The following is a 112494-nucleotide window of genomic DNA, read 5'->3' as shown; positions in this document are numbered from 1 at the left end:
TCCAGACGCGTCAGGTGGTCCTCCAGCAGGTAGATGTCCTCGGGCCGACGCACGAAGGACAGGCCGACAAGATCGACCACCCCCACCATCGATGTCAGATCGGCCACATCCTTGTCGGTCAGCGCCGGGATGACGATGTCGGTGTCGGGCAAATTGATGCCCTTCTCGGGGCGCAGCCGGCTGCCCTTCGGGCCGGCGAAGATGATCTCGACGGCGATCTCGCGGCCATCGTTCGCCTTCACGACGCCGCTGATCTTGCCATCGTCGAACCACACCCGGTCGCCCGCCCTGACGAAATCGAACACCTCGCCGAGCGAACACGGGATGCGGGCCGCCCGCACCACCTCGCCCGCCTGATTGCGCGTGGCCGGGCCACCCGGCTTCCCACTCCGCGTCATAATCAGGGTGTCGCCCCGATGGAGAACGATGGGAAGCGGGCTGGCCGGCAGCGGGCCGATGCAGCCGGTGGCTACCCGTCGATCGTCACGGCGCAGGCAGACCTCGGCGCCCTCTGCCAGTTGAATCGTCTGATCGACAATGGCCCAACAGGAACGCCCGGCGCTTTCGGCAATCGCCAGCGCCCGTTCGCGGCCGCGGCTGTCCTCGAGGTCGATGACGTCGCCCGGCCGGGCCCGCTCCAGCAGAGCACCCTCGACCGGCAGCACGCCGTCGGCGCCAGCGGGCGTCGGCTCGGGCGCCTCGGCCGGGGTCATCCAGATGCGGGCCGGAATCGCCGCACCCCGCCCGTCGCGTCGTGGCTTCAGCTTGACCACATGTTCGATTGCGGCGAGAGGACCAGTCCTCAGCTTCGGACCGGCCAGGTCGACCAGAATGCGACATGCCCGCCCCAATTCGCGCTCGGCCCGCCGCAGGTTTTCCACCATCCGCATCCAGGCCGACGGATCGTCGTGGGCGCAATTGATACGCATGACATCCATGCCCGCCCGCACCAGTTCGCGAACGAGCAGCGGATTGTCGGCCGCCTCCGACGGCACGGTCACCATCACCCGCACCTGCCGATTGGCGGGATCGGGCCCAAGCAGGCGCCGGGTATGCTCGGCCAGCCTGCCGGGGCCGGACCAGAAATCGACCGGAACATCCTCCTCGCCGATGGCCGCCGCCGGCCGCCCGCCAAGCGCACGCAGGGTCGACAGCACGGAGGTGAGGGTCGCCATGGCATGGGCTTCGAGGCGGCCCAGTGACGACAGGCCGAGTGAGGACAGTTCGTCCTGCAGGGATCGCAGATCCTGCTGGCGCAGGCTCAGGTAATGCAGAAGATTGCGGGCGCTCGGGCGGTGCGACGGCTCAACTTCGCCCAACGCCCGCGCATGGGCCATCTCGAAGGCCAGCGCATCGCGGCGGAGCGCGCTGATCGTCACTTCCAGCCGCTCCAGCAATTCCGGTATATTCCGCGACCCCATGTCCCCGAGCCGATCCGCCGTCGATCAAAGATCAATCCTGAGGGCGGCGCCCCCCCGGAAGCAAGAAAAACCGCGAGAACACGCGCCGTCAAAGATTGGCGCAGCGTTGTTTCAGAGCCTCCAGCAGGGAATCGTAGGGATCGATGAACTTCTGGATGCCCTCGTCTTCGAGTTGGCGGGTGGCCTTCGCGAAGTCGATGCCGAGTTTGGCGATTGCCTCCATCGTCGCCGCCGCTTCCTCCATGCCCTGCTCCACCGTGTTGGCGGCGGTGCCGTGGTCGGCGAAGGCCGCAATGGTCTCCTCGGGCAGCGTGTTCACCGTGTGCGGTCCGATCAGCGCGTCGACGTACATGACGTCCGAATAGTCCGGATTCTTGGTGCTGGTGCTGGCCCACAGCATCCGCTGGACCTGGGCACCCTTCGCCGCCAGCGCCTGCCAACGCGCCGAGCCGATGTTCTTCTTGAACTGGCGGTAGGCCAGTTTGGCGTTGGCGATGCCGGCCCTGCCGAGGAGATCCTTGGCTTCCGGATGGGTGGCCACGCGTTCCTTGAGCAAACCATCGATCAGCACGTCGATGCGGCTGAGGAAGAAACTGGCGACCGACACCACGGCGGCGAGCGGCTGGCCGGCCGCGACGCGGCGCTCCAAGGCCCGCATATGGGCCTCGGCCACGGCTTGGTAGCTGTCGATGGAAAACAGCAGAGTGACGTTGACGTTGATGCCTTCGAACAACAATTGCTCGATCGCCGGAACGCCCTCCTTGGTGCCGGGAATCTTGATCAGCAGGTTGGGGCGGTCGACCGTCTTCCACAGGCGACGGCCTTCGGTGATCGACGTTGCCGTGTCGCGCGCCAGATGCGGGGACACCTCCAGGCTGACGAATCCGTCGCTGCCGCCGCTCTGGTCGAACACCGGCCTCAGGATGTCGCAGGCGTTGCGGATATCGGTGGCGGTCAGTTCCTCGTAGATCGTCTCCACCGTGCCGCCGGCGGCCGCCGCCTTGCGGATCTGCGCCGTGTAATCCTCGCTTTTGGAAATCGCCTTGCTGAAGATGGAGGGATTGGAGGTGATGCCGCGCAGCCCCTCCTTGGCGACCCGGTCCTTAAGCTCGCCATTCTCGATCATCCGGCGGGTCAGGTTGTCCAGCCAATAGCTCTGACCCAAATCGGCGAGCTTGAGCAACGGGTTCATGGGTATCCTCCTCGGTCTACGTTCTCGGTTGTTCGATCATGGCTCCAGCCGGCAGACTGCCGGCCGCCGCCCGATCCAGGAACCAGGTCAGCCGCCCCTCGGGGCGCACCCTGGCCGCCGGATAGTTTCTCGCGGGGTCGCCTTCCGGGCCAGCCAGGATCGCCGCCACGATATCCGCCTTTTGTCCGCCATGCACCAGGAAGACCACCTCGTGGGCGGCATTGATCGCCTTGAGGGTCAGGCTGATGCGCAGGTGGGGTGGCAACGGGCTTTTCGTCGCCACCACCGACCGGGACGCCACCAGCTGCGGCGAGCGGGGAAACAACGAGGCGACGTGGCCGTCCCCACCCATACCGAGCAGCACCAGATCGAACCACGGCAGCGGCCCGCGGAAGACCTCCGCCAACTCGCGGGCATAGGCCTGGGCCGCCAGTCCGGCCGGCAGTTCACCCTTCATGCGATGGACCTCGGGCATCCTCGGCAGATCCGCGAGCAGGGTTTCCGTGACCAGGCGATAGTTGCTGGCGGGGTCGTTGGGGGCGACGCACCGCTCGTCGCACCAGAACACCTGCACGCGCGACCAGTCGATGAGGTGACGATAGGGCGCCGCCGCCAGGCGGACGTACAGGGGGCCGGGCGTCGTTCCGCCGGAAAGCGCGATGCTGACCGTCGGCTGCGCAGTCAGGCGGCGGGACAGCGTATCGGCGATGTCGCGTGCCGCCGCCTCGACCGATTCGGTCGGCCCCTCGGCGACGACCACCCGATCCGCGGCTAGCCGATGCGTTTGCATCGCACAGGGTCCTCCTCTCCCGGCTGGTAGAGCCGATCCATCTCGTCGGGCCCCCAGCTTCCCGCAGCGTACGGATAGACCGGCGATTCGCGTTCCAGGACCGGCGTGAACAGCCGCCAGGCGGTTTCGGTTTCGACGGCGTGGACGAACAATGTCTGGTCGCCGCTCAACACATCGAGGAGAAGCGTCTCGTAAGCGGAGGGCAGCTTGCCGAAGGCGTCCGCATAGCTGAACGACAGCGGCACCACGTGAAGCCCGTCGGTGTCGCCCGGCTCCTTCACCTGGATGCCCAGTTCGAAGCCCTCGTCGGGTTGCAGGCGCAGGACCAGGGCGTTGGGGTGCGCCAGTTCGCGGCCCATGGTCCGGAAAAAGGATACCGGCGCCGAGCGGAAGGTCACCACGATCTGGGTCAGGCGGCGCTGGAGCCGCTTGCCGGTCCGCACGATGAAGGGCACGCCCTGCCATCGCCAATTGTTGATGCGCAGGCGCACGGCAGCGAAGGTGTCGGTCCGAGAATCAGGCGCGACGCCGTCTTCCTCCAGATAACCGGGCACGAGCTGGCCGCGTGACGTGCCGGCCGCGTACTGCCCCAGGACCACATCCTCCTCGCGGATGCGCTGGATGGCGTGCAGCAGCTTGATCTTCTCGGCGCGGATGGCTTCCGGGGCCGCCATCGAGGGCGGTTCCATGGCGATCAGGCTGACCAGCTGGGTGGCATGGTTCTGCATGATGTCGCGCAACGCGCCATTGTTCTCGTAAAAGCCGGCTCGGCCCTCGACGCCCAGATCCTCGGCCACCAGCACGTCGACGCTGGCGATGCGGTCGCGGTGCCACAGGGACTCGAAAATGAAATTCGAAAACCGGAAAACGAACAGGTTCTGGACGGTCTCTTTTCCCAGATAGTGGTCGATGCGGTAGATCTGGGATTCGTCGAAATACGTATGCACCAAGGCGTTGAGTTCGAGGGCGGATTGCAGGTCGTGGCCGAACGGCTTCTCGATGACCAGACGGGTCCAGCCCGGCCCCTTGTTGAGCTTGCCCTCGCCCAGTCCCATGATGGTCGGCGCGAAGACCTGGGGTGGCGTCGACAGATAGAACAGGCGGTTGCCCGGAAGCTCGTGGCGGCGTTCGACGTCCTCGATCTTCTTGCGCAGGGATTCGAAGTTCTCCGGCCGTCCTTTGCCGACCGAATGGGCGTGCAGACATTCCCAGCACCATTGCCCCATGTCATCGCCGTCGATGCCGGCGTCCGTCAGGGCCTTTTCGACGATATTGCGAAACTTCTCGTCGTTGAAGTCGGGACGGGTGGAAACGCCCAGGATGGCGTGCCGCTGGCCCAGCCGATTTGCGCGGGCCAGCGTGGCGATGGCGGGAATGAGGTTGCGCTTGGAGAGATCGCCCGTCGCTCCGAAAATGACAAACAGATGGGGCTCGACTCTCAACTCACCCATGATGGGGGATCTCCTTCCCGACGACGGAACCGCCAAACCTGACGGTTGGACTTCAACCATGGATTAAGGCCGGAATCCGGGGGAATTCAAGCGCTGATGCCCGATTTGTTCGGCCGCGACCGAAATTCCGGACGACAAAGAGCCGTCGATACCCTTAACTGAAGCCTGTAGCGGTCTCGTGGAATCGCTCCGGCCGCTCTTCATCGACCGTCGCCACGGAGACACCGATGTCCCAAAAAACCGCCAATCGGCCTCGCGTTCTGGTCACCGCCAACTTTTTCGGCGAATCCGACCCCCGCACCCTGCAAATCCTTACGGACACCGGCGCGGAAATCATCTTCAGAAACGACCACAACATCACCGAGGACGAGGTCGCCGGCTTCGTCAAGGACATCGACGCCCTCGTCGCCGGGGTCGAGCCGATCACGCCACGGGTCATGGATGCGGCACCTGGCCTCAAGCTGATCGCCCGGGTCGGTGTCGGCTATGACAGCGTCGACGTCGCCGCGGCACGCACACGCGGTATCCGGGTAACCCACTCGCCCGACGGTCCGTGGCCGGCCGTCGCCGAACTGACCATCGCCCTGATGATCGACCTGTTGCGCTGGGTGGGCCCGGTCGACCGCGAAGTCCGCCGTGGCCGCTGGCAGCGCATGATCGGACGGCGCCTGGCCACATCGACCATCGGCATCGTCGGCGTCGGGCGCATCGGCAAGGCAGTCATCCGCCACGCCGTGAACGGCTTTCCCGGAGTACGCGTGCTGGCCAACGACCTCGTGCCCGATCTCGCCTTCGGCCAAACATTCGGCGTCGATTGGACGGAGAAGGAGCGGCTTTACCGAGAGGCCGACGTCATCAGCCTGCACGTTCCCCGCACACGCCTGACCCGCAATCTGATCTCCGCCAACGTGCTTGCCCTGATGAAGCCGACCGCCTGCCTGATCAACACGGCGCGGGGTGGCATCGTCGACGAAGCGGCGCTGGCCGCCGCCCTGCAGGCCGGCCAATTGGCCGGGGCGGCGATCGACGTGTTCGGCAGCGAACCCTACTCCGGTCCCCTGACGGAATTCGAGAACTGCATTCTGACGCCGCACATCGCCGGAAACACTACGGATTGCCGGGTCCGCATGGAAGCCGACGCCGCCACCGAGGTGAAGCGCCTGCTGGCCAGCGAACCGCCCGCTTATCCGGTACCGGACGAGGAATAGCGACGCGGGCGGTTGAGGAGGTGGGCGCCCGTCGACGCCTCATTCGGCGTCTTCCTGCTGCGCCCTGATCTGGCGTTCGAACTCGCGCGCCACGGCATTGCCGGGCTAGGTCTCGAATGCGAAGCGACGCCGCCCCCGGAGGGGCGACGCCGCCTCTGCAGGACACCTGAATGGCTATTTACTGGGGTCGGGAAGACGCGGAAGCGCGGAACTTTGGCTCTGGTCTTCCTTGGTCGCGAACTCCGGTGCCTTTTCGAGTTGGTCCTTGGAAAGCGGGAGCGTCACGGCATCCGCGTCGATGGCGCTGCCGATGTCCTGCCAGGCAATGGCCACCGATTTTCCACCGATACCCATGACGCCGCCGGTTTTCACGACGAGGCCGGAAACCATTCCGTCCTTGCTAAGGACGATGTCGTCCACCGTCCCCAGTTCTTCTCCCGAGGCATTGACCACCTTCTTGCCGATCAACGCCTCGGCACGGATCTGCGAGGTCGTTTCTACTGGCAGGACCTCGCCGGTTGAGGCGCCTACCGCCGCAGCGCCGGGTTGCTGCTTGTCCATCGTCATGGGAGAGCCCGGCGTCTTCTGGTCGGATGCCGATGGCGGCGCCGTGAATTGGCTGTCGCCACCTGCGGCCGGTGCGCTGGGCGCTTGCGCCAGGGCGGGCGCGGCAATCAGAAACATGGCGGCCGTGGATAGGAGCGTTCGCTTCAACATGATTCCCTCCTTTGGCAAAGCGCGATCCATAAGGCCTGAAAAGTTGACCTGCCCCGCCGGGCCTCTATTCCCACTTGCAAAGAAAAAGCCCCGGAACCTCTAGAGTTCCGGGGCAGGTTGTGGTCAGGGAGGCACGGTGCGGAAAGCGAATGATGAAGAAACGCACCGAACAGCCTGAGTGGAGGAACACTGTCTAGACTGCCCGACTCCGAAGGCTATTCCCGGTAGCGGACGGAATTTTCGACCACGGATAGCGCTCCGCGCGCCATTACCCGTCAATTGAAGGCGGCAGGCGTGCGTTCCGCCGCCCGACGCGCCCATCTCGCCCGGCCGGCCACCACTACGCTCGCAGGCGCCGCTTCGGGGTCCAAGGCGGTCTGCAACGCCCTGCGCCCACGGCTCAGCCGCGACATCACGGTGCCGATCGGGATATTCAGGCGGTCGGCGATGTCGCGGTAGGCGAGGTCGTCGACGCCGGCCAACAGCAGCACGTCGCGTTGTTCCTTCGGCAGTTCCTTGATGGCCGCGACCACTTCGCCGCACACGATGCGGTCGGACTGGGTCGCCCGGCAGACTGGAAAAGTGTGCTCCTCGAGCGGGCGCCGATCGGTCGACCGCTCCCGTCTGGCGTGGTCGACCCTTACGTGATGCAGCATGGTCAGCAGGTAAGAGCGCGGGTTGCGGATATCCTTGCCGCTATGCGCGTATGTCAGGGCCCTTTTCAGGGTCTCCTGCACGAGGTCATCGGCATCCGCCACGTTGCCGACCAGGGCGCGGGAATACCGGCGCAACGCCTCCATGTGCGACTTAAGGTCGTCGGCAACGGCGGGGTGAATCGTTCCGGAGATGTGCTTCGATGATGTGTGACTGGCCACACGTCTTCTCCCTTTTTCCATTGTTCCCGAGGAAAAGATACGAGGGGGCGTGGGGCATGTTCGGGAGAAGGCTGTGACAAAGCCGTGGCACCTTGGGGCATAAGGAGGGCGCCGGCTGGAAACCCCGGTTCAGGACACGGGAGACCGGCGTCCATCGGGCGTGGGCCACAGCCTGGAAGTGGCGGCAATAGCTACCGCAACGAGGGGAATCCAGCCCTCGACGGCCCCCAGGGCGAACAAGGTCACGCCGCTGATGACGCACCACATCGCCGGAACGACGGAAAGCAGCCATGCGACGCCGCCACCGGTGCCGAGCGTCAGAAGGCCCAGTGTGGCGATGGCCAGGGGGTCCGGCGCGATCCCGAAGATTTCAACTTGCAGCGGCCTGCCGCCAATGAGCGCCACCAGCGGATGCGCGACCAGGGCGTACAGAAAAAGAGCCAATCCGATCCAGCCCCGAACGCCGCCGTCCACTGCCACCCGCAGGCGACCCGCCAGGCCGCCCAACACGAGGACCAGCAGGCCCTCCGCGACGAAAGCCGGAACCACGTAGGCGGCTGCCCAGTTGATGGTCATATAGCGGACCCAGAGGAAGCTTCCCGCGACCCACAGCCAAGCCGCCGCCAGGATGGCCGGGATGGCCCGGTCCGACCACCGACGCGGCCGGACGACTCCCACCAGGATGACGACCCCGAACAGCAGGGCCGGCACTTGTGCGGGCCAGACCGCCCGGTTGTGCAGTTCGAACATCCGCCAATAGACGCGGGGCGAGAACAGCAGGAAATCCCCGATGCCGTACGTCAGCCATTCCGACATCAGAGATCGGTCACGTAGGCGACCATGCGCCGGCGCGTCCCCGCTTCCGGTAGCGGCCCCACGGCGGCGGCCACATTCTCTTGCACGTGGTCGACACGGGTGGTTGCCGGAATGGCGGCGGTGACGGCGGGATGGGAAACGATGAACTTCAAGATGAATTGGGCCCAGCTGGCAGCGCCGATATCGGCGGCCCACGCGGGCAGAGGCTCGCCCTTCAGCTTGCGGATCAGCGCCTTTTCCTGGAACGGGCGATTGGCCAGCACCGCCATGCCGCGCTCCTGGGCCAGGGGCAGCAAGCGGTCCTCCGCCTCGCGGTCGACGATGTTGTAGGTCAACTGGACGAAATCCAGCGGTTGCGCGCGCATGATCCGTTCGAACAGGTCGTGGCGCCGGCCCTCGGACGTCGTGATGCCGACGTAACGCAACCGTCCCGCCCTCTTCATTTCGAACAGCGTCGCCAGGTGTTTCTCCCAAGCCAGCAGATTGTGAACCTGCAGGAGATCGAAGCGCGGGACGCCCCACAGGCCGCGGGAGTCTTCGATCTGGCCGGGACCTTCCGCCCCCGACGAGGTCCACACCTTGTCCGCCGAAAACAGCCCGGACGGACGGCCCAGCTTGCCGAGGCCATAACCGATCACCGCCTGTGAAGATCCATACATCGGCGAGGAGTCGATGACGCGGCCGCCCGCCTGGAAGAAGGCCGCCATGACGGCGGCGCATTCGTTCCGGAGGACGGGATCGTCGCCGACGTTGAAGGTGATCCACGTACCCAGGCCGACGCAAGGTACGGCCTCCCCGGTCGAGGGAATGAGCTTCATGGCCGGCAGACCGTCCTGCGCCCGCGTAGACGGGACCGTAGGCAGCACGGCCGCTGCAGCGGTGGCCGTCATACCCTCGAGGATGGCTCGTCGCGTCAAGTTCACGGAACGCTCCTTCTGCGGTGGGAGCCCCGCCCTTCCCGTAGACATGGGTGTCTGACCCGCCCATTCGAAGGCCGGATGCTTGACAATGGTCAGAAGTCTCGCCATATTGTGAATGAACATTCATTCACATGGAGGACATCGTGCGCGCGGATGCGGAACATCGGGCCAGGATCGAGACGGCGGCGATCGGCCTGTTCGCCGAAAAGGGCGTGGTCGGCGCCTCGGTGGCGGAAATCGCCTCGGCAGCCGGCGTGTCCCAGGGCTATCTGTACCGGCACTGGAAGGACAAGGACGAGATGGCCTTCGACCTGTTCTCCCGCCTCTACCTGGCTCTGCGGGACCGTTTCCAGGCTGCTGCGGCGGCGGAGCCGACGACGCGCGGCCGCATCGCCGCCATGATCCGGGAGGGATGCCGCGTCCACGACGAGGATCCTGCCGGGTTCCGCTTCCTCCTCACCACGCAGCACCAGCATCTGGGGCGCCTGCCGGCCGGCACCCGGACGATGGTCGACGTGGTGCGGGCCGTCATCGCCGAAGGCATCGCCAAAGGCGACATCGGGCTTCATGACGAGGCCGCCGCGACCGCGGTGGTTTTCGGCATCTTCCTTCAGGCGGCCACCTTCGACCTCTATGGGAACCTTGGCCGGGAGTTGGGGGAGACCGCCGACATTCTGGCCGAGGCGTGCTGGCGCGCGGTGGCCGGCCGGGAAGCGGCGTGATGGGTCTGCGGTCCCCTCTTCTCGTCCTTCTCGCCCTGCTCTCCTGGGCGCCGCAAGCCGCGGCAGAGAACACCCCGCCGAAACCGGCCGACCCATTTGCCGCCTTACAGCGCGCGATGCCCGACTTGATGTCGACCCTGTTGCGCGACCGCATGGTTTGGGGCGACCTCGCGGTCCGGCACGGATGGCGCATTCAGCAGGAGGGGCTGACCGGCGGTTGCCGCATTCTCGACACCACCGACAAGCCCCTCGTCCAAGGCGACTGTGACGCGGCACTCAGTGCCTTTACGACAATGGCGCCGGCACCTGACCAGGCGGACCGCTCTCCGCTCGTAGTTCTCGTCCACGGCTACAATGGGGCGAGACACGACCTGTTGCCCCTGGCGCGCCACCTTTCCCGGGCGGGAATGAGGACGGAAACCGTCGCCCTGCCGACCTTCCTGGCCGGCGTGGACCAGCAGGCGCGGCGACTGAACGCGGTCATCGCCACCATGGGCGGGTCCGGCGCGATACTGTTCATCGCTCACAGCATGGGCGGCCTGGTCGTTCGCCGGGCGCTGGCCGATCGCCCGGAATGGATGGCCCGCGGTGCCCTCGGGGCGGTCTTCATCGGAACGCCGTTTGGCGGATCGGTCCTGGCCCGCATCGCCGCCGACCTCGGCGTGGCGCCCTTGGGTGGTCCCGCCGTGCGCGACCTGCTGCCCCTGGCGGCGGAGGTGCCGCCATCCCCGCCCGCCCGCTGGTGCGTGATCGCCGGCGGTAACGGCGGCGAAGGATGGAATCCGCTGATTCCCGGCGATGACGACGGGATGATCGCGGTCGACGAAACGCGGCTCGCCGCTGGCGAGGACCGCGTTCTGATCCGCGCCATGCACGTGGGAATTCTCCGTCATCCCACGACGCTGGCGGCGGTGGAGAGGTTCGCCCGCGGCGGCTTGTGCGCGGGCGCGAAGGACTCCTGACGACAAGGAAAGGGCTCGCCATGCGGACGCCGATCTGGACGTTTTTCACCCTTCGCCGTTTCGCGCCCCTGTTTGCGACGCAGTTCCTGGGCGCCCTCAACGATCACCTGCTCAAGAATGCCATTGCCGTCCTGATCGTGTTCCGGCTGGCAGGACCGGCCGGCCTCGACGGCAACCTGCTGGTCGCGCTTGGCGCCGCCGTCTTCGTTCTTCCCTTCTTCCTGTTCTCGACCATCGCCGGCCAGCTTGCCGATCGCTTCGCCAAGTCGCGGATCGTGCAGGTTCTCAAGGGCGTGGAGGTCGCCCTGATGGCCTTGGCCGCCATCAGCCTGTTTTGGGGGGATGTGTGGTTCCTGCTGGCTGTGCTGTTCCTGATGGGGACGCAATCGGCCCTGTTCTCGCCGGCCAAGTACGCCCTGCTGCCGGAGATCCTGCGCGAGGACGAACTGGTCGCCGGCAACGGCGTGTTCGAGGCAGGCGTCTATCTCGCCATCCTTGCCGGGACCATCGCCGGAGCGCAGCTTATCCTGGCCCCCCACGGGACTGTCGCGACAAGCGTGGCATTGATCGTCGTCGCAGCGTTGGGTTTCGCCGCATCGCTGTGGATTCTCCCCAGCCGGGCGGTCGCGCCTGAGGTCCGGGTGTCGTGGAACGTGCCGGCCGAGATGGCCAGCATCATCCGCCATGCACGGCGGAACCGCCCGGTCTTCCTTTCCATTCTCGGCACCGCCTGGTTCTGGACGGTGGGCGTCGTCTACCTCACCGAATTTCCCGCCTGGACGCGCAACGTGCTGGGCGCCAACGAGGATGTCGTGACGCTTTTCCTGGGCCTGTTCTCGGTGGGCATCGGCCTGGGATCGTTGGCCTGCGACAAGTTGCTGAAAGGCGAAGTCGAGGCGACCTGGGTGCCGGTCGGAGCCATCGGCATCGCCCTCTTCTCGGCCGACCTCTTCTTCGCCTCGGAGGCGGCCAGGGTCGCCGACGCGGCAATGCTTCCTGAATCCCAATTGATGGGCGTGGCCGCCTTCCTGGCGCGCCCGGAAAGCTGGCGCATCGTCGCCGACCTCGCCCTCGTCGCCTTCTCGGGTGGGCTTTACGCCGTGCCGCTCTACGCCATCATGCAGAACCGCACCGAACAATCCCACCGCTCGCGCACGCTGGCCGCCAACAACATCATCAGCTCCTTCTTCACGGTCATCGGCGCCGCCGCCGTGGCAGGCCTGGTGACGGCCGGCCTCGAGGTCATGGACATCTTCCTGATCTTCGCGGTGCTGGCGGTCTTCGTCGCGCTCAAGGTCTGCGCCCTGCTCCCGGTCTCGCTGATCAAGGCGATCCTGTCGCGGCTGTTCGTGCTGCTGTGGCGGGCCGAAGTCGAGGGACTGGAGCATCTGAAGGCGGCGGGAGACAAAGCCATTCTGGTGGTCAACCATGTCTCGTTTCTTGACGGCATCCTGCTGGCGGTTCTGCTGCCGGGACGCTTCGTCTATGCCGTCAACGTCCATTGGGCGGCCAAATGGTGGGTCGGTTGGGCCCTTGCACTTGGTGATGTGTTCGCGGTCGACCCGATGAAGCCAATGGGCCTCAAGGGGCTGGTCGCCAAAGTGCGCGAGGGGCAGCGCTGCGTGATCTTCCCGGAGGGCCGGGTGACGGTGACGGGATCGCTGATGAAGGTTTACGAGGGACCGGGCATGCTGGCCGAAAAGGCGGATGCGCCGATCGTTCCGGTTCGCATCGAAGGCGCCCAGCATACCCTCTTCTCGCGCCTCGGCGGCAAGGTGCGCCGCAAGTGGTTCCCGAAGATCAGGATCGTTGTCCATCCGCCGGTGCGCTTCAAGGTCGACCCGGCGCTCAAGGGCCGGGCACGGCGCGCCGCGGCGGCCGATCATCTATACGCCATCATGACCGAGGCCGCCTTCCGCACCTACGACGCCGACGTGCTCCTGTTCGACGCCCTGCTCGATGCCCGCGCCCTTTACGGCGGCGGCTTCGAGGTGATCGAGGACATCGAGCGCAGGCCGATGAGCTATGATCGCATCGTCACCGCCAGTCTGGCCTTCGCCGCCTGGCTCAAGCGGCGCACGAAGCCCGGCGAGGCGGTCGGCATCATGCTGCCAACGTCGGGCGCGGCGGCCATCGTGTTCTTTGCCTGCCAGGCCGCCGGCCGGATCGCCGCCATGCTCAATTTCTCGGCCGGCCCGGCGGCGCTCGAGTCGGCCGCCCAAACGGCCGGGTTGAAGACGGTGTTGACCTCGCGCCGCTTCATCGAGAGGGGCCGCCTGCAGGGGGCCGTCGATACCCTGGCCAGGCACACCGACATCGTCTTCCTGGAGGACGTGCGTGCACGCATGGGAATCCCCACCAAGCTGACCGGACTCCTCGGCTCGTGGCGTCGCAAGATCGTGCGTCGCCGCCCGCCCGCCGAGGCGGCCGCGCGGCCGGCGGTGATCCTGTTCACCTCGGGCTCGGAGGGCAAGCCGAAGGCGGTCCTGCTGAGCCACCGCAACCTCATGACAAACCGCTGGCAGCTGACGGCCAGCATCGCCTTCAACTCGTCCGACAGACTGCTCAACGCCCTTCCCGTGTTTCACGCCTTCGGGTTGACCGGCGGCCTGCTTTTGCCCGTGCTGTCTGGAGTGCCGTCCTTTCAGTATCCTTCGCCGCTCCACTACCGGATCGTGCCGGAGCTGGCCTACGACTTCGATGCTACCATCCTGTTCGCCACCGACACCTTCCTGGCCGGCTGGGCGAGGATGGCCCACCCCTATGACTTCCACGCCGTCCGTCAACTTTTCTCGGGGGCCGAGAAGCTGCGCGAGGAAACGCGCAAGGTATGGATGGAAAAGTTCGGCATCCGCGTCCTGGAGGGTTATGGCGTGACCGAAACCTCGCCGGCCATCGCCGCCGCCACCCCGATGCATTACCGCGTCGGATCGGTGGGGCGGTTCCTGCCGGGCATCGAATGGCGCCTGGTGCCGGTGCCCGGGCTGGAGCGGGGCGGCCGCCTGGAGGTGCGCGGCGGCAATGTGATGCTGGGCTACATCGACGCCGACGCGCCGGGTGGCCTGCGTACGCCGCCGGACGGCTGGTACGATACCGGCGACATCGTCGATGTCGACACCGAGGGCTTCGTTCGCATCGTCGGCCGCCTGAAGCGGTTCGCCAAGATCGGTGGCGAGATGGCGTCGCTGGCAGTGGCCGAGGAGATCGCGAGGGCGGCATGGCCGGAGGCCAATCACGCCGCCGTCGCCCTGCCCGATCCGCGCAAGGGCGAAAGAATCGTGCTGGCGACGACGCAGGCCGATGCCCGCGCCGACGACCTTGCCGCCGCGGCACATACTCGCGGCGTCCCGGAAATTGCCGTCCCCCGTCAGGTTTACGTGATTCCGGAAATCCCGTTGCTCGGTTCCGGCAAACCCAACTACCCGAAAATCACCGAGATGGTGGCGGGGATGGATAGCGGCATCGGCGCGCAAGAGGCGGAAGAGGGAAAAGAAACTGAACCCCAACCCAACGAATAGGACAGCTCACTTCCGCCCTCTTGGACGCAACAGTCCGGCCACGACGCCCAGGACCAACGCGGTCACGACGGCGGAGAGAACGTTTTCGTTGACCGCCGACAGCGTCTCCTGGCGTGCCCGGTCTGCCACGCGTTCAACCCGCGCGGCGACGTCGGGGGAACGTGCCGGCGAGCGGGCCCGCTGACGCCCCACGGCGACGACGATGAGGCCGACCAGTGCCAGCCCGCCGGCGATGGTGAGCGCCGCCAAATAATTCGGCATCCGGGTCGACAGCCACATGTGTGCGGCCGCCAGGGCGAATCCAGCGGCGCAAACAAGTACGATGGCGCCACCCACGATGACCATCGTTCCAACAATGCGGCGTTGGAGGCCGGCCTTCGCCCGCTCGACGGTGCCGCCGAGCAAGCCCAACCACATCATCACGTTCATGGCCATCCGTCCGGCGCGCCGTCAGCGCCGCAAAAGCTGCGCCAGCAGCAGGCCGGCCCCGAAAGCGGCGATCAGGCTCTGGAATGGCCTTTCGCGCACCGTCTTCTCGACCACCTCGGCCGATTCCTTGGTTTTCGCGCCGATCTCGTCGGCGACGGTGCGGGCGGTGTCGCGCAACGCCTCCGCCGTTTGGCCCGCCCGCGACTTCATGTCGTTGGTCCAGGACTGGCTAAGGTCGGCCATGTCCTTGGTCAGCTTCTCGACGGAGGCTCGGAGTTCTTCCATGTCCTTCCGTAGGGTCTCGCTCTCGCTTGCCATGTCTCCATCCTTTTTTCCGGGGCGCGGCGCATTTCCCATGTCTACATCCCTCTTTTCCGGGGCGCGGCGTGGCCGCCGCATCCATCGCCGGAATGACTAACGCGCGACGCGGGCATTCGGTTCCGCGCCTTTCGGTTACGGGCATCCCGGCACGCGTTAAGCGGGAACTTCCCATCCCCTTCCAAGGTTGTGAAATGAGGGCGCCGGCGGCCGGATCGCCTCCCGTGGGAATAGAACCCAGGGTCACCGTGGTCTGCTTACCGGTCCCGCCGGCCGCGGGCGTGGATTCGGCCGGCATCGTTAACCGCTGCAAGGAGGGCTATGCATGATGACGTTTCCGAAAAAGCTCGCGGCGACCACCCTGGCTGCGGGGGCGATCTTCCTCTCCGCCTGCCAGGCGACGCCCACCCAGGAAAGCACGGGGCAATACATCGACAGCACCGTGATCAGCACCAAGGTGCGGGCCAAGATCGCCGACGACCCGATGGTCAAGATCACCGACATCGACGTCAACGCCTTCAAGGATACCGTGCAACTCAGCGGCTTCGTGAACACCGCCGAGGAGAAGGCCCGGGCGGGCCAAATTGCGGCCAGCGTCGAGGGAGTCCGCCGGGTCGAAAACAACATTACCGTGAAATAGCGAAAGCCGCCCCTCCAGAACGCCATTGATCACAGGAAGGCGCCGGGACCAAAGCGGGTTCCGGCGCCTTCCCGGTTGGTCATTTCCGTTCGTAGCGCAAGCCTAACCTGACATACACTTGATAGTGTTCCACCTGTCCGTCGACGATGTGGCCACGCACCTGGCCGACCTCGAACCATTCGAGGTTCCGAAGCGTTTGCGTCGCCGTCGTGACGGCGTTGTCGATGGCGTCTTCAATCGAGTCCGACGACGAGCCGACCACCTCGGTGATTGCATAGACGTTGTCGCTCATTGCGGGTCTCCTCGGGATTCCCCGGCTTGGTCATGCTGGTGTTCGGCCGGCATCAAACCGGCGGCCGCCGTCCCCGATACCCGAAGATGAGCGAGAGAACGAACAGAACGATGAACACGAAGAACAGGATCTGCGCGATGTCGGTCGCCGCGGCCGAAATCCCGCCGAAGCCGAACACGCCGGCGACGATCGCGACGATGAAGAAAACCACTGCCCAGTACAACATTGGCTCGATCCTTCCATTCCATACCCAAGGGACGGAACGCCATCCCGCGACGATGAACGGCCCAGCGGCGTATTGGTTCCCAAAAGGAGATATTCGGGCGGCATGGGCGCTGGCTCCGCGCGGCACTGGTTCGCGGAATGAGATCAGGAAAGGCCCGGCCCCTCGGTCCAGATTCCTTCGTCGAAATCACCGCACGTAAAACCCATGCGGGCCAGCCCCTCTTCCAGGGAATACGGGAAAAGCGGGTATCGTGGGGAGACGCTGAAATCCCGCCCGTCTCGCGACGGAACCAACAGCTTCTCCCGCCGGTTCCCGCTTCGGAAGAGTGACAGTGAAGGAGACGTCGATGGACCTCAGCAAGTGCCGGGATGCCTGTGGCGAAGCCAACACCCTTTGCGTACAGGCGGCCACCCATTACCTGGTCAAAGGGGACGAGAAGCTGCGCGACGTCGTCCGTCTGCTGTGGGATTGCAGCGATATCTGCGAAGCCGCTGTTCGCTTTCTGAATCGCGGATCGCCCAATCACCGCGAAATATGCCGGGCGTGCGCCATCATTTGCTCCCGGTGCGCCGACGCCTGCGGGAAGATCGCCGACCCGGTGATGGCGCGATGTGCCGAAAGCTGCCGCATCTGCGCCGGCCTGTGTCTGGAACTGACTGGCCACTGACGTCTGGTGCTCAACCGCCGGGCGCTCTTTTCCTCCGCCACCCTAGAGGTTCGGTTCGCCGGACATCCGGGTGATTTCCCGGACGATATCCGCCGTCGAAATGCCGAGGTTCTCGATCAGCGCGCGTGGATCGCCGGATTGCGGTTGCCGGATGATGGCCAGCCGGCGTACCGGTACCGCGTAACCGGTTTGGGCAAGTTCGGCGGCCACGGCGTCGCCCAGACCGCCATCGATCCAGTGATCCTCGACCACCACGATGCCCCGGGTCTCCGCCGCCGCCTTCGCCAACGTGACGCCATCGAGCGGCTTCACCGAGTAGGCGTCGATCACCCGCGTGGCAATGCCCCGCTCCTTCAACTGGTCGTGCGCGGCCAGCGCCTCGAAGACGGTGATGCCGGCGGCGACGATGGTGAAGGCATCCCCGTACGAGGTCCGCAAGGTCTTGCTGCCGCCGACCGGAAATTCGGCATCGTTCGGATAGAGCACCGGCGTTTTCGGACGACTGGTCCTCAGATAGACAATGCCCGGCGTCAGGACGGCCTGTTCGGTCAGCCGCTCCGCCCCCACCGCGTCGGCCGGGTAGAGCACCGTGCTGTGGCCCAGCGCCCGAAACAGGCTCAGATCCTCCAGCCCCATCTGCGACGGCCCATCCTCGCCAATGGAGACGCCGACATGGCTGCCGCAAAAAACGAGATGCGGCAGTTGCGAGTGGCTGGCCATGCGGATGAAGTCCGCTGCCCGGGTCAGGAAGGCGGCGAAGGAGGCGACGACCGGGCGCTTGCCGCATGCGGCCAATCCCATGGCGACTCCGGCCATGTTCTGCTCGGCGATGTAGGCCTGGACGAACCGCTCGGCATGATCCTTCGCGAAGACCAGCGTGCCCGTCGAATTGCCGACGTCGCCGTCGATGACGACAAGGTCGGGCATGACGGTCCCCAGCTTGGCCAGCGCGGTGCCGAACGCGGCGCGGGTGGCGACGGCGGCATCCGGTTCATAGGATATCTCGATAGGCGGAGGATTGGATGACGCCGGCACCCGCCCGCCGCCCACCCGGTGGGACATGACCACAACGCGGGTGACGGGGTCACCCAATTCCTCGAGCGCCTTTTCCCGCTGCCCGGCATCGAGAGGCTTGCCGTGCATGTCCAGGGCGTCCTCCAGGAAGGACACGCCCTTTCCCTTCACGGTCCTCGCCAGGATGGCCGCCGGCCTTTCGCTGCGCGCCCTGAACAGGGCGTCGCGGATGGCGTGCATGTCGTGGCCGTCAATCTCGATGGCGCTCCACCCGAAGGCCTCGAACCGACGGGCGAAGACGCCGGTGTCGCGGCCGTAGGCGGTGCTTCCCGTCTGCCCCAGCCCATTGACGTCGACAATCGCCACCACGCTCGACAGGCCGTTCGCCGAGGCGAATTGCGCCGCTTCCCAGACCGCGCCCTCGGCGCATTCGCCGTCCCCTAACAGGCAAAAGACGTCGGCATCGATCCTGTCCATCCGGTTGGCCAGCGCGATACCGTTGGCGACGGGCAGCCCCTGCCCGAGCGAGCCGGTGGAGACCTTCACCCACGGGCTGCTGGGCGTCGGGTGTCCCTCCAGGGTGCTGCCGAAACGCCGCAGCGAAGACAGCGGCTCCATCGCCACCCCCGCCTCCGACAGCACGGCCCACAGGATCGGCGCCGCGTGCCCCTTCGAGAGAACGAAGGTATCGGTATCAACGGCATCCGGAGCGGAGGGGTCCCAGCGCATCTCGGAAAAGAACAAGGCTGCCACCAGGTCGGCGCACGACAGGCACGACGTCGGATGGCCGGAGCCGGCCTCCGTCGTCATGTCGATGACCTTGCGCCGCAGCCGCGTCGCCACCGCCTCCAGGTTCGAGACATCTGCCTCGCGCGGTACAACTCGTTGTGTCCGGGCCATCTTCGTACCCTCTCCTTCCAGTGCGGCCATGTCGGCCCGCCTCAACAACGCCGCTCCTGCCGGATGGTTCCAGACCGCCCGAACCCTGGAATCAAGGAACCAACCCACCGGAGGAGCGTTAGAGCGCTTCGAGATGCGGCGGCAGGACTCGCCGCGAACCACGCGGAGATGGAGGGCTTGGATGCTGAGGGTTGTTTCGGGACTCGTCCTGGCGGCGATCGGGCTGGCGCTCGGCGTAGGGGGCACCTGGCTCGTCGCCGAGGGCGGCAGTTGGTATTACCTTGCCGTCGCCGTGGGATTTCTGCTGACCGCCTGGTTTCTGATTGTGCGCCATCGCCTTGCGCTCCCGTTGTACGCGGCGATCGTGCTGGGCACCCTGGCCTGGGCCGTCTGGGAAGTCGGCCTCGACTGGTGGCAACTGGCGCCGCGTGGCGCGGTCATTGTCCTCGTCGGTCTTTGGCTGCTGATCCCCGGCGTGGCGGACCGGCCGTCACCGGCCGCCCCTATGGAACAGCCGGCCGCGCCGGCGTGGCGGTCGACCGGTCTTTCCCTCACGGTCTCGCTGGCCCTGGCGGTCGCGGTGGCCGCTGCGGCTCAATTCAGCAATCCACATGATCGGCCCGGCAGACTGGCGACCACCCCTGTCGCCGTCGCCGCCGATCATGGTGGCATGCCCGCCGGCGATTGGCGCGCCTATGGGCGGACCGGCTATGGAGACCGTTATTCTCCCCTCGACCAGATCACGCCAGCAAATGTCGACCGATTGAGAGTGGCGTGGACCTATCATACAGGGGACACACAAAAGCCCGGCGATCCGGTCGAAACCACCTACGAAATGACGCCGCTCAAGGTCGGCGACACCCTCTACCTATGCACGCCGCACAACTACGCCATCGCGCTCGATGCGGAAACCGGCAAGGAACGGTGGCGCTTCGATCCCAAGGTAGGACAGATCGTTGGCCTGCAGCACCGTACCTGCCGCGGTGTCTCCTATTACGAGGCGACGGGCGCCGCCTCGACATTCGGCTGCCCGCGACGCGTTTTCCTGCCCACCGCGGATGCCCGCCTGATCGCCCTTAATGCCGAGACAGGCGAGGTTTGTCCCGGATTCGGCGGTGCCGACGGCACGGTGAACTTGTGGGAAAACATGCCCCACCTTCAAAAAGGGTTCTATTACTCGACCTCGCCGCCGGTGGTGACAGCCGGACTTATCATCATCGGCGGCGCCGTCAACGACAACGTGTCAACGACAGAACCCTCGGGCGTCGTGCGTGCCTACGACATCAACACCGGCGAGCTGGTGTGGAACTGGGATTCGGGAAATCCGTCGCGGACGGAACCGCTTTCGCCCGGCAAAACCTATACCGAAAACTCGCCGAACATGTGGTCGATCGCCAGCGTCGACGAAAATCTTGGCCTGGTTTATCTGCCGATGGGCAACCAGCCGCCGGATCAATGGGGTGGCAAGCGCAACCCCGAAACTGAACGATTCTCTTCGGCCGTCGTCGCGCTCGACGTCCGTACCGGCAAGGTCCGCTGGATCTTCCAGACCGTACACCACGACCTGTGGGATATGGACGTTCCGTCGCAGCCGAGCCTTCTCGACCTCCAGACGCAGTCAGGCCTCGTTCCCGCGCTGGTCGCGCCGACCAAGCAAGGCGACGTCTATGTCCTCGATCGGCGCAACGGCCAGCCGATCCTGCCGGTATCGGAGGAACCGGCGCCGCGCGGCGCGGCCAGGGGCGATCGGACGGCGCCTACGCAGCCGACGTCCGCTCTCACGTTTAAGCCCCCTCGCCCCCTCGAGGGTCGCGACATGTGGGGGGCCACCATGTTCGACCAGCTGATGTGCCGGGTCCGATTCCAATCGCTGCGTTACGAGGGCCGCTATACGCCGCCGTCGACCGAAGGCTCGATCATCTATCCTGGCAACTTCGGTGTCTTCAACTGGGGCGGCATCGCCATCGACCCCGTCCAGCAGATAATGTTCGCCACCCCCTCGTATCTCGCCTTCGTCAGCAAGCTGATCCCGCGCAAGAATGAGACCGCGAACTATGTCTCGAGCGGTGCTCCCGGCCTGAACGAAAACTATGGCGCGCCGTTCGCCGCCCTCCTGGAGCCGCTCGTTTCTCCGCTCGGCCTGCCCTGCCAGGCCCCGCCGTGGGGTTACGTCGCCGGCGCCGACTTGAGGACCGGCAAGGTCGTATGGCAACACAAGAACGGCACGGTGCGGGACCGGGCGCCGATCCCGCTACCATTCGAAATGGGCGTGCCCGACCTGGGAGGCCCCGTCGTCACCGCCGGCGGTGTCGCCTTCTTAAGCGGAACGCTCGATTACTACGTCCGGGCCTTTGATGTAGCGACCGGCGAAACGCTGTGGAAAGACCGGCTTCCCGCCGGCGGGCAAGCGACGCCGATGACATACCAGGCTCCAAATGGAAAGCAGTTCCTTGTAGTGGTGGCCGGTGGCCATGGCTCGCTCGGCACCAAGAAGGGCGATTCGATTATCGCCTACGCTCTGCCGTAACCGCGTTCTACCGAGGACGCGGGACCTGTCGGCCGGAGACAAGCCGAGCGATGACCTTTACTCATGTTAATGCGGCCCGAAAGAAAGCCCGGTAGCCTGCGTTTTCCCTGGTCAAATGGGGGGAACGGCCGCTCCGCCGACAACGGGGCGCCGGATAAATGGTCAGTGGCACGATCCGAGGAAGAGACGCGTGAAGGGACACGGGGCATCAACCTTAGGAAAGGCTACACACCATGGGTCAACGGCTGTCACCGCTCCACCAGGAAATCGTTTCGCTACTGCCGTGGCTGCGGGCTGTCGCACGATCTCTCACGCACAATCCCACTGAAGCTGACGACCTCGTTCAAGAGACCATGATGAAGGCGATTGCCAGCATCGAGCAGTTCTCCCCAGGGACGAACCTGCGCGCCTGGTTGTGCACTATTCAGAGGAATACCTTTTACACCAAGTACCACAAGAACGCCCGCGAGCCTTTGCTGATGGTCGAGGAATTGCCGGGTGTTCATTCGAAGGCCTCACAGGAATGGTCGCTGAAACTGAAGGCGGTCGACGACGCGTTGCACAAACTGCCGGCCAATCAGAGGGAGGCGGTGATGTTGGTTGGCGGCGCCGGAGTCAGCTACGAGGAAGCGGCTGAAATCTGCAACTGCGCCATCGGCACCATCAAGAGCCGCGTCAGCCGCGGCCGATCCACCCTGCTGCACCTCCTGGATTCGGACGACGAGAACGACTTCCTGAACGACACCGGCAGTCGCGTCGACCGCGCCTTGTCGCGCGGCCTCCCCACTCGGGACCGAACGGGACGGCGGCAAACGGCCTCGGGCGCGATCACGAAGCCGCTGGAGCGTTCCCCCCTGGACTAACCTTCCGCTTGGCCCGCTCGCGGGACCCGCCCGGGAACCATGCCCGCCAATCGCCTCCGGTCGAACGGGGTGGACGGGTTCCTGCGCCGGGTCGAGGTCGGGAATAACATCACTTCTTGGTGACTTTGCGGGGTTTTCCTTTCCGCTTGGTCGAGGCCATCTTCTTCAGTTCCTCTTTGCTCATCGACTTGTACATCGACTTCGCCGCGCCGCCGAGTTCGCTGGGCTTCTGATCACCACGCTTGGCGGAAAGCGCGGCACCGGCGGCTTTCTGCTGGGCTTTCGACTTTGCAGGCATGACGGATCTCCCCTTTCCGATCAAATTCTCATAACCGGCCAGCGGTGTGGTCGTTCCATCACAGGTTCCCGCCGACATCGTGCGCGGCGGGAACCATTTCGCAGGCCCCGGATTAGGGCATCTGTGGGCACCCGAGCTCCCGCCGGTCCGGCAAGGGCTCGAAGAAGGGCGGCAGTCGGTTCGCGCTTTTCAGGCTGTAGCCCCGTGCGTGTCCGCTGCAGTCCACAGCCCGCAGCAACCGGCATGATGAGAAACACGAGAATGCTCATGCCTGGAGACAGGTCAGGACGATACGGCGGCCGTAACCGGATCGCCAGCGACGCCGAGTTGGCCGAGTTGCAGGGCGACCTGCGCGCGCTTTACGACATGTACCGAAGCGGCGAAGTTCCGGAACGCGTCTTGCGTCTGGTTCACCAGTTGGAGGATGCCTACTGGGACGCCCGGCTGGCAGAGAGCGGCGAAGAAAAAGCGGCCAAGAATGACATACCGACACCCCGCAGGACGTCGAACTGACAGCGTGTGGCCTTGAGGCTGGGGTAGGATTGGGCCCGGCCGGCGAGCCGGGGAGGCTAAGACCGCCGGCCGGGCGACGATTCGACTATGTGGCGGGGGCGTGAGGGCAGGCGTACCACAGCCGAATCATCTGGGGTCACAACGCGGCAGCCGGCGAAAGGTTCCCGGGGAACGACGCCGGCGGCGTTATTCCGTTTCGACGCCCAGCGCGCGCAGGCTGGCGGCCTTAAGGGTCTGGCGGACCTCGTCGTACGTCGCCCAGCCATCCGCCGACCGGGGATCGACTTCGCCGAGACGGAAATGGCTGGCCGCCTTGATCGACGCCAATGCCTGCCAGTCGACCGGCCAGGCCAACGGCGCACCCTCCCTGGCGCGCGGCGAGAAGGGGGAGATGGCCGTGGCGCCACGCTCATTGCGGAAATGGTCGATGAAGATGCGTCCCGTGCGCTTCGCCTTGCTCATGGTGGCGACGTAGTGGTCGGGATCGTCCGCGACGACACGCTCGGCCACCGCCCTTGCGAACGCCTTGATGGTCGGCCACCCGTGGCGGCGCGCCAGCGGAGACACGACATGGATTCCCTTGCCGCCGGTGAGCAGCGCGAAGCTCTGCAGACCCAGCGCGTCGAGCACGTCGCGCAGGTGCCGGGCGGCCTCTTTGACCTTCCCAAAATCGACGGCGGAATCGGGGTCGAGATCGAATACCAGCCGGTCGGGCCGTTCGATGGCATCTACCCGCGACCCCCAGATATGCAGTTCGAGCACGCCCACCTGGGCGGCGGCGACCAGTCCAGCGGCGTCCTCGACGTAGAGATAGTCATTCTTCCCGCCGTCCTTCTCGCGCACGGCCAGCGAACGGAACTGCTCGGGAAAGCCGGCGCCGCCATGACGCTGGAAGAAGCATTTCTTCGTCCGGCCCTGCGGGCAGCGCACCAGGCTGGCCAACCGACCGGCGACGTGCGGCAGCATGTTCGGAGCCACCGCCTCCAGGTACCTCGCCAGATCGCGTTTGGTAATCCCCTGCGGCCCGAACAGGACCTTCTCGGGATGAGTGAGGCGAATGCCGCAAATCTCGTCCGCGGCGGCGTCTTCCGCCATGGCTTTGGCCTCCTTTATCGGCTGCGGCATTTCCAGGCGTACGTTCGCCGCCGGCTTGTCCTCGCGCAGGCCGAGAAAGCGGCCCTGGCGGACCAGCCCGTCGCCGGTGAACTCGGCAAACGCGATCATGGCGACCAGTTCCGGCTTGACCCACCGGGCCCGCCTCGCAACGTCGGATGGAATGTCTCCCGCCACCGGCGGGGTCTTGCGGGACAGCCTATCCAACCGCCGGGCGAGCCGGTTAAGATCACCCTCCGAAAAGCCCGTGCCGACCCGGCCGGCATACCGTAATTTGCCCCTCTCGTGGGTGGCCAACAGCAGCGAGGAAAACGGCCGGCCCCGCGTCGACGGCGAAGAGCCGACGATGACGAATTCCTGGTCGCGGCCGCATTTTATTTTCAGCCACGAGTGCCCGCGCCCTGAACGATAGGGTGCATCGGCGCGCTTGGCGATGATGCCCTCGTAGCCGGCTTGGCAGAGGGCCTCCAGCATCTTGACGCCACCGCCTTCGACGTGATCGGTGAAATAGACTGGCCCGGTTCGGCCCGCATCCTTGAGCAGGGCGCGAAGCCTGGTCTTCCGTGCCTTGAGCGGCAGGGCTCTCAGATTCTTGCCCCGCTCGGCGAGAAGATCGAAGATAAAATAGGACAGCGTCCCGCCGCCCCCTTTCAGCGTCCGCTGCAGGGTCGAGAAGTTGGAGCGGCCAGCGGCGTCGACAGCCACAACCTCGCCGTCCAGCAGCACTCCGTCCAGATCGAGCCGGGCAAGGACTTGCGCAAGCTGGGAAAACTTTGCGGTCCAGTCCAGTCCATTGCGTGTGAAGACCCGTACGTCGTTGCCGGAAACCGCTGCCAGCGCCCGATAGCCGTCGAACTTCACCTCGAACAGCCATCCCTTGCCGTCGGGAACGTCCTCGACCAAGGTGGCGAGAGCAGGCTCAACGAAGGCCGGGGCCGTCGAGCGCCGCCGTGCCTCCCTTTTCTTGGGTGTCAGGGGCACCTGGCCGCCTTTGCTCCACTCCGCCTTGGGGGCTCCGGTGACCTCGTCGATGGCGCGTCCGGAGGCCACGCTGGTGGCGTGCTCGGCGGTCACGTCCCGCTGGCGCCGGACTTCCTCGTCCACCTCCTTGACGAGCAGCCAGTTCTCGCGGGGGCCGGAGTCCTTTCCCCTGAAGCGGACCAACGCCCAGCGGCCGCGCAGACGTTCGCCATAGAGTTGAAAAACCAGCTTGCCCTTCTTCAGCCCGGCGTGCGGGTCCTCCAACGGCTCCCAGGTGCCGCGATCCCACAGCAGCACGGTGCCGGCGCCGTAATTGCCTTCGGGAATGCGCCCTTCGAAGGTGGCGTAGTCGACCGGATGGTCCTCGGTGCGCACGGCGAGGCGCTTGTCGGCGGGATCGAGGCTTGGCCCACGCGTCACCGCCCAGCTCTTAAGCACGCCGTCCAGTTCGAGGCGCAGGTCGTAGTGCAGACGTCGGGCGGCGTGTTTTTGGATGGTGTAGAGATGACCGGCAGCACGTGCCGCCCGCCCTTTGGGCTCGGGCGTCTCGCCGAAGCGGCGCTTGGCGTGGTAGGTGGCGAGCGGATCGCCCTTCGACGGGGCCCGGGCCATGTCAGCTCGCCTTCCTCTTCCTGGCGCTCCCCGAGGCCCCCTTCGCGGGCGCTCGTTCGGCGCTCCTCACCGAGCGCTTGAGGGCCTCGACCAGATCGATCACCTTGGCACCGCCCGAGGGCGCCCCCTCCTCGCCGACGGTCACGGGTTTTTTGCGCTTGGCATGGGCGTCGATGAGCTCGCGTACGGCCTGGGTGTACTGGTCCACGAAGCGCCGGGGGTCGAAGGAAGCGCTTTTGCGATCGATCAGTTCCTGGGCCAGGTTCAACAGCTCCTCGTCCGGCTCGACGTCGTCGACAGAGGCGAAGAAGGGCGCGGAGGTGCGCACTTCGTCGGCAAAACGCAGGGTTTCGAGAAGCATGCCGTTGCCGCAGGGCTTGAGGGCGGCGATGTACTCGCGCCCGCGCATGACGAACTGGCCGAGTCCCAAGCGGCTGGAGGAGCGCAGGGCGTCGCGCAGGACGCCGTAAGCCTCTTCGGCCATCTCGCCATCGGGAACCACGTAATACGGGCGGTCGAACCAGATCGGATCGATCTCGCCCTGCTTGACGAACTGGACAAGGTCGAGCGTCTTCTTGGTTTCCAGCTTCAGGGCCTCGATCTCGTCCGGGTCGATCAGGACGTAGCGGCCCTTCTCCAACTCGAAGCCCTTGACGATCTCGTCGGTATCGACCGGCCCGATTCCCTGCACGACTTTCTGATAATGGACGCGCTTGCCGGATGGCTTATGCACCTGATGGAAGCTGATGTGGGCGCCGGCCCGCGTCGCCGGGTAGATCTTGACCGGCACCGAAACCAGTGCCAGGCGCAGGTTGCCGCTCCACATCGGCCGCGTTCCCAGCGAGGGGGCGGCTCCGCCCTTGGAACGGGAACGCTTCGCCTTGGTACCTGACGCTTTTGTTCTGGATGCCATGACTCCTGCCGGCTGCCTGGATCTGCCTTCGCCGGAACAACTGCACTTGTCCGCTTTGGTTCCACAGACGGCGGGAACCATCCCGGCCCCTCCGCGTTTGCTTCGGCACGGACGGCCAAACGGGGCCGCACACCACAGCAAAAAGGAGTCGAACATGAATTGGGACCGTGTCGAAGGAAACTGGAAGCAGTTCAAGGGCCAGATCCAGCAGCAGTGGGGCAAACTGACCGACGACGATCTGGACAAGATGAAGGGCACCCAGACGGAACTCGCGGGCCGCCTGCAGGAACGCTATGGGATCGCCCGCGACGATGCCGAAAAACAGATCAACGACTGGCTGTCCCGCCACTGACGAGGCGGCTGTCGGTTGCCGAAGACCGCAGTGCCGCGCCGGTATCTTTGCCGGCGCGGCCCGGGGCAACAGCGATTAACTCAAGCCAGGAACCTTTTGCGCATAGACCGGTTGGGCGGACACGATGAAAAACAGTCACCTCTTCCCTCCGACGACGAAACGCGTGGCGGCCAACACCGCCGAGCACATCAATCAGCGCGTGCGCCAGCAGACTGAAGCCGTTCTCTCCTATTTCGCCGATCATCCGAAGGAAATCGGCCGTCGCCTCGAACAGCTCGACCGCGAGTGGGACATTGAGCGGACGCTCGAGGCCAACGCCGCCAGCTTTTCGCTGCTCGGCCTCACCCTTGCCATCAACCGTGACGGCCGGTGGCTGGCCCTGCCGGTCGGGGTCGCGGCGTTCCTTCTCCAGCACGCCCTTCAGGGCTGGTGTCCGCCGGTGCCGGTTTTCCGCCGCCTTGGAGTGCGCACGGCAACCGAGATCGATCGAGAGCGCTGCGCCCTGAAGGTTCTGCGGGGCGACTTTCGCGACATGCCCCCGCCGCAAGGTTCGGCCGGAGACAAGGCCCGCCAGGCACTTGCCGTCGCCGAGACATGAGCCTATAGCCCGCGGCCTGCGCGGGAGGGGGCCGCGTCGACAGGCGAAGGAATGCCAGCATGGAATTCGACGCTCTGACCCTGGCGCGAATCCAGTTCGCCTTCACGGTTTCCTTCCATATCGTCTTTCCCGCCTTCACCATCGGGCTGGCGAGCTATCTTGCCGTTCTCGAAGGACTGTGGCTGTGGCGCCGCGGCGACGTCTACCTGCATCTCTATCGCTACTGGTCGAAGATCTTCGCCATCACCTTCGGCATGGGCGTCGTCTCCGGCATCGTCATGAGCTACCAGTTCGGCACCAACTGGGGCCCATTTTCGGATGCGGCCGGGCCGGTGATCGGCCCGCTCCTGGGCTATGAGGTGCTCAGTGCTTTTTTCCTCGAGGCCGGATTTCTGGGAGTGATGCTGTTCGGCATGAACCGGGTTGGCCGCGGCCTGCATTTCTTCGCGACCCTGATGGTCGCCGCCGGCACCCTGTTCTCGGCCTTCTGGATCCTTGCCGCCAACAGTTGGATGCAAACGCCGACGGGCGCCGGCTTCGACGGCCTTCAATTCACCCCCGACGATTGGTGGACGGTGATCTTCAATCCCTCCTTTCCGTTCCGCTTCGTCCATATGGTGCTGGCGGCCTATCTGACGACGGCGCTGATCGTCGGCGCGGTCGGTGCCTGGCACCTCTTGCGCATCTCGTCCGATCCCGCGGCCAGGGTGATGGTTTCGATGGCGATGTGGATGGCCGCCCTGGTGGCGCCCCTTCAACTGCTGGCCGGCGACCTGCACGGCCTGAACACACTCGAACACCAACCCGCCAAGATCGCCGCCATGGAGGGCCATTGGGAAAAGCAGCGGGGTGCCCCTTTGCTGCTGTTCGGCATCCCCGACATGGGGCGCGAGGAGACCCGTTATGCGCTTTCCATTCCCCGGCTCGGCAGCCTTATCCTAACCCATGACTGGAACGGCGAGGTGCCCGGCCTCCTCGAATGGCCGCCGGAGGATCGGCCCAATTCGGCGGTCGTCTTCTGGTCCTTCCGGACGATGGTGGGCCTCGGCATCGCCATGATCGCGCTCGGACTCGCCAGCCTCGCCCTGCGCCGTCGGGGACGCCTTTATAGCGCCCGATGGTTCCTTCGGCTGGCCGTCGTGATGGGTCCCAGTGGCCTTGTCGCCGTCATCGCCGGGTGGATCACCACCGAGGTCGGGCGGCAGCCGTGGGTCGTCTACGGGATGATGCGCACCAGCGAGGGAGTGTCGCCGGTGGCGGCGCCGGCCGTCGCCAGTTCGCTGGCTCTTTTCGCCGTCGTCTACTTCGCGGTGTTCGGCGCCGGTGTGTATTACCTCCTGCAACTGATGCACCGGCCGGCCGGTGCCGACGATGCCGGAAGACCACCCGGCGCGCCCGAGCGCGCGGCCGGCATAACGCCGGCACCGTCCATAGGCCGAGAGGAGGCGGAGGCGCCGCAATGACTGTCGATTTGCCTCTCATCTGGGGGCTGCTAATCGGCTTTGCCGTTCTCATGTACGTGGTGATGGACGGCTTCGACCTTGGCGTCGGCATCCTGTTTCCCGTCATCGGGAACGAACGCCACCGCGACACCATGATGAATTCCGTAGCCCCGGTGTGGGACGGCAACGAGACCTGGCTGGTACTGGGCGGCGGCGGCCTGTTCGCCGTCTTCCCGCTAGCCTATTCGGTCCTGCTCACCGCCTTCTACGCGCCCCTGACCGTCATGTTGCTGGCGCTCATCTTCCGCGGCGTCGCCTTCGAATTCCGTTTCAAGGACCCGCGCCACAAGCGGGCGTGGGCCGTTTCCTTCGCCGCAGGCTCGACGCTGGCCACGTTCTGCCAGGGCATCGTGCTGGGCGCCTTCATTCAGGGCGTGGCCGTCGAGGGACGCGGCTATGCGGGCGGCTGGTTCGATTGGCTGACGCCGTTCAGCGTCTTCACCGGCGCCGCCCTTGTTGCCGGCTACGCGCTGCTCGGCGCCACGTGGCTGGTGATGAAGACTGGGGGCGATCTTCAGGAGCGTGCTTACGGCCTGGTCCTGCCACTGACCACCGCCGTCGTCGCCGCCATCGCCTTCGTCAGCGTGTGGACGCCCCTGCTTCATGAAGATATCGCCGCCCGCTGGTTCTCGTGGCCCAACCTGTTCTACCTGTCCCCCGTGCCGCTGGCAGTGGCGGGGGTCGTCTTTCTGCTGGCACGCGCCGTCGCCAACCGCCATGAGGTCCAGCCCTTCCTGCTGGCCTTGGCGCTTTTTCTGCTGTCCTATTTCGGGCTCGGCATCAGCCTGTTCCCGAACATCATTCCGCCAGCGGTCAGCATCTGGGACGCCGCGGCGCCGGACGCCAGCCTCTTGTTCCTGTTGGTCGGCGCGCTTGTCCTGCTGCCGGTCATCCTGGGCTACACCGGGTACGCATATTGGGTCTTCCGGGGCAAGGTAGGCACGGATGACGGCTACCACTGACAGGCACCTGAAACGGGGTGTTGGCAGACGGCTTCTGTGGTTTGTCGGGTTGTGGCTTGCCGGTGTCTGTGTGCTGGCCGCCGTCGCCTGGCTGTTGCGCCTGATGATCGGCACTCCCTAGCCGGCCGAGGCCAAGCGGGCTAGTCGGCGCCCGCCCTCTCGTCCAGTTTCACCATGATCGCGGTGGGTTTGGGATCATGGGGCTGAAGGGCCGTTTTCCCCTCGTCGGCCCATGAGGCCACCACCATGGCTTCCGCCACTTGGCCGCCGGTATCGGCATGCCCCATCGCCTCCCACACGCATAGGCCGTCCGGGGCGATGTAGAACGTATGGTCGCCAAACATGGTGCGGAGTTCGGTAATGGCTTGATGGTCTTCGGGAACGGGGTCCGCGCCCGTCTGATCGAAAACCTGCGCGACTTGCTCGGCGTTGAGCTTCATCTATCGACCTCCTTGCGCCAGTGCTCGAACACCCGTCGGCGGATACCCGCCTCCAGCGGCCCGAAGTCCCGGCCGTTTCCAGAGTCGTTGGATTTCGATCATACGCCGCCGTCCCCGCCCTGGAATTAAACTGGGTTAAGGCCGGGTGGCCCATTATCCGGGTTAGCGCTGAGACTTGATGGCCTTGAAAAGGCTGTCGGCGGGCGGCGTGTCCTGATCCAGATAGAGAGGGCTGAAGTCGGCAACCTCGGCAAGGTCTTCGGGCTTGTCGATGATGATCCAGCGCGACTGCGGATCGAGGCGTATCAACCCCTGCTGGCGGAGCCGTCGCAGCGTCCGGTTGACGTGCACGATGCTGAGACCCAGCGCGTCGGCCAGGATCTCCTGGGTCAGCGGCAATTCGAAATCCTTTTCTCCCGCCAACCGGACGAGTTGAAGCCGATTGAGGAGTTCCATCAGCAAGTGGGCTGTCCGTTCAAGCGCGGAGCGCCTTCCCAGGCTGACCAGGTGCTCGGCCAACACCGAGTATTCCCGCACGATCGACCATACGATGGCCATGCCCAGGCGGGGGTGATCCCGAAGAACCGCCACGAAATCCTCGCCGGGAATCCGGCAAATCGTGCAATCGGTCAGGCTCTGGACGGTATCGTCAGCGACATCGAACAAGGTGGCGCGCAAGCCAAAAAAGTCGCCCGGAATGACGAAGCCGAGGATCTGGCGCCGGCCATCCGACAGCAGTTTGTAGCGCACCGCCCATCCCCCCGTGAGGAGGTACAAATGCTTGCAGGATTCCCCCTCGGTCACGATGTCCTGAAGGCTGTCGACCGCAATCGTTTCCGAAAGAAGACGCGTGAGCACCGCCACGTGGGTCTCGTCGAGGTGGACGAAAATCCCCAGCTTCCGCAAGACGTGATCGCCGATGGGAAAAGCCGCCGAGCGGTTTCTCCGCATACCATTCTCCATTGTCGGTTGTCCTGTCGGGGATCTGGCTGCGGTGATTGTGGCGGCCGCGGCTCCCCCTCCCAGACCATTAACATAGTTTAATGCCCGCCTTCTGTAACGGGTCCACGGTCAATACAGACTGTGAACAAACTGTGCTGTCGCGGGCGCACCCTCCTGGGAGCGTATGGACGTATGAACGATGCAGCCGCATCGGCGGCCCTCACCATCTGCGAGGCCATCCTGCTCACTCTTGTCGAGGAAAAGGTTATCGACAGGGACAGAATTCAGGAGATCCTCGAAGACGCCATCGAGGCGCACACGGCCGCCGCCCGACGCGGCCCCGACCGCGCCACCCGCGAGAAGGCGGCAAGGTTGATCGAGGAAATCATCATCAGCCTCAACGCCATCGCGGACCGCAAGCAGGCCTAGGCTCGCGGGATTTAACCTAGGTGAATGTCGTCCGTCGTCAGCGCCCCTACCCTATCGGAATCGACGGCGGTATCGGTACCGCCCTTCACAGACAGGAGGAAGGGCCATGCTACGCAGTCTCGACGGCCTCATCGGATATGGCATTCAGGCAACGGACGGGCCCATCGGCACCGTAAAGGACTTCCTGTTCGACGATCAGGCCTGGGTGGTCCGCTACATGGTTGCCGACACCGGCAAATGGCTACCGGGCGGCAAAGTGCTGGTCGTTCCCTCGGCGCTGGAACACCCGGAGTGGGATCGGCGATCCCTGCCGGTGAAGCTGACCCGCCGGCAGGTCGAGGAAGGCCCCGACATCGGCGAAGATCAACCGGTTTCCCATCAGCACGAAATCGACCTCCATCACCACTTCGAATGGGATCCCTATTGGCTGGCATATGCGGCAGCCGAGGCCGCGACGCCCTTCCCGCCGGCGGTGGCGCCGGAATCCCCCCAAATGCGCCCGACCCGCGGAGATCCCCGTCTGCGAAGCGGCAGGGAAGTCGAAGGCTATCACGTGAAAGCAACCGACGGTGAGATCGGTCATGTCGAAGATTTCATCCTGGATGACGAAGGATGGGTCGTCCGCTATGTCGTCGTCGACACTCGCAACTGGCTCCCCGGCAAGAAGGTCCTCGTCTCGCCCGAGTGGTTCGATGCCGTGAACTGGACGGACCAAAGGGTTGTCGTCGACATCAGCCGGGAAGGAGTCCGCAACAGCCCCCCCTACGATCCCTCGCGACCGGTCAACCGCGAGGACGAGGGCGTCCTTTACGACTATCACGGCCGCCCGGCCTATTGGAAAGACGTGCTCGAACGAACCGGTGCGACGGTCGGCCACTGGTGAGGGAAAACCGCTAGTAGACAATCAGCGCCGTCACCAGGAGCGCGAAAAAAGCCACGATCAGCAGGCCCGGAAGGAGATAACGGTCCCGCCTGAGCTTTTGGCCGCTACGGGCCTCTTCGGGCGCTTTCCTGACAACCATCGCTCACGACTCCTTCGCCATTGCCTCTCCAGGCCGTCACGTCACGAGACACCCGCCAGCGGGCGGGGCGGATCGGGATCGCGAGGCGGAGGGAGTTCGATCGGCTGGTCGGGAGGCGGCCCTGGCACGGGGACCGGGTCCTCCCGCGGCGGCAGTTCGATCGGTCTGTCGTCCGGATCCGGCGGCATCTCGGGCGGCCCGTGCGGCGGCCCTTCGGGCGGATACTCCGGCGGCCGGTCCGGGGGCAGTTCCGGAGGATGCTCCGGCGTTTCCGGGTCGGGCCCGGGCGTGGGTACGGCGGGCGTCTGCTCGGGGGTTTGCGGACCCAGCCGTTGCTGGTCCTTCAGGCTCGCTGCGACCGTCATGATTTCCGCTCGGTGTCGAACTGACGCTGCGGGTTCGACCGGGGCTTGCCTTTGTTGGTGTCGGAGCGCTCCAGCCGGGCTTCGTATTCGGCAATGGCCGCTTGCAGATCGGCCGTCTCGGCGTCGCTCTCCGCCGCCTTGCCGGCCCCACGCAAGCGGTTGATGCGCTCGAGGGCATGCCGGTATTGCTCCGCGCTAAATATCCGCATGACACCATTCTTCCCGCAAGCCGGCGTCGGGCGCATTTACCTATGTATATGCGCCGCCTGCCCGCTCACCCCAGTTCGAAGGTGGTGACGCCGTAGACGCACTCGACCGGCAGGCCGGGGTCGCCGCCGGTGTACATGCGGGCGGTCTCGAAGACGGGCGCCATGCCGTGGCGCTCGGCAAGGGCGACGGCCGCGCCGTTGGACCGAGGAACGTCGAGAAAGAGGGGATCGCCGGGAACCGACGCGGCGAGGCCGGTGAAAAGGCGTTCCGCGACCTCGGGCGTGTCGGCGAACAGCGGCCCGATCTTGTGACCGACCCGGCACGGCCGGATGACGCCATAGCCGCGCAGATGCTTCTCCTCGACGACGCCCAGGGCGCGCCCACCCGGCCGCTTGATCCATGTCCGCAGAAAAGCTTCGCGGGGCACCCCAAAATGCCGGGCGTCACAGGCCGAAACGCGCTCGAACGGGACGTCGGCCAGTTCGATGGTTCCCCCGGGCGCCGAACCGCCGCCCACTCCTTCGAAACGGGCGTTGGCATACGCGTATTGAAAGCCGGAGCGACGATAGTTGGCCTGCTGGGCCGCCACCCCATCCAATCCGACGTTGCGCCCAGCCAACCGCTTCATGCCGGCCTGCCACAACTTGATCCCGTAACCGCGCCCGCGAAATTCCGGCCGAATGATGTACAGGCCGAGGAATCCGAACGCCTGGCCATAGGCCACGACCGAGATACCCCCAGCCGGCTCGCCGCCCAGTTCGCCGATCAGGAAGCCGCCGGGATCGGCGGTCAGGAAGGCCTCGGCGTCATCGAGGCCAGGGTTCCATCCCTCGCCCGCCGCCCACTCGATGGCAAGCGCGAGATCTGCCGGCGCCATGGCGCGGATGACGAAATCGCTCGATCCCACGATGACCTCATGCCTCCCTAAATTCCCCGGCCGGCGTCGGACCCGTGGCGCCGCCGGCGTCGCTGCAAGACCAACGACGCCGCCAGGCACAGCAGCACCACCATCAGCGAGAAACCAGTGGTCAGCGTTCCCAAGGCGTAGAGCACCGGCGTCGTGACGTTGGTCGTCATGCCGTAGATTTCGAGCGGCAGCGTATTGAACGAGCCCGACGTCATCAAGCTGCGCGCGAATTCGTCGTAGGACAATGTGAAACCAAACAATGCCACCCCGATCAGGCTGGGCGCGATGATCGGCAGCACGACGTGCCGGAAGGTCTGCGCCGGCGTGGCGCCAAGATCGCGGGCCGCCTCCTCGTAGGCCTTGTTGAAGCGGTTGAACACGGCGAACATGATCAACAGGCCAAACGGCAGCGTCCAGGTCAGGTGGGCGCCCAAGGCCGAGCCGTACCAGTTGGTGTCCCACTCAAGGATGTTGAACATCAGGCCAATGCCGAGGCTGACCAGGATGGAGGGCACGATCAGGCTGGCGATCGCCAGATAGAACAGAACGGTCGAGCCCCTGAACGGCCGGCGGAAGGCCAGGCCCGCCGACACCGACACCACCAGGGTCGTCGCCATGACGATCAGGCCGAGACGGATGGAGCGCGAGAAGGAGCCCCCGAAATCGCCGACGGCCTGCTTCTCGAAAAGGTTGGCGAACCAGTAGGTCGATCCTCCGTTCATCGGGAAGGTCAGGCCGCCATCGGGACCCTGGAACGACAGGATGACGATGGTCGAAATCGGCCCGTACAGAAAAAGCACGAACAGCGCGAAAAAGGCGGCGAGAAAGTAGAAACCGGGGGAGCGCCCTTCCCTGTCCATCTAGAGCTCCTTGCGGACGTCGACGACACGCAGCATGGCGGCCACCATCAACAGCACGACGACCAGCAGAACCACGGCGTTGGCCGCCGCCGCCGGATATTGCAGCAGGGCGATTTCGTTGGACATGGCGATGCCCACCGACGAGCTCTGGCCGCCGCTCATCAGGCGCACGGTGATGAAATCGCCCATGACCAGCGTCACCACGAAGATCGAGCCGATGCCGATGCCGGGCTTGCTGAGCGGCAGGATGACGTTGCGGACGATCTGCCATCCCGACGCCCCGGCATCCGCCGCCGCCTCGATCAGCGAGCGGTCGATCCGCATCATGGAATTGAAGATCGGCACCACCATGAACAGCGTGTAGAGGTGAACGAACGCCAGCACGACCGCGAAGTCGGAGAACAGCAGGAATTCCAGCGGCTGGTCGACGACGCCCAAGTGGATCAGGGTCGAGTTCAACAGGCCGTTGCGCCCGAGAAAAGGAATCCACGAGATCATGCGGATGATGTTGGAGGTCCAGAATGGGATCGTGCACAGGATGAACAGAACGATCTGCCAGGTCATGGTGCGCACGTGAAAGGCCAGAAAGTAGGCGATGACAAAGCCGATGGCGAAGGTCAGGGCCCACACCAGGACGGCGTACTTCACGGTGTTCACGTAGGTGGCGAGCGTAACCTGCGAGGTCAGCAGGTAGACGTAGTTGTCCCAAATGAAGTCGGGGAGGATGCGGAACTCGTCGTAGTCCCAAAAGCTGACGACGACGATGGTGGCGATCGGGACGACCAGGAAGAGCGCGAAGATGACGGCCAGGGGAGCCACCTGGACATAGGGGGTGGCGCTGCCGGGAGAGGATCGGGCGGACGGGTTCATGGTGTGCCCTCGAAGGACGTCATCGGGAGGCCGGAGCCTCCCGATGATCCTGTGCGGTCGACGAAGATCAGGCCGCGATGAATTCGTTCCATTTGCGGACCAGGTACTTGTTCTCGTCCATGACCGCGTTCCAGCAGGCGACGGCGCCCATGCGGTCGTAGAACGAACCGCCGTCGCGGACGGAGCCGGCCTTTTCCATGACCTTGCCCTCGGGGCTCAGGATATCGGTCTTGGCCGGCTTGCCCTCCATCCAGAAGGCCCACTCGTCGGCCGACATGTGCTGCTTGGCGGTCTCGATGCAGGCGCTGTAGTAGCCCTGACGGTTGAGGTAGGCGCCGACCCAACCCGAGAGATACCAGTTGATGTATTCGTAGGCGGCGTCGAGTTCGAGGCCGGACAGATGCTTGGCCAGGCCGATGCCGCCGCCCCACGCCCGGTAACCTTCCGCAAGCGGCTGATAGACGCAGGGAATGCCCTTGGCGCGCACCGCGGCGACGGCCGGCGACCACATGGACTGGATGACCACCTCGCCCGCCGCCATCAGGTTGACCGATTCGTCGAAGCTTTTCCAGAAGGCGCGGAACTGGCCGGCCTTCTTGGCCTCGGTCATGATAGCCATGGTCTTGTCGATCTCGGCGATGGTCATGTTGCCCTTGTTGCCGTACTTGATCTCGCCCATCGATTCGCAAACCATGGCCGCATCCATGATGCCGATGGACGAGATGTTGAGGATCGACGCCTTGCCCTTGAAGGAGGGATCGAGCAGGTCGCGCCAGTTCTTCACCGGCTTCTTGATCAGGTCGGGGCGGATGCCCAGCGTGTCGGCGTTGTAAATGGTCGGAATGAGTGTCATCCACCCGGTTTCCTCCGCCGCGAATTCGACGGAGTTCTTGCCCTTGGCGAAGCCGACCGTGTGCGGGGCGGTGCCCTGGGCGATGGTGGATTGCGGGGTCAGCTTGCCGGTGAGAAAGATCGGCACGATCTTGTCGTAGTACTTGATCTTCTTGGTATCCATCGGCTGCATGTTGCCGGCCGGGAAAACCTTCTTGCAGACCCAGTATTCGATGTCGGCGATGTCGAAGGAATTGGGCTGGGTGACGGCGCGCTGGGCCACCGAATCGGAATCGAGCGCCGTCATCTGCAGCGTGATGCCGAGGTCTTGCTTGCACTTCTCGGCGATCGCGTTGAGGTTCGAAACGCCGGTGCCGAACTGGCGCAGCGTCACGTTCTTGATGTTCTGGGCCCAGATCGCCGGAAAGCCGGGGATGGCGCCGGAACCGATCGCCGCCCCGGCGGCGATGGCGGCGCTGTTCTTCAGGAACGTGCGGCGCGACGTGGCGCCGGGTTTTCTTTTCATGTCGTCCTCCTCGTGGTGCTGCTGCGGTTGCGGTTTACTGGTCGGCGAGGATGTGGGCTTCGCCCGTCCCCCAACTGGCGCTTACCCGCTCGCCGACGGCGATGGGATCGGCAAAGTAGGCCGCTTCGTTCACGGCCATGACGAAGTCCTCGGAATCCGGCGATTCCATGCCCAGACGAACCCACGAACCCTGGTATTCGACCGATCGCATGATGCCCCGGACACGGTTGAAATTGTCGTAGGGATGGCTTGCTGCCCCCGCCGCTTCGCGGGCCACGGCAACGCGGTCGCAACGGACCGAGAACGAGACCCGGTCGCCCTGGCGGACGGTTTCCGCGTCGACCAGGAAGCGAACGCCATTCACGCCCTTGAGAACCACGGCGTCGTCGGTCCTGCCCTCGACGACGCCGGAGAGTACGTTGTGGCCACCGATGAAGCGGGCGACGAAAGGCGTGCGCGGCCGATTGAAGACGGACCTGGCCGGCCCCGCCTGCTCGATGCGGCCCTCGTTCATGATCACCACCAGATCGGCGAGCGCCATCGCCTCTTCCTGCGAATGAGTCACGTGGACGAACGAGATTCCCAGTTCCTTCTGCAGCCGTTTCAGTTCGGCGCGCATCCGCGTGCGCAGGAAGGGGTCCAGGGCCGAGAGTGGCTCGTCGAGAAGCAGGACATCCGGATTGGTGATCAAGGCGCGAGCGAGCGCGACCCGTTGCTGCTGGCCGCCGGAAAGCTGACTGGGCAGGCGGCGGGCATACGGCTCCATGTCGACCATGGCCAGCAGTTCGCGTGCCCGTTTGGCGCGCTCCTCTTTTTTTGCGCCGCGCATCTTCAGGCTGAAGGCGACGTTTTCCATGCAATCGAGGTGCGGGAACAGGGCGTAGCTTTGGAACATCATGGCGGTGCCCCGCCGGGTCGGCGGCAGGTCGGTGACGTTTTGATTGCCGAAGACGATGTCGCCCTCGCTCACCCGTTCGTGGCCGGCGATCATGCGCAAGGTCGTCGTCTTGCCGCAGCCCGAAGGCCCGAGCAGGCAGCAGTAACTTCCGGCGGGGATTTTCAGGTTGATGCAATCGACGGCGACGGTATCGCCGAACCGCTTGGTCACGCTGACGATTTCTATGGTTCCCCGAGGGGAAAGAGCTTCCGCCACGCCATCAGTCTCCTGCCCGATTGGGCCGGGGTTGCCCATGTGGCGTTCCCTCGGTCCTTCTAGACGGTGATCTGATCGGCTTAACGCAACCCCTGTGCCACATAGAAAAATATAATGATTGCAATGGCTTCCGCGGATCTGGCGGCAAATCACCACGAGAGAGAAGGCTATTTTTTAAGCATTTTTCCGAATGTCGGGCAATATTGCCTAATTTGTTGACTTTGCCCGCTAGCTCAACGGCCAGAACAGCGGAATGACCAGCATCGCGATCAGCCAATTCAGGAGATTCAGGGGCACGCCGATCTTGAGAAAATCGGTGAAGCGGTAGCCGCCGGCATTGTAAACGAAGGTGTTGGTCTGATAGCCGATGGGGGTGGCGAAGCTGGCGCTCGCTGCGAACATGACCGCCACCGCGAACGGCCTGGGGTCGACCCCGAGATGGGTGGCCAGGCCCACAGCAATCGGCGTGAGTAGGATGGCCGCTGCGTTGTTGCTCATGATCTCGGTCAGAACCGAAGTGATCAGGTAGACCGCCGCCAGCACGGCGATCGGCCCCAGTGTCTCGATCCAGTTCGCGAAGTGTCCGACAATAAGTTTTGCCGCGCCGGTTTTCTCCATGGCAACGCCGACCGCCAACATGCCGAAAATCAGCATGAGGATGTTCCAGCGAACCGATCCGTAGGCCTCTTCGGGATCGAGGCAGCCGAACGCGACGACGGCGGTGGCCGCCATGAGCGCCAGCGCGGCGATCGGCAGCACGTCGAAGGCCGCAAGGCCCATGACGAGAAAAACCGCCGCGATCGCGATGGGCGCCTTGCCGCGCCGGAGCGGGCGCTCGCTCGGCTGAGTTAGGTTCACCAGATCCTGGTTCTCGAACAGCCGCTTCATGCTTTCGGCGGACCCCTCGAGAAGCAGCGTATCGCCCATATAGAGGCGTACATCGTCGAAGTTGCCGGACAGGTGGGCGCCCCGGCGGTGAATGGCGAGAATGTAGGCGCCGTAGAGGCGGCGCAGGTTCATGTCCGCCACCCGCTTTCTCAAGAATCGCGATTGCGGGCCGACGACCCCCTCCATCACCACCACTTCGTGCGTGCCCATCGGCTCGATGGCATGGGCCCCGCGCCCCCCGAACGCCACGTCGCCGGCGTCGCGCAATCCCAGCATGTCGCCGACGTTGCTGCGCACCACCAGCCGATCCCCGGCTTGCAGATCAAGATCATCCAGCTGATCGCGCAACGACGCATCCCGGCGGATGAGGTCGAAGACGCGCAGGCCCCGCTCCTCGGTGAATCCGGCGTCCTTGAGCTGCTTGCCGACGAGAGGCGAGTCGAGTGGGATGAGAATGTCGGCCATGAAGTGCCGGTCCTCGGAGCGCGGCAACAGGCTGGCCTGGTCGCGCCGATCTGGAAGCAGCCAGCGGCCGACCACAAGGAGATAGACGATGCCCACGCCCCCCATGATGGCGCCTGCCGCCGTGATCTCGAAGATGCCGAAAGGCGCCAGCCCCTGTTGCTGGGCCACTCCGTCGACCAGGATGTTGGTCGACGTGCCGATCAGCGTCGTCGCCCCCCCGAAGATACTGGCAAAAGAAAGCGGGATCAGCAGCTTGGAGGGCGCCAGGTTGAGGGTCGACGCCAAGCTGATGGCGACCGGCGTCAGAATGACCACAACGGGCGTGTTATTGATGAAAGCCGACATGAACATGACGCTTATCATCATGGCAATGATCGCCAGCGCAGGGGACGCTCCCGCAGCCTTCGAAACGATCCTGCCGAGGCCGTCGACCACCCCCGTGCGCTCAAGTGCCGCGCTGAGGACAAACATCGCGGCGATGGTGATGGGGGCGCTGTTGCTGAAAACGGCCAGCACGTCGTCGGCGTCGAGAATTCCCGTCGCCAGCAGTGCGCTCACCGCACAGAGGGCCACGATGTCGGGGGCCATCCGCTCACGGACGAATCCCAGAAACACCACCGCCACGAGAATGAGGACGATGCCGATCTGCAACGACGGCCAGTCTAGAATGGTCATGTCGCCCCCATAACCAAGCCTGCGCCCGACGGCAATCGCCGTCGGGCGCAGCGTCGAAAGGAAGCGGATCGGCGGATTACACGACCGTCGCCGGCGCCTGAAGCAGGGGCCAATTGCTGTCTTGGTCCGAGACAAGGGTCACCGGCAAAGGCCAATCGATGCCGAGCGCCGGATCGTCGTAGCGCCACCCGGCGCCGGCGCCAGGCGCATAGGCCGCCGAAACCAAGTAGTTGACCTCGCTGTCCGGTTGCAGGGTCTGGAAGCCATGCGCGAAGTCCACCGGCACATAGAGCATCTTCAGTGCCTTTGGCGACAGTTCGACGCCGACCCACTGTCGATACGTCGGCGAATTGGGCCTGACGTCCACAATCACGTCGTAAATGGCGCCCCGCACGCAACGCACCAGTTTGACCTCGCCATGCGGCGGGCGCTGGAAGTGCATGCCGCGCAGCGTGCCGACCTCGGGATTGACGGAAACGTTGCCTTGGACGAAATCCGTCACCAGCCCTTGTCGACTGAACTCCTCGCGGCACCAGGCCCGGGCGAACTGGCCCCGGGCATCGGTGTGCGGCTGAAGCTCGATGAGATACGCGCCGGCAAGCGGCAGTTCATGAAAAATCATGATGTTTCCACCTCAGGTCAGTGTCGATCTGCCGGGTCTCCGTCAGGTGCCGGAGTTGCACGAGACGGGTGTGGGGCGGCGCCTTGAAGCCCTCTTCGGTTAGGCCGATGTGCTCGAAAAGCGCGTGCAGTTGCTCGGCGCCGCGCCGCACGTCCCAGGCGCAGCGGAAACCGGGCAGGCCTTGGCTGATCTTGGCGAAGGATACGCGGTAACTGCGGTTGTCACCGTCGTTCCGCCCAAAGGTGATCTCGCAGCCCGGGAAGGCCTCGCCCACCGCCTCGGCGATCTCGCGGATGCGGTAGTTCTGGTCGTCGCTGCCGACATTGAAGATCTCGCCGGCGACCGCCGCCCGCGGCGCGCGCAGGGTGGCCAGGATGGCCCCGCAGATGTCCTGCACATGGACCAGCGGCCGCCAGGGCGAGCCGTCGCTGATCATGGCGATGCGTTTCGTCGTCCAGGCCAAGCCGGCGAGATTGTTCAGCACGATGTCGAAGCGCATGGCGGGCGACGCGCCGAAGGCGGTGGCGTTGCGCAGGAACGTCGGGCAAAAGCCGGCGTCGGCGAGCTTCGAGACCTCCTCTTCCACCAGCACCTTGCACTTGGCGTAGGGCGTTTGCGGGTTGGTCGGCGTCTCCTCGTTCACCGCTTCGTCGCCGGCCCCCGCGCCATAGACGCTGCACGACGAGGCATAGACGAAGCGTTTGACGCCGGCCGCCTTGGCGTTGCGGGCCAGCGCCACCGAAGCCTTGTGGTTGATCGCAAAGGTGAGTTCCGGGTCCTGCGCGCAGAGCGGGTCATTGGACAGTTCGGCGAGATGCACAACGGCGTCGAAGCCCTCGAGGTCGGCTACGGTCAGCGTACGCACGTCGCGGCTCAGCAGCGCCGGCCGGTCCTTGCCGTCGTTGTAAAGCCAGCCGGCCCGATAGAAGCCGGTATCGGCGCCCACCACCTGGTAACCGCCCGCCACCAGCCGATGGCCGAGAACGCTGCCGATATACCCTTCCGAGCCGGTCAGCAAAACCCGCGTCACAGCGCCCCCAATCCTGTTTGAAGTTTCCCCAATCGGTTCTACGGTTACCAAACCTTCCACGGTGCGCCTCCATCCTTCCATAAGGTTTCGAGCACCTGCCGGTCGCGCAGGGTGTCCATGTTCTGCCAGAAGCCGGTATGGCGGTAGGCGACCAGATGGCCGGCGTTGGCAAGCCTCTCGAGCGGCTCGCGCTCCCACGACGTGTCGTCGCCGTCGATGTAATCGATGACTTCCGGCTCGAGTACGAAAAACCCGCCGTTGATATAGCCGCCATCCTCGTTGCCCTTCTCGCGGAACCCGCCGACGTGATCGTCGCCGGGCATCAGCCGGAGAATGCCGAAACGGCCGGGCTGGCGGACGGCCGCGACCGTGGCCAGGGCGCCGGACTGGCGATGGAAATCGATCTGCTTGGCGACGTCGATGGTACCGACGCCGTCGCCATAGGTGAGGCAGAAGGTTTCGTCGCCGAGATAGGGGCGGACGCGCTTGATGCGCCCGCCGGTCATGGTCGCCTCACCGGTGTCGACCAGCGTGATCCGCCATGGTTCGACGCCGTTGCGGTGCACCTTCATGCCGCCATTGTGCAAGTCGAAGGTGACGTCCGAGAGGGCCAGGGCGTAGTCGCGGAAGTAGCGCTTGATCATGTCGCCGCGATAACCGCAGCAGATCACGAAATCATTGAGCCCGTAGGCCGAATAGATTTTCATGATGTGCCAGAGAATCGGCTTGCCGCCGACCTCGACCAGCGGCTTCGGGCGGATCGTGCTCTCTTCGCTTATGCGGGTGCCGTAGCCGCCCGCAAGAATCACCACCTTCATGGCGTACCAGCCGGCTTCGAGGCCAGCCCCTCCTGAATGACGTTGTTGAGATCGTTGCCGACCAGCCGGAAATTGGGCACCTGCTCGACCGTGGCACAGGCTTTCCCCTCCATCAGCCGGTGGTAGAGGGCAATGTGGCGAGCGGCCATCTGGGTAAGATCGAAGCTACGCATCGCCTTGTTGCGCGCATTGACCGACAGCAGGTCGCTCTCGGCCGTCTGTTGCAGGCACCAGGCGATGCCTTCAGCAAGATCCTCGGCCGAAAGATCGCGGGCCAGATAACCATTGATCCGGTGATCGACAATGTCCGTCATGCCGGTGTTCTTGAAGGCGATGACCGGCACGCCGCAGGCCAACGCTTCGAGCGCCGTCTTGCCGAAGTTCTCCTGCAGCGACGGCACCACCATGACGTCGGCGCAGGCATAGAGCTGCGCCAAGGGACCGTCGTCCCCGACCCAGCCAACGCTGCGGACCTCCAGGGAGGTGTCGATCCCGACGCTGCTGGACCCGAAAACCACCAGCATCAAACGCTCGCTCCCCTCCTTCGCGGCCAGTCGCGTCAGGGCTTCCTGCAGATAGGCGAACCCCTTGCGCCGATCGGAAGTCGCCTTGACCGCCCCGAACAACACGATCCGCTTGTCGTCCGGCAGCCCCCAGAAGGCGCGGGCACGGGCCTTATCCATGGGGGTGTAGACCGCGGTATCGATCCCTGTGGGGATGACCGTAACCTCGTTGCCATGGACCAGCGGGCTGCGCCTGGCATAGTCGGCCAGCCAAGAGCTGAGCGCGATATAGGTGATCGGCAGGTTTTGTCGGCTGCGGAACTTTCGAAGCCACTGCCAGCGGGCGAGGTCAATGGGGAAATTCGAGCGGAGCTGAGGACAATCGTGGCACTCGGTGAGAAACTTCTCGCAGTCCCCGGAATAGTGGCAGCCGCCGGTCAGCGGCCACATGTCGCGCAGGGTCCACACGATGTGATAGCGGCGCAGCCGCTTCATGCTTTCGATCACGGCCGCGCCACGGCCGGCCCAATGAAACTGGACGATGTCCGGGTTCAGACGCGCGAGCGCCGAACTGACATCGAAGGGAAGCCAGCCGACGGTCCACCAGTTCTGCCGGGTCCACCCCACCAGCGCGAGCGGCACGCGGTCGAGACGGTCGCGCACACGGTCATAGAAGTCGCTATGAACGCCGTTCAGAGCGATGACGGAGGGGTCGTCGCTGTATTTGCGCTGAACAAGCAGCATGGAATCGACGCCGGCCTTCTGCAGACCGCGATGAAGATTGTACGAGCCCTTGGCAGCGCCGCCATCGATGTCCGTCGGCGAAACATGGATCACGCGCATCCGCTGAAACCCCTCGCTCCGACTCCCATTGCGCCTGCTCTGTCCTTCCGGAGTTGGTCATCGCACTCTGCCTCCCGCCCCTTCCAGGCAAGCGGTGGCTACACAAATTCCTATGTCGGATCCCCCCCCACATATGGGTCCGTTGTGCCAAAGGAGGGGCACGGATGCACGTGATCAATCAGTGACCACGGCGCTCGGGCGATGACCGGACGCCTGGCATGGGCCATACTCCAGGAAGCCCTAAACACAGGAATTGGCAGAGGGGGTATCGAAAGCCGTGAGCGGTCCAGTCTTCGTCAGCGTAGTGACGCCGGTCTACAACGGCGGCGCATTTCTGGAGGAGTGCATCGAGAGCGTGCGCGCCCAGTCCCACGCCCACTTCGAGCACGTCATCCTGGATAACGCCAGTTCGGACGACACCCATGTCATCGCGGCCCGCCACGCCGGGCGCGACCCGCGAATCCGCCTGCACCGCAACGACCGCACGTTGCCCATGATCGACAATTGGAACCGGGCACTGGAGTTGATGTCCGGCGACAGCCGGTACTGCCGCGTCCTGCATGCCGACGACACCATGCGCTCCAACTGCCTGGAGCGGACCGTCGAGGTCGCTGAGAGGCATCCGTCGGTCGGGATCGTCGGCTGTTTCCGCCTGCGCGGCGAGACCATCCACTGCGAGGGACTACCCCGCGAGCGCGAGGTTTTCGCGGGCGCCGAAATCGCCCGGCTGTTCCTGCGCCAGGAGGTCTTCGCCCTGGCTCCGACCTCCAATCTGCTGCGCGCCGATCTGGTGCGCCGGCATCGGCCGTTCTATCCGTCGGCCTATCTGCATGCCGACCTCGCCATCTATCTGGACCTATTGCAGGACCATGACTTCGGCTTCGTTCACGACGTGCTGGCCTTTTCGCGCGAGCACGGCGATTCCGTTACCGTGACGGTGGCCGAGCGCAACCAGACGCTGCTCAAGGAATGGCTGCTGCTGCTCCAGCGCTATGGCCCGCGGTTCTTCTCCGAATCCGAGATGACCGAGTTGGAGCGAAGCCATTTGCGCCGCTACTATCGCAACCTCGTGCGCGGCTTCGTAACGCGCCGGGGGCGAGCCTTCTTCGACTATCATCTCGCGGGGCTGAAGGAGGCGGGCCGTCTGCCGACGCCTCTCGACCTGCTGGGCGCCGCCGGCCGCGAGTTCGCCGCCGCAGTCGCCCGGCCCGGCAAGCTACGCCGACATCTGGGGATGTGAGGTCGGGACCTAACCCGCGACCGCCAGGCTTTGCCGTAGTATAGGCGCGGTGCCGGCTCCAGCGAACAGCCGGTCCTGCTCGGCTCGCAGGCGGTCGATCAGCCGGCCGGCCGGCACCTCGACGTCGTCGTAGGTCAACACTTGGTCGCGCGGGATGTCGCGCCGCAGCGTGCACCCGCCGGCGATGCCCATGGGCAGCAGCCGCTCGCTGCGTGCGATGTCGGCGTTCTCGCACTGCCCATAGGTCATGTAATGGCCGATGCCATCGAGTGTGGCGCCGGCTGCGAGATCGACCTTGGCCGTGGCCACTACCTCGACTTCCAACGGGCCAGCCGGCGCGATGGCGGCGTCCCCGAACAGCACGGCGCGCGCCAGGGTGTTCGGCACCTCGAAATGACACAGATGGTAGGGCGTGTAGAAGCAATAGAGCGGCCCGCGACCCAGCTTGTAGAGGTCGAGATAGTGGCGCTGAGTCGGGTGTTCGGTGGTCCCCAGCACGAAGACGCCGGGACCGGGCGCGGCACCCACCAAATAGTCGACGATGCCGGGCCCCTCGATGAACGCCTCGGCCGGCAGCGCCTCGGCCGCTTCCCGCAGCGGCGTGCCATCGGGAACGGTCGGACCGAACATGCCGCGCCGTCCGACGCGCATGCCGGTGGCGTTGGCGACGATCGCCTGCTCGAAGGAAATCTTGGTGCCGTCGGCGAACGACGTCACCATGTGGACGTTCTGGCCCCACTTGCGGGCGAATCCCTCCTGCGTCGTCGGGTTGCGGTAGGGGTCCTGCAGGCCTTTGATGTTTCCGCACAGCACCGGGCGGACGCCGATTCCCTTGACGAACCGATAGAGGTTCATCTCGACGCCCGGTTGGTCGCCGTCGACATTGCTATAGACGACGCCCGCCGCATCGGCCCTGGCCTTCAGCAGTGGGCCAACCGTGCCGTCGAGTTCGGCATTCATCAGGATGGCATGCTTGCCGGCGTCGATCGCCGCCAAGACTGCGTGAGCGGCGTATTCGAGGGAGCCTGTGACTTCGAGGATCACATCGATGTCGCCGGCCTCGCAAAGCAGCCGCCAGTCCTCGGTGATCGCCGGGATGTCTTGGGAAATCGCCGCATCGAGCGCCGCCGCCGTATCGACGGACCGGACCTCGGCGGCCCCCGCCTCGACATACGCGCGTCGCGCCGACTCCAGGTTGCGGCACGCAATGGCGACCAGGCGCATGCCCTTGACGGCGGTCATGACCTGCAGCACCACGCCGCGCCCCATGAACCCGGCGCCGATCATGCCGACGCGGATGGGGCGGCCGGCGGCTTCACGTTCAGCCAACGCTTTGTCGACGAGAATCATTTCTACAGCACCGGGCTGTTGATGGGGACGATGCTGCCCTTCTAGCACCGCAGCGCGCCGGTCCGCCCGTGATCAATCGGTGACGGCAGGGTCCGCCCCCGAACCGGCGCGGCGTCAGCAGTCGGCTAGGAGAGCGCGCGCCGGCCTAGCTCGGGCTGCACCGGAACGTGACGGTCCTGGTCCCGCTGGCGTCGGTGACGATGCTGGAAACCACCTGCTGGGAGCCTCTGTTCATGCAGTACAACTGCGCGTTTCGCGTCGCGTCCAACAATTCCTGGTCGGTCCGATAGGTGTAGGTCAGGTTGGGATTGACCGGCGGCAGCGGAGCCGCCGTCGGCGTCACCGTCACGCAATCGAAGACAACAACCTTGCGGCCATCCGCATCGGTCGAGAAACTGGCCGCGCGCGGCGTCGATTGATAGCCGGAGCAGAATGTCGCGGCTTTCTGGTTGGCTTCAATCAAATCCTGGTCGCTCTGGTACTTGTAGGTGACACTGGGATTCTTCGCCTCCACCTGCTGGGGTGCCGAATACATTGGAGCACAGGAAACGACGATTGCGGCCGCCACGACGGCGGCCACCCGGACGCTCGTGTTTATGAAAGACTGGCGAAGGACAATCATGGGGGGACCTCCAATTCCTAGCGGCCGTCGTTCGATCGTGAACCGGCGGGGACCGAGTTCCCCAAGCGCCACCACGACCGCGTTCCCGTGGGCTCGGGCAGTCCCTGCGATGTCGGGCGATGAACGGGAACCGGCGATAGCCGAATTTGTTCCGACGGTCCGGAAACGGGCCGGTCAAGACGGAGCGAGGGCAGACGATGCCGTCGTGGGGAAAGCCAAGCGTGATCCGCTTGGGTTATAGCGCCTGCAATTGGCCGATCCACAGGTCGATCGACGCCGAGGACGCGGGCCCCGCCAGGGGGGTTACACCCCGATAGCCATCCCCGCCGCTGAGAGCCAGCATCCAGCTGGCCATGACGCGGCCCGTGCCGATGCTAAACCCCGAGAAAGCGACTTGTTCGTCGGCGGCGGACAAGCCCGACCGGAAGCCGTCGCTCACGGCTCCGGGAAGGTAGGGGGATGCGGGGGACCGCACGAAGGCCTGCCCGCTGTTACGCCGTTCGACCTCCAGCAGGGCTCCCGAGAAGTCGCGGATGACCGGATTGTCCGGCGCCCGTCCCTGGAGTTCCCGCTCGAGGATCAGTTGCTTGTGGGCGGTGCTCATGCCGACGCTTTCCCCAGCCCCGCCCCGGTACTTGAAGGAGAAAGGCTTATTCGACATCTGAGCCGAAGCCTCGAAGGACAGGGCCGTCACCACCAGAGCGATGAGAAACGCGAACCATGCGCCTGTGAAGGGTTTCATCTTGATTGCTCCTTCGTCCGGATCTCCACGTACTGGATAGACTGCTCCCAACCCGGAATCCTTCTCTAAATCTTCGGCCACATCGAGCGAAAAAAAGGCCCCCCTCCCTAATTGCAAAGGCTTTCTCCGTTTTCGCAAGAGCGTCGGCTGTCCGCCCCGCCATCCGCCGCATCCGCCGTCAGATAACGGAAGGCAAAAATCCCGGCCTCGGTCCGGTTGCGGAAATGCATCTTCCGCAGGACGGAGCGCACGAGGTTCTTGACCGTGGAGTCCCGGGTTGCGAGCCGCTGCGCGATGGCCTTGTTGGTCAAGCCCTCGCCAAGCAGCGAGAGGACCTGGGATTCGCCTTCGGACAACGTGGGCAGGATATCCAGGCGCAGATGCCGGGACGCCAGAACGGACAACAGGGTGGTCGGAAACAGGCAATAGCCCTGGGCCGCCAGATCGATGACTTCGTGCAGCCGCTCGGGTTGGTGATCGATGAACAGGAAGCCGTCGCACAGATCGATGTAATCGAGCGCGTCCATAACGTCGGCTTCGCGCAACACGAGAATGACCTTCGCGGTGTCGCGGACTTCCTCGATCCGCCGGCACATCGGCCGGCCGAACGCCTTGAACTGGGTCAATCCGAACAGAATGACGGTGTTGCGGGTGCAGTGAGACGGCAGCAGATCGAGCAAAGGGTTGCCAAGAACGATGAAGGACCCGCTGCCGCCATCGCTCCATTGCTCCTGGATAATCTCGATGATATCTGGATCATCCTCGGCAACGACGATATGTTTCCGCGTACTCATAAATGAAATCCATTTTTTCATGTTACGTAAACGAGGACTGTTTGTCTTTTGAACTTGAACGTGAATATTCATATTTACTTCTAAAATTACAGAACTTACCATCTGATAATTTATACAATATTTCCATGACATGTCGCCGTACCGCGCCATTCAGGATGTAATCTTCCCAGTCGATACGGTCGAACAGGCCCGTCAATGCGAAACCCGTGGCCGGGACGGGCCGGCAGCCGCACGCTCGTCCCCCCGTCACCACCCAGAGGCGCCGTGGCTTCCGCGGTGGTTTGCGCACCGGCTCCCACCCTTGCTCTTTCAGCCATTCAATCTTGCCTTGCATGAGAGACCTATAGATATAGATGGGGAATCAACTCATAACTCTTATGATAAACACAATATAAATCGCGCATATTGGAAAAATGTATATCGGATAGATCGTTTAATACACCAATTAACACTTTGTGGATAATCCAATAGACGCACAGTTACTCCATTTTCTCTCGAAACTTCCCTATAGCGTACTTTTAAAAAACGAATTTATCAGTAATGTTTCACTTCGCGTTCCACCCTCGCCGCCCTTCCGTGGGGCCAAGGGAAATGGAGCCACCGAGGAACCCGTTTTCCCCGGTGCGGACGTTCTTGAACCATCCATAGACACAGCAAGCCGGGGGACGATCATGAAACGGAAAGCGGCAACATTGCTCCCCATCCTGGCACCGGCTGTCTTCGCGGCGTTCACTGGATGCGCCCCCGTCCCCTACCAGGCCACAGGCGTCGAGGCGGCATTTTCGTTTCCGGTGACGACCAACCACACGCCCTACAGCCAATGCCTGATGAAGCTTCGGCAGATTCCGGGCAATCACCTGCCGGTGATGGCGGTCGGCGAGGTCGCCGACAAGACCGGGCAGATCAACTACGACGAAAACGGGCACGCCCTCAGCCAGGGCGTTTCCGAAATGGTGATGAGCGCGGTCTTCAAGACCGGCAAGGCCAACATGGCCGAACGCTTCGACCTGCGGATTCCGCTGGCCGAACTGAAGATGGTCCAGCAGCAGCTGACCGACGAAAACGCCAAGGCATACCGCGTCAAAACCAGCGATTTCGTCATTCTCGGCGCCTTGACCGAACTCAACTACAACATCGTCAGCGACGGCCTGGGCCTGTGGGTCTCCGGCGTCGGCGCCGGCGGCCGGACGGTGGTTATCAACGTCGCCCTCGACCTTCGGGTGGTCGACAGCAAGTCGTTCGCCGTCCGCTACGTGACCAGCCTGCAAAAACAAATCTACGGGTTCGAGGTCGAAGCCAACGTCTTTCGCTTCTTCGGCACGCAACTCATCGAGTTTGACGCCGGGCGGATCCAGAACGAACCGCTGCAGCTCGGTGTCAGATCCGTCGTCGAGATGGCCGTTTACCAGATCATGACGGACTTTCTCGGTCTCCCCAAGGCCGAAGGCTGTGACCTTGTCGAGACCGACTACATGAGCAACCACCTTAAGAGAGGAGCACAAGCAAATGAAGGGTAGACTGCTATCCGGCGTTGCGGCTGTTGCCTTCGGTATCGGCATGGTCGCGACAGGCCCCGCCCTTGCGGGCGGCAGCCAGACGGACTGGGACTGGTACAAGAACAAGTACCAGAACGTCGACATCAACATGTGGGTTTGGAGCTTCTTTGATCCGACGGGGGAAACCGAGGTCAAGAAGGTCCAGGTCTTCTTTGGCGACGTCAATGCGTACGCCGAACTCAAGGGCGACTATGTCCCCGAGGTGCAGAGCGGCGGCCATGGCCATCACGGCAGTTATGGCCCCCAGGATCTCCTGCAGTATGCCAACGACGGCCTGGGCCATGCCGTTCAGGACGTTTCGGCGATCGGCATCGTCGATACGATCGAGAGCGAGTTCCCGGTCTACGCCTTTGAGAGCCAGACCCTCGCGGGTGGCTTCTTCGATAAGGCGTACATTTCCGCCGAAGCGAAGGCCGGAGCCTGGTACAACCCGGTCGAGATCGCGCTCGATCAGCAGGTCTCGGCGGTGGCCGAGGCCCTGTCGATCGATCTGCAGACGAACGAGGGTCCGCAACTGATCCAGACCGTCAACGCGGATCACTGGGACAGCTCGCTCGATACCGGCGACACCATCGTCACCGGCCATCACGACACGGCCTACGGCGTCTTCATGCCGTACGTGTCCAACAACATCCTCGAGGCCGACATCACCCAGTTCGCCTATGCGGACGTCTCCGCCTCGGCGTCGGCCTATCAGGACCTGACCGCGTTCAAGCAGCTCGGCTATTACGACCGGTTGGGAACGCCGGGACTGGTCGCCAACCAGTCCGTCCAGGCGGCCGGCCTGGTGGCCAGCATCGTCAACAAGGTCAAGGAGGTTACTCCGTGACGGCAACCCTAGCCGCTTAACCTGACTCCGGCCGGAGGGTCCCTACTGTCCTCCCCCACACCCTCCGGCCACTTTTCCATCGGATGAAGGAGGTCTGAAATGTCTGCAATCCGTCAACTGGCGATCTTCCTGGCCCTTTCCATCTTTGCCGTGCTCGTCGTCTTTTCCGGGGTCGTGCCGGTACCCGGCTTCTTCGGTCCGGCGGTTGCCCAGGCGCAACAGTTCAAGGAACCGTTCCAGTTCAGGGTTCGCAACAACTCGACGGCGGCCAGCCTAGCCATCTACCTGAAGCAGATGCAGGATGGCACCTCCTCGACGAGCTCATCGGGCGGCGGTTCCGGCACGTCGAATATCGGGACACTGAACCAATACAGCTCGACCACCATCGGCAACCTCACCGAGATCACCACCATCCTCGAGCAGGGCGCCGAGGGATATGTCGGCGTCGACACCAGCCAGGACAGCTCGAACAGCAGCCAGAGCTCGTCGTCGCAAGGGACTCAGGTCTACGGAGGCAATACGGCGCTCGGCGACATCAACAATGCCCAGGCCACCACCAACAATGGCCAGACCACCCCGCAGCCGTAGAGCCGATCCGACCTCCCCTCCGACAAAAGCTCCGCCACAAGGCGGAGCTTTTCGTTGGGCCGGAGCGATCGACGACGCCCTCCCCCCTCATCACTCCTTCGCCTTCCACTCCCTGGCCATCCGGCGGGCATCGAAAAGCTGCTGGGCGGTAAGATGAGGTTCGAGTTCGTCCCGGGCCTTCAGCGCGACCGCGTTGCCCCGCCGGACCGCCAGTTCGTACCACAAGTACGCCTTCGTGAAGTCCATCGGCAGACCGCGCCCGAGCACGTAGAGAGAGCCCAGCGCCGTCTGCGCCTTGGCATATCCCTTTTCGGCCGCGCTTTGGTACCACCTGGCGGCGGCCACCGTGTCCTCCGGCACCCCCCTTCCCTCGCGATACATCTCGCCCAGGCTATACGCGGCGACGGCCTCGCCTTGCTTGGCCGCCCGTTCATACCAATCGCGGGCCTTCCCGTAATCCTGCCCGATCCCCTCGCCCTTCACATACATGTATCCCAGATTGGTTTGGGCGGCGGGCGATCCGGCCTCCGCTGCCTTGCGGTACCAAGCCACGGCCTTACCGGCGTCGGCTGCCGCCCCGACACCCTGGCGATAGGCCATGGCCAACAACATCTGCGCATCCCGATTGCCCTGCTCCGCCGCCTTGCGGCACCATTCGATGGCCTTTCCGGCGTCCTTCGGCACCCCCTTGCCATCCAGATACAACATAGCGAGGCCGAGTTGGGCGGCGGCATTCCCCTTGTCAGCCAACGGCGCCCATTCCTTCGCCGCGGCCGCATGGTTGCCGGCCTTGAGAGCCCTGGCACCGGCGGCAAAATCGGCTGACGCCACCGTTGCCGACCCGATGACCGCCGCAACCGAGACGAGGGCTGGAATGAAGAGTCGCATCTCCTTCTCCCCTTCAGGTGCAAAACACCCGTCAACCATCGGGCTCTTCCGCCGCCTTTACAACGGCCCAGCCGGGGCACCCCCTTCGAGGAAGAAGGAGCATCGGAAGGCCGGTCGATGGCCACGACCGGCGTCCAACACCGTCGCCGGAGACCGGGGAATTCGGAGATCTTATGTCCAATTAGGAGTACAGCATTTAACTGTCACGTGAAAAGTACCACCAATGAACAACGAAACCTCACCTTTTAGGGAATATTTAAACCGGCCTAACCCTTTACAATACATTCTGGAGAAATCGGCTGCCCCTGTGAGGGGGGAGTGGAGACACAGAGCGCTCGGGGAAGGGATTTGTCGCGCGGCCGTCCGACAGGGCGCGCGGCAAAAGAGGCCCGACGCGCGGGGCAATGGAGACAGAGATGGGACGCAAGGAGACTCTTTTGGTCGACCGAAGCAAGCTGTTCCGGGAAGGATTAAAAACCTTTCTTGCCGACTCGCCGTTCCCGGCGATGGCCGAGGCGACCGAACTGCGGGAAGCGGCGGTTCTTGTCAGGGAGGGATTGGCGCCGGACATCATCATTCTCGACTTCATGGAGGGCAATCCGCAGGACCTGGAGGCGATCCGCGAGATCCGCCAGTTGCGTCCGGACGGAAAGATCGTGCTTCTGGCGAACGACGTGTCGGCCCGCAAGCTGACCCAGGCTCTCGATACCGGCATCGATGCCTGCTTGGTCAAGAACATCACGTCCGACGCCCTGATCAAATACCTGGGGCTGGTGATGGCGGGCGAGCGGGTCTTTCCGGTGGAACTGGCCCGGCTGTTGATCGACGGCAAACTGGATGGCGGCCGTCGGAATGGCACCTCCTCGCACAACGGCCTTTCCCAGCGGGAGGTCGAGATCCTGGGCTGCCTGGTCAATGGCGACCCCAACAAAGTCATCGCCAATCGCCTGAAGATCACCGAGGCGACGGTCAAGGTTCACCTGAAGGGGCTGCTGCGGAAGATCAACGTGGCCAACCGGACGCAAGCCGCCATGTGGGCGGTCAACAACGGCGTCGATCGTCATTGCGTATTCGACCATTGAAAGCCGGCGTGCGACGGATACTGCGGCGAAGCGGCGCAAGGCCGCTCGCCGGCAGTCTTCCAGTGGGATTGCGAACAGCCGCATCCCAAGGCTCCCAGGCGCCGGAAAAACACGTCGGGCGTGGCGTCATTCCTCGCCCGACCGCGGTCCGACCCCGGGCGCTTCCTCCCACGTCCAGTTTGAAGCCTGAACCGTCCTCGCGGCCCCGTCATGCGGCTGGATCGACGGCCGGCCGTCCGGGCCGCACACCAGCAGCGTGACCGGCACGCGATTTCCCGGCAAACAGGTCTTTCGATAGACGCAGGCGTTCGCCCGCACCGCCGAGACCTCCGCCTCCGAGCTCGCGGGCGATGGCGGCTCGAGCTGTGCGGTGCATGCCTCCAGAACCGCCGCCTCGGTGGCCTGGAACAACTCCGGCCCCTTCTCCTTGACCCATTGGCTTTCGCGGAAGGCCGGCGAATTGGGGCCTGCCGCCGACGGGCCGCCATTCCCCCCGGCCGCCATGCCGAGTGCTGAGGCGATCGTCAGCGGAAGGCAGCTGCTCAGTGCAATGGCCGCACCGCCAAGAAGCACAAATTTGAAAACAGGCCCCATGGCGCCAGGATACGGCGGATGCCCATGCCATAAAGCAGGTATCGGGAGTACCCCCTTCGCACCCCGGCGGAAACGGCCAGGGACCCTGCCGTCGCCGACATACCCCGGCGAACGGCAGGGACCGCCCCCTTCAGGAGCGGACCGGCTCGTATTGAGCGGAAACGATGGCCGCCTGCGTGCGGTTCTTCACGCGGAGCTGGCGATAGATGGTTTTAAGATGAACTTTGACCGTGCTTTCCAGGATGCCCAGGTTGCGGGCGATCTCCTTGTTCGAGGCGCCGTCTTTCAGGGCCATCAAGATCTCGGTCTGCCGGGTTGTCAGACGCCGTCCCCGGTGACGAAGGTCGGCCTCGGTCCATTTCGGCAGCGGCCGTTTGCGGTCGGCCGCGCCGCCGCTCGCACTACGGGGCATGACACCGCGGCCGGCACGATTCGCGTTCTCCGGCCGGGCAACGATATTGGCGGTTGGCAAGCCCGCGATGCCATTCCCGAGCATGTGCCCGTGAATGGGTCGCAGCGACTTCAAATCCAGCAGGATGACCTTGTTTTCGCCGACGTCCCCGGTCTTGGCTTGCTCAGCCCGGTCCTCTGGGCACGGAATTAGAAGATAGGACCGATGCTGTCCGTCATTCCCCCCCTGTTGGCCATCCGGTGCCATGATAACCCATAGTGGTGAATCCATATCTTGCTCCCCCTTGGGTTTGCCGAGTCTAACGAACAAGTATGCAATTTTCTGTGGATAATTTCCCCATCACGGGTACGGAAAATTGCCATGGGCCCCTTGTTTCTCCCGGCTGGCGGCCTTTCCGGCAACAAACCCCCACCATGCTTGTCGAATAGATCGTACCTCCCCAACCCCGCACAATCCGCAAAAAGTGCCGGTACCACACAGAGGCGCACGGAATATGCCGTCGCAATCTGCGGGTTATCCACAGCTATGTCGGGAAAACATGTGGATGAAAGCGGCTCAATCGGACTCATCCCTGGCCTGGCGGCCTTCAATCGCAATACGTGTAAGATCCTCGCGGGAGCGGGCCCGCAATTTCTGCATCATACGAGCCCTATGAAATTCCACGGTACGAACGCTCATGGCCAGTTCGGCGGCGATCGTCTTGTTGGACTTGCCCAGCCCCAGCCTCTCCAGGATGTCTCTTTCCCGCGGGGTAAGGCCTTGGAGCAAGGCGTCGATATCCTTAAGCCGGGATTTTTCGGCGAGATGCTCGACATGCTGCCCGATGGCGGCTTGGATGCGGGTGAGCAACTCCTGGCTGCTGAACGGTTTTTCGAAAAAATCGAATGCCCCGCGCTTCATCGCCTGAACGGCCGTCCAGACGTCACCGTACCCGGTCACGAAAATGACGGGCGCCGTAGCCCCTTTGGCGACCAGGGTCTTCTGGATCTCCAGGCCGCCGATGCCGGGCAAGCGGACATCGAGGATGACGGCGCTCGGCCCGCTCTCTGTGTCCGCCCGAAAAAACGCATCCGCCGACTCATAGGTCTTGCAGTTGATTCCCACCGACACCACGAGGTCGCGGATCGATTCACGGATATCTTCGTCATCGTCTACGACAAAGACCGTACCTAAAGACACGCGCCCCCCCCTTACCCCCTGCCACCCAGCTCGTCACGGTTGCGGCACGGACACTCCCCTCCAAGCAGAGAGAGCCGCGCCCCGGCCGGTTGTTGCCATGTCGATATTTGGCGGGAATGATTTTTCGTTCATCCCCGTTACTTCCCCCGGGCAACGATCATGCACGAAATACACTTAACGTTTATTAACGCTGTTCGCCCCTGATGCCGTCGACGCGGGCTTGCCCTAAGGGCAACCGCCCCCGCCGGACATCCGGTTGCACGATTGAGGATATAGGCAATTCGCCGGGGAACTGTCGGGTTAAATACCATTTGAGGTATGCATTCGGTGGTACCCCGCCGTACCGTATGGCCAATCCGCGAGCGATCTACCTCACATTCTCCGCGGACATATCCCTATACGTCCGATCCCGGCGCTCCCGCACATCGTATTCTGACGATCCCTTTGATCTTCGCGGGATGTCGGCAGGGAGAGAAAGGATGGTTATCGATCCCCCCTTCAGCTTCAGGTCTTTGGGTTTCCTTATCGCCAGCCGGCACGAGTTCACCCGCGATCTTCTGCACTTCGCGCTGGAGGCCTTCCAGGCCGAAGACGTCCGGGACGCGGCCAACGGGTGGGAAGCGCTGCAGATGTGGAACGCGTTCGCGCCGGACATCATCCTGACGGAGATGAATATTCTCCCCATGGGCGGAGCCGAGGTGACCCGTCGCCTGCGCGACGATCCCCTGCGTGCCGGCTCCCCACCCGTCGTCCTCGTCTTCGCGCATCGCCCTCTCGAACATGACGTTTTGCGGTCGATGGAGGCCGGCGCGGACGATGTTCTACGGTTGCCGTTTTCCGCTCGTTTCCTGGCCCAGCGGATCGTGCGGGCCCTCGCCCGCCGCCACCCGGGGGCGCGAGCCGTCGGCAGGACCGGCCATCCATCGCCGCCGCCCCCCGCCTACCGTTTGCCGGAATGGCCGACGGCCGCAAACGCCGCTGGTGCCCTCCATTGGGAATCCATTCTGACGCCGGAAGAGATCCGGGCACTGACATCGGTCGGGGCGGGCACAACATCGACGATAGACAGCGACCGCTGGTGAGGGGGTCGATATGCCGCCGGCCAATGAGCTGATCCGGGACGCAGCCCGCCACTTGTTCGAGCGCTATGGCCGGCACTCGGTCGAGATCGCCAAGGAGTACGTCGTCATTACCGCGCGGTCGGGCGAATCCCGCGACATCGACGAGGCCCTGCTCGTTCTCACCGAACTCGAGCACTTGGCCGGGCAGCCATGCCGGGAACCCGGAAGGGACCACTAAGCCTTCGTCGCGCCTATCTGGCCATGATTTCGCGGCAAGCCAGGAAATCCGCGTGCATCCGCTGGAAAACCCGGTGTTTGGCGGTATGAAAAGCGGCGATGCGTCCCTTCGCCGGGACGATCACGTCGGCCGCCCGGTTCATGGCCGACATGGCGGCCAGTACCGAGTCGAAATCGCCGGCAGCCACCGCCCCCAAAATGGCCGAGCCCAGGAGCACCGCCTCGGATTCGCGGGGCAGGACGATCCGGCAGCCGGTGATATCGGCGTGCTCGCGCAGGAACAGCGGATTCTTGGTGCCCCCACCGCAGGCGAACACCGTTTCGATGGCGTAGCCCTTGGCGTTCATGGCGTCGATGATATGGCGGGTGCCATGGGCGACGGCCTGGATGGTGGCGAGATAGAGCAGGGCCAGATCGTCGATGGTGTCGGACAGCCGAAGCCCCGACACCATGCCCCTAAGGGTCGGATCGGCGCGCGGCGAACGGTTGCCGTGGAAATAGGGCAGAACATGGAGGTCGCGGGTCAGCGCGGCCGGGAAATCGGCGGCTATCGCCAAGTCCTCGAGGCACCCGTTCAGCACCGCGTAGACGGTGCGTCCCGAGCTTTCGGCCTCGGCCTTCACCTCGGCGGCGCGGGCGTGCGAGAAAATGACATGATCGATCAGCGCCCCGGTCGCCGACTGGCCGCCTTCGGAAAGCCACAGGCCGGGCACCATCGCCGAGTAATAGGGGCCCCATACGCCGGGGACGAACACCGGCTGGCGCGATAGCGCCATATGGCAGCTCGACGTGCCGCCGATCAGGGCCAGGCGCCTTTCCATGTCGGCAGCCGTCGGCAAGGCATCGCCAAGCGGCGCCCCCAGCATGCCCAGTCCGCCGGCGTGGGCGTCGATGATCGATACGCCTACCGCCACGCCCGGTGGCAGGCCCAGTTCCCCCGCCGCCTGTCCGCTCAACCCGCGGCCAACCGTCTCGCCCATCGGCCGCACGCTCCGGCCGATGCGGGAAAATCCCTCGTCGACCAGGTCGCCAAGCCCGATCGACCGGAAGTATTCGGCATCCCATCGGTCCTCGTGGCCCAGGTAGGTCCACTTGCAGACGGTCGAGCAAAGCGAGCGCACCTCCACCCCGGTCGCCCGCCAGGTCAGGAAGTCGGGCAGGTCGAAAAAACGTGCTGTCCGCCGCCAGGTCTCGGGAAGGTGTTCCTTCAGCCACAAGAGCTTGGGCGTTTCCATTTCGGGCGAGATGGTGCCGCCGACATACTCGAGGACCCTGTGGCCGCCGGCATTGATGCGCCCGGCCTCGGGGATCGCCCGGTGGTCCATCCACACGATGACGTTCTGCTCGTCGCGCCCGGTGGGGCTTACCGTGACCGGCCGGTTTTCGGCATCCAGCGCCACCAGCGAGCATGTCGCGTCGAAGCCGAGGCCGCGCACCCGTTCGGGCGCGATGGCGGCGTCGGCCAGCGCCTTCCTGACGGCGGCGCAACAGGCCGCCCAGATGTCGTCCGAGGATTGTTCGGCGAAGTCGGGTTCGGGGCGCCACAGGCGGATCTGGCGGCTGGCCTGGCCCAGCATCCGGCCCGTCTGATCGAAGATCCCGGCCCGCGCGCTGCCGGTGCCGACGTCGACACCGACGTAGAAGGAAGACATCGGATCAGGCCTCCCCGAGGATGCGCACCTTGAAGCCCAGTTCCTGACTGAGCGCCACCATCTCCCCGAAAATGTCGCCATAGGCGACGGCAACGTGGTTGCTGAAGTAATGGGCCATCAGGGTATCGCGCGAAATGCCCAGGTCGGTCGCCATCAGCGGCCACTCTCGCGTGGTCCCGTTCCACCATTTCTCGCGCTTGGCCTCGGGCAGGTCGACCACCTCGCCCCGGCCGACGTCCATCCATAGATCGCCACCCCTGAGGTAGGCCCGGGACCATGTCACCTTCCCCGGCAGGCTGAGCCCGGTAAAGGTGCCGCCCGGCACCGGGAAATACCCGGCCGGCTGGCGGTACGAATGGACGCCCTTCAGCGTATCCGGATCATGGTTGAAGGCGTAGGCGCCGCTGGATCCCGAATTCAGCAGCACCCAGACGAAGCGGCCGTCGTGCTCGCCGCCCCAGCGGATGTCGTGGAAGAACACGGCCTGATGCAGGCCCTTGGCCTTCAGAAGCCGCTTCATCAGTTCCATGGGTATCAGGTTGCCCTGGTCGGCCTCCGTCGAATCGACGATGGTGTCGCCGTTGCCTTCGGGGCGGCAGGCCGTATTCAGCAACCCCTCGGCGAAATCCGACGGCGGTCTCAGGCCGATCAGGCCCAACTGATACTGCCAACCCACGCAGTCGGCCTTGAATTCGCCGACCAGGTCGAGCACCGCCAGATAGTCGCGAAGCTGTTCCTTGGTGGCCGCTTCGTCGAAGTCCTCGGCCCCATTCTCGCCGTAATGGAAGGTCATCCCCTTGCCCTTCACGAAGGCGTACGCCTCGTCGATGCGCTTGGCGTCGATGGCACGGCCGCGCTCGATGATCCAGGCCTGGTCCACCTTGTGCTCGGTAAAGCCGATGCGGTTCAACAGGCGCGGACCGAAATAGCCGTTGATCATGCCCATCGAGGTGTCGCCCAGCATGAGGGCGAGGATCCGGCGGCGGCGGATGCCGGCGGCGACGCCGTCGGCCAGCGCCGCTGCCTCGGGCGAAACGGCGGCGTGGTAGCGGATCTCGTCTTCGGGGTAGGCGATGCGGCCGGTCGAGACCCATTCGTCGAGGCGCGCCATGAAGGCGGCGTCCCGCGTCCAATCCTCGGCGTCGGTCCATGCCCGGCTGAACCGCCGGCCGACGCTTTCCAGGCAGGCCCCGGTATTGAGCAGGCCGACCAGGCCGGGCCAGGTTCCGGAAAAATTGCTGGCCAACAGCAACGGATTGTCCTTGCCGACGACGCCGTCGGTGGTGTGTGGGCCATACACCCAGTGGACGTAGACGCCGATAATGGGATCGTCGATGGGGCCCAGTTTTTCGATGGCCTCGTGCGGCTTGGTCAGATAGCCGTCCACCCGGTAGGACGGCCGGCCCAGTTTCGCCAGCGCCTTCTCGATCTGAAGCGTCGCTTCCGTGATGTGCGGTAGGGCCTGCGCGTTCGGTGTCTTGCGATAATCCCCCGGCCAGAAAATGGCGATCTTGCCGCTCATGATCGGTGCTCCTCCGCCCCTTCGATGTGACCCCGCCGATTTGGTCGGAAAATCATGATGCCATCCGCGAAAGGGGCACGCAACGGCAAAACAATCATTGCATAATCACTGATATATCATATATATTTATCGCTCCTCGGGCCGCCGTGCGCGGCCGTTTTTCCCTTCTCGCACCCAACTTGGACACCACAGGAACACGAATGACCACAGACCCCCTTCAGGGCATCTATGCGGCAGTGATGACGCCGATGCAGGACGACCTGTCTTGCGATACGACCCGCCTCGCCGCCCATTGCCGTTCGCTCCTCGACGAAGGGTGTCACGGGGTCAGCCTGTTCGGCACCACCGGCGAAGGGCCGGCCCTGTCGGTGAACGAGCGCGTGGCCGGGCTGGAGGCGGTTCTTGCCGCCGGTGTTCCCCCCAGGCACGTGCTGCCGGGTACGGGGTGCGCCGCCATTCCCGACGCGGTGCATCTGACGCGCCATGCCGCCAGCCTGGGCTGCAAGACCGTTCTGGTCATGCCGCCGTTCTTCTTCAAGGACGTCAGCGACGACGGCGTTGTCGCCTTTTATGCCGCCCTGATCGAGGGCGTCGGCGATCCGGCCCTTCGCGTCGTCATCTACAATTTCCCGGCCGTGACCGGCGTGTGGGTGCGCGAGCGGGCCGTCGAACGCCTGATCGCCGCCTATCCCCAGGCCATCGCCGGCGTGAAGGACAGTTCGGGCGACTGGCCCTACGTGGCGGCGCTTCTGCGCCAGTTTCCGTCCCTCGCCGTCTTCAGCGGCTGGGAGACGTTGGTGCCCAAGCTGGTGGCGGCCGGCGGCGCCGGCAACATCTCGGGAATGGCCAACGTCATCCCCGGCCTGCTGCGTCAGCTCTATGACAACCGATCCGACGCGGCGGCCCTGGCAAGGGTCGGCCGCCTGGTCGAGGAAGTCACCAAACGTCCAATCATTCCCGCCCTCAAGGCCCTTGCCGCAACCTTGCGGGACCAGCCGAGTTGGCGCAATATGCGGGCGCCGCTGGTGCCGCTTCCGGCGGAGTCCGAGCGCTCGTTGGTGATGGCTTTCAAGCGCATCCTGAACGAAACGGACGCGGGCATCGCGGCGGGAGCCTGAGGGATCTGGACAATGGGCGGGAGAGGCCGACAACCGAGCATGTTCGACACATCCCCGTCGCCCCGAGGAGCGACGGGCGCATGATCGTCGTCTTCGGCTCCCTCAACGCCGACCTGGTTTTCCGGGTCCCCTCATTGCCACGCCCAGGGGAGACCGTGCTGGCCCCCGACTATACCGTCGTCGCCGGTGGCAAGGGCGCCAACCAGGCCTATGCCGCGGCCCGGGCTGGCGCACCGACCCGCATGGCCGGGTGTGTGGGCGACGACGAATTCGGCCACGTCCTGCTGTCTTCGCTGTCCGGCGCCGGGGTCGACACCCAAGGCGTGCTCCACCGCGAGACGCGGACGGGATGCGCCGCCATTGCCGTAGACGCCGCCGGCGAAAACCAGATCGCCGTCGCCGCCGGCGCCAACCAGGAGGCGCGGGCCGCCCAGGTACCGGACGACTGGCTGACCCCCGACACGGTTCTGGTCCTGCAGATGGAGGTGCCGGCCGCCGAGAACTGGGCGCTGATCGCGCGGGCCAAGCAGGCAGGAGGGCGCGTCGTTCTCAACGTCGCGCCGGCCGCGCCGGTGCCGCCGTCGGTGCTGGAGTTTGTCGACGTCCTGATCGTCAACCAGACCGAGGCAATGGTGGTCGCCGAGGCGGCGGGGGTTCCCGAAACCGATCCCATCCGCGCCATCCGCAGCCTGGCCCGGGGATTCGGGATGACGACCGTCGTCACTCTCGGGGCCGATGGCGCGTTCGCCTGCGTCGGTGACGAGGAATGGGAGGTGCCGCCCCTCAAGATCTCGCCGGCCGATACCACCGGAGCCGGCGATGCGTTCTGTGGCGTTCTGGCCGCTGCGCTGGATGCCGGATTGGCCTTCACCGAAGCCCTGCGCAGGGCGGGAACCGCCGGTGCCCTCGCCTGCACCCGGGCCGGGGCGCAGACCGCCATGGCCGACGCCGCCGATATCGAGGCCCGCCTTCCCGAGGCGCCACCCGTTCGCCGGGCGACGTCGAAGCGCGGGAACCGTCATGAAGCTTAGTGAAAGCGCCTATCTGAAATTCAAGGAGTTGCTATTCGCCGGCGACGTCCGGCCCGGCCAGTTTGTCTCGCAGCGCGAACTGGTCAAGCTGACCGGCATCCCCCTGGGCCCCATGCGCGAGGCCCTTCAGCGCCTGGAGGTAGAGGGGCTGGTGCAGATCGTGGCCCAACGCGGGATTCAGGTCATCGAGGCCAGCCTGAGGCTGATCCGCGACACCTACCAGTTGCGCATCCTCATCGAAAAGGAAGCCGCCGCCAAATACGCCGAGACGGTCGCCGACGCCGAAATCGAGGAATTGGAGGAAGCGCATCGGCGCGTCGTCGCCGAAGCGGGGAAGAACGGCCTCAGTGAAACCCTGCTGAATGAGGCGCAGGACGTCGACTGGCGGCTGCACGACAGCATCGTCGAAGCCCTTGGCAACGCGATCATTCTCAAAATCCACCGCATCAACAACGACCGCATCAAGCTGATCCGCTTGGCGCACGGCAAGCTGACCCTGCTGACCCCGGGAACCTTCAACCACGCGATGGCGGAGCATCTCGCGGTGATCGAGGCAATCAAGCGGCGCGATCCGGCCGCCGCCGCCGCCGCCATGGAAAACCACCTGTCGACGGCGATGCGTCGCGCCCTCGGCTTCTAGGCGATCGGCCGGCCGTTCCTCACGAATACCCGAGGGTGTGCGGCAACCACAGCACGATGTCGGGGACGAGGATCATCAGCAGCAATGCTGCCAGAAGAATGGCGATGAAGGCCCACATTTCGCGGATGATGCTGGCCAGTTCGATGCCTGTCAGGCTGTTGATGACGAACAGCAGCACCCCGTAAGGCGGGGTGATCAGCCCGATCATCATGTTGACCACGACGACAACCCCGAAATGCACGAGGTCGATCCCCATCGCCTTCATCGACGGCAGGATGATCGGCACCAGTACCAGCAGCATGGTGGCGGCGTCGAGAAAACAGCCGAAAACAAGAAAGAGCAGGCTGACCAGCAACAGAAACACCACCGGCGACAGGCTGAATCCCGACAGCCATGCGGCGATGGCGTTGGGGATCTGCTCGGTGGCGATGATGTAGTTGAACAGAAACGCACCGGCGATGATCATGGCGATCACCGCGCTGGACCGTACCGTGTCGACCAGGATCGCGAAGAACGTGCGCGGCCCGATGGCCCGGTAGGCCAGGCCGGCGAGAATCAGCGCATAAAATGCTGCGACGGCCGCCGCCTCTGTCGGCGTGAAGGCGCCGCCGTAGATGCCGCCCAACAGGATTCCCGGCATCAGCAGGGGCGGAATGGCCCGCCCGACGATACCCGGATAGCGCCGCCACGGAATGGTTGCCTCGGTCGGGAAGTTGCGGCGCCGCGAGATCAGCCAGACGGCCAGCATGAGGACCGCCGTCATCAGCAGCCCCGGTCCGACGCCCCCCAGGAACAGCGCGCCAACCGACTGGTCGGACACCATGGCGTAAAGCACCATGGGAATGGAGGGTGGGATGATGGGGCCGATGGTCGCCGACGCCCCGGTGATCGCTGCGGCGAAGCCCGGCGGATAGCGGTTGTTGGCGCGCATCATGTCGATCAGCACCTTGCCGACCCCGGCGGCATCGGCGATGGCGCTGCCGCTCATGCCCGAGAAGATGAGGCTGGTCAGGATGTTGACGTGCGCCAGACCGCCGCGGAAGCGCCCGACCATGGCCAGCGAGAAATCGAGCAGTCGCTCACTGATGGTGCCGGCGTTCATGACGTTGGCGGCAAAGATGAATAGCGGCACCGCCAGCAGGACGAAGCTGTTGAAGAAGCCGTTGAGGATGGTCTCGGCAGCCAGCCCGACGTCCTGGCCGGAGATGATGAGATAGACGAGGCCGCTGGCGATCATGGCCGGGCCGATGGCCGCTCCCAGGGCGCAGGTGCCCGCGAGAATGGCCAGCATGACGATCAGGGCGAGACTCATTGGGGACAGGCCTTCCTGCGCGTCAAAGGATATCGCGCCAGTCGGCCCGGGTGACCCGGTAGGCGCGCCACAGATTGCGCGCGCAAACCGCCACCAGGAAGACGACGAAAACCGCGAACACCAGGTCGAAGCGGATACCCATCACCCACGTCCTGTCGTGCGCCATGAACATCACGTAGTCGACGTTGGCCGGCAGGGCATAGGCGAAGACCCCGCCTAAGACGAGAGTGACGATGAACGTCATGATCCGCCGCGCTTTCGGCGAAACCATCTGGTAGATCAGGTCGAAGCGCACATGGTCGCGCTCGCGAACCATCAGTCCACCGCCCCAGAAGGCGAACCACAGGAAACCGATGAGAGACATCTCTGTGGTCCAGCCGAACGGATGGTTCAACACGTAGCGGGTGAACACCTGGACGATGAAGGCGCCGAACATCACCAGGAACCAGAAGGACCCGACGAGTTCGGCGCCTGTCTTCAACGACTGACGAAGCTTTTCCACTCCGTCCCCTCCGACGGCAAGACCTACTTGCCGACCGCGTTGACGCGGTCGAGCAGTCCGGCCGGCCACGCCTTCGAGAACTCGGAGTCGAGATACATCTTCTGGACGTGCGTGCGGAAGGCATCGCGGTCGGGAACCGTGATGGTCATGCCCTGCGACTTGAAGAAGTCGACCAGCTTGGCCTCGTCGCGGATGCGATTGTTGTTGTTGAAGGCCGCGGCGATGCGCGACGCCTCGGTGAAGACCTGTTTCTGTTCATCGTTGAACTTGCTCCAGGTCTTGTTGGCGATGGCCAGGAAGACGCCGTCCACCAGATGGTTGGTCAGCACGATCTGCTTGCTGACCTCGTAGAACTTGGCCTTCTGGTCGGTCGGCAGCGGATTGTCCTGGCCGTCGATGGTGCCGGTCTTGAGCGCCAGATAAATCTCGTTGAAGGCCACCGGCGCCGGGTTGGCGCCCAGCGCCTCACCGAGGAACAGCCATTCCTTCGAGCCGGGCATGCGCAGCTTGACGCCCTTGAGATCGGCCGGGGTCTTGACGTTGCGCACGTCCCGCAGGTTGAGCTGACGGGTCCCTAGATAGGCGACCGCCAGGATGGTCACTTCCATCTTTTCGGAAACCGCCTTGAAGTACTCCTTGCCGACGTCGCCATAGAACACCGCCTGCTGATGCTCGGGATCGCGGATCAGGTAGCCGGCCGTGAAGATAGAGTATTGGGGCAGCTGCTTGGCGATGTCCTGGGCCGAGATCATCGCCATGTCCAGGTTGCCGCGCATCATCTGGGCCGGCTCGGTGCCCTGCTGGAACAGGGTGGCGTTCATGAAGATCTGGACGTCGAACTGGCCCGGCAGCGAGCGCTCGACATAGTCCTTGAAGATGCCGAGTTGCTCGGCGTGCCAGTCGCCCGGAACCGCCGGGGTCGAGATGCGAACGACCATCTTCTCGGCGGCGGCGGGGGTAGCCATCATGGCGACGGGCGCAAAAAACATCGCGGCAGCAGCCGCGGACAGGCCGCGCCGCAGCACATCTCTCGCTTTCATGCTCTCTCTCCTTGGATTCGTGATCCAGAAAACCGTCCCTGCGTCCGGGTATGCGCCCGGTACCCCCGGATCATGCCATCGCGAGGCCGCGCCTTCAAGGCAAAAATATCATTGGATAATTATTGATATATCACATATCCATCATCGGTGCCGGCCGTGTTCGGCCGCTTGCGGCACGTGTCCCTCGCACCTACAGGAGCGCCGCAACCTTGGCTTCCAGCGTCGCTTTCGGGATCTGTCCCACCATTCGCGCGCGCAGCCGTCCGGCGCGGTCGACCACCACGACGGTCGGGAAGACCCCGACCTCATAACGGGTGGCGGTCAGCGACAGTTCGTCGACGGCGTTCTCGAAGCCGTTGCCGCGTTCCGCCGCCAACTGACGGGCCATGTCGGCGTTGCCGCCGACATTGACGGCCAGCACGACGACTCCCCGGTCGCGGTGCTCGCGATGCACGGCCTCGATCACCGGCAGTTCCTGGACGCAGGCGGCACAGCCGCCCAGCCAGAAGTTGATGATCAGCACCTTGCCCGCGTAGTCGGCCAAGCGGACCGGCCGGCCGTCGAGGTTGAGCGCCGCGATCTCGGGCGCGGATGCGTTTCTTCCTGCTTGGCGCGGCGCCTCGTCGCACGCCACAAGCAGCAGCGCGGCGAGCACTCCGGCACCGGTTCCCGCCACTTGGCGAAAAACCCGACAGAAGGGATGGATAAACGAGCGAATGCGACTTATTATCCGACCTCCTCTCGACACCAGATGGGAAAAAGCCCACCGATGAGACCCCTCCCGCGTGCCGCCGTCTTTTGCGCGCTCTTCCTGTTCCCGCCGTTGGCACCGGCCGTGGCCGACGATAGCCCCGCCGCCGCCGGCAAGGCGATCTATGCCGAACGTTGCGAACAGTGTCATGGCCGCCGTGCCAACCAGCGGGCGATGGGCGTTTCGAAGATACTGATCCGCGTCCCCAACAGAGAAATCGTCGCCACGCTGCGCGCGCACCAGGGGACCCCACCCACGCCGGATGCGGCCATGAAGGACAAGATGAAAAGCGGCCTTCCCGAGGCCGACATCGAAAGCCTGCGCGCGCACATCGATTCCCTGCGTCCCTGACCGCACCTGTCCGCTCACAGCAGCCCGCCGATCTTGCGTTGCAGGTCGCGGGCGCTGAGCGGCCCCTCGATACGTTCCCGCACGATGCCCTCGGCATCGACAATGAACGACGTTGGCGCCCCGATAGCGCCGTAGCGCTGGGTGGCGATCTTCAAGGGATCGACCAACATTGGGAAGGACACCTCGACCCGGCGGCGCGTGGCCTCCACCGTCGCCGCGTCCTGGCCCATGTTGACGGCCAGCAGGTCGAAACCGCGCGCCTTGTTCTCCTTGTAGAAGGCGTCCAGCGCCGGCATCTCGGCGATGCAAGGCCCGCATTCGGCCAGCCAGAAGTTGATCAGCACCACTTGGCCGCGACGCGCGTCGATACGCACCTCGCGCCCCTGGGCATCCAGCACGCCCAGTTCAGGCGCCGCCGCGCCGGTCCGGCTTGGCCCCTGGTCCTTGCAGGCGGCAAGCATGAGAAGCACGAGGGCCGCCACCACGAATTTTGCCGCGTTCACCACGCCCTAGGCTTCCACATGGCCATGGTTGAGGCGGATGATCCGCTGGGCCCGCGCCCCCAATTCGGGGTTGTGGGTGACCAGCACCAGGGTCCGCCCCTCGCCGTGCAGCTGCTGGAACAGCGACATCACCAGTTCCTCGTTGGTCTCATCAAGATTCCCGGTCGGTTCGTCGGCCAGCACGATGGCCGGTTCGTTGATCAGGGCGCGGGCGATGCAGACGCGCTGCTGCTCGCCGCCAGACAGTTGCGACGGCAGGTGCTGGGCGCGGTGGCCGAGCCCGACCCGTTCAAGGGCCGCCATCGCCTCGTCGCGGTCGGCGACGCTGTGGTAGTGCTGGGCCAGCATGACATTTTCGACCGCGCTGAGATAGGGGATCAGGTGGAACTGCTGGAACACCAAGCCGATCTTCTCGCGCCTAACCGCCGCCTGGGCCTTGGCATCGAGTGACGCCGTCTCGATGCCATCCAGCCGGTAGCGCCCCTCGCTCGGTGTATCGAGGCAGGAAAGGATGTTGAGCAGCGTCGTCTTGCCGGAACCCGACGACCCCATGATCGCCACGAATTCCCCGGCGCGGATGGTGAGGTCGACGCCGTCCAGCGCGGTGACGGCACCAAACCGCTTGTAAAGGCCGCCGATTTCGATGACGTCGCGGGCCGGCGCCCCATCGGTCGCGGTGTCTTTCATCGGTATTCCTTCGACCAAGGCATCCATCACGTCATTCCCCTTTCAAGACACGGGCGGGCACCACGCCGATGGCGCCCCTGACCGGCAGAATCGCCGCGACCAGGGCGGCGGCCAGCGAAACGATCAGCGTCAGCGGCACCACCGCCGGGCGGAAGGTGACCCAGGCATTAAAGACCGCCTGGCCCAGCACCTGGGCCAGCCCAAAGCCTAAAATCAGCCCGACCGCCACCGCGGCCACGCAGATCAGCGCGGTCTCGGCCAGGAATTGGGCGACGATGGCGCGGTTTTCGGCGCCCAGGGCCTTTTGCAGGCCGATCTCCGGCGTCCGCTCGGCAACCATGGCGCTCAGCGTCGCGTTGACGCAGAGCGTGGTGATGACGAGGATGGTCAAGGCGACCAGCGCCATCAGCCCCTCGATCTTATCGAGGATCTGGCCGTCGGACTGCGAGATCTTGCGAATCGGCTTGGCCTCGACGCCGAGGACGGCGGCGTTGATGCGGGCCGCCATGGCGTCGGCTTCCGGCCCCTGGGCGATCAGGCTCAGCATGGCAAAATCGACCCGGCCCGGCAGGTCGAGAAGTTTCTGGGCGAGGCCCAGGTTGACGAACATCTGCTCGTCCTCGGCTGCGCCGGTATCGACGATTCCCTTGACGGTGAGGCGCGTCTGCATATCGCGCTCGCGGTTGATGACGGTAACCGTGTCGCCGACCTTGAGTTCCATGCTCTCGGCCAGTTGGCGGCCGATCATGCAGTTGCGTTCGTCGAAGGCAACGCCGACCCAGCTTCCCTCGACCTGCCAGTAAGGCGAGATCTGGCGCAAGCCGCGAAAATCGACGCCGGCTATCACCGCCGGACCGAGGTCGAGGCGCACGATGCCATAGAGCAGCGGACTGGCGCCGACCAGCCGGTCCTTGGGGATCTCGCCCAGCACGGCCCCGTAGGTGTCCTCGGCGATGCCGCGTTCGCCCCCAGCGGCGGCCGGGCCGACGTAGAAGTTGGCACCGAAGGCTCGAAGCTCCTCGCTCATCTTGATCGAGATGTCGAGATAAAGGCTCATCAGGGCGGCGACCACGGCGGCCCCCACCACGATGGAGGCGGCAGCCACCCCGGCGCGGCCGCCGCGCCGGAGCAGTGCCTTGATGAGCAGGGTCGCGAACATCGAGCCGCGCCTACCCCTGCGGGCGGGCTTCTCAGCGACGGCCATAGAGCACCTCCACCGGCAGCAGCCGGGCAATTGCCCGGGATGGGATGATCGAGCCGGCCAAGGCGGTGACGGCCGACAGAAAGACCACCACCGGCACCCCGATCCATGGGATGGAAACGGTGGACCCGAAGACCATCAGGCCGACCGCCTGGGACAACCCGGTGCCGAGCGCGCAGCCGATCAGCCCGCCGATGACGCCGACGATCACCGCCTCGCCCAGGAACAGCATGTGGATTTCCCAGGTGGCGGCGCCCAGCGCCTTCATCAGACCGATCTCGCGGGCCCGTTCCATGATCGTCGCGTTCATCAGCGAGGAAACCCCCATGGCCGCCGACACGAAGGCCGCCAGGGTGACCACCAGCATCAGAAGCTGGATCTTGCCGATGATGGCGCCCTCGCCGGCCGCCACCTGCCAGATGGGCCGGGCCGAAGCGTTGACGACGGCCTCCTCGATCTGGTGGGCGATGGCGCTGACGTAGGCGGTGCAGTACCAGACGTCGTATTCGGCCGTCGAAAGGGCTTCGGTGTCGCGCCGGGCGCGATTGGAAAGCTCGTTTTCGGGCACGGTAAGGGCGCTCACCTCGACCGCCTGCACGCGGCCGGAGAGCCCGGTCAGCCGCTGGGCGAGGGCGAGTGGCGCGACGATGGCGTCGTCCTCGGCCCCGCCTGTGGACAGCAGGCCGGTGACGTGAAGCCCGATCCAGCCGCCGTCGGCGCCGTGCACCCGCAAGGTGGCGCCGGGCGCCAAGTTCAGGGCGCGGGCCAGCGAGCGGCCGAGCAGCACCTCCTCGGGCTTCGTGTCGTCCGGCCAAGCGCCTTCTATGGCCCAGAAGGCATTGGTGGCGGTCACTCCGGTGCGGTAGGTGTCGTCGTCGGGCAAAGGCAGGCTTTTATCGAAGTAGGTGCCGATCAGGGGGATGGCCTGCCCCGCCCTGCTCTCGGCCTCCACCGACGTCCTCAGGAAGGGAGCCAGGCCGACGATGTTGTTGCGCCAGAAGATGTCCTTGATCAGCGGCAGGTCGCTTTCGTCCAGATAGTCGCGGCCCTTCAGCGGATTGTAGTCGATGCCGCCGACCTCGAGCGCCACCGTCTCGCTTTTCGGCACCACCCGGATGTTGGCGCCGTAGGATTTCATCTCGCGGGCCATCTTGTCGCCGACGTCGACCGAGAGGTCGAGCAGCGCGGTAATCAGCGTCGCCGCCAGGGCGACCGTTATGGCCGCCAGGATCTTGCGCTTGCGCCCCTCGAAGAAGGACTGTCTCAGAATGCGAAAGAACATCGCCCCGCCCTCTCCCTAGCTGTCCCGGTGGCCCTGGACGCGGAAATAGCGCCCCTCGACGTTGCCCGCGAAGTCCTCGGGCGCCTTCCTGAAGCGCTCGTAGGAGTCGCGGTCCTCGAAGAAGAACATCCTGCCCTTGAACTCGTACTGGAACGGCGCTTTGAGGTTGATCAGACGCTTGCCGGTCACCGGGTCGGTGACCTCGATCTCGACCACCTCGGAGAAGTACTTGGCGCCCTTGTCGAGGTCGGCGGCGGCAATGGTGATGACGCCGCCCTCCACCGTGTGGTCCAGCGGGATGGGGTTGCACCCCCCCGGCTTGCCGATCGATGGCACGAAGATGCGCACGTTGCAGGCGATACAGATGATCTCGTTGCCGACCTGGATGTAGCCGTCGTCGCCGCAGATCATGCAGGCGTCGTAGACGACGCCGATCTTGGCGTGGGCGACGTCGTAGCGGTTGATCAGGAAGAAGCGCACCCGATGGCCATCCGAGGTGACGTAGGCGTAGCGATAAAGCTTGCCGTCCTTCACCGCGTCGACGGGGATGCGCACCAGTCCTTCCCCATCCGGCTGCACCGGCTGGGCCGGCGACAGACTGGGCGGCAGCGAGGCGTAGAGATCGTGATAGAGCAGCGCGACGGTCAAGAAGCTGGCCGTCGCCACCGCCCCGGTCAACCAGCGCCGCCGGCTGAGCACGCGGGCGCGGACCTGGCGGCGTTCCACCGCGCGGGGCAATGGAACCTCCGACCGTCCGTCCCCGGCAAAGGCCGCGACCGCCAGCAGGCCGACCAGGACCAGTTCGCCGTAAATCGCCCACGGCGCTGCCTCGCCCGCCTGGGCGACGAAGGAGACGCGGGTAGCGGTCACCTCGATGGTCTGAAGCTGGAGCAGGCCCAGCAGGGCCGTCGCCGCCGACACTCCGGCCTCGGCGACCAGCACGGCCGCCAGCACCCAAGCCCCCGTCCGGCTCGCCTGGCGCCCCGCCTGCAAGACCAGGACAGCGAGCCCGGCGACAGCCAGCGTGCCCACGAAAAGGGCAGTCAGGTTGAGGATCAGTTCGGTATTGAGTACCGAGGCGGCCGAAAGGCTGCGATCCGCGATGCCGCGGGCGAACACGAAGGCCGAGCGCGCCGCCATCACCAAGACCAGCAGCGGCCCGGCGATGGTGAAGGCGATGGCTCCGCGCCCGGCGCCTAATGATCTCGTCGCCAGCCCGATCAGGGCCAGTGCCATGGCCGCCAAGCCCGCCAGATGCACGGCCGTGCGGGTGGCGGTTGCGAAGCCCTGGGCGTGAGCGATCTGGTATGCCCCGGCGCCCAAGACCAGTCCGGCTGCCAACAGCCCGACGGCGATCCGCGCGAAAGCCTTGGACGGCGCCTCCGGCCGCAGGGCGAGGACCAGCCCGTAGACGACGGCGAGCGGCCCGAATGCATGGATCATGTCGACCAGATACGCGACCATTGGCCTTCCGCTTCTCTCCGCTGACGCCCCCTTGAAAGAGGGGGCCGGTCCCCGGGGCTTCACCCCCGGAGACCGACTGAAAACATCCTGAAACCGTCCGCTTACTTCAGCGGCACGTACTTGAAGTCGTAGTCGACATCGAAGGGCTGGAACCACTGGCCGACGCCGCTGGCCTTGTCGGTATGGCGGCCGAAGCCTTGGCGCGACGGGGCGTCGATGTGGTAGGTCAGCTTGTAGTTGCCCGCCCCCGGCATCTTGATGTTCGACCCGTAATGGGGCCCATCGACGGCCACCATCGGCATCAGGTTGCCGGTCAGCACCTTGCCGGTATCCTGGTTCTCCAGGCGGTAGGAAACCGTCAGGTACGGCACCCATTCGCCGGCTCCGAAGCCGTTCGGGTTGCCTTCCAGAGCGTGGATATCGGCTTCCAGGTGGAGGTCGGCCTGCGAGGCCGGCAAGTCGATGCCGCGCGGCTCCATGTCGATCGGCGACAGATAGACCGCCGCCACCTCCAGTGTGTTCAGGGTCTTGGCCTCACCGATCGGAAATTCCTTGAACTCGTCGTCGGCCGCCATGGCGCCGAAGGAAACCGCCCCCGCCAACAACGCCGCCGCCGCGGCCGTGGAAAACCTGCTCATGTGTTTCTCTCCTCGTGTGGATTGTCGATGGCCGTTACTCGGACGGTTGCCGTCCCTCCCCCGGCCGCATGGGAAGTCATTCGCTCCGGGCCACAGCGATCTGGCCGCGTTGCTTCATCAGCAGGGCAAAGGCCACCAGCGCCGCGAGCACGAGGGCGATCTGCGGGACCAGGGTCTGCCAGTACGGGAATACGCCCAGGAACTGGATCTCGGGAACCCAGGCGATCAGGGTGGGCTCGATGACGTTGCCCTCGACCAGTTCCATGACGCCCTTGCCGGCGAAGACGAAGGCCATGGCGTAAAGCAGCACGCCGGTGACCATGAAGAATGGCCGGATCGGCAGCCGCATGGCGCCCAGCCGCATCAGCAGGTAAATCACCGCCAGCCCGGCAAAGCCCAGCACGAAGCCGCCGGCAATGGCAACCAGCCCCGGCGCGTCGGCGCCGATGGTGAGGGCCTGATAGAACAGCACGGTTTCCGCCCCCTCGCGGAAGACCGCCAGGAAGCTGGCGAACCACAGGGCCTTGAGCGAGCCCGAGGAAAGCGAGCGGCCGACCGTTTCCTTGAGATAGGCGACCCATCTTTCGGCCTCAGCTTTGGAGATCACCCAGTAGCTCATCGAGAACAGTACGACGGTGGCAACCAGCATGGTCGCTCCTTCCAGCACTTCCTGGCTGGCCGCCGAAACCTGGAACACCCACTTCACCAGCACCGCCGTCACCACGCTGGCCAGGAGCGCCACGATCACGCTGTTGTAGATGACCCTCAGTTTGTCGCGGTTGCCGGTCTTGACGAGGTACGCAATGAGCGCGGTGACGATGAGGATCGCCTCGAACCCCTCGCGCAGAATAATCAGCAGCGCATAGAGGAACAGCGCGACCGGCGAATCCGCGCCCGTGCCCAGGGTGGCGACCGCGACGTCGAAATCGGCAGCCATCGCCGCCAGGTCGACCTTGATCTCGGCCTCCCCGGCACCGCCTTGCATGCGCCCCATGACGCGGTTGAAGTGGCCTTCCAGCCTCGTCTTGAAGGCGGCGTCGCGGGCACCGATCTGGGCCTCCATGCCGGAGGCCTCGAAGACGTCGAAATAGGTGTCCTGGACGCGGCCGACGGCGCGATCCACCGCGCCGCCCCTATAAAGGGCCGCGGCCTCATTCATCGCGCCCATGACGCCGTCGGCGACGGTGCGCCAGTCGGCGGCCGGCAGTTCCGGCTTGGCGGCGGCCCGCTCGGCCAGCGCGCCGACCAGCGGCAACCCCGGCAGGTTGCCCTTCATGTCGGCAACCAGCACCTCGCCCGAGGCCCGCACCATGCGGGCCGGACGGCCCGATTTGACCAGATCGGCGATGCGCTGGAACTCGGCGTTGTATTCTATGTCCTGGCGCTGCGAGACATGGCGGCGCACCGCCGTTTCCAGCAGTGAATTCTTGTAGCCGTCGAACTGCGCCCGGGTGATCATCTCGCGGGCCTTGTCGACTTCGCCCGCCTCGTAGGCTGCGGCGGCCTCGGCAATGGTCCTGCCGATGCCGTCCACTACCGTGACCCAGTGAGGCTCGATCCGGCTCGACTTGACCTCGGGGGCCGCCGATACGTCCGGCGCGTTCGCCGCCGGTTCGGCGGTCAGCCGGTGGCCGGAGGAAATGACCGGCACCACGGCGCGGACTTCGGCGATCTGGGTGTTGATGCGCGCGGTGACCTCGTCGGCGGGCGCGCCCTCGATGATCCGCTTGCGGATGGCGCCGAACTCCGCCTCCAGTTCGTAGCTCTTCTTGGCCGAAAGGTTGATGCGGATCGGCCCCTCCATGTTCTCGAAGACCTCGAAATAGGCCTTCTGGACGTTGGTCTTGGCGGTCTCGGCATCGCCGGCGGCATATCGCTGGGCGGCTTCGGTCAGAAGAGCCTCGATGCGGGCGGCCATGTCCTGGAAATCCCGCGCGGCCATCGCCAAGGGCGACCACGCCAAGGTCGAAACCAGGACCAACAGGGCCGCCACGCGTGCGGCGAGCGTCGGGCTGATCATGGGCGGTGGTCCCTTCCTGTCCTGCTGCCCCGGTCGACCGGGGACGACGGTCACATCTCACGGCGGGAGGGAGCCAAGCGTGGGGCAAAGAGCCACCGTTGACGGAAAACGGATGCACCCCGACCGTCTTTCGCTGACGCTCCGCGACGCCAACCCCATCTCGCAGCCAATACGGGACATCGGCCGATGCCCCGCGGCGGCTCACCCAACGGGAGCCGATCCAATGGCGCGAATGGTAATGCGAATCATTTTCGAGTCAAGCGAAAACCATAAGATTCCTATGGCATTTAAATCCGATAGCGAAGGACTGCATACCTACGATTGACGGCGTCCGATTCTGACGCCTTGCGTGCGCAAAAAATATTATTTATCAATTCGTTATGGTGATCTATCGGGAAAACATGGGAACAGGTCACGGCCTATCCGGTGGCACGGCCGGTCATTTTTCCCTGCAACCTTGCCGATGATGTGGCAATTTCTTCCTCTACTTTAGATTTAGAATAATTCAATAGTAATGCCCCCAAGGGCCCTTCTCGACACATTGGGGAGAGACATCGGGGCGTCGAGCCGAACGACGCCGACGCCATGGCGCAACCCCTCTTGCATTGCCGCCGTCACCAATTCCCCTCGACAATCCACTTGCCACCCCGCAGAGAGATGCCTCGGGGGAGGGAAAGTTTTCCACAAGAAAACGTCTTCGTTTTGGCTGTTCGGTGGGCAAAGTGTTTTTGAAATGCCTATTCGTCGTGCAGAATACGCCTTCGATTTAGGCTGATTGCGAGAACCGCGGTCCACAATAGAATAATAATAGAGTACAATAGATGACCAAGTGAGCATTTCCGTAGCCCAAGCCTGGGAAGCCGTCCCGCAACGGGGCCCTGGCACAAAAGTTGCGATCCTCGGCGTCGGCTAGAGATTTGTCTGACCTGCGTTTGCCGCCTGGCAGGGAGCCCGAAAAGGGGGCGGTTAAAAAAAGAGGAGTTCCGGATGCGTGAGATATCCGTGCAGAAGGTAGTGCTGGCGCTCGGCGTGGCATGCGGCGTTTCGCTGGTTGCCGGGACGACGCTGGCGGCCGAAAAGATCAAGTTCACCCTCGACTGGAAGTACGAAGGCCCGGCCGGCCCGTTCCTGCTGGCCCAGGACAAGGGGTATTTCGCCGCCGAAGGCATCGACGTCACCATCGACACCGGCAACGGTTCGGCCGGCGCGGTGACCCGCGTCGCCAGCGGCGCCTACGACATCGCCATGGCCGACCTGAATTCACTGGTCGAGTTCAACGTCCAGAACCCCGGCCGGAACCTGAAGTCGTTCTTCGTCATCTACAACGAACCGCCGTTTTCGCTGTTCACACTGAAGAAGTCCGGCATCAAAACGCCGAAGGACCTGGAAGGAAAGACCCTTGGGGCGCCGGTGTTCGACGCGCCGCGCAAGCTGTTCCCGGCCTTTGCACAGGCGACGGGCATCGACGCTTCCAAGATCAAGTGGGAATCGATGGACCCGCCGCTGCGCGAGCCGATGCTGATGCGCGGCCAGGTCGACGCCATTTCGGGCTTCTATTTCACCAGCCTGCTCAATCTGAAGAGCCAGGGCGTCAAGCTCGAGGATCTGACGGTTTTCCAGTACGTCGATTTCGGCATGGCCTTCTATGGCAACGGCCTGATCGCGTCGCCCGCCCTGACCAAGGACAAGCCCGCCCTGTTGAAGGGCTTTGCCAAGGCCGTCATCAAGGGTTTTCGCGACTCGATCAAGGACCCGAAGGCAGCCATCGATGCCCTGAAAAAACGTGACCCGCTGATCAACCCCGAAATCGAACTGGAACGCCTGAACCTGGCGATGAAGGCCAGCGTGGTGACGGCCGAGGTCAAGGAAAACGGCATGGGCCCGATCAAGAAGGACCGCATGGCGAAGGCCATCGACCAGTTGGTCGTCGCCTTCAAGCTGGCCTCCGTTCCCACCGTCGATGACATCTTCACGGACGTCGCAATGCCCGACAAAGCCGACCGGATGCTGCAGTAGGCACAAGGGTACCGAGCCCAGGAGACCAACTTGACCACAAAGGCCAACCAGTGAGTCACGCGTTCGTAGAACTCGACCGAGTCAAACTGCGCTACCAGGAAGGGGAGGGCCTCGCCCTAGAGCAGACCGACATGAAGATCGCCAATGGCGAGTTCATCGCGGTCGTTGGGCCGTCGGGCTGCGGCAAGTCCTCCCTTCTCAAGTTGGTCTCCGGGCTCATCCCCGCCACCGAAGGCACCGTGATCGTCGATGGTCACGAGGTCTCCGGGCCGTTGAAGATTTGCGGCATGGCCTTCCAGAACTCGACCCTGCTGCCGTGGCGCTCGACGCTCGCCAACGTACTGCTGCCGCTGGAAATCGTTCAGCCCCACCGGTCCAAAATGCGCACCCAGCGCAAGACGTTCGAGGACATGGCGATACGCCTGTTGGCCGACGTCGGGCTGGGCGGATTCGAAAAAAAGTTTCCGTGGGAGCTGTCCGGCGGCATGCAGCAGCGGGCCAGCCTCTGCCGGGCCCTGATCCACGAGCCGGATCTGCTGCTGCTGGACGAGCCGTTCGGCGCGCTTGACGCCTTCACCCGCGAAGAGCTTTGGGACATCCTGCAGAAGCTTTGGATGGAGCGGCCGTTCACCACTCTCCTGGTGACCCACGACCTGCGCGAGGCGGTCTATCTGGCGGACACCATCTACGTCATGAGCACGCGGCCGGGACGCATCCTGGTTCGCTACGAGAACCCCTTGCCGCGGCCCCGTACCCAGGACATGACCTTCCAGCCGGAATTCGGCGATATGGTTCACCATTTGAAGGGCCACATCCGCACCGTCCGCGCCATGTGAACCGGGAAGACCACCAAATAAATGAACGGGAAATCCAAGTTTAACGCCGCCTCCTCGCCGTGGATCGCCTCGATCGGCCTGTTCGTGTTCTGGGAGCTGGCCGTCCGGCTGTTCAGCGTCCCCGAATACATCCTGCCGACGCCGTCGGCGAGTTTCGTCGCCATCTGGCAGTTCCGCGAGGCCATCTGGATGCACGCCGTGCAGACCATGCTGACGACCATGGGCGGCTTCATCATCGCGGTGGCGTTCGGCGTCGTCATGGGCGCCGCCGTCGGCTCCTCGCAGATGATCTATTCGGCGGCCAATCCGATCCTCATCGGCTTCAACAGCGTGCCCAAGATCGCCGTCGTTCCCGTGCTGGTCATGTGGTTCGGCATCGGCACCATCCCCGCCGTCCTCACCGCCTTCCTCATCTCGTTCTTCCCTATCGTGGCCAACGTCGCGACCGGCCTGGCCACCCTCGAGCCGGAACTGAGAGACGTGTTGCGCTCGCTCGGCGCCTCGCGCCTCGATATCCTGATCAAGGTCGGATTCCCGCGCTCGCTTCCCTACTTCTTCACCTCGCTTAAGGTCGCCGTGACGCTGGCCTTCGTCGGCTCGGTGATGAGCGAGACAGTGGCCTCGAACGTCGGCATGGGCTATCTGATGATGTCCGCCAGCTCGAAGTTCAACATCCCGCTGGTGTTCGCCGGATTGCTGGTGATCGCCGCCATGGGCATCGCCATGTACGGAATCTTCTCGGTCGTCGAGCAGCGCTCGACGCGGTGGGCGGTTCGCGGGGCCCGATCCGCCTGATAGGGGTTGCCGACCAGCCGAAAAGTCGGCACACCTATCCCCTAGAGGCTGGCCATGGTCGAATTGATCCCCATCCCCCTTCCCGTTCTCATCACCCGGCTGTTTCGCGAGCTGGAAAGAAAGAAGGCCGTCTACGACCTGCCGCGCTGGCAGTTCTTCAAGGGTGATACCGCCTTCGATCTGGGAATCCCGGTCCACGGACACCGCGCCGCGACCCCGTTCGGCCCGGCGGCCGGTCCCCATACTCAGCTCGCCCAGAACATCCTTCTGTCCTGGCTTGCCGGAGGCCGGGTCATCGAACTGAAGACCGTGCAGATCCTGGACGATCTGACCGTCTTCCGCCCGTGCATCGACATGGAGACGGTCGGCTACAACATCGAATGGTCGCAGGAGCTTCGCCTCGAACAGTCCCTGGAGGAATACGCCAAGGCAGCGATGCTGATCGAGATGGCCAAGGCGGCGGGGCTGGCGCCCGGTTTCCCGGACACCGTTCTCGACATGAGCGTCGGCTACGATCTGGCCGGCATCCGCTCGCCCAAGGTGCGGGCGTTCATGAACGGCATGCTGGATGCGCGGGAGACCATCGAGCGCTTGCGCCAACAAATCCCCGCCCCCTACGCCCATCTCCGCGACCTGCCCTACCCGACGCGCCTGTCGGACACCGTGACCCTTTCCACCTTCCACGGCTGCCCGCCCGAGGAAATCGAAGGGATCGCCGAATTCCTGCTCCGCGACGTCGGATTGAACGTCGTCGTCAAACTCAACCCGACCCTGTTGGGCCAAGCGGACCTCAAGGCCATCCTTCATGATCGGCTCGGCTACACCGACATCGAGGTTCCCGAAAAGGCCTTCGCCAAGGATGCCAACTGGGACCAGGTCCAGGGCTTCGTCGACCGGCTGGAAACATTGGCCGACGGCCTCGGGCGCGGTTTCGGCGTCAAGTTCACCAACACGCTGCTGGTGCGCAACCACAAGCGCTTTTTCCCGGCGGACGCCAAGGAGATGTACCTGTCCGGGGCGCCGCTGCACGTGCTGGCGATAACGCTGATCGGACGCTTCCGCGAGGCGTTCGGCGACCGCTTCCCGATCTCGTTCTCGGCCGGGATCGACGCCGCCAACTTCGCCGACGCCGTGGCGCTCGGCCTGAAGCCGGTGACGGTGTGCAGCGATCTTCTGAAGAACGGCGGATACGGCCGAGGATCGGCCTATCTCAAGACTCTGATCAAGCGCATGGCGGCGCTGGACGCCCGCGACATCGATACTTTCGTCCTCAAGGCGTTCGGAGAGGCCGAGGCGGCGCTCTCGACATTGCGCCTTTCCCCAGAGCGCGAGGCCGCTTGCCGCGCCTCCCTCGTCGAAGGCGGTGATCCCCGCACTGCGGCCGGACCGGATTTCGACGCCTGGGTTTCGGCAGTCCGCCTATTGAATACGCGGGCCTATTGCCGGCGGGTCCTCGACGATCCGCGCTACGGGGCGAACCAAACCGACACGCCGCCGAAGAAAACCGGCGTTCCCTTGGGCCTGTTCGATTGCCAGACCTGCGACCGCTGCGTTTCCGTCTGCCCCAACGACGCCATCTTCCGCTTCGCCCTGCCCCGCGAACCCGTTCCCCTGGCCCGCCTGATCCCGGGAGACGGCGGCTGGAAGTGCGAAACCACCGGCAGCCTGCCCATCACCCGGCCGCATCAGATCGGCATCTTCGCCGACGCCTGCAACGAATGCGGCAACTGCGACGTCATCTGCCCCGAAGACGGCGCCCCTTATGCCTTGAAGCCGCTGTTTTTCGGCAGCCTGGCGGCGTGGTCGGCGGCACCGGCGCGGGACGGCTTCTTCATCGAGGCCATGGATGGGGGAATCCGCATCCATGGCCGGCTGGCCGGCGCCGTCGTGACATTGGACAGCCTCGACGATGGCACGCTACGCTATCGTGATGACGGCACCGACCTGACCCTCGATCCCGCCGACCCGGCGGGCAGCGCCAAGGGACGGACCGGCGGCCCGGTCGATCTGGCCCGGATACGGATCATGGCGGGACTGGGCCGGGCGGTGACCGAGGAAACCGCCGTGAACTACGTCAGCGCGGCCCTGCCCTGACCAACCGGCCGGACGACAACGGCCTCCTATTCCAACCTCGACACGATGGACGGCATGGAAACGATCACCCTTCTTCTCAACGGCAAAGAACGCCAGGTCGAGGTCGAACCCCGCCAGTCCCTCCTCGAGGTTCTGCGCGAAACCTGCAAGATCAAGTCGCTCAAGGACGCCTGTTCGCCCCAGGGGCAATGCGGCTGCTGTCTGGCGCTGATCGACGGCAAGCCGCGCAAGACCTGCACGATCCCGGCGCGGGCGGCCAAAGGCAAATCGGTCACCACCCTGGAAGGGGTTTCCGATGCCGAACGCCAACTCTACGCCGACGCCTTCCAGGCCGCCGCCGGCCTTCAATGCGGGTTCTGCACGCCGGGGCTGGTGCTGCGCATCAAGCACCTGACCGACCAGGACGCCAAGGTGTCCCGCAAGGAGATCGCCGAGGCCTTGGACGGCCATCTGTGCCGGTGCACCGGCTATGTGAAGATTATCGACGCGGTGGAGATGATCCACGACGCGAAGCATGGCGGCACGTTGCCAAGGCCGATTGACGACGGCGGCGTGGGAGCGCGCGTGAAACGTTACCAGGGCGCCGAACTGACCCTGGGCACCCGGCCCTTCGTCGCCGACATCGACGTGCCCGGCATGCTTTACGCGTGCGTCGTACTGTCGCCTCACGCCCGCGCCCGCATCCGGCGCATCGACACCGCCAGAGCCAAGGCGTTGGCGGGCGTCGCCGCGGTGGCCACAGCCAAAGACGTTCCCGGCGATCGCTGGGTGGGGCTGATCTTCCGCGACTGGCCGGTCTTCGTTGCCGAGGGCGAGGAAGCGCGCTACGTCGGCGACGTCGTCGCCGCCATAGCCGCCGAAAGCCCCGCCATCGCCCGCCAGGCGGCAGCCCTGGTCGAAGTCGACTACGAACCCCTGCCCCCGGTCCTCGATCCCGTCGAGGCGCTGAAGCCCGATGCGCCGCAGGTCAATCCCAAGCATGTCAACCGGCTGGGCGAAACATGGATCGAGCGCAGCGACGTCGACGCGGCGCTCGCCGTCTCCGCCCACGTCGTTTCCGGTACCTGGCAGACCCAGCGCATCGAGCACTTGTTCCTCGAAACCGAAACCGCGCTGGCGGTGCCGCTACCCGACGGCCGGCTGCACCTCTACAGCCAGGGCCAGGGCATTTTCGACGACCGCCAGCAGGTGGCCTCGGTGCTGGGCGAGCCGGAAGAGAAGCTGTTCGTCGAACTGGTCCCCAACGGCGGCGCCTTCGGCGGCAAGGAGGACATGAGCATCCAGGCGCAGACGGCCCTGCTCGCCCGCATGACCGGCCGACCGGTGCGGCTGTCGCTCAGCCGCGAGGAATCCATCCGCATGCATCCCAAGCGCCATCCCATCACCATGCGCTACACCGTGGGCTGCGATGCCAAGGGCCGGCTGACTGCCGCCAAGATCGACCTGCTGGGCGATTCGGGGGCCTATGCCTCGGTCGGCGACAAGGTGCTGGAGCGGGCCGCCGGCCACGCCTGCGGTCCCTACCGAATTCCAGCCATCCAGATCCACTCGGTGGCCGCCTACACCAACAACCCGCCGTGCGGGGCGATGCGCGGCTTCGGCGTCAATCAGACCAATTTCGCCATCGAGGGATGCCTGGACGGGCTGGCCGCCAAGGTCGGTCTCGACGGTTGGGAAATGCGCTGGCGCAACATCGTGCATGTCGGCGACGTGTTCAGCTCCGGCCAGATCCTGGAAAAGTCAGTCGGCATCGGCAAGACGCTCGAGGCCGTCAAGGACGCCTATTACGCGGCCCGCGCCGAAGGCCGGGCGGTCGGCATCGCCTGCGCGGTGAAGAATTCCGGTATCGGCAACGGCGCCCTGGAAACCGGCAAGTGCCGGCTGGAGGTTGAGGCGGACGGCACGGTGTCCCTCTTCATCGGCTTCACCGAAATGGGCCAGGGCCTGCTCACCATCATGACCCAGTGCGCCGCCGAGGTGACCGGACTGCCGTCGTCCTGCTTCCGTCCGAAGGTCAACAGCCGCTTCGAGGTCGGCGTCGGCCAGACCACCGGCTCGCGCGCCACCCTGCTGGCCGGGCGCGCCACGGCCGAGGCCGCGAAGAAGCTGCGGGCCGACCTCGACAGGGGTCTGACCCTCGACAAGCTCATCGGCACCGTCTACGCCGGCGACATCCTGATCGACGACACCACCGCCCCCGGCCAGATGAAGAACGGCAAGATCAAGACCCACACCGCCTTCGGCTGGGCCACCCACGTCGCCATCCTGGACGCCGTCGGAAGGGTGGATCGCATCGTCGCCGCCCACGACGTCGGGCGCGCCATCAACCCGCAGCAGTGCGAGGCCCAGATCGAGGGCGCGGTGCACATGGGGCTGGGTTACGCGCTGACCGAGGAACTGCCCTGCAAGAACGGGATGCCCGTCACCTTCAACCTGCGCGAGATCGGCGTCCTCAGGGCGAGCGACATGCCGAAGGTCGAGGTCATCCTGGTCGAGGACCCGGAGCCGGAAGGGCCTTTTGGCGCCAAGGGCGTCGGCGAGATCGGCCTGGTGCCAACCGCGGGGGCGGTGGCCGGTGCCTTGGAAGCCTTCGATGGCATCCGCCGTACCCGCCTGCCGATGAAGGACTCGCCGGCCGCCAAGGCCCTCAATGTCGGGCGCATTCCCGACAGTGACCGGGACCAGTGGCATTGAGCGGCTCGCTCACCATCGGCCCCGACCGCCACGGCCGGACAGTCGCCATCGCGGAGGGCCGTATCGCCGGGCGCCCCTCCCCCGGCGCCCCCGCGTTGGCCTGTCCGGATGGGGAGATCGCGGCAGGCCATGTTTGCGCCCATACGCATCTCTATAGCGGCCTCGCGCCCTATGGCATGCCGCCCGCCGATCCCGCGCCCGAGGGTTTCCTTGAGATCCTGGAGCGGGTGTGGTGGCGGTTGGATCGCGCACTCGACGCCGAGGCCCTGCGCGCCGCCGCCCGCGACTATGTGGCCCATGCCCTGCTGGCCGGAACGACCGCCCTGGTCGACCACCATGAATCGCCCCGGTTCATCGAAGGTCCGATGGCCATCCTGGCCGAGGCCTGCGAAGACCTGGGGATGCGGGCGTTGCTCTGCTACGGCGCGACGGAGCGCAATGGCGGGCGGGACGAAGCCCGCCGGGGACTGGCCGAATGCGGGCGGATCGCCGCCACGCCGCTGATCCGCGGGCTGGTCGGCCTGCACGCCAGCTTCACGGTTTCCGACGAAACCATCCGCGAGGCGGGCAATCTGGCGCGTTGGTTGGGAACGGTGCTGCACATCCACGTTGCCGAGGCCCGATCCGATGTCGAGGACGCCCGTTCGCGGGGGTTCGACGGTCCCCTGGAGCGCCTGATGGCGCTGGACGCTCTGGTTCCGGGCTCGATCCTGGCGCATGGCGTGCACCTGAGCCCCGATCAGGTGAAGGCGGCCGAGGCCGCCAGCTGCTGGCTGGTGCAAAACCCCCGCTCGAACGAAGGCAACGGCGTCGGCTATGCCTCGTCCCTGGCCTCTAGTCGCCATGTCGCCCTGGGCACCGACGGCTGGAACGCCGACATGGAAGAGGAGGAGCGCGTCCTTTTCCGGCTGGCCGAACGCCACGGCGATACCGGCGCCACTGGGCGGTTGGCGGCGGGGCAAACCCTGATTGCCGAGCGTTTCGGCTTCACCGCTTCCGGACTGCAACCGGGTGCGCCCGGCGATGTGGTCGTTCGTGAAGATGGGCGGGTGAGGCAGGTCGTAATCGACGGCCACGTGGTCGTCCGCGACGGCAAACTGGCCCGGGATGACATCGGTGCCATCGAGGCCGAGGCCCGCCAACAGGCCACGCGCTTGTGGGACCGCATGGCCGTTCTTTGAACGGGGATGGGCGTATGGACGACGACGCCGTATTGGACACCGCCCAGGCCTGGTTGACGGAAGGGGCGGGTGTCGCCTTGGCGACGGTGATCGAGACCTGGGGCTCGGCCCCCCGCCCCATCGGCAGCCATTTGGCCGTCGCCGCCAATGGAGCCTTCGCGGGGTCGGTTTCGGGCGGATGCGTCGAGGGGGCCGTCGTCACCGGGGCACTGGAGGTTCTCGCCAAGGGGCTGCCCCGGACCTTGGAATTCGGAGTCAGCGATCAGAAGGCGTGGGACGTCGGCTTGGCCTGCGGCGGGACCATCCGCGTCCACGTCGAGCCTCTGGGGATGAAGCGGGATTGTTTCGACGCCCTGCAAGATTTCCGCCGCCGGCAATGCCCGGTGGCGGCGGTCAGCGATCTGGGAAACGGCCTTCAGGCCCTGGTCACGGCCGAGGAGATCGGCGGCGACCTGCCGCTGTCCCCGGAAACGGCGGCGGCTGTCCGACTCATGCTGGCGGAGGACCGCAGCGGCCTTGCAGAAGGCCTTTTCGTCCGCTCGTACGGCCCGCCGTGGGCGCTCTATGTCGTCGGCGCGGTACACATCGCCCAAGCCCTGGCACCGATGGCCGAACTGGCGGGCTTTTCGGTCGCCGTCATCGACCCCCGTAGCGCCTTCGCCACCGAAAGCCGCTTCCCGCACACACGGGTGGTCACGACATGGCCGGACGAGGCCCTGGCCGCCATGCCTCCCGGCCCGCATACGGCCGTGGTCGCGCTGACCCACGATCCCAAGATCGACGATCCCGCCCTGGCGGCCGCCCTGCGCTCGCCAGCCTTCTACATCGGTGCGCTGGGCAGTCGCCGTAATCATGAACGGCGCGTGGAGCGCTTGGCGGAAGCGGGCTTTGCGCCCGACCAACTGGCCCGCATCGCCGGGCCCGTCGGATTGGACTTGGGCGGCCGGTCGGCGGGCGAGATCGCGGTTTCCATCGTCGCCGAAATCGTCGCCACCCGTCACGGCCGGAGACGGGATCGGCCATGATCGCGGCGGTCATCCTGGCCGCCGGCATGGCCACACGCATGGGCGAGAACAAGCTGTTGATCGAGATCGACGGCCGCCCGCTCGTCGCCCGGGTGGCGGATGCGGCGCTGGGGGCCGGGCTTGCGCCGGTCGTCGTCGTGACCGGGCATGAGGCCCACCGCGTGCAGGCGGCCCTTGAGGGAAGGCCGCTGACCTTTGCTCACAACCCCGATTTCGCCGCCGGGTTGGCGGGTTCCCTGAAGGCCGGAATGGCCGTCCTGCCGGTCGAAGCCCTGGGCGTTCTGGTTTGCCTGGGCGACATGCCGGACGTTTCCGCCGCCCATCTATCCCGCATCGTCGCCGCCTTCCCCGCCAACGGCCGGGCGATCTGCGTGCCGACCCGCCACGGCAGGCGCGGCAATCCGGTGCTGCTGGGCCGCCCGTTGTTTCCCGAGATGCAGGCGCTCACGGGCGACATCGGCGCGCGCGGCCTGATCGCGAAACACTCCGATCTCGTGCGCGAGGTTCCGATGGACGACGATGCGGTGCTCACCGACCTGGACACCGCCGAATCGTGGCTCGCCTACCGGCGACGGAACCGCTGATCGTCGCTATTTCTTCTCGTGCAACCTCAGGCCTGGCAGGGCGCGGTGCGACTTGGCCTCATACAATATCGGGCCGAAATTCCGTGACGGCCGCAAACGTTCTTGATTAATTATAATAATCATTGTATTCTCCTAAATCGTAATTCATTCCGAGCAAGGAGACCTCCGCCATCGCCGCCCACGGCCCAGACATCACCGCGCGCATGGAGCATTTCCAGCGGATCTGCCGGGAGGCGGGGGCCAAGCTGACACCCCAGCGCCTGGAGATTTTTCGCGAAGTGGCGGTGACCGGCGACCATCCCGATGCCGAGACTATCTATCGGCGAGTCCGCGAGCGCATGCCGACGGTGTCGCTCGATACCATCTATCGCACCCTGTGGCTGCTGGTCGATCTCGGTATCATCCAGACTCTGGGCGCGGGGCGCGAGCGGGCCCGCTTCGATGCCAACCTCGACCCCCACCATCATTTCGTCTGCGTGAAATGCGGCTCGACCCGGGATTTCTACAGCAAAGACTTCGACGAACTGGCCCTGCCGGATTCGTTGAGAGAGATCGGCCGGGTCGATGCGACCCACGTCGAGGCGCGCGGCGTCTGCCTCGACTGTGCCGGGAAGGGCGCAACGCCCCCCGGGCCCAAGACCACGATCGTTTGAAATCAAAATCGGATACTGAGGGAAAAGTCATGAGCGAATTGATTGAGAAAACCGAGGGCCAGTGCCCCGTGGCGCACGGCCAGAAACCCACCGGCCGCAGGACCAACCGGGACTGGTGGCCGAACCAGCTCAACATCAACATCCTGCATCAGCATTCCGCCTCGTCCAATCCGATGGGCGAGGCCTTCAACTACGCCGAGGAGTTCAAGAAGCTCGATCTCGCGGCCATCAAGAAAGATCTCTACGCGCTGATGACCGATTCGCAGGAGTGGTGGCCGGCCGACTACGGCCATTACGGGCCGCTGTTCATCCGCATGGCCTGGCACAGCGCCGGCACGTACCGCACCGGCGACGGCCGCGGCGGCGGCGGGCGCGGCAGCCAGCGTTTCGCGCCGATCAACAGCTGGCCCGACAACGTGAATCTCGACAAGGCGCGCCGGCTGCTGTGGCCGATCAAGCAGAAGTACGGCCGCCAGATCTCGTGGGCCGACCTGATGATCCTGGCCGGCAACTGCGCGCTGGAATCGATGGGCTTCAAGACTTTCGGCTTCGCCGGCGGGCGCGCTGACATCTGGGAGCCGGAAGAGGAAATCTACTGGGGCGCCGAGGGCGAATGGCTGGGCGACCAGCGCTATTCCGGCGAACGCGACCTCGAAAACCCGCTGGCCGCCGTCCAGATGGGCCTGATCTACGTCAACCCTGAAGGGCCGAACGGCATGCCGGACGCGGTGGCTTCCGGCAAAGACATCCGCGAAACCTTCGCGCGCATGGCCATGAACGACGAAGAGACCGTCGCGCTCGTCGCCGGCGGGCACACCTTCGGCAAATGCCATGGCGCGGGCGATGCCAAGCTGGTCGGCCGCGAGCCGGAGGGCGCCGCGCTTGAGGAGATGGGCCTCGGCTGGAAGAGCAGCCACGGGTCCGGCAAGGGCGGCGATGCCATCGGCAGCGGCATCGAGGGCGCCTGGACGCCGACGCCGATCACCTGGGACATGAGCTATTTCGACACTCTCTTCGGGTATGACTGGAACCTGGTGAAAAGCCCGGCCGGCGCCTACCAGTGGGTGCCCTCGGACCCCGCCGCCAAGACCACCGTGCCGGACGCCCACGATCCCAAGAAGCGCCACGCCCCGATGATGACGACGGCCGACCTGGCGCTTCGCATGGACCCGATCTACGCGCCGATCGCCAAGCGCTTCCATAAGGACCCGGAGGCCTTCGCCGACGCCTTCGCGCGGGCTTGGTTCAAGCTGACCCATCGCGACATGGGCCCCAAGTCGCGCTACCTCGGCGCCGAGGTGCCGGCCGAGGACCTGATCTGGCAGGACCCCGTCCCCGCCGTCGATCATCCGCTGATCGAGGAAAAGGACATCGCGGCGCTCAAGGCCAAGGTGCTGGAAACCAAGCTGTCGATTTCCGAGCTGGTCAGCACCGCCTGGGCCTCGGCGGCCACCTTCCGCGGTTCCGACAAGCGCGGCGGGGCCAATGGGGCGCGCATCCGCCTAGCGCCTCAGAAGGATTGGGCGATCAATCAGCCGGACCAACTGGCCCGCGTGCTGCAAACCCTGGAAGGCGTGCAAAAGGCCTTCAACGGCGCGCAGTCCGGAGGCAAGAAGGTGTCGCTGGCCGACCTCATCGTGCTGGCCGGTTGCGCGGCCGTCGAGCAGGCGGCCAAGAACGCCGGGCACACCGTCACCGTTCCCTTCACGCCGGGGCGCACCGATGCCTCGCAGGACGAGACCGACGTCGAGTCCTTCAGCGTGCTCGAACCGGTCGCCGACGGCTTCCGCAACTATCTCAAGCGCCGCTTCACCACGTCGCCCGAGGAGATGCTGCTCGACAAGGCGCAGCTCCTCACCCTGACGGCGCCCGAGATGACGGTGCTGGTCGGCGGCATGCGCGTGCTCGGCGCCAACGTCGGGCACTCCACGCACGGCGTCTTCACCCGCCGGCCCGAGACACTGACCAACGACTTCTTCGTCAACCTCCTGGACATGGGCACGGCGTGGAAGCCGACGTCTGACACCCGCGAGACCTTCGAGGGGCATGATCGCAAAACCGGCGAGCTCAAGTGGACCGGCACCCGCGTCGACCTCGTCTTCGGTTCGCACTCCCAGCTCCGGGCCCTCGCGGAAGTCTACGCATCCGAGGATTCGCGCGAAAAGTTCGTGCGCGACTTCGTGGCGGCGTGGAACAAGGTCATGAACCTCGATCGCTTCGACCTCGCCTGATCTCGGGAGAGGCCCTCGAGCGGACTATAGGGGGCCTTCTCCACCAGCTTGGGATCGAGGCTTCCCAAAAGCATACCGGGCGGACCCCTGCGGTCCGCCCATTGCTTTTTCAAATCATGAACGACGGTCGGCGGGCCTATCGGCGGCGGGAAACGCCGAACGCCGCTACTGCTTCTCGCGCAGCCACAGGCCCAGCAGGGCGCGTTCCTCGGGATTCATGGCGGTGACATTGCCCAGCGGCATGGTCCGGGTGTGAACCGCCTGCTGGCCGATCTTGTCGGCCCATTGGCGGATCTGGTCGGGCGTTTCCAACGTCACCTCCTTCGGCGGGGCGTCGAACCCCTCGAAGGTCGGCCGGGCGGCGTGGCAGGCGACGCACCGCGCCTGGATGATCGCCTGCACGGCGGCGAAAGGAACGGCCGACGGTTCCCCTTCCTCGCCGGCCTCCGATGCGACCGGCGACGCCGAGGCGCCTCCGTCGTCCCGGGTGGCCGTAGCCGCCAACACCAGGCCGGCGAAGCAGGCGCCGGCCACCGGCAGCATCCAGGCCCGGGCGCGGCCGGTATGGCGCAGCACGAAGACCTGCCGCACCACCGCTCCCAGCGCCGAGAGCGCCAGCAGCAGGACCCAATTCCACGGATGCCCGGTCACCAGCGCATAATGGTTCGAGATCATCAGGAACAGGACGGGCAGCGTGAAATAGGTATTGTGCACGCTGCGCTGCTTTCCCGCTCGGCCAAGCGCCGGGTCGGGAATTTCGCCCCGCAGCATCTGCGCCACCACCTTCCGCTGGTTGGGGATGATGGTGAAGAAGACGTTGGCGACCATGATGGTGCCAATCGCCGCGCCGACATGAATGAACGCCGCCCGGCCGGACAGCACCTGGGTGAGTCCGTACGCCAGCAAGGCGACCAGCACCGCCACCGCGATGGCCAGCGCGCCGTCGTTGCGCCCCAGCGGCGAGCGGCACATCAGGTCGTAGATCACCCACGATCCGGCCAGCGTGCCCACCCCGATCCCGACCGCCGCCAGCGGCGAAAGCGGGCTGTCGGACGGCAGCATGTAGATGTCCGCCCCCAGGTAGTAGACGAGGATCAGCAGCGCCACCCCGGACAGCCACGTCGAGTAGGCTTCCCATTTGAACCAGTGCAGCCTTTCCGGCAGGTTCGGCGGCGCCACCTTGTACTTCCGGGCGTTGTAGAAGCCGCCGCCGTGGACCATCCACACCTCGCCCTGAAGGCGCTTGCGCTCCGGGTCCTCGGACGTCGGCTCCAGGCTGTCGTCCTGCCATACGAAGTAAAAGGAGGCGCCGATCCACGCCACGCCGACGATCAGATGAATCCAGCGCGCGGTCAGGCGCAGCCATTCGATATCGAAGCCATCCATGAACCGTCAGCTCCCCCGGTAGGTCGAATAGGCCCACGGCGACAGCAGCAGCGGCACGTGGTAGTGGGCTTCGGGATTGGCGACGGCAAACCGCAGGGGGATGCGGTCGAGAAAGGGCGGCGCGTCCGTCGCCTGCCCGATCCGCGCGAAATAGACGCCCGCATCGAAAAGCCATTCGTAGACACCGGCCTCCAGCGCGCTTCCCGCCAACGCCGGAGCATCGAGGCGCCCGTCGGCATTGGTGAGGAAACGGCCGAGCAGCCGGCGGTCGCCGTCGGCCTCGATCCTGAAAAGCTCGATGGGCAACCCCGCCGCCGGGCGTCCCGTGGCCGTGCACAGGACATGGGTCGTCAGCCGTCCGCTCGGCGCCGGGACGATCTTGGCCAGCAGCCGCATCCAGGCGATCTTCCCCACCTCCGCCAAGGCGGCGGCGATTTCCGTGGCCGGATCGTTGCCCAGCCGCCCCTCGTAGGCGGCGAGGATACGCGCCTTACCGGCGTGGCGGACCGCCATGATGAAGGGAAAGCCGAAGCGGGTCCGATAGGCCTCGTTCAGCGTTTGAAAGCGGCCCATCTCTTCGGTGGTCAGGCGATCCAATCCGGCGGTGGCCTGCTCGATCGAGGAGGCGGCCGTCAGATCTCCCGCCACGGCTGCCTTTCCCGCCAGGTCCGGATGTGCCCGCAACAGGCCCAGGAGTGCCTCTTCCGGCGCCTCGGCGACGACGGCCTGCATCGCCGCGTGCAGCGCGGTCACCGACGCAAACGGCTTGCGCTCCAAGGCGGTGCCGGCAATCCAGGGCGAATGCTCGTAGATGTCGCCCAGGCACGCAGCGAATTCATCCCTGTCCAGCGTATTCAGGAACTCGAGGGTCAGGCGGCTGTCACATCGGGCCTTGTCGGGCATCGGTTCTTCCTTCGGGATGGTCGCCCTTTATGGTTGCAAACGTCGTGCCATTACGACGACCGCAGGCTCAGCAACTCCGCCGCCACCGAGATAGCGATCTCGGCCGGCCGCTTGCCGCCAACACCGGGAAGGCCGATCGGGCAGATGACCGCCTCGAGGGCGTCGTCCGGCACGCCCATCCTGCGCAGGCGGGAGCGGAAATTCGCCCACTTGGACTTCGACCCGATCAGGCCGATGGAGGCCAGGTCGTCACGTGCCAGCAGTGCGTCGATGATCTCGAAGTCGCGGCTGTGGCTATGGGTCATGACCCGCACGTGCATCCCGGCCGGCAGGGCAGCAACTTCGGCGGCGGGATCGGTGACGATGCGCAGCGGCGTGCGCCCCGGCAGCGGTTCGTTCAGCAGTTCCGGTCGCTCGTCGATCCACAAGACGTAGGTGTCCGTTCCTTCCAGCAGGCGGACCAGGGCGCGGCCGACGTGACCGGCGCCGAACAGGGCCAACCGCAGGGTCGGCACCATCAGGGGTTCGAACAGCAGCGTCGTCGCCCCACCGCAACACTGATCCTGTTCGATGCCGAGGATCTGCTTTTCCAGGATGGGCTCAGCCGCGCCCTCCGCCAGCAGACGGCGCGCCCTGTCGATGGCCTGGTGTTCCAGCGTTCCGCCGCCGATGGTGTCGGCTTGGCCGTCGGCGGTGACCACCATCTTCGTTCCCGCCGCGCGCGGGGTCGATCCCTGGGCGGCAACCAGGGTCACCAGCACATGGGGAATGCCTTGGGCCTCCAGGTCGATCAGCGCCTGGCGCCAGTCAGCCTGTTTGGAATCCCTGTCATGCATGCTCGTTGGCCGTGTCTTTCGTTTCCGCCGCCGCCCGGGCCGCCATGACGGCCCACAAGATACGCTCCGGCGTCGCCGGGGCGTGGAGGTCGGGAACGTAGCCGGCGGGCGCCAGCGAGGCGACGGCGTCGCGCAGTGCCAGCCACACCGAGATCGCCAGCATCAGCGGTGGCTCCCCCACCGCCTTCGAGCGGAAGACCGTGGGCGCCTCGTTCGGCGCGTCCGCCAGCAAGTCGACCCTAAAATCGAGCGGCAGGTCGCGCCCCGTGGGGATCTTGTAGGTCGAGGGGGCATGGGTGAGCAGTCGTCCGTCCTTGTCCCAAACCAGTTCTTCGAGGGTCAGCCAGCCCAGTCCCTGGATGAAGCCTCCTTCGACCTGACCGCGGTCGATGGCCGGGTTCAGCGAGGCCCCGACGTCGTGCAGGATGTCGGTCCGGAGGGCCTTCCATTCGCCGGTCAGGGTATCGATGGCGACCTCGGATACCGCCACCCCGAGGGCGAAATAGAAGAAAGGGTGCCCGCGCATGGTGGCCAAATCGAAATGGATCTTCGGCGTCCGGTAATAGCCGGTCGAAGAAAGGGAAATCCGGGCCGTATAGGCCATGCGGACCAGTTCGGCGAAGGTCACGGCATGGTTGCCCGCGCGGACCATGCCGTCGGCGAAGGTCACGTCGTCGGCGGCGACGCCGAAATGCTCCGCCGCGAACCCGACCAGCCTTCCCTTGATGGTTTCGGCCGCCGCCAGCGCCGCCATGCCATTGAGATCGGAACCCGAGGAGGCCGCGGTAGCCGAGGTGTTCGGCACCTTGTCGGTGGTCGTGGCGGTGACCTTGATGGTGTCGAGCGGCACCGAGAAGACCTCCGCCACCACCTGCGCGACCTTGACGAACAGGCCCTGCCCCATCTCGGTCCCGCCGTGGTTCAGGCGGATCGAGCCGTCGGCGTAGACGTGGATCAGGGCGCCGGCCTGGTTCAGCTCGACCTTGTTGAACGAGATTCCGAACTTCACCGGCGACAGAGCCAGGCCCTTGCGGATGACCGGGCTGGCCGCGTTGAAGGCATCGACGGCCTTTCGCCTTGCGGCGTAGTCGGCCGAAGCCAGGATGCGCTCGACCATGCCGAGCAGCCGAAAATGCTCGACCCGCTGGTGATAGGGGGTAAGGTCGCGCGCCGTGCCGGGCGCATAGAAGTTCAGGCGCCGCACATCGAGCGGATTGCGGCCGAGCGAGCGGGCGATCTGGTCCATCATCGCCTCGGCGCCGATCATCCCCTGCGGCCCCCCGAATCCCCGGAAAGCGGTGTTGGACTGGGAGTTGGTCTTGCAGGCCAGGCCGCGCAGCCTGACGTGCGGATAGAAATAGGCGTTGTCGGCGTGGCTGAGCGCCCGCGAGATGACGGCGGGCGAAAGGTCGACGGACCAGCCGCAGCGGGCGGCGAGGTCCATGTCGACGGCAAGGATGCGGCCATCCGGCTCCACCCCCACCCGCCAGCGCAGCAGGAAATCGTGGCGCTTGCCGGTGACGATCATGTCGGTGTCGCGATCCAGGCGCAGCTTCACCGGTCGCCCTGTCCGCCGCGCCAGGATGGCGGCGATGCCGGCGATCAGGGTCGCCTGGCTTTCCTTGCCGCCGAAGCCGCCGCCCATGCGCCGTACCTCGACGGTCACGGCGTGCTGCGGAACGTCCAGAAGGCGGGCCACCAGATGCTGCACATCGGTCGGGTGTTGGGTGGCGCTGTGCACCACCATGTCCCGGTCTTCCTGGGGGACCGCCAGGGCGACTTGCGTTTCCAGGTAGAAGTGATCCTGGCCGCCGACCTCCAGTTCCCCGGTGAGCACGATGGGGGCCGTGGGCAGAACCGTTTCCGCCGTACCCCGGCGCATTTCCACCGGCTTGCGCAGCCAATGTTCGCTTTCGTAGGCGGCGCGCAGGTCGAGCACCGCCGGCAGCGGCTCTCCCTCGATGCGCACCAGCAAGGCCGCGCGACGGGCCAGGGCGGGAGTTTCGGCGGCGACGGCGGCAATCGGATGCCCGATGTATTCGACGACGTCCTTTGGCAGTAACGGCTCGCCCGGCACAATGGGCCCGATGTCATTGACCCCGGGGATGTCGGCCGCCGTCACCACCGCGTAAACGCCGGGCAAAGCCAGCGCCGGCTGAGCGTCGATGGCCGTCAAGCGGGCATGTGCCCACGGGCTGACGACGAGATGCGCGTGCAGGCAGCCCTTGGGTTCGGGCAAGTCATCGACATAGCGGGCCTCGCCGGTCACGTGCTTGACGGCGCTGTCGTGGGCAACCTCGACGTGCACCCGGCGCGACGTGGCGGAAGCGGGGATGGAATCGGGGCTCATGCCACCTCCTCCAAGTCGCCCAGAGTAGACGGCACGCCGTCGGGTCCCGCCGTTTCCCACCACAGGCGTTCCAGCAGATTGACGCAGACGGCGGTGCGATAAGCGGCGCTGCCCCGGGCATCATCGATCGGGCTCACCGAACGGCGCACCGCCGGCGCGGCGGCCCGGACCGTTTCCAGGCTCCACACACGGCCCGTCAAGGCCGCCTCGACGTCGCGCGCCCGCACCGGACGATCCGCCACCCCGCCATAGGCCACACGCACCCCGACGACCCGGCCGTCCGCAACCTCCAGGGCGAAGGCGGCGGACACCGCCGAGATGTCCTGGTCGATCCGCCGGGCCACCTTATAGACGCAAACCCACGTCTTCGGGTCGGGGATGGGCACCCGCACGGCGGCGATGATCTCGCCCGCCGCCAGCACCGTCTTGCGGTACCCGACAATGAAGTCCTCCATCGGAATGCTCCGCCATCCCTGTACAGAAATGGTCTCGACAGTCGCGCCGAGTGCGATGAGGGGCGGCAGGGTGTCGCCGATCGGCGAGGCATTGCCGATGTTGCCGCCGAGCGTTCCCATGGCACGGATCTGCGCGGCGCCGATGCGGCGCACCATCCCGCCGAACGCGGGCGCCAGGGCGGTGATGGCCTCCAGGGCGTCGGTATAGGAGACGGCGGCGCCGATCACCGTGTCCGCCCGGTCCCGGCGGATTTCATGCAGTTCGGGGACGTGGGCAAGCGACAGCACGCAGGCCGGTTCCTCGTGGCGCTTGGTGACGCGCAGCCCGAGATCCGTGCCGCCGGAGAGAATCCATGCCTCGGGATGCTCCTCCAACACCGCCAGGGCGGCATCCAGGGACTGGGGGGCTGCGAAACGCCGACCGTCCGCCCGATAGTCTAGGGGTTCGGCGCGGTCCGCGCAAAGGGCGGCGGCCATGGCCGCCTCGTCGGGCGTGGCCGCGACGATCGGCAGGGTCCGGGCCGCCTGGAGAATCGGCTGGTAGCCGGTGCAACGGCAGAGGTTCCCGGCGATGGCGTCGAGAATCGTTTCGTCGTCCCTCTCCGGCCGGCGGGACAGAGCGGCCAGGGCAATCGCGAAGCCTGGCGAACAGAAGCCGCATTGGGTGCCGTGGGTCTCGGCCAACGCTTTTTGGGCCGGATGCGGCACGCCATCGGCCCCGACCAGCCCTTCGGCCGTGACGACGGCACAGCCGTCCACCTGCGGCACCATCAGGATGCAGGAATTCACCGCCAGCCAGGTCAGGGACCGGCCGTCGGCCGCCGGCACGCCGAGGAGGACGGAGCAGGCGCCGCAATCCCCTTCCGCACACCCCTCCTTGACGGCGGTCAGGCCCTGCGAACGCAGCCAATCGAGCAGCATCGTGTGGGGCGCGATGCCGGTAATGCGCCGTGGTTGGCCGTTCAGAAGAAATCGTATGTCGGTCCGCATGGGAGCATCCGCTGCTGGCGATCCGTGTATATGGGAACGTTTACGTGCAAACAGTCGATTTTGGCCGGAAATCGGCCCCGGTCAAACCGAATTCGCATCCATCCTCCGGCCGGCTTCACAGATCGACGACCACGAAACACGGCGCCGGAAGGAACGCCACCCGGAACGCACCCGCCCGTCGGCGGCGATTGCACTTCAAAAAAAAGTGCATACCCTCAATAGGCTACGGGCCGATTTTCCGGCATGCCGCGGCTCATATCGGAGGAGTGGCTTCAGATGCTCAAGGAATTCAAGGAATTCGCCCTTAAGGGCAACATGCTCGATCTCGCCATCGGCATCATCATCGGTGCCGCCTTCGGCGCCATCGTCTCGTCGCTGGTCGACGACATCATCATGCCGCCGATCGGCCTCATCCTCGGCGGCGTCGATTTCTCCCAGCTTTTTGTCGTTCTCAAGGGCGAAGGCGACTTCAATACGATCCAGCAGGCAAAGGAGGCCGGGGCGGTTACCTGGAACATCGGCCTCTTCATCAACGCGGTGATCAAGTTCCTGATCGTCGCCTTCTCCGTCTTCCTGCTGGTCAAGGCGATCAACAAACTGATGCGCAAACAGGAGCCGAAGGCACCGGCGGCAGCGCCGCCACCCGAGGATGTCCGCCTGCTGCGTGAGATCCGCGACCTCCTCGCCGCCTCCGGGTCGCCGGCATCATAAGCCTGCTGAACGCCTTTTCAGCCGATGTCGTCGCGGATGCACGAGACGAAATGGTCGGGCTCGACCTCTCGCAAGGTCCGGGCTTCCGCCATTGAACAGGCGGGCGTGGCGAAGCGGCAGCGGGTCCGGAAGACGCAGCCCGAGGGCGGGTTGAGCGGGCTCGGGACATCGCCTTCGAGAAGGATGCGGTCGCGCTTGGCGTCGGGATCCGGGGTCGGAGCCGCCGACATCAAGGCCAGCGTATAGGGATGGCGCGGCCGCTCGTAGAGGTGCGCGCTCGACGCCATCTCCATGATGCGCCCGAGGTACATCACCGCCACGCGGTCGCTGATGAAGCGCACCACCGCCAGATCGTGGGCGATGAACAGAAGCGAAAGCCCCAGTTCGCGCTGCAGGTCGCGCAACAGATTGATGACCTGGGCCTGGACCGAAACATCGAGCGCCGAGACCGGCTCGTCGGCGACGATGAAGTCGGGCTCGACGGCCAGCGCCCGGGCGATGCCGATGCGCTGGCGCTGGCCGCCCGAGAATTCGTGTGGGAAGCGGTCCATGGCGTCGGCCGTCAGCCCGACCTTTTCGAGCAGCGCGGCGATGCGCTCGCGGCGTTCGCCGGGCGTTCCGATGCCATGCACGATGAAGGCCTCGGCGATCAGTTCACGGACCCGCTGGCGCGGATTGAGGCTGGCATAGGGGTCCTGGAAGATGATCTGCATGCGCCGCCGCTGCATCCTCATTTCGTGCGGGGCCAAGCCGGTGATCTCGTGGCCGTCGAACTGCACCGAACCGGCCGTCGGTTCGATCAGCCGCAGGATGGCGCGGCCGACTGTGGTCTTGCCCGAGCCGGATTCCCCAACCAGGCCGAGAACCTCGTGGCGGTTGACGTCGAAGGATACGTCGTCCACCGCCCTGACCCAGCCGACCGGCCGCTGGAGCAGGCCGCCGCGCACGGGAAAATGCTTGGCGAGGCCGCGCACCCGAAGCAGCGAGTCCGGCATCACAGATCCCTCCAGCGCCGGCAACGGGCGAAATGCCCGGACCCGACCTCTTCGAGAACGGGGTCCGCCGCCCGGCAGGCGGCCTCGGCATGGGAACAGCGCGGGGCGAAGGCGCAGCCCGGCTGGCGGTCGATCGGGCTGGGCAGGTTTCCCGGAATCGCATCGAGGCGCGCGTCGACGCCGGCATCGCCCTTCCCCAGGTGCGGCATGCAGGCCAGCAGGCCCCGTGTGTAGGGATGGCTGGGCGCCTTGAACAGCGTCCTGACGTCGCCCTCCTCGACGACCTGCCCGGCGTACATCACGACCACCCGGTGGGCGATTTCGGCGACGACTCCCAGGTTGTGGGTGATGAACAGGATGGCGGTGCCGGTGTCGCTTTGCAGGCGGCGCATGAGGTCGAGGATCTGCGCCTGGATGGTGACGTCGAGCGCCGTGGTCGGCTCGTCGGCAATCAGCATCATCGGCCGGCAGGCCAGCGCCATGGCGATCATCACGCGCTGACGCATGCCGCCCGACATCTGGTGGGGGTACTCATCGATGCGGCTCTCGGCGGCGGGAATGCCGACGAGGCGGAGGGCGTCGAGCGACTCGCGGCGGGCTTCCGCCCGTCCCAGGCCGCGATGGAACCGCAAGGCCTCGCCGATCTGATCGCCCACCGTATAGACCGGATTGAGCGAGGTCATCGGCTCCTGGAAGATCATGCTGATCTCGTTGCCGCGCACCCGGCGCATGGCACGTTCGTCGATCGTGCAAAGATCGGACACCGCCCCCGAACGCCCGCGGAACAGGATCTCGCCGCCGACGATGCGGCCGGGCGGCGTCGGGATCAGCCGCATGATGGACAGGCTGGTCACCGACTTGCCGCTGCCGGATTCGCCGACGATGGCCAGCGTTTCGCCGCGCTCGACTTTCAGCGAAACGCCATCGACCGCCCTGGCGACACCGCTGTCGGTCGCGAAGTGGGTTTGCAGGTCGCGGATCTCCAGGATCGCGTTGGCATCCATGCCCGGTCCGTTCCCCATCCTGTCTTGCGGCGCCCCGATCGCCTCACTTGCCTTCCGGCAGCGCCGCGATGCAGTCGATCTCCACCTGGATGCCGCTAAGCAGGCAGCCGATGGTGGTGCGGCTCGGCGGCTCGACGGCGAAAAATTCCCTGTAGACGTCGTTGTAGGTTTTGAAATTGCCGAGATCGGCCAGATACGCGTTGACCCGTACCACGTGGGCAAGGTCGGTGCCGGCCGCTTTCAGGATGATCTCCAGGTTGCGGATCGCCTGGCGGACCTCGCCCGCGAAATCCGGCGGAAGTTGGCCTGTCTTCGGATGATGGGGCCCCTGGCCCGACACGAAAACGAACCCGTTGGCGACGATCGCATGGCTGTACTGGCCGGCTGGCTTGGCGCCGTCCTTGGCGAAAATCGGCGTACGTTTGGTCATGATCTTTGTTCTCTCTTTCCCGGAAGTCAGCAGGTTTAATGGCGTGTGAGGACGCGTCCGGGGCGGACCCCGGTCGGCGTTCCGTCGCGCAGCAGGAAAGTGCCGGCGACGAGGACGTCGGTGATTCCCTTGGCCAAGCGGGTCGGCTCTTCGAAAGTCGCGCAATCGGTGATGGCGTCGGTGAAGAGCACCAGATCGGCGACCATGCCGGGGCGTACCAGGCCGCGGTCGAGCAGGCCGAACCGCTGGGCTGGGACGGCGGTCATGTGGCGCACCGCCTCCTCGATCGGCAGCCAGCCAAGATCGCGCGCGCAATGGCCGACATAGCGCGGAAAGCTGCCGAAGGCCCGCGGGTGCGGCTTGCCGCCTTCTCGCGGCAGGCTGTCCGAGCCCATCATGTGCAGCGGATGGGTCAGCGCGGTGCGCAGGTCCCTCTCGTCCAACTGGAACATGACGATGTTGGTGCGGCCCCGATCCTGCTGGATCAGCCAGACGACCGCATCGAATGGCGTGGTTCCACGACTTGCCGCGATGTCGGTCAGGGAACGACCCTCGACGGTCCGCAAGGCATCCTCCCCGACGCCGCCGATGCGGACGTTCTCCCAGCCGATCAGTAGAACCTTGGATTCCCATTCCGGATCGTTCGGCGCCTCACCCGTCTCGACGGCCCGCCTCAACTTGTCTCGCCCATCATCATCAGCCAAGCGCGCAAGCAGGGCCTCGATCCCGCCAGCCTGGGCGGACGGCGGCAACAGCTGGAGAATGGTGCTGGAGCCGGCCGGATAGGGATACATGTCGAAGCTGACGTCGATGCCGTCGCGGCGCGCCGTCTCCAGGCGCTCGATCGCGGCAGGCACGCTTCCCCAATACGGCCGGCCCGCCGCCTGAAGGTGGGAAAGCAGGCCGTTGGCGCCGCCGGCGCGCAACAGCGCCAGGAACTCGTCGACCGACGAGATCAATCCCCCTTCGTAGGACCGCACGTGGGCGGCCAGCAAAGCCTGATGGGAAGCGACGACCTCGGCCAGGCGAACCAGTTCCGCGGTGTCCGCCCAGGCGCTCGGCGGGTAGACCAAGCCGATGGACAGGCCATACGCCCCCTGGCGCAACTGGGCGTCGAGCAGCGCGGCCATGGCTTCGCGTTCGTCGGCCGTGGCCGGGCGCTGTTCCCACCCGAGGACGGCGAGCCTGAGGGCGGCGTGGCCGACCAGGGACAGCAGATTGATGGCGATGCCCGGCTTTTCCAGCGCCCGGCGGTAGGCTTCGAAATCCTCGAAGCTCTCGCCATCGCGCACGGTACCCAGCAGCGAGCCGAAATGGTCGCGCAGATAGGCGGCGCTCGCCGGAACCTGCGGGTAGAGGCCGAACGAGCAATTGCCGACGACGACGGAGGTAACACCCTGCCTTACCTTCTCCGGGCGGTCGGGCTGGCGCAGATAGACGAGATCGTCGTGGGCGTGGGTATCGATGAAGCCGGGCGCCAGATAGCGCCCATCGGCCTCGATCACCGTCGCTTCGCCGGCGTCGAGCCGGGCGCCGACTTCGGCGATATGGTCGCCGGCCACCCGCACGTCGCCCCGCCACCACGGCGCCCCGGTGCCGTCGACGATGCGGGCCTGGCGGATAAGAATGGAAGAATCTGTCATCATGTGACCTTCTGCAAACGGGGGTCCAAGGCGTCGCGCAGACCGTCGCCAACCATCTGGAGCGCCAGGACGGTCAGCACGATGGCGAAGCCGGGAAACAGGATCAGCCAATCGGCCTGGCGGATGTACTGCTGGGCGCCGGCGATCATGTTGCCCCAGGTCGGCGTCGTCGGCGGCACGCCCACGCCGAGGAACGACAGCGCCGCCTCCGTCAGGATGGCGAAAGCGAAGATGAACGTCGCCTGGACGATGATCGGCGACATCAGGTTCGGCAGCACGTGGACCCTGACGATGCGCGGCGTCGAAACGCCGAGCGCGGTCGCCGCTTCGACGAACGGCAGCTCGCGGATCACCAGCGTGGCGGCACGCACGACGCGCGCCACGCGCGGCGTATAGACGACGCCCAGGGCGAGAACGACGTTGAACAGCGATGGGCCCAGCGCCGCCAGGAAGGCGATGGCCAGCAGGATGTCGGGAAACGCCATCAGGGCGTCGGTGAAGCGCATCAGCGGGCCATCGAGAACCCGCACATAGCCGCCCAGCAAACCCAGCAGGGTCCCCATGACGGTGGCGAAGATCACCACCAGGAAGCTGACCAGCAGCGAGAGGCGCGCCCCCAGCATGATGCGCGCCAGGACATCGCGGCCGAACTCGTCGGTGCCCAGCCAGTGCGCGGCTGTCGGGGGCTTGAGCCGGTTGAGAATGTCCATCTTCATCGGATCGTAGGGCGTGATCCACGGCGAGGTGAGGGCAATGACCACGACTGTGACCAGCAGCCCCGCCGCGATCAGGGTCAGCGGGCGGCGCCCCAACTGGCGCAGAAGCATGACGGTCGGGGACCGGCTGTCCCAAAAACCGGGCTTGCGGGTTCCAGAGGCGGCGAGGCTGGGGGATTCGTTTGTCATCCCGGCCCCCTAGTACCGCACGCGCGGATCGACAACGGCGTAAAGAAGGTCGACCGCCAGATTGATCAGGACGTAAAGACCGGACACCACCAGCAGCGCCCCCTGGATTACCGGGTAGTCGCGCCTGAGCACCGCCGACACCACCAGATTGCCGACGCCGGGCAGGCCGAACACCGTTTCGGTGACGATGGCGCCGGCGATCATGACGGCGATGGTGAGCCCGATGATCGTCAGGATCGGGATGAGGGCATTGCGAAGCGCATGCTTCAGGATCACGGTCAACGGCGGCAGCCCCTTGGCCCGCGCCGTGCGGACGTAGTCCTCGTTCATGACGTCGAGCATGCTGGTTCGCGTGAAGCGCAGGATAAGGGCCGAATTGGGGATGCCGAGCGCGATCGCCGGCAGCACCAGATGGTGAAGGCGCTCGATCAGCGAGGCATCCGGCGGCCCGTAACCGGCAACCGGAAACCAATTCACATCAACAGCCAGGTAGCGGATCAGGGTGAGGCCGATCCAGAAGCTCGGCACGCTGGCGGCCAGCATGGCCAGCGCCACCGTCCCCTGGTCGACCAGCCGGCCGCGCTTGACCGCCGAGACAATGCCGATCGGCACCCCGATGATGACGGCGATCCCCACCGACATCAGCGTCAGGAAGGTGGTGAGTTCGGCGCGCTCGGCCAGGGCCTGGGTGACCGGGCGGTTGAGGAAGATCGAATCACCCAGATCAAAGGTGACGATCTGCTTGAGGTAGAGGGCGAACTGAGTCAGGAACGGCTGGTCCAGGCCCATCCGCGTACGCAACGCTGCCACATCCTCGGGCGTCGCCGCCGAACCCAGCATGACCACGGCCGGATCGCCGGGGATCACGCGAGCGATCACGAAGACCACGGCGGCGACGATCAGCATCACGAGAAACATGCCGACCAGCCGGCGCAGGACATAGGTAAGCATGGGTTCGTTCCCGAAAAGGCAGGAAGCCGGGGACGAGGACGGCCGCCTCGTCCCCGGCCAGCGTCGTCAGTTGGCGATTTCGGCGTTCCAGAAGAACGGCCACGGCATCGGCACGTAGCCCTTCAGCTTATCACTGGCAGCCGCCAGGTTGTAGAACTCGCCGACCTTGATGGTCGGGGCCTGCGTGTAGAACAGGCCCTGCAACGTGGCCCACTTAGCCTTGCGCTTGCTCTGGTCCATCTCGGTGTTGAAGGCGGTCAACGCTTCGCGTTTTTCGGGCGTATCCCACCAGCCCGGGTAGGCCGGATTGACGAAGGTGATCAGCGACGGTTCGGGCACGAAGGTGTGGTAGGTGAAGAAGGCGTCCCACTGCTTTTGGTCGCCGCGCTTCTGCATCAAGGTCGCCCAGTCGAGAACCTGGAGATCCACCTTGAAGCCGGCCTGCTCGAGCTGGGCCTGGGCAACCAGGCTCATCTTGTAGAGGAAGTCGTACTGGGTGGAGGTCAGGATGCGCACCGGCTCGCCCTTGTAGCCGGCGGCCTTCAGCAACTCCGCCGCCTTCTTGGGGTTGTTCTGGTTGTAGGGCTTGGCGCTGGCCTCGTCGTAAAACGCCGTACCCGGCGCATAGACCGAACCTTCGAGCGCGAAGAAGCCCGGATCGCCAAAGGCGGCGAGCAGCATGTCCTTGGGCCCGAGGGCGGTCAGCACCGCCTGGCGCAGACCTTGATTGGTGAAGGGGCCCGCCTTGCTGTTCATGATCATCAGCGGGAAACCGAACGGCTTCACCACGATCGGTTTGATGCCTTTGGCGTCCTTGAGGCGCGGCAGCATCTCGGCCGGCAGCGAGTCGGCAAAATGGTATTGGCCGGCCACCATGCCTTCGACGCGTGTCGTCGCGTTGGGCACCGGAACGAAGCGGATCTCGTTGATCTTGGCGACCCGCTTGCCGCCGTATCCGTTAGCCTCGCCCTGCGGCGACACATAGCCGTCGAAGCGAACCAGGCGGAGGTACTGATCGGGCTTGTGTTCCAGAATCTTGTAGGGGCCGGTACCGACCAGGGCCTTCGGGGCATTGGTGCCGTCGATGACCGATTTCGGCATGATCGCCGCGGCGCCGTTGTTCATCGCCAGCAGCGAGGTCAGCGGCGCAAACGGCGTCTTGAGCGCGATGACGACGGATTTGGCGTCTTTCGCCGTGATCGATTCGATGGCCGAGGTAGTCGTCTTGCCGCGCGGCGAAACCTTGGTCCAGCGATCCAGAGAGGCGACGACGTCGTCTGCGGTCATCGTCGTGCCGTCCTGGAACTTCACGTCGCCACGCAACGGAATGGTGAACGTCTTGTTGTCCGCCGACAGGACCGGCATGCCGGAAGCCAGCAGCGGCATCACCTTCCATTCCTTGTCGAAGGTATAGAGGGTTTCGAACACATGTTGGGTGATGATGCTGACGAGATCAGCGGTGACGCCGACCGGATCGAGGCTCGCCGGCTCGCCGACGGTGGCCACGATGACGACGCTGTCCTTGGCGGCCGGTTGCTGCGCCCAGGCAGTCCCGCAGCCGGCGGTGAACACCGCGCCGGCCACGGCAGTGACAAGAAGCGATCGCACAGACGATTTCATCGTCTTTCCCCTTTCCTGATGAACCTCTCTGCCGACACGCCCCGCCGCACCTCCATGCGCCGGAACAGACATGTCCAGTATTCCGGACATCATTCTAACAAGTCGGACAAATGAACGATATCGCGGACATCCCGGCTTGGCAAGGTCAACTTGGGGCCGCCGCCCGGCTCAGTCAGGCCATTTGAGGACGGCTTCGACCCGCCCCTTTCGGCGCTCGGAAAGACTGACGACAAGGCCGTCCCGCCGGTGTCGTGCCGACGACACCTCTTCTTCGATCCGCCGTCCGACGACGTTCGCTTCCTCGACGGTCACGTTGCAGGGATCGAGGAAGAAACAACCGTGCTCTATCAGGTCGTCGCGCACCTGAATCGACGGCTGTCCGGCGGCCAGCCGATCGGCCAATTCCCAGGCGTAGAGCCCGGCTTCCTCGGCGATAATCGTAATTTTCAGCCGGTCGATGGGATTGCCCGTCCAGTCCGGGTGGATCTCGAGGCGCAATCCCGGCACGCTCGCCAGGATCTCCATCCAACGGCGGACGTGACCAAGCTCGCGCCCGCGCGCGGCGGCATGGTCGTGCCGTTCCCAGGCTTCGAGGGCCGCCAGGGTGCCGACGATCCCCTCCTTGCCGACCTTCATGGGACGGCCGATGCCCCGGTTCTGAAGATAGGCCGCCCGCACCACGTCCTTGCGGCCGGCGACGATGCCGGCGGTGGGCCCGCCCAGGAACTTATGGCCGCTGTAGATCACAAGGTCGGCCCCCAAGGCGATGGGGCCCCTGAGATCGTATTCGCTGGCCATATCGACGATAACGGGCACGCCCCGCTTCTTGCAGATGCCGACAAAGTCGGCCAGCAGCATCTGGCCTTCCTGCACCACATGATGGGACACCACGAACAGGGCGGCGGCGGTCTTCTCGCCGATGCGATCCTCCAGATGGAAGGTCTCGACCCTGGCCGCCGTGCCCAACGGCACCAGCCGCGCCCCGGTGATCGAGACCGACTGCTCGATCGGCGCCCCGTAATGCACCAGATGGCCGGCCTGGACCAGAACCTCGTCGGGCAACCCTTCGACATCGGGAAGGCGCTCGATGCGCGCCAAATTCGTCCCCGTCACGCAGGCCGCGACACCAAGGCTCATGCCTGCCGCGCTGCACGCGGCGACGAAGCCGGCCTCGGCTCCGGTAAGCCGGGCGATGACGCGGCTGGCCCGGGCCTGCAGTTCATCGATGCGCACGAACTCGGACTGGATGGCGGCGCCGGCCTCGATCGCTTCGGGCACCACCCGCGAGGCGCCGAGCGAGGTCATCGTTCCCGATGCGTTGATGACCGGGGTCAATCCGTACCGCCGGAAAAGATCTTCAGCCGTCATCGCCGTCTCCTCCGAGTGCACCGGCCTTTCCTGCTCACGCCGGGGCCGATCGCCCTCCCCTCAAAACGTCGGACAGCGCCTCCGCCTCGCCGGTCAAGGCCTCCTTCAGCGCATCGAAACGCCGGTAGGCGTCCTCGCGCGGCACCACTAGGCAAAGGGTGGCGACGCATTCCCGCTTTTCATTGATGACGGCGGCGGCGAAACAGTGGGTGTAGCTGTCAACGATGGTGTCGCAGGAGAAAAACCCGACTTCGCTGGCGACGCGAACCTCGTCCAGGAACTTCGTCGTCGGCAAGGGCCTGCCGTCGGGAAGGATGAAATCCTTTTCCGGGATCAGCTTCAGGATTTCCCCGTCCGTCAGGTGAGAAACCAGAAGCCGTCCCGATGCCGTCCACGGCAACGCAATGGTCTCGCCGACGTTGCTGCTGATTTTGAAGTGACGGACGCCGTGATCCATCATGATGACGGCGTACTTGTCGCCCTGCATCACGCAGAGCTGCGAGGTCTCGCCGGTTTTCTCGGTCAAGGACTTGAGATGCTTGCCGGCTTCGCGCGTCAGGTCGAAGCGCTCGGTGTAGGCCAGCCCGTAAAAATAGAGCCGGCGGCCCAGGAAAACGCGCCCCTCGTCGTCGAAAACCTCGAGCATCTGCTCTTGCAGCAGATGGTCGGCGATTTCGTAGACGGTGGACCGCGGCGCCCCGATTCCCTTGGCGATCTCGTTCACCCTCAAGGGGCGGCCCTGGCGATAGAGGTAGTCGAGAATGTGGACGACCCGGTCGATTCCACGGGCGCGTGGCGCACTCTTGGCGACCGACCCCGGCCTTTCGGTGATCGCCATCCGCTCTTCGCCTCCAACCGCTATCTGCTTGTCCATTGGGCCTCCCCCACCGAAGTCGTTGTCAGTCCTTCGCCTTGTAGGCGACGCAGTCGATCTCGACCTTGCAGTCGACCATCATTGAGGACTGCACGCAAGCGCGCGCCGGCGGATTGTCGCCGAAGTATTCGGCGTAGACCGCGTTGAAGGCCGCAAAGTCGCGGGCATCGTCGAGCCACACGCCGGCCCTGATCACGTGCTCCGGCCCATAGCCGGCCTCCTTGAGGATGGCGATGACATTCTTGATCGCCTGATGAGCCTGGGCAACGATGCCGCCATCGATGACCCGGCCTTCCACCATCGCAACCTGCCCCGACACGTAAAGCCAGCCGTCCGCCTCGACCGCCCGGGCAAAGGGCAGTGGGCTGCCGCCGGCGCCTTTCTGGCCGCTGCCGTACCGTTTGATCGTCATGTTTTCCTCCTTCACCTCGTGCGGCTCGACACCCGGCCGTCAGAACGAACTGTTCTTGAGAAATTCGGCCAGCCGTGGCGTCTTCGGGTTGTTGAACATCTCGGACGGCGGGCCTTCCTCGCCGATCCGGCCCTCGTTCATGAAGATGATGCGGCGCGACACCTCGTAGGCGAAGCGCATCTCGTGGGTGACGATCAGCATGGTCATGCCGTCGCGGGCCAGGTCCTTGATGACGTTCAGGACTTCGTTGACCAGCTCGGGATCGAGCGCCGACGTCACCTCGTCGAACAGCATCAGCTTGGGGTTCATGGCGATGGCCCGCGCGATGGCCACCCGTTGCTGCTGGCCGCCCGAAAGCTGCCCCGGATAGTGGTCCCGGCGGGCGAGAAGACCGACCCGATCGAGCCAGCGCTCGGCGATGGCCACCGCCTCGTCCTTCTTCATGCCGCGCACCTTGATCAGGCCGAGGGTGACGTTCCTGAGCGCGCTGAGATGGGGAAACAGGTTGAAGGTCTGGAACGCCATGCCTGTGAGGGCGCGGTGCCTGGCGACGGTGGAGTTGGGCAACCGCACTCGTCGCCCTCCCTTCAGCGCGTAGCCGATTTCCTGTCCATCGATGACGATGCGCCCCTCGTGGAAATCTTCCAGCAGGTTGACGCAGCGCAGCAGGGTGGTCTTGCCCGACCCGCTGGAGCCGATGATCGACACCACGTCGCCGGCGTTCATCCGAAAATCGACCCCGCGCAGGACCTCGAGATGATCGAATTTCTTGTGCAGGTTCTCGATAACCAGAAGCGGGTCAGCCATGGCGGTCCATTCCGTTCCTCACGGGGTCAGTAAGCGGCGAGCCGGCGTTCGAGATAGCGCCCGAACCGCTCGATGGAAAAATCGATGGCGAAGTAGATAAGGCCGGCGAAGAAATAAAATTCCAGGCTCAGGAAATTGCGCGAGATGACCTGCTGCGTGGAGAGCAGCAGTTCGGCCACCCCGATGACCGAGAGCAGGGTCGAGGCCTTGACCATCTCGGTCGCGGCGTTGACCCAGGTCGGCAGGATCTGGCGCAGGGCCTGAGGCATCAGGACGTACTGGAACGTCTGGCGGAAGGTCAGGCCGATGGCCATCGCCGCCTCGGTCTGCCCGCGATGGATGGCCTGCAGCGCGCCGCGCACCATCTCGCCGACGTGCGAACTGCAGAAGACCGTGATGGCCAGCACCCCGGCCTGGAAGGCATTGAGCTGAATGCCGATGACCGAGAGGATGTAGAACGAGGCCAGGACCAGCACGAAGACCGGCGTGCCGCGGATGAAATCGACGTACAGGCGGACCAATAGTTTGAACGGCGCCCACGCGTAGACCAGCATCATGCCGACGAAAAGCCCGAGCACGGTACCGAACGCGACGGCCAGCGCCGAAACCGCGACCGTCAGTTGGAAGCCCTGCCACAGGGCCCCACGGGCGATCCACAATTCATTGAGAAACTGGGTGAATTCCATGGCCTCGCCCCCTATCGCGGGATCGCGAGCTTGCGCTCGACGCGCCGGAGGCCGGCAGCAATGACATAGCAGGCCACGACGTACATCAGGCTCGCCACCATCCAGGTCTCGATGACCCGGAAGGAGTTGACGTTGATCTGGCGGGCATAGAACGTCAGCTCGGGAACGGCGATCGCCGCCGCCAGCGAGGTGTCCTTGAAAAGCGAGATGAAATTGTTGCTGAGCGCCGGCAGCACGTTGCGGATCATCACCGGGATGATCACCCAGAGATTGGTCCGCCACTCGGTCATGCCGATCGCCAGGCCGGCTTCGCGAAGTCCGCGCGGCAGGGCGGCCAGTCCGCCGCGGAACACCTCGGTGAGATAGGCCCCGGCGTAGACGGTCAGGGTGACGACGAAGGATTCCACCTTGCCCAGACGGACGCCCATCTGGGGCAAGGCGAAAAAAGTGAAGAAAATGAGGACCAGGATGGGCGTGTTGCGGATCGCCGTGACGTAAACCACGGCGATCGTGCGCCACACCTTGTTCCGGGAGACCATGGCGAAGGCCGCGACCAAGCCGATCAGGCTGCCGAGAAAGATGGAAATCACCGCCAGCCCCAGGCCGAGCCCCAGTCCCGACAGCAGGAGATCGAAGCTCCGCCATACCGCGTCGAAGTTCAAACGGTAGTCCATGGCGCGGCCCTCGCCGATAGTCTTGTCGGAACGATGTTACTTGAACTCGACCGGGAAGCCGATGGCCGGCGGCGGCAGTTCGACACCGAACCACTTCTTGAACGACGCCGCGTAGGCATCAAACTCAACCCCGGTCATCGCCTCGTGCAAGGCGGTGTTGACGAAATTGAGCCATGCCTGGTCGCCACGCTTGACCGCGCAGGCATAGGTCTGGGGGTTCCAGCCGTAGCCGGCGTCGAGATAACGGCCGGGGTTCTGGTTCATGAACCAGCGCAGGGCCGACTGGTCGGTGGCCGCGGCATCGGCCCGCCCGGAATTGAGGGCCTGGTAGATCAGATCGACGCTGTCGTACTGATCGACCTTGGCCTCGGGCAGTGCCTTCTTGACCATTTCCTCGGCATAGACGTTCTGCAAAACCGAGATGGCGACCTTGCTGCCGGCCGCCTTCAGGTCGGCGTAGGACTTGTACTTGCCGTTGGCGGCCAGCAACAGGCCGACGCCTTCGCGATAATAGGGAACGGTGAACTCGACCTGCTGGGCGCGACCGCCGGTCACGGTCATGAACTGGCAGGTCATATCCACCTTGTTGGTGGTCAGGTTCGGAATCCGTGAGTCCGACGACTGATTGACGAACTCGATCTTTTCGGCATCGTCGAACAGCGCCTTGGCCACGATCTTGGCGACGTCCACGTCGAATCCCGCCAGCTTGCCGCCCTGATCGATGAAATGCCAGGGCGCGTTCGTGCTGCCGGTACCGACGATCAGCTTGCCGCGGGCCAGGACCTCGTCGAGCTTGCCTTTCGTTTGGGCGTTGGCGACGCCGGTCGCCAGTACGGCAACGGCGCTCAACAGCCCCACCAGTTTAGGAATGCCTCTCATCATGGTTCGTCATCTCCTACTGGATTGTTCCCCGGATATGTCCGGTATAACGGATATCAATTCGTTATAGTGGACACAGCATCATTCTCTGCATAGAGTGCGTCCGTCTGTCAACCCGCCTCGCGCATATGCTAAAAGATCGTGCACAGGTATTTTGAATCACGAGAGACGGCATGCCGATATCCTCCCTCCCCCTCGATGACGACACCAACCGAAACCTCATTGGCCAATCCTTCGAGGGCATCGACACCCCGGCCGTCGTCGTCGATCTCGACGTGGTCGAAGCCAACGTGCGCCGGTTCCAGGCCTATTGCGACGACCACGGGTTGGGCCTGCGGCCCCATATCAAGACGCACAAGATCCCGGAATTCGCCGCCTTGCAGATGACGGCCGGCGCCGTCGGCATCAACTGCCAGAAGATCGGCGAGGCCGAGGTAATGGCCGATGCCGGCCTGTCCGATATCCTGATCACCTTCAACATCCTGGGGCCCGCCAAGCTGGCCCGCTTGCGGCGTCTCGCCGAACGCTGCGCGCTGACCGTTACGGCGGACAACGAAACCGTCGTTGCCGGTCTTGCCGCGACCATGGCCGGGGCCGGCCAGCCGCTCGACATCCTCGTCGAATGCGACACCGGGGCCGGGCGATGCGGGGTGCAAAGCCCGGAGGCGGCGCTGGATCTGGCGCGTCGCATCGCGGCCTTCCCCGCTTTGCGTTTCAGGGGCCTGATGACCTATCCGAAAGCCGGCGCCGCCCGCGCGGCAGCCGACTGGTTGGCCAAGGCCAAGGCGTTGTGCGAAGCGGACGGCCTTCCCTGCCCCGTCGTCAGCAGCGGCGGCACCCCCGACATGTGGGGAGCCGGAGACCTGGGCACAGTGACCGAATACCGGGCCGGCACCTACTTCTACAACGACCGCTCCCTGATCGCCCGCAAGGTGTGCGCGGTCGCCGATTGCGCGCTCACCGTCCTGGCGACGGTGGTGAGCCGGCCGACCGCAGGGCGGGCCATCATCGACGCGGGTTCGAAGGCGCTGACCAGCGATCTCCTCGGCCTGGAGGGCTATGGCTTCATCCCCAGCCTGCCCAAGGCCTCCATCTATGCCCTGAGCGAAGAGCACGGCTTCGTCGACCTGCGGGATGACGCCGACCGGCCGGCCGTCGGCGACAAGATTCGCATCATCCCCAACCATGCCTGCGTGGTCAGCAACCTGGTCGAGCGCGTGTATGCGATCCGCGATGGAAAGGTGGTCGACATCCTGCGCGTACAGGCCCGCGGCCGCAGCCAGTAACGGGCCCGTGGACGCCGCGCCTACATTCCCTTTGGGTTCGCCCCATAGAGGTGGCAGGCCACTTTTCGCCCCCCTCCCATGTCGATGAAATCAGGCGCGCCGCCGAGCGGTTCATGGAAACCCCGCGCCCTCAGGACGCCATCGCAAACGGAGGGACGGGCCCGTGAAGGCGGGCGGACGTGGAAGCGTTCATTGCGGCTGCAGGACGATCTTGGCCGCCGCCGTACGACCGGCGTCGAGGTCGCGGAAAGCTGCCAGCCCGGCGGCCAGCGGTCGGGCTTCGATCCAGTCGAGCCGTCCCAGCGCGCCGGCGTGCAAGGCCGCCATCGTCGCCCGGAAATCGACCATCGTATAGGTGTAGGTGCCGACGAAGGTCACTTCCTGCAACGTGATCTTGCGGACGTTGAGGCCGTCCTGATTGTCCATGAGACCGATATGGACGATGACGCCGCCCGGTTTGACCGCCGCCACCGCCGTTTGGCGGGTGATCCGGCCGCCGACCGCATCGATCACCACGTCGAAGCCGTTGTCTTCGGGGCCGGCGTCGTTGATGGGATCGTAGACATCGCCGCATCCGGCGGCGATGGCCGTCTTCCGGCGCAGGGCGTTGGTATCGCCGAC

The 112494-nt window shown here is 65.2% G+C and carries 110 protein-coding genes (2 of these 110 only partly in view); 39 read left to right on the top strand and 71 right to left on the bottom strand.

Going from position 1 to position 112494, the window contains the following annotated elements:
* The 4 genes from ODR01_RS07870 to zwf all read right to left on the bottom strand — a co-directional run.
* Positions 1 to 1421: the 5' portion of a pyruvate kinase gene (locus ODR01_RS07870; protein WP_316977085.1), read on the bottom strand. 433 nt of this gene lie to the left of the window's left edge; the window shows 1421 of its 1854 coding nt (coding positions 1-1421); its start codon is at positions 1419 to 1421; the stop codon falls past the left edge of the window.
* Between the two features lie 88 nt (positions 1422 to 1509).
* The gene (gene tal / locus ODR01_RS07865; RefSeq protein ID WP_316977084.1) at positions 1510 to 2613 is read right to left on the bottom strand and encodes a transaldolase; all 1104 of its coding nucleotides are present in this window, start codon (positions 2611 to 2613) and stop codon (positions 1510 to 1512) included.
* A 16-nt stretch (positions 2614 to 2629) separates the two neighbouring features.
* Positions 2630 to 3403: a 6-phosphogluconolactonase gene (gene pgl, locus ODR01_RS07860; RefSeq protein ID WP_316977083.1), complete on the bottom strand. Its 774-nt coding sequence runs from the start codon at positions 3401 to 3403 to the stop codon at positions 2630 to 2632.
* Positions 3385 to 4854 carry a glucose-6-phosphate dehydrogenase gene (zwf, locus tag ODR01_RS07855; protein WP_316977082.1) on the bottom strand — a complete coding sequence of 490 codons (1470 nt, stop codon included), beginning with the start codon at positions 4852 to 4854 and terminating at the stop codon, positions 3385 to 3387. Before zwf ends, pgl begins: the two co-directional genes overlap by 19 nt.
* 227 nt (positions 4855 to 5081) lie before the next feature.
* Here zwf and ODR01_RS07850 point away from each other — a divergent pair, with 227 nt between their 5' ends.
* Entirely contained in the window at positions 5082 to 6062 is a 981-nt protein-coding gene (locus ODR01_RS07850; RefSeq protein ID WP_316977081.1) for a phosphoglycerate dehydrogenase, read from the top strand.
* Between the two features lie 174 nt (positions 6063 to 6236).
* Here ODR01_RS07850 and ODR01_RS07845 read toward each other — a convergent pair whose 3' ends face one another.
* From ODR01_RS07845 to ODR01_RS07830, 4 genes are all read right to left on the bottom strand, one after another.
* A complete protein-coding gene (locus tag ODR01_RS07845; protein ID WP_316977080.1) occupies positions 6237 to 6779 on the bottom strand; it encodes a PRC-barrel domain-containing protein in 543 nt (180 codons plus the stop codon).
* Between the two features lie 275 nt (positions 6780 to 7054).
* Positions 7055 to 7654 carry an RNA polymerase sigma factor gene (locus ODR01_RS07840; protein WP_316977079.1) on the bottom strand — a complete coding sequence of 200 codons (600 nt, stop codon included), beginning with the start codon at positions 7652 to 7654 and terminating at the stop codon, positions 7055 to 7057.
* A 129-nt stretch (positions 7655 to 7783) separates the two neighbouring features.
* Entirely contained in the window at positions 7784 to 8470 is a 687-nt protein-coding gene (locus ODR01_RS07835) for a DUF6064 family protein (RefSeq protein WP_316977078.1), read from the bottom strand.
* A complete protein-coding gene (locus ODR01_RS07830) occupies positions 8470 to 9393 on the bottom strand; it encodes an aldo/keto reductase (RefSeq protein WP_316977077.1) in 924 nt (307 codons plus the stop codon). The genes ODR01_RS07835 and ODR01_RS07830 overlap by 1 nt, the downstream gene beginning before the upstream one ends.
* 140 nt (positions 9394 to 9533) lie before the next feature.
* Here ODR01_RS07830 and ODR01_RS07825 point away from each other — a divergent pair, with 140 nt between their 5' ends.
* Genes ODR01_RS07825 through ODR01_RS07815 form a run of 3 tightly spaced genes read left to right on the top strand, consistent with a single transcriptional unit; the run spans position 9534 to position 14592 of the window.
* The gene (locus tag ODR01_RS07825; protein WP_316977076.1) at positions 9534 to 10112 is read left to right on the top strand and encodes a TetR/AcrR family transcriptional regulator; all 579 of its coding nucleotides are present in this window, start codon (positions 9534 to 9536) and stop codon (positions 10110 to 10112) included.
* The gene (locus tag ODR01_RS07820) at positions 10112 to 11074 is read left to right on the top strand and encodes an esterase/lipase family protein (protein WP_316977075.1); all 963 of its coding nucleotides are present in this window, start codon (positions 10112 to 10114) and stop codon (positions 11072 to 11074) included. Before ODR01_RS07825 ends, ODR01_RS07820 begins: the two co-directional genes overlap by 1 nt.
* Before the next feature lie 20 nt (positions 11075 to 11094).
* Positions 11095 to 14592 carry an acyl-[ACP]--phospholipid O-acyltransferase gene (locus tag ODR01_RS07815; RefSeq protein WP_316977074.1) on the top strand — a complete coding sequence of 1166 codons (3498 nt, stop codon included), beginning with the start codon at positions 11095 to 11097 and terminating at the stop codon, positions 14590 to 14592.
* Positions 14593 to 14598: 6 nt separating this feature from the next.
* On the opposite strand, the gene ODR01_RS07810 is transcribed toward ODR01_RS07815, so the two are convergent.
* Complete coding sequence (locus ODR01_RS07810) at positions 14599 to 15021, bottom strand: phage holin family protein (protein ID WP_316977073.1); 423 nt, start codon at positions 15019 to 15021, stop codon at positions 14599 to 14601.
* 21 nt (positions 15022 to 15042) lie between these two features.
* A complete protein-coding gene (locus ODR01_RS07805) occupies positions 15043 to 15339 on the bottom strand; it encodes a hypothetical protein (RefSeq protein ID WP_316977072.1) in 297 nt (98 codons plus the stop codon).
* A 325-nt stretch (positions 15340 to 15664) separates the two neighbouring features.
* On the opposite strand from ODR01_RS07805, the gene ODR01_RS07800 reads away from it, so the two are divergent.
* Positions 15665 to 15979, top strand: coding sequence for a BON domain-containing protein (locus tag ODR01_RS07800; RefSeq protein WP_316977071.1), 315 nt, complete (start codon positions 15665 to 15667; stop codon positions 15977 to 15979).
* A 79-nt stretch (positions 15980 to 16058) separates the two neighbouring features.
* Here ODR01_RS07800 and ODR01_RS07795 read toward each other — a convergent pair whose 3' ends face one another.
* The gene (locus tag ODR01_RS07795; protein WP_316977070.1) at positions 16059 to 16271 is read right to left on the bottom strand and encodes a dodecin; all 213 of its coding nucleotides are present in this window, start codon (positions 16269 to 16271) and stop codon (positions 16059 to 16061) included.
* A 52-nt stretch (positions 16272 to 16323) separates the two neighbouring features.
* A complete protein-coding gene (locus ODR01_RS07790) occupies positions 16324 to 16497 on the bottom strand; it encodes a DUF1328 domain-containing protein (RefSeq protein WP_316977069.1) in 174 nt (57 codons plus the stop codon).
* Between the two features lie 346 nt (positions 16498 to 16843).
* Between ODR01_RS07790 and ODR01_RS07785 the strand changes: the two genes are divergently transcribed.
* Complete coding sequence (locus ODR01_RS07785; RefSeq protein WP_316977068.1) at positions 16844 to 17164, top strand: four-helix bundle copper-binding protein; 321 nt, start codon at positions 16844 to 16846, stop codon at positions 17162 to 17164.
* 42 nt (positions 17165 to 17206) lie between these two features.
* Here the strand turns inward: ODR01_RS07785 and ODR01_RS07780 are convergent, their stop codons facing one another.
* Complete coding sequence (locus tag ODR01_RS07780) at positions 17207 to 19078, bottom strand: transketolase (protein WP_316977067.1); 1872 nt, start codon at positions 19076 to 19078, stop codon at positions 17207 to 17209.
* Between the two features lie 181 nt (positions 19079 to 19259).
* Between ODR01_RS07780 and ODR01_RS07775 the strand changes: the two genes are divergently transcribed.
* Both ODR01_RS07775 and ODR01_RS07770 read left to right on the top strand, forming a co-directional pair.
* Positions 19260 to 21605, top strand: a complete 2346-nt coding sequence (locus ODR01_RS07775) for a glucose/quinate/shikimate family membrane-bound PQQ-dependent dehydrogenase (RefSeq protein ID WP_316977066.1) — start codon at positions 19260 to 19262, stop codon at positions 21603 to 21605.
* A gap of 233 nt (positions 21606 to 21838) precedes the next feature.
* Positions 21839 to 22468: a sigma-70 family RNA polymerase sigma factor gene (locus tag ODR01_RS07770; RefSeq protein ID WP_316977065.1), complete on the top strand. Its 630-nt coding sequence runs from the start codon at positions 21839 to 21841 to the stop codon at positions 22466 to 22468.
* 109 nt (positions 22469 to 22577) lie between these two features.
* Here the strand turns inward: ODR01_RS07770 and ODR01_RS07765 are convergent, their stop codons facing one another.
* Entirely contained in the window at positions 22578 to 22766 is a 189-nt protein-coding gene (locus tag ODR01_RS07765; protein WP_316977064.1) for a DUF3008 family protein, read from the bottom strand.
* 267 nt (positions 22767 to 23033) lie between these two features.
* On the opposite strand from ODR01_RS07765, the gene ODR01_RS07760 reads away from it, so the two are divergent.
* Positions 23034 to 23279, top strand: a complete 246-nt coding sequence (locus ODR01_RS07760) for a hypothetical protein (protein WP_316977063.1) — start codon at positions 23034 to 23036, stop codon at positions 23277 to 23279.
* Positions 23280 to 23465: 186 nt separating this feature from the next.
* Here ODR01_RS07760 and ligD read toward each other — a convergent pair whose 3' ends face one another.
* Entirely contained in the window at positions 23466 to 25985 is a 2520-nt protein-coding gene (gene ligD, locus ODR01_RS07755) for a DNA ligase D (protein ID WP_316977062.1), read from the bottom strand.
* A 1-nt stretch (position 25986) separates the two neighbouring features.
* On the bottom strand, positions 25987 to 26898 hold the full coding sequence (gene ku, locus ODR01_RS07750) for a non-homologous end joining protein Ku (protein ID WP_316977061.1): 912 nt from the start codon (positions 26896 to 26898) through the stop codon (positions 25987 to 25989).
* 154 nt (positions 26899 to 27052) lie between these two features.
* Here ku and ODR01_RS07745 point away from each other — a divergent pair, with 154 nt between their 5' ends.
* From ODR01_RS07745 to ODR01_RS07725, 5 genes are all read left to right on the top strand, one after another.
* Positions 27053 to 27250: a CsbD family protein gene (locus tag ODR01_RS07745; protein WP_316977060.1), complete on the top strand. Its 198-nt coding sequence runs from the start codon at positions 27053 to 27055 to the stop codon at positions 27248 to 27250.
* 124 nt (positions 27251 to 27374) lie between these two features.
* Positions 27375 to 27848: a hypothetical protein gene (locus ODR01_RS07740; protein WP_316977059.1), complete on the top strand. Its 474-nt coding sequence runs from the start codon at positions 27375 to 27377 to the stop codon at positions 27846 to 27848.
* A 59-nt stretch (positions 27849 to 27907) separates the two neighbouring features.
* Positions 27908 to 29311: a cytochrome ubiquinol oxidase subunit I gene (locus ODR01_RS07735; protein ID WP_316977058.1), complete on the top strand. Its 1404-nt coding sequence runs from the start codon at positions 27908 to 27910 to the stop codon at positions 29309 to 29311.
* Positions 29308 to 30312 carry a cytochrome d ubiquinol oxidase subunit II gene (gene cydB, locus ODR01_RS07730; RefSeq protein ID WP_316977057.1) on the top strand — a complete coding sequence of 335 codons (1005 nt, stop codon included), beginning with the start codon at positions 29308 to 29310 and terminating at the stop codon, positions 30310 to 30312. Before ODR01_RS07735 ends, cydB begins: the two co-directional genes overlap by 4 nt.
* Entirely contained in the window at positions 30296 to 30433 is a 138-nt protein-coding gene (locus ODR01_RS07725) for a DUF2474 family protein (RefSeq protein WP_316977056.1), read from the top strand. Before cydB ends, ODR01_RS07725 begins: the two co-directional genes overlap by 17 nt.
* A 19-nt stretch (positions 30434 to 30452) precedes the next feature.
* Here ODR01_RS07725 and ODR01_RS07720 read toward each other — a convergent pair whose 3' ends face one another.
* Together ODR01_RS07720 and ODR01_RS07715 are read right to left on the bottom strand one after the other, a co-directional pair.
* Positions 30453 to 30752 carry a hypothetical protein gene (locus ODR01_RS07720; RefSeq protein ID WP_316977055.1) on the bottom strand — a complete coding sequence of 100 codons (300 nt, stop codon included), beginning with the start codon at positions 30750 to 30752 and terminating at the stop codon, positions 30453 to 30455.
* 162 nt (positions 30753 to 30914) lie between these two features.
* The gene (locus ODR01_RS07715; protein ID WP_316977054.1) at positions 30915 to 31703 is read right to left on the bottom strand and encodes a Crp/Fnr family transcriptional regulator; all 789 of its coding nucleotides are present in this window, start codon (positions 31701 to 31703) and stop codon (positions 30915 to 30917) included.
* Positions 31704 to 31886: 183 nt separating this feature from the next.
* On the opposite strand from ODR01_RS07715, the gene ODR01_RS07710 reads away from it, so the two are divergent.
* Together ODR01_RS07710 and ODR01_RS07705 are read left to right on the top strand one after the other, a co-directional pair.
* Complete coding sequence (locus tag ODR01_RS07710) at positions 31887 to 32123, top strand: hypothetical protein (RefSeq protein ID WP_316977053.1); 237 nt, start codon at positions 31887 to 31889, stop codon at positions 32121 to 32123.
* Positions 32124 to 32229: 106 nt separating this feature from the next.
* Complete coding sequence (locus tag ODR01_RS07705; protein WP_316977052.1) at positions 32230 to 33006, top strand: PRC-barrel domain containing protein; 777 nt, start codon at positions 32230 to 32232, stop codon at positions 33004 to 33006.
* 10 nt (positions 33007 to 33016) lie between these two features.
* Here ODR01_RS07705 and ODR01_RS07700 read toward each other — a convergent pair whose 3' ends face one another.
* The 12 genes from ODR01_RS07700 to ODR01_RS07645 form a co-directional block, all read right to left on the bottom strand.
* Positions 33017 to 33145 (bottom strand): hypothetical protein, encoded by a 129-nt coding sequence (locus tag ODR01_RS07700; RefSeq protein ID WP_316977051.1) that lies wholly within the window; start codon positions 33143 to 33145, stop codon positions 33017 to 33019.
* A 361-nt stretch (positions 33146 to 33506) separates the two neighbouring features.
* A complete protein-coding gene (locus tag ODR01_RS07695; protein WP_316977050.1) occupies positions 33507 to 33719 on the bottom strand; it encodes a hypothetical protein in 213 nt (70 codons plus the stop codon).
* 65 nt (positions 33720 to 33784) lie between these two features.
* Positions 33785 to 34627 carry a GNAT family N-acetyltransferase gene (locus ODR01_RS07690; protein ID WP_316977049.1) on the bottom strand — a complete coding sequence of 281 codons (843 nt, stop codon included), beginning with the start codon at positions 34625 to 34627 and terminating at the stop codon, positions 33785 to 33787.
* 17 nt (positions 34628 to 34644) lie between these two features.
* Positions 34645 to 35487, bottom strand: coding sequence for an ABC transporter permease (locus ODR01_RS07685; protein ID WP_316977048.1), 843 nt, complete (start codon positions 35485 to 35487; stop codon positions 34645 to 34647).
* A complete protein-coding gene (locus ODR01_RS07680) occupies positions 35488 to 36357 on the bottom strand; it encodes an ABC transporter permease (protein WP_316977047.1) in 870 nt (289 codons plus the stop codon).
* A gap of 67 nt (positions 36358 to 36424) precedes the next feature.
* Complete coding sequence (locus tag ODR01_RS07675; protein WP_316977046.1) at positions 36425 to 37714, bottom strand: ABC transporter substrate-binding protein; 1290 nt, start codon at positions 37712 to 37714, stop codon at positions 36425 to 36427.
* 34 nt (positions 37715 to 37748) lie between these two features.
* Positions 37749 to 38867, bottom strand: coding sequence for an ABC transporter ATP-binding protein (locus ODR01_RS07670; RefSeq protein WP_316977045.1), 1119 nt, complete (start codon positions 38865 to 38867; stop codon positions 37749 to 37751).
* A 228-nt stretch (positions 38868 to 39095) separates the two neighbouring features.
* Complete coding sequence (locus ODR01_RS07665; protein WP_316977044.1) at positions 39096 to 40895, bottom strand: SLC13 family permease; 1800 nt, start codon at positions 40893 to 40895, stop codon at positions 39096 to 39098.
* A 76-nt stretch (positions 40896 to 40971) separates the two neighbouring features.
* Positions 40972 to 41517, bottom strand: a complete 546-nt coding sequence (rfbC, locus tag ODR01_RS07660; RefSeq protein ID WP_316977043.1) for a dTDP-4-dehydrorhamnose 3,5-epimerase — start codon at positions 41515 to 41517, stop codon at positions 40972 to 40974.
* Positions 41504 to 42547 carry an NAD-dependent epimerase/dehydratase family protein gene (locus ODR01_RS07655; protein ID WP_316977042.1) on the bottom strand — a complete coding sequence of 348 codons (1044 nt, stop codon included), beginning with the start codon at positions 42545 to 42547 and terminating at the stop codon, positions 41504 to 41506. Before ODR01_RS07655 ends, rfbC begins: the two co-directional genes overlap by 14 nt.
* A gap of 44 nt (positions 42548 to 42591) precedes the next feature.
* Positions 42592 to 43365: a glucose-1-phosphate cytidylyltransferase gene (gene rfbF / locus ODR01_RS07650; RefSeq protein WP_316977041.1), complete on the bottom strand. Its 774-nt coding sequence runs from the start codon at positions 43363 to 43365 to the stop codon at positions 42592 to 42594.
* Positions 43362 to 44711 carry a glycosyltransferase family 4 protein gene (locus ODR01_RS07645; protein WP_316977040.1) on the bottom strand — a complete coding sequence of 450 codons (1350 nt, stop codon included), beginning with the start codon at positions 44709 to 44711 and terminating at the stop codon, positions 43362 to 43364. The genes rfbF and ODR01_RS07645 overlap by 4 nt, the downstream gene beginning before the upstream one ends.
* Positions 44712 to 44988: 277 nt before the next feature.
* Here ODR01_RS07645 and ODR01_RS07640 point away from each other — a divergent pair, with 277 nt between their 5' ends.
* Positions 44989 to 45951 (top strand): glycosyltransferase, encoded by a 963-nt coding sequence (locus ODR01_RS07640; protein WP_316977039.1) that lies wholly within the window; start codon positions 44989 to 44991, stop codon positions 45949 to 45951.
* Between the two features lie 9 nt (positions 45952 to 45960).
* Here the strand turns inward: ODR01_RS07640 and ODR01_RS07635 are convergent, their stop codons facing one another.
* The 4 genes from ODR01_RS07635 to ODR01_RS07620 form a co-directional block, all read right to left on the bottom strand.
* Positions 45961 to 47280 carry an NAD(P)H-dependent oxidoreductase gene (locus ODR01_RS07635; RefSeq protein ID WP_316977038.1) on the bottom strand — a complete coding sequence of 440 codons (1320 nt, stop codon included), beginning with the start codon at positions 47278 to 47280 and terminating at the stop codon, positions 45961 to 45963.
* Between the two features lie 166 nt (positions 47281 to 47446).
* The gene (locus ODR01_RS07630) at positions 47447 to 47923 is read right to left on the bottom strand and encodes a hypothetical protein (protein ID WP_316977037.1); all 477 of its coding nucleotides are present in this window, start codon (positions 47921 to 47923) and stop codon (positions 47447 to 47449) included.
* Positions 47924 to 48158: 235 nt separating this feature from the next.
* The gene (locus ODR01_RS07625; RefSeq protein WP_316977036.1) at positions 48159 to 48665 is read right to left on the bottom strand and encodes a hypothetical protein; all 507 of its coding nucleotides are present in this window, start codon (positions 48663 to 48665) and stop codon (positions 48159 to 48161) included.
* Positions 48666 to 48772: 107 nt separating this feature from the next.
* On the bottom strand, positions 48773 to 49531 hold the full coding sequence (locus ODR01_RS07620) for a response regulator transcription factor (RefSeq protein WP_316977035.1): 759 nt from the start codon (positions 49529 to 49531) through the stop codon (positions 48773 to 48775).
* 599 nt (positions 49532 to 50130) lie between these two features.
* On the opposite strand from ODR01_RS07620, the gene ODR01_RS07615 reads away from it, so the two are divergent.
* From ODR01_RS07615 to ODR01_RS07605, 3 genes are all read left to right on the top strand, one after another.
* Positions 50131 to 50976 carry a CsgG/HfaB family protein gene (locus ODR01_RS07615; RefSeq protein WP_316977034.1) on the top strand — a complete coding sequence of 282 codons (846 nt, stop codon included), beginning with the start codon at positions 50131 to 50133 and terminating at the stop codon, positions 50974 to 50976.
* Positions 50966 to 51844, top strand: a complete 879-nt coding sequence (locus ODR01_RS07610) for a hypothetical protein (protein ID WP_316977033.1) — start codon at positions 50966 to 50968, stop codon at positions 51842 to 51844. Before ODR01_RS07615 ends, ODR01_RS07610 begins: the two co-directional genes overlap by 11 nt.
* 99 nt (positions 51845 to 51943) lie before the next feature.
* Positions 51944 to 52432, top strand: coding sequence for a hypothetical protein (locus ODR01_RS07605; RefSeq protein WP_316977032.1), 489 nt, complete (start codon positions 51944 to 51946; stop codon positions 52430 to 52432).
* A 90-nt stretch (positions 52433 to 52522) separates the two neighbouring features.
* Here the strand turns inward: ODR01_RS07605 and ODR01_RS07600 are convergent, their stop codons facing one another.
* Entirely contained in the window at positions 52523 to 53320 is a 798-nt protein-coding gene (locus ODR01_RS07600) for a tetratricopeptide repeat protein (protein ID WP_316977031.1), read from the bottom strand.
* 416 nt (positions 53321 to 53736) lie between these two features.
* On the opposite strand from ODR01_RS07600, the gene ODR01_RS07595 reads away from it, so the two are divergent.
* Positions 53737 to 54402: a response regulator transcription factor gene (locus ODR01_RS07595; protein ID WP_316977030.1), complete on the top strand. Its 666-nt coding sequence runs from the start codon at positions 53737 to 53739 to the stop codon at positions 54400 to 54402.
* A gap of 126 nt (positions 54403 to 54528) precedes the next feature.
* Here the strand turns inward: ODR01_RS07595 and ODR01_RS07590 are convergent, their stop codons facing one another.
* The 3 genes from ODR01_RS07590 to ODR01_RS07580 all read right to left on the bottom strand — a co-directional run bounded on the left by ODR01_RS07590 (position 54529) and on the right by ODR01_RS07580 (position 56587).
* Positions 54529 to 54996 (bottom strand): hypothetical protein, encoded by a 468-nt coding sequence (locus ODR01_RS07590; protein WP_316977029.1) that lies wholly within the window; start codon positions 54994 to 54996, stop codon positions 54529 to 54531.
* Between the two features lie 130 nt (positions 54997 to 55126).
* Positions 55127 to 55678 (bottom strand): helix-turn-helix transcriptional regulator, encoded by a 552-nt coding sequence (locus ODR01_RS07585; RefSeq protein WP_316977028.1) that lies wholly within the window; start codon positions 55676 to 55678, stop codon positions 55127 to 55129.
* 285 nt (positions 55679 to 55963) lie between these two features.
* Entirely contained in the window at positions 55964 to 56587 is a 624-nt protein-coding gene (locus tag ODR01_RS07580) for a response regulator transcription factor (protein ID WP_316977027.1), read from the bottom strand.
* Between the two features lie 479 nt (positions 56588 to 57066).
* On the opposite strand from ODR01_RS07580, the gene ODR01_RS07575 reads away from it, so the two are divergent.
* A complete protein-coding gene (locus tag ODR01_RS07575; protein ID WP_316977026.1) occupies positions 57067 to 57669 on the top strand; it encodes a response regulator transcription factor in 603 nt (200 codons plus the stop codon).
* A gap of 10 nt (positions 57670 to 57679) precedes the next feature.
* Positions 57680 to 57886: a hypothetical protein gene (locus tag ODR01_RS07570; protein WP_316977025.1), complete on the top strand. Its 207-nt coding sequence runs from the start codon at positions 57680 to 57682 to the stop codon at positions 57884 to 57886.
* Between the two features lie 13 nt (positions 57887 to 57899).
* Here the strand turns inward: ODR01_RS07570 and ODR01_RS07565 are convergent, their stop codons facing one another.
* Together ODR01_RS07565 and ODR01_RS07560 are read right to left on the bottom strand one after the other, a co-directional pair.
* Positions 57900 to 59537: an FGGY-family carbohydrate kinase gene (locus tag ODR01_RS07565; protein ID WP_316977024.1), complete on the bottom strand. Its 1638-nt coding sequence runs from the start codon at positions 59535 to 59537 to the stop codon at positions 57900 to 57902.
* Positions 59538 to 59541: 4 nt separating this feature from the next.
* Positions 59542 to 61059: a hypothetical protein gene (locus tag ODR01_RS07560; RefSeq protein ID WP_316977023.1), complete on the bottom strand. Its 1518-nt coding sequence runs from the start codon at positions 61057 to 61059 to the stop codon at positions 59542 to 59544.
* Between the two features lie 200 nt (positions 61060 to 61259).
* Between ODR01_RS07560 and ODR01_RS07555 the strand changes: the two genes are divergently transcribed.
* From ODR01_RS07555 to ODR01_RS07545, 3 genes are all read left to right on the top strand, one after another.
* Positions 61260 to 62177: a dihydrodipicolinate synthase family protein gene (locus tag ODR01_RS07555; protein WP_316977022.1), complete on the top strand. Its 918-nt coding sequence runs from the start codon at positions 61260 to 61262 to the stop codon at positions 62175 to 62177.
* An 80-nt stretch (positions 62178 to 62257) separates the two neighbouring features.
* Positions 62258 to 63208, top strand: coding sequence for a ribokinase (locus tag ODR01_RS07550; RefSeq protein WP_316977021.1), 951 nt, complete (start codon positions 62258 to 62260; stop codon positions 63206 to 63208).
* Positions 63198 to 63848 carry a GntR family transcriptional regulator gene (locus ODR01_RS07545; RefSeq protein WP_316977020.1) on the top strand — a complete coding sequence of 217 codons (651 nt, stop codon included), beginning with the start codon at positions 63198 to 63200 and terminating at the stop codon, positions 63846 to 63848. Before ODR01_RS07550 ends, ODR01_RS07545 begins: the two co-directional genes overlap by 11 nt.
* Positions 63849 to 63867: 19 nt before the next feature.
* On the opposite strand, the gene ODR01_RS07540 is transcribed toward ODR01_RS07545, so the two are convergent.
* From ODR01_RS07540 to ODR01_RS07525, 4 genes are all read right to left on the bottom strand, one after another.
* The gene (locus ODR01_RS07540) at positions 63868 to 65160 is read right to left on the bottom strand and encodes a TRAP transporter large permease (protein WP_316977019.1); all 1293 of its coding nucleotides are present in this window, start codon (positions 65158 to 65160) and stop codon (positions 63868 to 63870) included.
* A 22-nt stretch (positions 65161 to 65182) separates the two neighbouring features.
* Positions 65183 to 65662, bottom strand: a complete 480-nt coding sequence (locus ODR01_RS07535) for a TRAP transporter small permease (RefSeq protein WP_316977018.1) — start codon at positions 65660 to 65662, stop codon at positions 65183 to 65185.
* Positions 65663 to 65685: 23 nt separating this feature from the next.
* Positions 65686 to 66702 (bottom strand): sialic acid TRAP transporter substrate-binding protein SiaP, encoded by a 1017-nt coding sequence (locus tag ODR01_RS07530; protein ID WP_316977017.1) that lies wholly within the window; start codon positions 66700 to 66702, stop codon positions 65686 to 65688.
* A 190-nt stretch (positions 66703 to 66892) separates the two neighbouring features.
* A complete protein-coding gene (locus ODR01_RS07525) occupies positions 66893 to 67357 on the bottom strand; it encodes a TlpA family protein disulfide reductase (protein ID WP_316977016.1) in 465 nt (154 codons plus the stop codon).
* A gap of 114 nt (positions 67358 to 67471) precedes the next feature.
* Here ODR01_RS07525 and ODR01_RS07520 point away from each other — a divergent pair, with 114 nt between their 5' ends.
* Positions 67472 to 67804, top strand: coding sequence for a c-type cytochrome (locus ODR01_RS07520; RefSeq protein WP_316977015.1), 333 nt, complete (start codon positions 67472 to 67474; stop codon positions 67802 to 67804).
* A 14-nt stretch (positions 67805 to 67818) separates the two neighbouring features.
* Here the strand turns inward: ODR01_RS07520 and ODR01_RS07515 are convergent, their stop codons facing one another.
* From ODR01_RS07515 to ODR01_RS07485, 7 genes are all read right to left on the bottom strand, one after another.
* Positions 67819 to 68307 carry a TlpA family protein disulfide reductase gene (locus ODR01_RS07515; protein ID WP_316977014.1) on the bottom strand — a complete coding sequence of 163 codons (489 nt, stop codon included), beginning with the start codon at positions 68305 to 68307 and terminating at the stop codon, positions 67819 to 67821.
* Between the two features lie 6 nt (positions 68308 to 68313).
* Positions 68314 to 68994: an ABC transporter ATP-binding protein gene (locus ODR01_RS07510; protein ID WP_316977013.1), complete on the bottom strand. Its 681-nt coding sequence runs from the start codon at positions 68992 to 68994 to the stop codon at positions 68314 to 68316.
* A 31-nt stretch (positions 68995 to 69025) separates the two neighbouring features.
* Positions 69026 to 70198, bottom strand: a complete 1173-nt coding sequence (locus ODR01_RS07505; RefSeq protein ID WP_316977012.1) for an ABC transporter permease — start codon at positions 70196 to 70198, stop codon at positions 69026 to 69028.
* The gene (locus ODR01_RS07500) at positions 70185 to 71477 is read right to left on the bottom strand and encodes an ABC transporter permease (protein ID WP_316977011.1); all 1293 of its coding nucleotides are present in this window, start codon (positions 71475 to 71477) and stop codon (positions 70185 to 70187) included. Before ODR01_RS07500 ends, ODR01_RS07505 begins: the two co-directional genes overlap by 14 nt.
* Positions 71478 to 71492: 15 nt before the next feature.
* Positions 71493 to 72941 carry a Fe-S-containing protein gene (locus ODR01_RS07495; protein ID WP_316977010.1) on the bottom strand — a complete coding sequence of 483 codons (1449 nt, stop codon included), beginning with the start codon at positions 72939 to 72941 and terminating at the stop codon, positions 71493 to 71495.
* A 101-nt stretch (positions 72942 to 73042) separates the two neighbouring features.
* Complete coding sequence (locus ODR01_RS07490; protein ID WP_316977009.1) at positions 73043 to 73579, bottom strand: iron transporter; 537 nt, start codon at positions 73577 to 73579, stop codon at positions 73043 to 73045.
* Positions 73580 to 73655: 76 nt separating this feature from the next.
* Positions 73656 to 75599: an FTR1 family iron permease gene (locus ODR01_RS07485; protein WP_316977008.1), complete on the bottom strand. Its 1944-nt coding sequence runs from the start codon at positions 75597 to 75599 to the stop codon at positions 73656 to 73658.
* A gap of 987 nt (positions 75600 to 76586) precedes the next feature.
* Between ODR01_RS07485 and ODR01_RS07480 the strand changes: the two genes are divergently transcribed.
* The 10 genes from ODR01_RS07480 (at position 76587) to katG (ending at position 89708) form a co-directional block, all read left to right on the top strand.
* Positions 76587 to 77615, top strand: coding sequence for an ABC transporter substrate-binding protein (locus ODR01_RS07480; protein ID WP_316977007.1), 1029 nt, complete (start codon positions 76587 to 76589; stop codon positions 77613 to 77615).
* Between the two features lie 50 nt (positions 77616 to 77665).
* Complete coding sequence (locus tag ODR01_RS07475) at positions 77666 to 78451, top strand: ABC transporter ATP-binding protein (RefSeq protein WP_316977006.1); 786 nt, start codon at positions 77666 to 77668, stop codon at positions 78449 to 78451.
* Between the two features lie 21 nt (positions 78452 to 78472).
* Positions 78473 to 79246 (top strand): ABC transporter permease, encoded by a 774-nt coding sequence (locus ODR01_RS07470; protein ID WP_316977005.1) that lies wholly within the window; start codon positions 78473 to 78475, stop codon positions 79244 to 79246.
* Positions 79247 to 79300: 54 nt separating this feature from the next.
* A complete protein-coding gene (locus ODR01_RS07465; RefSeq protein WP_316977004.1) occupies positions 79301 to 81340 on the top strand; it encodes a hypothetical protein in 2040 nt (679 codons plus the stop codon).
* Positions 81341 to 81394: 54 nt separating this feature from the next.
* Entirely contained in the window at positions 81395 to 84034 is a 2640-nt protein-coding gene (xdh, locus tag ODR01_RS07460) for a selenium-dependent xanthine dehydrogenase (protein ID WP_316977003.1), read from the top strand.
* On the top strand, positions 84031 to 85215 hold the full coding sequence (locus ODR01_RS07455) for an amidohydrolase family protein (protein WP_316977002.1): 1185 nt from the start codon (positions 84031 to 84033) through the stop codon (positions 85213 to 85215). Before xdh ends, ODR01_RS07455 begins: the two co-directional genes overlap by 4 nt.
* A gap of 14 nt (positions 85216 to 85229) precedes the next feature.
* On the top strand, positions 85230 to 86240 hold the full coding sequence (locus ODR01_RS07450; RefSeq protein ID WP_316977001.1) for an XdhC family protein: 1011 nt from the start codon (positions 85230 to 85232) through the stop codon (positions 86238 to 86240).
* Positions 86237 to 86824 carry a nucleotidyltransferase family protein gene (locus ODR01_RS07445; protein ID WP_316977000.1) on the top strand — a complete coding sequence of 196 codons (588 nt, stop codon included), beginning with the start codon at positions 86237 to 86239 and terminating at the stop codon, positions 86822 to 86824. The genes ODR01_RS07450 and ODR01_RS07445 overlap by 4 nt, the downstream gene beginning before the upstream one ends.
* 203 nt (positions 86825 to 87027) lie before the next feature.
* Entirely contained in the window at positions 87028 to 87477 is a 450-nt protein-coding gene (locus ODR01_RS07440; RefSeq protein ID WP_316976999.1) for a Fur family transcriptional regulator, read from the top strand.
* A 29-nt stretch (positions 87478 to 87506) separates the two neighbouring features.
* Entirely contained in the window at positions 87507 to 89708 is a 2202-nt protein-coding gene (gene katG, locus ODR01_RS07435) for a catalase/peroxidase HPI (protein ID WP_316976998.1), read from the top strand.
* Positions 89709 to 89873: 165 nt separating this feature from the next.
* Here katG and ODR01_RS07430 read toward each other — a convergent pair whose 3' ends face one another.
* Genes ODR01_RS07430 through xdhA form a run of 5 tightly spaced genes read right to left on the bottom strand, consistent with a single transcriptional unit; the run spans position 89874 to position 96628 of the window.
* Complete coding sequence (locus tag ODR01_RS07430) at positions 89874 to 91094, bottom strand: urate hydroxylase PuuD (protein ID WP_316976997.1); 1221 nt, start codon at positions 91092 to 91094, stop codon at positions 89874 to 89876.
* A 6-nt stretch (positions 91095 to 91100) separates the two neighbouring features.
* Entirely contained in the window at positions 91101 to 91997 is an 897-nt protein-coding gene (uraD, locus tag ODR01_RS07425) for a 2-oxo-4-hydroxy-4-carboxy-5-ureidoimidazoline decarboxylase (RefSeq protein WP_316976996.1), read from the bottom strand.
* 50 nt (positions 91998 to 92047) lie between these two features.
* Positions 92048 to 92833, bottom strand: a complete 786-nt coding sequence (gene xdhC / locus ODR01_RS07420; RefSeq protein WP_316976995.1) for a xanthine dehydrogenase accessory protein XdhC — start codon at positions 92831 to 92833, stop codon at positions 92048 to 92050.
* Complete coding sequence (gene xdhB / locus ODR01_RS07415) at positions 92826 to 95183, bottom strand: xanthine dehydrogenase molybdopterin binding subunit (protein ID WP_316976994.1); 2358 nt, start codon at positions 95181 to 95183, stop codon at positions 92826 to 92828. Before xdhB ends, xdhC begins: the two co-directional genes overlap by 8 nt.
* Positions 95180 to 96628: a xanthine dehydrogenase small subunit gene (xdhA, locus tag ODR01_RS07410; RefSeq protein ID WP_316976993.1), complete on the bottom strand. Its 1449-nt coding sequence runs from the start codon at positions 96626 to 96628 to the stop codon at positions 95180 to 95182. Before xdhA ends, xdhB begins: the two co-directional genes overlap by 4 nt.
* 276 nt (positions 96629 to 96904) lie before the next feature.
* Between xdhA and mscL the strand changes: the two genes are divergently transcribed.
* Positions 96905 to 97339: a large conductance mechanosensitive channel protein MscL gene (gene mscL, locus ODR01_RS07405; RefSeq protein ID WP_316976992.1), complete on the top strand. Its 435-nt coding sequence runs from the start codon at positions 96905 to 96907 to the stop codon at positions 97337 to 97339.
* Positions 97340 to 97356: 17 nt separating this feature from the next.
* Here mscL and ODR01_RS07400 read toward each other — a convergent pair whose 3' ends face one another.
* From ODR01_RS07400 to ODR01_RS07335, 14 genes are all read right to left on the bottom strand, one after another.
* A complete protein-coding gene (locus ODR01_RS07400) occupies positions 97357 to 98334 on the bottom strand; it encodes an ABC transporter ATP-binding protein (protein ID WP_316976991.1) in 978 nt (325 codons plus the stop codon).
* Entirely contained in the window at positions 98334 to 99338 is a 1005-nt protein-coding gene (locus ODR01_RS07395) for an ABC transporter ATP-binding protein (protein WP_316976990.1), read from the bottom strand. Before ODR01_RS07395 ends, ODR01_RS07400 begins: the two co-directional genes overlap by 1 nt.
* 43 nt (positions 99339 to 99381) lie before the next feature.
* Positions 99382 to 99768 carry a RidA family protein gene (locus tag ODR01_RS07390; RefSeq protein ID WP_316976989.1) on the bottom strand — a complete coding sequence of 129 codons (387 nt, stop codon included), beginning with the start codon at positions 99766 to 99768 and terminating at the stop codon, positions 99382 to 99384.
* A 35-nt stretch (positions 99769 to 99803) separates the two neighbouring features.
* On the bottom strand, positions 99804 to 101414 hold the full coding sequence (locus ODR01_RS07385) for an N-acyl-D-amino-acid deacylase family protein (protein WP_316976988.1): 1611 nt from the start codon (positions 101412 to 101414) through the stop codon (positions 99804 to 99806).
* The gene (locus ODR01_RS07380) at positions 101411 to 102316 is read right to left on the bottom strand and encodes an ABC transporter permease (protein WP_316976987.1); all 906 of its coding nucleotides are present in this window, start codon (positions 102314 to 102316) and stop codon (positions 101411 to 101413) included. Before ODR01_RS07380 ends, ODR01_RS07385 begins: the two co-directional genes overlap by 4 nt.
* Before the next feature lie 9 nt (positions 102317 to 102325).
* On the bottom strand, positions 102326 to 103267 hold the full coding sequence (locus tag ODR01_RS07375; protein ID WP_316976986.1) for an ABC transporter permease: 942 nt from the start codon (positions 103265 to 103267) through the stop codon (positions 102326 to 102328).
* Positions 103268 to 103333: 66 nt separating this feature from the next.
* Complete coding sequence (locus ODR01_RS07370; RefSeq protein ID WP_316976985.1) at positions 103334 to 104887, bottom strand: ABC transporter substrate-binding protein; 1554 nt, start codon at positions 104885 to 104887, stop codon at positions 103334 to 103336.
* A gap of 168 nt (positions 104888 to 105055) precedes the next feature.
* On the bottom strand, positions 105056 to 106255 hold the full coding sequence (locus ODR01_RS07365; protein ID WP_316976984.1) for an aminotransferase class V-fold PLP-dependent enzyme: 1200 nt from the start codon (positions 106253 to 106255) through the stop codon (positions 105056 to 105058).
* A gap of 34 nt (positions 106256 to 106289) precedes the next feature.
* Positions 106290 to 107129: an IclR family transcriptional regulator gene (locus ODR01_RS07360; protein ID WP_316976983.1), complete on the bottom strand. Its 840-nt coding sequence runs from the start codon at positions 107127 to 107129 to the stop codon at positions 106290 to 106292.
* Between the two features lie 25 nt (positions 107130 to 107154).
* Entirely contained in the window at positions 107155 to 107541 is a 387-nt protein-coding gene (locus ODR01_RS07355; protein ID WP_316976982.1) for a RidA family protein, read from the bottom strand.
* A 39-nt stretch (positions 107542 to 107580) separates the two neighbouring features.
* Positions 107581 to 108348 (bottom strand): amino acid ABC transporter ATP-binding protein, encoded by a 768-nt coding sequence (locus ODR01_RS07350; protein WP_316976981.1) that lies wholly within the window; start codon positions 108346 to 108348, stop codon positions 107581 to 107583.
* Positions 108349 to 108374: 26 nt separating this feature from the next.
* The gene (locus ODR01_RS07345) at positions 108375 to 109034 is read right to left on the bottom strand and encodes an amino acid ABC transporter permease (protein ID WP_316976980.1); all 660 of its coding nucleotides are present in this window, start codon (positions 109032 to 109034) and stop codon (positions 108375 to 108377) included.
* A gap of 11 nt (positions 109035 to 109045) precedes the next feature.
* On the bottom strand, positions 109046 to 109708 hold the full coding sequence (locus tag ODR01_RS07340; RefSeq protein WP_316976979.1) for an amino acid ABC transporter permease: 663 nt from the start codon (positions 109706 to 109708) through the stop codon (positions 109046 to 109048).
* Positions 109709 to 109744: 36 nt separating this feature from the next.
* A complete protein-coding gene (locus ODR01_RS07335; RefSeq protein WP_316976978.1) occupies positions 109745 to 110590 on the bottom strand; it encodes a transporter substrate-binding domain-containing protein in 846 nt (281 codons plus the stop codon).
* A gap of 170 nt (positions 110591 to 110760) precedes the next feature.
* Between ODR01_RS07335 and ODR01_RS07330 the strand changes: the two genes are divergently transcribed.
* Positions 110761 to 111873, top strand: a complete 1113-nt coding sequence (locus ODR01_RS07330) for a D-TA family PLP-dependent enzyme (protein WP_316976977.1) — start codon at positions 110761 to 110763, stop codon at positions 111871 to 111873.
* Positions 111874 to 112062: 189 nt separating this feature from the next.
* On the opposite strand, the gene ODR01_RS07325 is transcribed toward ODR01_RS07330, so the two are convergent.
* Positions 112063 to 112494, bottom strand: partial view of an alcohol dehydrogenase catalytic domain-containing protein gene (locus ODR01_RS07325; RefSeq protein WP_316976976.1) — the 3' portion only. Its footprint extends 567 nt past the window's final position; 432 of the gene's 999 nt are visible here — the last part of the coding sequence; the start codon falls outside the window, past its right edge — the gene reads right to left on this strand; the stop codon is at positions 112063 to 112065.

Source organism: Shumkonia mesophila (assembly GCF_026163695.1).
Classification (GTDB): Bacteria; Pseudomonadota; Alphaproteobacteria; order Rhodospirillales; family Shumkoniaceae; genus Shumkonia; species Shumkonia mesophila.
The sequence above is the reverse complement of the archived record's forward strand: the minus strand, read 5'-3'. Positions and strand labels throughout refer to the sequence as shown.

Coding starts and splice junctions, on each gene's coding strand:
- ODR01_RS07605 (WP_316977032.1), top strand. CDS start 51,944: ATGTCTGCAATCCGTCAACTGGCGATCTTCCTGGCCCTTTCCATCTTT.
- ODR01_RS07820 (WP_316977075.1), top strand. CDS start 10,112: ATGGGTCTGCGGTCCCCTCTTCTCGTCCTTCTCGCCCTGCTCTCCTGG.
- ODR01_RS07375 (WP_316976986.1), bottom strand. CDS start 103,267: ATGCTTACCTATGTCCTGCGCCGGCTGGTCGGCATGTTTCTCGTGATG.
- ODR01_RS07620 (WP_316977035.1), bottom strand. CDS start 49,531: ATGAATATTCACGTTCAAGTTCAAAAGACAAACAGTCCTCGTTTACGT.
- xdhC (WP_316976995.1), bottom strand. CDS start 92,833: ATGCATGACAGGGATTCCAAACAGGCTGACTGGCGCCAGGCGCTGATC.
- ODR01_RS07610 (WP_316977033.1), top strand. CDS start 50,966: ATGAAGGGTAGACTGCTATCCGGCGTTGCGGCTGTTGCCTTCGGTATC.
- ODR01_RS07565 (WP_316977024.1), bottom strand. CDS start 59,537: ATGTCTTCCTTCTACGTCGGTGTCGACGTCGGCACCGGCAGCGCGCGG.
- ODR01_RS07695 (WP_316977050.1), bottom strand. CDS start 33,719: ATGCGGATATTTAGCGCGGAGCAATACCGGCATGCCCTCGAGCGCATC.
- ODR01_RS07520 (WP_316977015.1), top strand. CDS start 67,472: ATGAGACCCCTCCCGCGTGCCGCCGTCTTTTGCGCGCTCTTCCTGTTC.
- ODR01_RS07785 (WP_316977068.1), top strand. CDS start 16,844: ATGGACCTCAGCAAGTGCCGGGATGCCTGTGGCGAAGCCAACACCCTT.
- ligD (WP_316977062.1), bottom strand. CDS start 25,985: ATGGCCCGGGCCCCGTCGAAGGGCGATCCGCTCGCCACCTACCACGCC.
- xdh (WP_316977003.1), top strand. CDS start 81,395: ATGGAAACGATCACCCTTCTTCTCAACGGCAAAGAACGCCAGGTCGAG.
- ODR01_RS07370 (WP_316976985.1), bottom strand. CDS start 104,887: ATGAAATCGTCTGTGCGATCGCTTCTTGTCACTGCCGTGGCCGGCGCG.
- ODR01_RS07615 (WP_316977034.1), top strand. CDS start 50,131: ATGAAACGGAAAGCGGCAACATTGCTCCCCATCCTGGCACCGGCTGTC.
- ODR01_RS07850 (WP_316977081.1), top strand. CDS start 5,082: ATGTCCCAAAAAACCGCCAATCGGCCTCGCGTTCTGGTCACCGCCAAC.
- ODR01_RS07665 (WP_316977044.1), bottom strand. CDS start 40,895: ATGACCATTCTAGACTGGCCGTCGTTGCAGATCGGCATCGTCCTCATT.
- ODR01_RS07440 (WP_316976999.1), top strand. CDS start 87,028: ATGGAGCATTTCCAGCGGATCTGCCGGGAGGCGGGGGCCAAGCTGACA.
- ODR01_RS07445 (WP_316977000.1), top strand. CDS start 86,237: ATGATCGCGGCGGTCATCCTGGCCGCCGGCATGGCCACACGCATGGGC.
- cydB (WP_316977057.1), top strand. CDS start 29,308: ATGACTGTCGATTTGCCTCTCATCTGGGGGCTGCTAATCGGCTTTGCC.
- ODR01_RS07770 (WP_316977065.1), top strand. CDS start 21,839: ATGGGTCAACGGCTGTCACCGCTCCACCAGGAAATCGTTTCGCTACTG.
- mscL (WP_316976992.1), top strand. CDS start 96,905: ATGCTCAAGGAATTCAAGGAATTCGCCCTTAAGGGCAACATGCTCGAT.
- ODR01_RS07570 (WP_316977025.1), top strand. CDS start 57,680: ATGCCGCCGGCCAATGAGCTGATCCGGGACGCAGCCCGCCACTTGTTC.
- ODR01_RS07385 (WP_316976988.1), bottom strand. CDS start 101,414: ATGATGACAGATTCTTCCATTCTTATCCGCCAGGCCCGCATCGTCGAC.
- ODR01_RS07800 (WP_316977071.1), top strand. CDS start 15,665: ATGATGACGTTTCCGAAAAAGCTCGCGGCGACCACCCTGGCTGCGGGG.
- ODR01_RS07500 (WP_316977011.1), bottom strand. CDS start 71,477: ATGTTCTTTCGCATTCTGAGACAGTCCTTCTTCGAGGGGCGCAAGCGC.
- ODR01_RS07590 (WP_316977029.1), bottom strand. CDS start 54,996: ATGGGGCCTGTTTTCAAATTTGTGCTTCTTGGCGGTGCGGCCATTGCA.
- ODR01_RS07355 (WP_316976982.1), bottom strand. CDS start 107,541: ATGACGATCAAACGGTACGGCAGCGGCCAGAAAGGCGCCGGCGGCAGC.
- ODR01_RS07345 (WP_316976980.1), bottom strand. CDS start 109,034: ATGGAATTCACCCAGTTTCTCAATGAATTGTGGATCGCCCGTGGGGCC.
- ODR01_RS07835 (WP_316977078.1), bottom strand. CDS start 8,470: ATGTCGGAATGGCTGACGTACGGCATCGGGGATTTCCTGCTGTTCTCG.
- katG (WP_316976998.1), top strand. CDS start 87,507: ATGAGCGAATTGATTGAGAAAACCGAGGGCCAGTGCCCCGTGGCGCAC.
- xdhA (WP_316976993.1), bottom strand. CDS start 96,628: ATGCGGACCGACATACGATTTCTTCTGAACGGCCAACCACGGCGCATT.
- ODR01_RS07530 (WP_316977017.1), bottom strand. CDS start 66,702: ATGAAAGCGAGAGATGTGCTGCGGCGCGGCCTGTCCGCGGCTGCTGCC.
- ODR01_RS07495 (WP_316977010.1), bottom strand. CDS start 72,941: ATGGTCGCGTATCTGGTCGACATGATCCATGCATTCGGGCCGCTCGCC.
- ODR01_RS07720 (WP_316977055.1), bottom strand. CDS start 30,752: ATGAAGCTCAACGCCGAGCAAGTCGCGCAGGTTTTCGATCAGACGGGC.
- zwf (WP_316977082.1), bottom strand. CDS start 4,854: ATGGGTGAGTTGAGAGTCGAGCCCCATCTGTTTGTCATTTTCGGAGCG.
- ODR01_RS07335 (WP_316976978.1), bottom strand. CDS start 110,590: ATGATGAGAGGCATTCCTAAACTGGTGGGGCTGTTGAGCGCCGTTGCC.
- ODR01_RS07630 (WP_316977037.1), bottom strand. CDS start 47,923: ATGATTGTCCTTCGCCAGTCTTTCATAAACACGAGCGTCCGGGTGGCC.
- ODR01_RS07555 (WP_316977022.1), top strand. CDS start 61,260: ATGACCACAGACCCCCTTCAGGGCATCTATGCGGCAGTGATGACGCCG.
- ODR01_RS07815 (WP_316977074.1), top strand. CDS start 11,095: ATGCGGACGCCGATCTGGACGTTTTTCACCCTTCGCCGTTTCGCGCCC.
- ODR01_RS07700 (WP_316977051.1), bottom strand. CDS start 33,145: ATGGTTGTCAGGAAAGCGCCCGAAGAGGCCCGTAGCGGCCAAAAGCTC.
- ODR01_RS07745 (WP_316977060.1), top strand. CDS start 27,053: ATGAATTGGGACCGTGTCGAAGGAAACTGGAAGCAGTTCAAGGGCCAG.
- ODR01_RS07625 (WP_316977036.1), bottom strand. CDS start 48,665: ATGAAACCCTTCACAGGCGCATGGTTCGCGTTTCTCATCGCTCTGGTG.
- ODR01_RS07390 (WP_316976989.1), bottom strand. CDS start 99,768: ATGACCAAACGTACGCCGATTTTCGCCAAGGACGGCGCCAAGCCAGCC.
- ODR01_RS07560 (WP_316977023.1), bottom strand. CDS start 61,059: ATGAGCGGCAAGATCGCCATTTTCTGGCCGGGGGATTATCGCAAGACA.
- tal (WP_316977084.1), bottom strand. CDS start 2,613: ATGAACCCGTTGCTCAAGCTCGCCGATTTGGGTCAGAGCTATTGGCTG.
- ODR01_RS07795 (WP_316977070.1), bottom strand. CDS start 16,271: ATGAGCGACAACGTCTATGCAATCACCGAGGTGGTCGGCTCGTCGTCG.
- ODR01_RS07595 (WP_316977030.1), top strand. CDS start 53,737: ATGGGACGCAAGGAGACTCTTTTGGTCGACCGAAGCAAGCTGTTCCGG.
- ODR01_RS07685 (WP_316977048.1), bottom strand. CDS start 35,487: ATGGACAGGGAAGGGCGCTCCCCCGGTTTCTACTTTCTCGCCGCCTTT.
- ODR01_RS07680 (WP_316977047.1), bottom strand. CDS start 36,357: ATGAACCCGTCCGCCCGATCCTCTCCCGGCAGCGCCACCCCCTATGTC.
- ODR01_RS07805 (WP_316977072.1), bottom strand. CDS start 15,339: ATGGCAAGCGAGAGCGAGACCCTACGGAAGGACATGGAAGAACTCCGA.
- ODR01_RS07735 (WP_316977058.1), top strand. CDS start 27,908: ATGGAATTCGACGCTCTGACCCTGGCGCGAATCCAGTTCGCCTTCACG.
- rfbF (WP_316977041.1), bottom strand. CDS start 43,365: ATGAAGGTGGTGATTCTTGCGGGCGGCTACGGCACCCGCATAAGCGAA.
- ODR01_RS07510 (WP_316977013.1), bottom strand. CDS start 68,994: ATGAAAGACACCGCGACCGATGGGGCGCCGGCCCGCGACGTCATCGAA.
- ODR01_RS07540 (WP_316977019.1), bottom strand. CDS start 65,160: ATGAGTCTCGCCCTGATCGTCATGCTGGCCATTCTCGCGGGCACCTGC.
- ODR01_RS07505 (WP_316977012.1), bottom strand. CDS start 70,198: ATGGCCGTCGCTGAGAAGCCCGCCCGCAGGGGTAGGCGCGGCTCGATG.
- ODR01_RS07430 (WP_316976997.1), bottom strand. CDS start 91,094: ATGGATGGCTTCGATATCGAATGGCTGCGCCTGACCGCGCGCTGGATT.
- ODR01_RS07775 (WP_316977066.1), top strand. CDS start 19,260: ATGCTGAGGGTTGTTTCGGGACTCGTCCTGGCGGCGATCGGGCTGGCG.
- ODR01_RS07725 (WP_316977056.1), top strand. CDS start 30,296: ATGACGGCTACCACTGACAGGCACCTGAAACGGGGTGTTGGCAGACGG.
- ODR01_RS07340 (WP_316976979.1), bottom strand. CDS start 109,708: ATGGACTACCGTTTGAACTTCGACGCGGTATGGCGGAGCTTCGATCTC.
- ODR01_RS07715 (WP_316977054.1), bottom strand. CDS start 31,703: ATGCGGAGAAACCGCTCGGCGGCTTTTCCCATCGGCGATCACGTCTTG.
- pgl (WP_316977083.1), bottom strand. CDS start 3,403: ATGCAAACGCATCGGCTAGCCGCGGATCGGGTGGTCGTCGCCGAGGGG.
- ku (WP_316977061.1), bottom strand. CDS start 26,898: ATGGCATCCAGAACAAAAGCGTCAGGTACCAAGGCGAAGCGTTCCCGT.
- ODR01_RS07760 (WP_316977063.1), top strand. CDS start 23,034: ATGCCTGGAGACAGGTCAGGACGATACGGCGGCCGTAACCGGATCGCC.
- ODR01_RS07365 (WP_316976984.1), bottom strand. CDS start 106,255: ATGACGGCTGAAGATCTTTTCCGGCGGTACGGATTGACCCCGGTCATC.
- ODR01_RS07600 (WP_316977031.1), bottom strand. CDS start 53,320: ATGCGACTCTTCATTCCAGCCCTCGTCTCGGTTGCGGCGGTCATCGGG.
- ODR01_RS07465 (WP_316977004.1), top strand. CDS start 79,301: ATGGTCGAATTGATCCCCATCCCCCTTCCCGTTCTCATCACCCGGCTG.
- ODR01_RS07740 (WP_316977059.1), top strand. CDS start 27,375: ATGAAAAACAGTCACCTCTTCCCTCCGACGACGAAACGCGTGGCGGCC.
- ODR01_RS07400 (WP_316976991.1), bottom strand. CDS start 98,334: ATGCCGGACTCGCTGCTTCGGGTGCGCGGCCTCGCCAAGCATTTTCCC.
- ODR01_RS07480 (WP_316977007.1), top strand. CDS start 76,587: ATGCGTGAGATATCCGTGCAGAAGGTAGTGCTGGCGCTCGGCGTGGCA.
- ODR01_RS07790 (WP_316977069.1), bottom strand. CDS start 16,497: ATGTTGTACTGGGCAGTGGTTTTCTTCATCGTCGCGATCGTCGCCGGC.
- xdhB (WP_316976994.1), bottom strand. CDS start 95,183: ATGAGCCCCGATTCCATCCCCGCTTCCGCCACGTCGCGCCGGGTGCAC.
- ODR01_RS07550 (WP_316977021.1), top strand. CDS start 62,258: ATGATCGTCGTCTTCGGCTCCCTCAACGCCGACCTGGTTTTCCGGGTC.
- uraD (WP_316976996.1), bottom strand. CDS start 91,997: ATGCCCGACAAGGCCCGATGTGACAGCCGCCTGACCCTCGAGTTCCTG.
- ODR01_RS07350 (WP_316976981.1), bottom strand. CDS start 108,348: ATGGCTGACCCGCTTCTGGTTATCGAGAACCTGCACAAGAAATTCGAT.
- ODR01_RS07705 (WP_316977052.1), top strand. CDS start 32,230: ATGCTACGCAGTCTCGACGGCCTCATCGGATATGGCATTCAGGCAACG.
- ODR01_RS07645 (WP_316977040.1), bottom strand. CDS start 44,711: ATGCGCGTGATCCATGTTTCGCCGACGGACATCGATGGCGGCGCTGCC.
- ODR01_RS07845 (WP_316977080.1), bottom strand. CDS start 6,779: ATGTTGAAGCGAACGCTCCTATCCACGGCCGCCATGTTTCTGATTGCC.
- ODR01_RS07380 (WP_316976987.1), bottom strand. CDS start 102,316: ATGACAAACGAATCCCCCAGCCTCGCCGCCTCTGGAACCCGCAAGCCC.
- ODR01_RS07575 (WP_316977026.1), top strand. CDS start 57,067: ATGGTTATCGATCCCCCCTTCAGCTTCAGGTCTTTGGGTTTCCTTATC.
- ODR01_RS07490 (WP_316977009.1), bottom strand. CDS start 73,579: ATGAGCAGGTTTTCCACGGCCGCGGCGGCGGCGTTGTTGGCGGGGGCG.
- ODR01_RS07545 (WP_316977020.1), top strand. CDS start 63,198: ATGAAGCTTAGTGAAAGCGCCTATCTGAAATTCAAGGAGTTGCTATTC.
- ODR01_RS07810 (WP_316977073.1), bottom strand. CDS start 15,021: ATGAACGTGATGATGTGGTTGGGCTTGCTCGGCGGCACCGTCGAGCGG.
- ODR01_RS07485 (WP_316977008.1), bottom strand. CDS start 75,599: ATGATCAGCCCGACGCTCGCCGCACGCGTGGCGGCCCTGTTGGTCCTG.
- ODR01_RS07450 (WP_316977001.1), top strand. CDS start 85,230: ATGGACGACGACGCCGTATTGGACACCGCCCAGGCCTGGTTGACGGAA.
- ODR01_RS07585 (WP_316977028.1), bottom strand. CDS start 55,678: ATGGATTCACCACTATGGGTTATCATGGCACCGGATGGCCAACAGGGG.
- ODR01_RS07470 (WP_316977005.1), top strand. CDS start 78,473: ATGAACGGGAAATCCAAGTTTAACGCCGCCTCCTCGCCGTGGATCGCC.
- ODR01_RS07360 (WP_316976983.1), bottom strand. CDS start 107,129: ATGGACAAGCAGATAGCGGTTGGAGGCGAAGAGCGGATGGCGATCACC.
- ODR01_RS07395 (WP_316976990.1), bottom strand. CDS start 99,338: ATGGATGCCAACGCGATCCTGGAGATCCGCGACCTGCAAACCCACTTC.
- ODR01_RS07330 (WP_316976977.1), top strand. CDS start 110,761: ATGCCGATATCCTCCCTCCCCCTCGATGACGACACCAACCGAAACCTC.
- rfbC (WP_316977043.1), bottom strand. CDS start 41,517: ATGATTTTTCATGAACTGCCGCTTGCCGGCGCGTATCTCATCGAGCTT.
- ODR01_RS07710 (WP_316977053.1), top strand. CDS start 31,887: ATGAACGATGCAGCCGCATCGGCGGCCCTCACCATCTGCGAGGCCATC.
- ODR01_RS07780 (WP_316977067.1), bottom strand. CDS start 19,078: ATGGCCCGGACACAACGAGTTGTACCGCGCGAGGCAGATGTCTCGAAC.
- ODR01_RS07675 (WP_316977046.1), bottom strand. CDS start 37,714: ATGAAAAGAAAACCCGGCGCCACGTCGCGCCGCACGTTCCTGAAGAAC.
- ODR01_RS07765 (WP_316977064.1), bottom strand. CDS start 22,766: ATGCCTGCAAAGTCGAAAGCCCAGCAGAAAGCCGCCGGTGCCGCGCTT.